The following is a 115,343-nucleotide window of genomic DNA, read 5'->3' on the forward strand; positions in this document are numbered from 1 at the left end:
CGGTTACCGTGGCACGCAGCTCGCCGTACGCCACCTCTGCGGAACATGCATCACCGGGCACTCGGGAGAGAATAACCTCGCCGTTAGCTGCGGCAGAGGATGACGCACCACCTTTGATCTCCTGCATCGAAGCCATGTCAAAGCGCAATTTCACTGAGAAATCAAGCGTCACCGGATCAGTCATCACGCTACGCAACACATATCGCTCATGCAGGGCATCCGGTTCCAGAGTGCGATTCTCCGTGATACGAACCGAGGGATCCACCGTCGGGCCATCAACATTGCGGGCCACCATGGAAGACACACCCACTCCTTTTTGGGGAGAGTTCCATGCGATCGCTGTGGGTGCCTCACCGTTCACAACCGGAATGATGCGTGAGATGATACGAGTATCTCCCACATAAAATCCGGCGATATTGGCCGCCCCCGCGTGCTGCTGCGATGCGTCCACAGTGCCGTCTGCGGTTTCCCACAGTTGGGCAGGCGCCACAACAAGAGGCTTCATGTCGTGCATCCATGGCTGTCGGATACGCTCAGTGCTGTTCATATGTTCTCCGTTGATTGTTGAAAAGCGAATAGTTATTGTTGCGCAGACCCGTCATTCCTTGACGGAGCCTTCCGAGCTGTTCATGATTTGCTTCTGGAAGATGAAGAACAGCACGGCGACGGGGATGGTCATGATGACGGCAGCCGCCAGTTTGACCGGGTATTGGTTACCTTGGGACAGCTGCCCACTGGCCAACGAGGCAACACCCTTGGTCAACGTGGTCAACGCCGAAGACTGAGTCGAAACAATGAAGTGCGACAGCTCATTCCACGAGCCCTGGAAGGACAGAATCGAGATAGTCACGATTGCCGGACGTGCCATAGGCAGCACGATTGACCAGAAAATACGGAATGTTCCCGCACGATCAATCATCGCCTGCTCCTCCACAGACCGCGGAATCGACTCAAAGAAATTCTTCATGATGAACACGCCGGCCGCATCGATGAGCAACGGCAGAATCATGCCTGCATAGCTGTCGTAGATGCCAAGGCTCTTGATGATGAGGAACTTCGGAATAAGCAGCACCACCATCGGCACACTCATCACGGCAAGCAGCAGGCTGAAGACGACATTGCGGCCACGGAAGTCAATACGCGCAAGTGCATAGCCGGCCAGGGAATCGAAGAACACACGACCCAGCGTGACCACAATGGTCACAATGAACGAGTTCTTGAACCATACCGGGAAGTCCGAGTTCAGGAACAGCTTCTTATAGGCTGCCGTCGTCCAGATTTCCGGCACCAGCGAGACCGGATTGGCGGTGGCATCGGCATCGGTTTTGAACGAGGTGGCAATCTGAGTGACGAATGGCATGATGTAGATCACTGCCAACACAATCAGAATGATGTACAGGATGATGCCACTGTGGAAGAAACGCTTGAGCCATGATGCGCTGTTATCGCCACGCACAGTGTTGGATACCTTCGACTTGCTCATATCAGATTCCCCTTTCTGCGCTATCTTCGGCAACCGCCGCATCAGCGGTCTGCGCCCTGGCAGCAGCCGGCCGCCCTACTCTCAATGTGGCGAGTTCTTCGCGGTTCAATGCGCGTGCCTCGGCTTTCATGGCCTCGTAATCGGCCCTGCGGCGTCGAGACATCTTCTTGTCCTTCATCACCCAGCGCTGAATCCAGGTCATGACGATGATGATGACGAATAGGATGAAGGAGATAGCCGCGCCTCGACCCCATTCCTGGCTGTTGAACGCTGCGGTGTACGACAGGTACGCAGTGGTCAGCGTGGTCTTTGCCGGGCCACCCTGAGTACCCGTATAAATCTGATCGAACACCTGCCATGTACCGATGATGCCCAATGTGACGACGGTGAAAATCGTGGGCTTCAATTGCGGCACGGTCACCTTCCACATACGCTGCCACGGCGTTGCGCCGTCCATGATCGCCGCTTCTTCAGTGCCTTCGCCGATGCTCTGCAGCGCGGCAACGAACATCAGCATAAAAGTGCCCGAAGTGGTGAAAATAACCATGAGGATGATGGCGACCATCGCCACCGAAGGCCCGGCAAGCCAATCCCATGCGCTGACGCCAAGGAAGCTGTGTTCGGCCAGCGCCGCCGGCCCATTCTTGACGCCCAAAGCCGACAACAGGATATGGATGATGCCTCGCGGATCGTTGAACCAGTTGGGACCGTTGACACCGAACCATTTGAGCATGGCGTTAATCGGACCGGCCGCGTTGAACAGGAACAGCCACAACACGGTGATTGCCACTGAGCTGGTGACCGACGGGAAATAGAACGCCGTGCGGAAGAAGCCACGCGCCTTGAGGATCTTACGGTTCAGCATTACCGCAAGTCCCAGGGACAGCAGCGTCTGCAGCGGCACCACGATCAAGGTGTACCAAGCATTGTTGCGCAGAGCCGTGCCGAAATCGCTTTGCGCGAGACCCGGAGCGGTGAGCACGTCACTGTAATTCTTTAGCCCCACAAAATCGACGGACGAACCAAACGGCGTGCCTCGACCGCTCCAATTCGACACACTCACCCACAGCGCCATGATGATGGGAATAAACATGAACACGCCAAGGATGATGATCATCGGCAGAACGAACAGCCAACCGGATATCTCCTGGCCTTTGTGATCAATGCGCTGGCGTTCGACCTTGTTCGCACCCAACTTGCGTGGCTTCGGTGCCTTTTGTGATGAGGACATGCTCCGACTCCTTTGTTGATAATGTTCGCGATTCTGATTGCGGCGGCCGACGGTCGTCTCGGTCAGAGAGCGAAGACCGCCGCAATCGATGGAATCAGTAGATTCGGCTACAGATCCGGGATCTACTTGAGGATGGCCTCAATGTTGGTCTGGGTCTTGTCCAGAATCGTCTTGGCGTCGCCTGTCTTCAGACCTTCCAACTGTGCGTTGAGGTCGGTGATCACGTCGGCGGCACCCTTGGCGGTCGGCACGGTAACCGAGTAGTTCAGGCCATCCATGAAGGCGCTCAGGTCGGGGAACTCGCTCTTCCACTTGTCGGCGAGCGTCTTGGTGGCGGGCATGATGCCAAAGGCCTTGGCGAAGTCCATAACCACGTCATCGCTGGTCAGGTATTCGACCAGATCGATAGCACCCTTCTGATCCTTGCTGTCGGCGGCGATGCCCCAGCCGTTGGTGAAGTGCATGGTGCCCTTGCCGGCCGGGCCTTCCGGCAGCTCGACGACCTTGTACTTGACGTCCGGGTAGTCGGCGGACAGGCTGCCGGTGATCCAGTTGCCTTCGATGGTCATGGCAGCCTTCTTGGAGCCGAAGGCCTCGCCACCCCAGCCGGCGCCGAGGTCGGAGGCGTACTTGACGGTGTCGGAGTCGAGCAGAGTCTTGACCTCTTCAAGGCCCTTAACGCTCGCGTCGCTGCTTGCGATGGCCTTGGTGCCATCGTCACTGACCAGACCACCGCCAGCCTGCTTCAGGAAGACGCCGACTCGTGCGTATTCGCCGTTGAACGCCAGTCCAACATGATCAGCGGTGGTGAGTTTCTTGGCCACATCGGCAAGCTGGTCCCAAGTGGTCGGGATATCGGCATCGGTCAGGCCGGCCGCGGACCACATGTCGGTGTTGATGACCAGCTGCAAGGTGGACACATCCTTCGGGGCAGCGTAAAGCTTGCCGTCATAGGTGAACGTCTGCAGCAGGTTGTCGTAGAAATCGCTCTTGTTCTTCAGCTCGTCGCCGTAAGCAAGCAAGGAGCCGTTGGAAGCGTATCCGGCGAGCTGCTCGGGAGCTAGGTAGAACACGTCGGCGGGATCGCCGCCGGCAAATCCCTGGGACAGTTGCTGCGCCATATCGTTGGCAACCTGCACGGTGGCCTTGGTGCCGGACTTCTTCGACCATGCGGCAACGGCCTTCTTGACGGCCTCGGTCTCGGTGTCACCCGAAGAACCGATCAGCACGGTGAGCCCTTTCGAGCTGTCGCTGGTCAGGCCATCGGACTTGGCGGAATCATCGAATCCACTGCCTCCGCCGCAGCCCGCCAGAAGCGCCAGCACGGCCACCGAAGCCGCGGTCATCACGGTCAGCTTGCTCCTCATCATCGTGTTTCTTCTTTCTCGAGCGCTATGCCCGTCCTTGTCTTCATCATCATTGGTTAAGTTATGCAATCATTAGAACGTTCAAATAATCGCTATTCCTTAAGTTTCGGTTCTACAGGAACCAAAACCATTGGTACTCGATTTTTCAGTCATCGACTCAGCATTGAAAAATGATGACTTAATTTTTACGTTCTAATAAGTGGCTATATAATAAACACCAATATTTGAATCTGTCAAATCAGGTACGATTATTGGAACGAACCAATAAGTCCGAGCACCACTGTTCGAGCTGTACATGAACATAAAGGGAAGCACTATGGTCAGCATCAAAGACGTCGCCAAAGCTGCCGGCGTCTCGCCCCAAACCGTATCCAACTGCATCAATAACCCCGCAGTGGTCAAGCCAACCACACGCAGACTTGTCAACGATGCCATCGCTCTCCTGAATTACACCCCCAATGCGTCCGCTCGCCGCCTGCGAACCCAACGCAGCAACACCATAGGCATCGGCATCGCCCCCGTGAGCTATTCACAGGTATACGATCGCTTCCTGCATGCGCTGGTCACCGAAGCCGATTCCAACGGCATTCGCGTCATCCTATACAAAACCGACTCGCAACAGGATGAAATACGCCAATTCGAGGCGCTTACCGCCCGCGGCGACGTCGAAGCTTTCGTGCTCACCGACACCACTCACAACGATCCACGACTCGAATGGCTGCATGACCATCATCAGTCTTTCGTCCTGTTCGGACGACCTTGGGGCTCAGCGGATATGCACGATCCCCTCACCCCCTGGGTGGACGTAGATGGGCGCGCCGGCATTGCGGACATGACGCAGCACTTGATACTGCACGGTCGCAAACACATCGGATTCATCGGCTGGCCAGGCATTTCCGGAACAGGCACAGATCGTTACCGCGGCTGGAAGGACACCATGCTCGCCGCGAAGATGGCCACTGCCGACGAATTCGAACAACTTTACGAAGAAGGCACGGACGACATCACCGCCGGGCAAACCGCGTGCATCTCGCTATTGGACAGACGTCCTGACCTCGATGCCATTATCTGCGTCAGCGACACGCTGGCCATCGGCGCCGCCACCGCGCTGCCCAATGACACCGATATCGTCATCACCGGATTTGACGACACCGTATCCGCCCAATCAATGGGTCTGCCCAGCATTGCTCAGCCTTTGACCGAGATCGCGCGCAACATTATGCACATCATCCAAAATCGGCTTGACGCAACGTCGCCTGCGCATACGGCGTCGTCTCTCACGTCGGAATCCCCTGACAATTGCCACATTCTGCTGCCACCGTCCATCGTGATTCGGTAGACGGAGTTCCAGGAACGCAAACCCACGATCTAATCGCAAAAGTGCCCCGCCGAATCCATCTCAGTGAAGCAAAACCACGATTAGACCGAAGAACCACCCCACCGAGAGCCACTCAGCGAAGCAAAACCACGAGTTAACCATGAAATCGCTCCGCTGAGCGATCTGAGCGAAGCAAAATCGTGATTAAAACGAAGTATTGCCACACTGAGCTCGACTCAGCGAGGCAAAACCGTGATTAAATCGAAAGACCACCACGCTGAAAGCCACTCAGCGAAGCAAAACCGCGATCGGCTCTAGAAAACACCTCGCTGAACCTATCTCAGTGGAGCAAAATCGCGAATAAATGGACAATCCGCACCACTGAGACTCCCTCAACGGCGCAAAACTGCGATCCAATCGGACATGTACCCCATGGAACAGGATGCGCGTGGCCCGCACGAGGCAATCCGCCCCCCGGGGGCAAACTCCAATTCGGCGGGTCGAGAAACTTGGACTAGGCTGGAGCATATGGAACTTCACGTTTTGAATCATCCGCTGGTTGAGCACAAGCTCACCGTTTTGCGCGACAAGAATACCCCTTCCTCCACTTTCCGCGAGCTCGTCTCTGAGCTTGTGATGCTTGAGGCCTACGAGGCCACCCGCAACCTGTCCGTCGTGGCCGCACCAATCGAGACGCCGGTCGCCCCGATGACCGGCAAGAAGCTCGCCAAGCCACGTCCGATTATCGTGCCGGTGCTGCGCGCAGGTCTGGGCATGCTCGACGGAATGACCCGCCTCATGCCTACTGCCGAGGTCGGTTTCTTGGGCATGAAGCGCGACGAGGAGCACCCCACCCAGCAGGTCACGTACGCAAACCGCTTGCCGGAGGACCTGTCCGGCCGCCAGTGCTTCCTGATCGACCCGATGCTCGCCACCGGCGGCACGCTGGTTGCCGCCACGCATTATCTGGCCGAGCGCGGCGCCAAGGATGTGACCGCAATCAACATCATCGCGGCTCCTGAGGGCATTAAGTACGTTGAGGAGCACATCGACCCGTCCATCGACTTCAAGGTCGTGGTGTGCGCGGTCGACGAAAAGCTCAACGACAAGTGCTACATCGTGCCGGGGCTCGGCGACGCCGGCGACCGCCTCTACGGAGTAATTGATTAACGGAGCGTATACCGCCTTTCCTCAGCACTCGACGCACCATAGTGCGCCTTCGGCTTCGGACGGCGTCTCCGCACACGTTAATCAATTCCTCATGATTGACTGATTTTTGGGCTACCGCTGGCGGGAGCTGTCGAACGAAGTGAGACTGAGGGTGGTTGATATCGGAAACTGACCACCCTCAGTCGGCTACGCCGCCAGCTCCCGCCAGCAGGAGCCAAATCTATGGAATGACCTTATGCAGATCGACATTATTGCGCCGGGACGCGTGAAGGAACGTTACCTTCGCGATGCCATTGACGAGTACTCCAAGCGACTCTCGCGCTATTGCAAGCTCAACATCATTGAAGTCGCGGACGAGAAGACGCCCGACCATGCCTCCGAGGGCGTGGATCGCCAAATCAAGGCCAAAGAAGGCGAGCGCATAGCCAAACATCTGAAGGACGGCGCATTCGTCATTGCCCTTGCCATTAATGGCAAGCAGCTTTCCAGCGAAGAACTGGCCGCGAAAATCAATGACCTAGGATTGCGCGGTACCAGTCATATTCAGCTGGTTATCGGCGGGTCGATCGGACTCGATGATGCGATCCTACGTCGCGCCGATTTCCTGCTGAGCTTCTCGAAGATGACGTTTCCACATCAGCTTATGCGCGTGATTCTGCTGGAACAGATCTACCGTGCCTACAAAATCAACGCCGGCGAACCGTATCACAAATAATCACTGTCTTGGCTCCCCTCAGGGGGGAGCCAAGTTGCTTGCTCACACCTCGTCGGGTACAAACGCCTCGAAGATGTGACGGTCGAAATACGGCTCACATTGAGCAAGCTCCTCACTGGAACGCACGGTCCAGGAAACCGCCGTGGCGCCCATCGAGCGAGCGAGCTTGACCTGCGGCGAAGCACCACCAGTCCAGTCATACGCCACAAAATCAGGACGAGACAACCAATTAAACGCCAGCAGTCCGGCAGTCCATTCAGCCGCACCATGCTTATCCAGCTTTGCCGGCCAGCTCAACTGGCCACGGCACACCTCAGGATGATGCTCCTTGTACCAGTTCACCGCACCCGGGTGGAAGGACTCGACCACGTAAGGCCCGTCATACGCCTCGAGCAACGCATGACCCTTTTCCATCAGCTCTTCGCTGCGCTCGTCCCATGCACGATTATTGCTGAACTTGTATTCCACAATCAGCGGCGCACGACCGGCCACCACGTCCAAAACATCAGAGAACAGCGGCACATGCTGGTAATAGTCTTCCGGGGCTGCGGACGGCGTGACGACCAGAGGCGGATTCTCGCCGGCACCTGGCAGAGGCTCAGCCTTGAGATCGCCGGACTTACCGTTCGGGAACAGCGGGATGCGGGTGAGCTCGTCGTAGGTCAAGTCCTCAATCAACCGCGAATCTCCGGCCACACGCAGCAAATCAGCATCATGCACCACAACCACTTGGCCATCCAGCGTAAGTTGCACGTCAAGTTCTATGCCATAGCCGGCCTCGCACGCGGCAGCGAATGCAGCCAAGGAATTCTCAGGCGCAATCGGACCAGTTGTATCCGCACTGCCATAGCCCGCCTTGATGGCCATGGCACGAGCGAGTGCCACATAATCGTCGTTTTCAGCGATGGATTGCCCCGTGGTATCGGACTGGGCGCTGACGGGATTGTCACCGGCGTAGTCCGCGATATCGGCAACATTCACCAAGCCGGAACCGGCATCATGCAGACCGCGATGCGCATACCAGACCTCGGGAATCGAGGGTACGAAATTGCGGCGCTTGTCATTGAATGTGCGCGGGGCCACGGCCCACACTGCGGCACCTGCGGCGGCCACGCCGGCCAGTACCACGTTTCTCCAGAGCTTCGACGACATTTGAATCCTTCCTGTTGGACTGCCTCTAGCCTAACGCTTCTGCCAGCCATTGTGGAGTGGTTGGATCATCCGGCTTCAACGCACGGTCAGGGTGATTGGCGCGCAGCGGCTCCCAACTGAAATCGGCCAACAGATCGGCGGGTTTGCAAGGGATTGGAGCGGATTGTAAACGTAACAGCCAAGCACAATAGCCAATGATTTGTTCAGGGGTCACGCCACGGGCTCGCAGGGCTCCCATATCCAGAGAACGTTCGCGCTTGGCTAAACGCCGACCGGCCGCGTTGTCGATGAGGGGCAAATGCACATACTTCGGGTGTTCGGCAGATACTCGTGCATCGCTCGCACACTCCGGCCGGAATCCTCCGGCCAGCAGGCATTGGCGAATCCACATCTGCAATGCAGTGGAGCGTAGCAAATCACGGCCACGCACGATGTCGTCAACGCCCATATCCAAATCATCCACAACCACAACAAGCTGATAGCCGAACAGTCCATCAGCTCGGCGAATCACCGAATCGCCCACTTCATGAGGCAAATCGTAATGCTGTGGACCGTAAACACAATCATCAAAACTTGTAATACAGTCGGCAATTCCATCGCCACGCACGGGCGTTGACGCTTCCGATGACGTATATAGGTTCGCAAACGGGCCGTCCGACATTGCCCTCGGTTCTGGCATGGCGATGCGAACGGAGTGCTGGTCGCCGCGAGCTAGTCGGGAATGCACCTCGCCGGGATGATTGCGAAGCAAATGACGGCAGGTGCCGGGATAGACCATGAAACCGTCGCCTTCGTTGGGGGCGGAAGCCGCACGGATATCGGCACGCGAGCAGAAGCAGGGATATAGCACGCCTCGCGAGCGCAAGCACTCCAATGCATATTCGTAGCGTTCTGTGCGTTGGGACTGGAATATCGGCTCGCCGTCCCAGTCAAGGCCCAGCCAACGGAGATCATCCAGCATGAGCCGATCGGCACCGGCAATCACGCGCGGCTTATCCACGTCTTCGATGCGCATCAGCATGCGGTCACCACGAGAGCGGGCCGAAAGCCATGCGGCCAGCATGGCATACACGTTGCCGATATGCATGCGTCCCGATGGTGTCGGCGCAAATCGTCCGGTCACTAGCCCTCCCTTCGTCCGCCAACACTCACTTTCCTACCATATGCAGCAGTAAACACCTTGATATCACGGTTCTTCCACTCTCGGGAAACGCAATTGAGAGGGACCGGGAAGATACTTCCGTTTCGAGGGGCTGATTTCGATGTTGCGGGAGGTCTACTTCCGTTTCAAGGGGCTGGCAGCCAAGTAGGTAAGGCCCCAAAACGGCGGAATGGCGTTGCCATAAAGCCACTGATACTTGCGGTTCAATGGATGAGCAGCCCCTCGAAATGGAAGTAGACCTCCGAAAGAGGGCAAATCAGCCCCTCGAAATCGAGATAGACCCACAAAGACGAAAAGGTGGGTATGACCGCTGCCATCCCCACCTGTTTAAGAGATTTTGCAGAGAAAAACCACTGTTGCGAAGCCGCCCGAACTCCCCTCAGTCAGCTTCGCTGACAGCTCCCCTCGGAGAGGGGAGCCAGTGATTGTCACTTGTCTTCGGAGACGTTGTCTACGCTCATGTCCGGATCGTCGGAGGCAATCTGGTCACTCGCCCAGGCGGAGAGCTCCAGGTGTTCGCCGCCGGTCTGGTCGACGAGCACGGTGTCGCCGTCGTGGACCTTGCCGGCCAGCAACATGCGGGCCAGCTGGTCGCCAACTTCGGTCTGCACCAAGCGACGCAGCGGACGAGCGCCATAGGCCGGGTCGTAGCCGGTGTTGGCCAGCCACTCGCGAGCCGAATCGGTGACGTCCAGCGTGATGCGACGGTCGGTCAGGCGCTGGGCCACGCCCTTGACCTGGATATCCACGATGCCGCCAAGCTCCTCGCGCGTGAGCGGGTGGAACATGACAATATCGTCCAAACGGTTCAGGAACTCCGGCTTGAAGTTCATGTGGACCGCATCCATCACGGCCTTTTTCTTGGCGTCGGCGTCCATGTCCTCGTTCACGAGGAACTGCGAGCCCAAGTTGGAGGTCATGATCAGGATCGTGTTCTTGAAGTCCACGGTCCTGCCCTGACCATCGGTCAGGCGGCCATCATCGAGTACCTGCAGCAGCACGTCGAAGATCTCCGGATTGGCCTTTTCGACCTCATCGAACAGCACCACGGAGTACGGGCGACGGCGCACGGCTTCGGTCAGCTGACCGCCCTGCTCGTAACCCACGTAGCCCGGAGCCGCGCCGATCAGGCGCGAGACCGAAGCCTTCTCCATGTATTCGGACATGTCGATGCGGACCATGGCCTTCTCGTCGTCGAACAGGAAGTCGGCGAGCGCCTTGGCCAGCTCGGTCTTACCCACACCGGTGGGACCAAGGAACAGGAACGATCCGGTCGGACGGTTCGGGTCGGAGATACCGGCACGCGAACGACGCACCGCGTCGGACACGGCGGCGATGGCTTCCTTCTGGCCGATCACGCGCTTGCCGAGGTAGTCCTCCATGTGCAGCAGCTTCTCGTTTTCGCCCTGCATCAGGCGGCCAACGGGAATGCCGGTCCAGTCGGAGACGATTTCAGCCACCGAGTCGGCGTCCACGCGGTCCGGAACCATCGGCTCATCAGCCGGATTCTCGGCACCCGCATCAGCAGATTCGGCATCCGCGCTTTCCGCAGCGGCGAGCTCCTTCTGAATGGCCGGAATCTCTCCGTACAGAATCTTCGAGGCCTCAGCCAGATTTCCCTCACGGGTGAACTTATCCGCCTGCACACGCAGGTCATCGAGCTTGGCACGCAGGTCACCGACCTTGTTATGGCCGGCCTGTTCCGCATCCCAACGCGCCTTGAGGCCGCTGAGCTTCTCACGGGTGTCCGCGAGTTCGGCTTGCAGCTTGCCCAGACGCTCCTTGGACGCGGGATCCTCGGCCTTCTTGAGCTGCATTTCCTCCATCTCGAGACGGGTCACCTTGCGCTGCAGCTCATCGATCTCCTCAGGCGAGGAGTCGAGCTCCATACGCAGGTGGGCAGCCGCCTCATCCACCAGATCGATGGCCTTGTCCGGCAGCTGACGACCCGAAATGTAGCGGTTCGACAGGGTTGCGGCGGCAACCAACGCGTCATCGCCGATTGTTACCTTATGGTGAGCCTCGTAACGCTGCTTCAGGCCACGCAGAATGGCGATGGTGTCTTCCACGGAAGGCTCGCCCACGAACACCTGCTGGAAACGACGCTCCAGTGCCGGATCCTTCTCGATGTTCTCGCGGTACTCGTCCAGCGTGGTCGCGCCGATCAGTCGCAGCTCGCCGCGGGCCAGCATGGGCTTGAGCATATTGCCGGCATCCATGGAGCCTTCGGCCGCACCCGCGCCGACGATGGTATGGATCTCGTCGATGAAGGTGATGATCTGGCCGTCCGCGTTCTTGATTTCGTTGAGCACGCTCTTCAGGCGCTCCTCGAACTCACCACGGTACTTCGAGCCGGCCACCATGGAGCCCAGGTCAAGGGAGATGAGCTTCTTGCCCTGCAGGGTGGTGGGCACGTCGCCCGCCACGATACGCTGGGCCAAGCCCTCCACGACGGCGGTCTTGCCGACGCCAGGCTCACCGATCAGCACAGGATTGTTCTTGGTACGGCGGCTCAGAATCTGAATCACACGGCGAATCTCCTGGTCACGGCCGATGACCGGGTCGAGCTTGCCTTCCTTGGCGGCGGCCGTCAGGTCGGTAGAGTACTTCTCCAAAGCCTTGTACGAGCCTTCCGCGTCCGGGCTGGTGACTTTCGCGCCGCCGCGCACGCCGGGCACAGCCTTACGCAGGGAAGCGGCGGTGACGCCGTTTTTCTCCAGGATTTCAGCCGACTGGTTCGGCTTGCTGGCCGCGATGCCGATGAGCAGGTGCTCGGTGGAGACGTATTCGTCGCCCATCTGCTGCATTTCCTTCTCGGCCTGGGCGATGGCTGCGGTCAGCTGACGGCTGGCCTGCGGCTGCGAAGTGCTGGAGCCGGACGCACTCGGCAGCGCGACCAAAGCGTTACGCACGGCAGCGCCGATGGCCTGTGGGTCTCCGCCCGCGGCCTCGATGAGGGAGCGCACCACGCCGTTTTCCTGACGCAGCAACGCATCCATGACGTGCAGGGTCTCGACCTGCGCGTTTCCTGCGGCGGACGCACTCTGAATCGCGTCGCCGACGGCTTCTTGGGCCATAGTGGTGAACTTCTGTTCCATATCGTATTCCTCCATGTCATGCGTTCCGCTGCGTCTCGTCTTGAGGTTTCGCACGCTCTGCGAGCGCCGTAGCAGACCGCAATGTGTCGTTATCTGATATGCTCAACCGACCTGACGCCTATTCTATTCCCAAAAGTTGAGTGTAAGTGACTCAAGTTTTGGAACCCGCGCAGGTTTTCGAGTGAGGAAGGTTAGAGACGGCGCCAGAAATGGTTAAAAATTGGCCTGTTTTGGGGTTGACCACTCTCAGTCCGCTTCCGCAGACAGCTCTCACCAGCGGGAGCAAGCCTAGACGGGCGTCCACAATATGCGCCGGGAGGCGAAATATGCCCCGCGACACTCCTATACTCGCACTCGGTTTGTTGTGCGCTTGAACCGCTCCCCGACTACTGCGGCTAGCGCGTTGTGGGATAAGAGAAGAACATGATTTTCCAAGCCGGTTCGCTACTGCTCGTTATTATCGGCGCCTACGCACTCAAGCACGTCCATATTTTCGATGAACGCGATTACAGGGTTGTTCAAGGACTGGTGTTCAACCTCACGCTGCCGTGCGCGATTATCCTGTCGTTCGCCACTAACAAGCACGATATGCGCATGCTGTGGATTGTGCTGTTCGGCTTCTTCGCCTGCGCGATTCCGCTGTTCATCGTGTATATCGGATCGCGTGGCGACGAGAAGAACTACCGCGCCTTCCAAATGCTCAACGCCTCGGGACTGAATCTCGGCGCGTTCTGTCTGCCGGTGGTGCAGACCTTTATGGGTGCATCCGCTGGCTTGCCGATCATCATGCTCGATATCGGCAACGCCACCGTGGCCACGGCAGGTTCACTGACCATCACGCGCACGCTGCTGCATATGGACGAGAACTTCAAATCGCTGCCGCTTATCCTGCGCCTGCGCAACATTGCCCGTGATTTTCTGAGTTCGATTTCGTTCGACATCTACATGCTGATGCTGGTGTTCATGTTCCTGCACATCACGATTCCGCAGCCTATCGTCACAATCATTACGCCATTTGCCAACGCGAACGCTTTCTGCGCCATGGCGATGATCGGACTCATGATGGAGATTCCAGACAACCGTAAAGACAAGGTGGAGCTGGGCAAGGTAATCACCTGGCGTATGGTGTTCGGCGCAATTATCGCCGTAGCGGCATGGTTCCTGCTGCCGTTTGACATGAGAATCCGCGAAATCATCGTGCTGGGCTCCTTTGCCCCAATCACGATTTTCTCGACCAAGTTCACCGATTCGTTGACCGGCAATGCCAAGCTCGCCGGCTTCTCATTAACAGTGACGGCCATCATCAGCTTGGCGGTGATGACCGTCTTGCACGCGCTTCTACCGGGAGCGTAAGGCGCGTTCTTGGCTCCCCTCTCCGAGGGGAGCCAGAAACACCTACGCCCGCACAATCACGTTGCGCAGATCGCCAATACCCTCGACGTGCACAATGGTCTCGTCACCGGGATCAAGATGACCGGAAGCATTCGGCGTACCGGTCATGATTACGTCGCCGGGCAGCAGTGTGGAGAAGCTGGAGATTGCGGCGATCTGCTCAGGGATGCCGTGAATCAGGTTTGCGGTAGTACCGGATGCCATCGGCACGTCCTCGCCGTTCAGCGTGAACGAAATCTCGGCGTCCTTCCAATTCAGGTCATCGCGCATCACAATCCACGGGCCGAGCGGGCAGGAGGTATCGAATCCCTTGGCTCGCGTCCATGTGGGATCGATGCCCTGCAGGTCGCGCAGCGTCACGTCGTTCACGCAGGTGAAGCCAAGCACGTAATCCATTGCGTTCTCAACGGATACGTTCTTGGCAATACGACCCATCACCACGGCCACTTCCGGCTCGAAGTTCATGTCCTTGGAGCAGGCCGGGTACACGATCGGATCATCGGGGCCAATCACCGAGGTGGACGGCTTGGTGAAAATCACCATGTTCTCAGGCGCATGGGCGATTTCCGAATGGCCGGCCTCGTGCATGAACTGGGCGTGCGCCTCATAGTTCTTGGCCAGACCGTAGACCTTGGAAGGAATCACTGGAGAAAGTAGGCGGATGCCATCGCCATCAACCGGGTAACGATTACCGGTAGGAGTGACTTGGCCGCCGGCCAGCGGATGACCGTCCAGCTCGATGAGGTAGTCCTTGCCGTCCGTTTCGTCCTTCTGCACGAAGGCGTAGCGCGGCGAATCATTCAAAGAAAAACGTGCGAGTCTCATGACTCCAAGACTACGCCCAGCCCGCGCCCGGCAACGACTATTCCTCTCACGGCCGGTCAATGCCACGCCGCAGGAATCTCATCACCTATTCATTCGCTGATGGAAACCGCTGGAGAGTAGACGGTAAAAGCAGGGGACCATTCCGACACGCCATTCAGCTGCTCAAGCGCACGATCCAAATCATCGATATCGATATCGCCAGAATCGTCGTAGTCGTACTGGCCGTCATAATAGTACGAATCATACTGATCGTCCATGTCGTCGTATCTGCTGTATGAATAATCCGACCGCAAATCATTCGTCACGGCATCGACCATACCCGAAAAGAGACCGACGATAATCATCACAATCATCAGCAGATAGATGCCCAGCTTTGCCACGCTGATGATGATGCCCGCAATGGCCAAGCCTTTGCCTTTGCCGTCCTGCCGTTTGATCTGGTTCAAGCCGATGATGCTGAAAATCAAACCGATGATTGAGGTAAAGAACGAGCAGACAAAGCCCGCAATGGCAAACCCGTTGTACTGCTGATTGGCCGCTGGGGGCATGTAGCCATACTGCTGGGCATAGGGCTGGCTGTAGTTCGGATTGTACTGCTGCCCATACGGCGTTCCGCCTTGAGCGTACGGATTGTACGGTGTCTGCGGAGGCACGGAACCGCCACCAGGATAAGTATCATTGGGCTGCTGGGATCCAGCCTCGCCGGATGGATTTGCAGCACCCGAATCGGATTCAGATGAAGGCGCCGGAGCCTGCTCGGGCTGCCACGGCGACTGCCCCGAACCGGCATAAGGATTGGTGTTGGAATCAGTCATAGCCTCTGCTCCTTCAGCTTGCGCACGCCTCGCGATGAGGCATGACTTTCATTCTATCCCCAGTGACAATCGTAACGAAAGACGCGCGAGAATACGACATCCCCTTTCTACAGCCCCTAGCAATCGAACTCCTACACGGTTAGACTTGTGATATGAGACATCGTCGTTTTGCCATGGTGCTTCTCGTACCGCTGATTGCGCTACTCGCTTCTTGCGGGACGCCCCAATCTGCGCCGACCACTGAACCAAAAAAGCAGCAATCCTCGCAGACTCCCAAGAGCAACAGCAACACGGATTTCAATCAGCAGAAGACTGTTGTTGATGACCCAACCCAGGGCGACTGGACAGACGCCTACTCCGGCCCCAGTAATCTGGACGGGGAGCTTGACGAAGCATGGCTGGATTGCGCACCGCACAATGCGCCCGATCCCGAGGCATTCTCCTGGAAGAGGTCTACAGATCACAGCAAAGTGTGGATGCACGCCACCGAGGGCGGTATGGATGGCTCGTCACAGCGCTCCTGCATGGCCGATGAACTGGATATTGCGGACACCGCAGATCTCAGCGACTCGTGGACTGTGACGTCGCTGGGAGATTATGACCGTTATCAGAAGCACAGCGGCAACGTCATTAATATCGTCTGGCAATACAGCGACGCAGTCAAAAAGTCGCTCACCATGGAATCTGATTCGTATCGCGTCACCTTGCCCTACTCGTGGCACAACAAAATCACCACCTCGGTGGACGGCAGCACCATCACCGTCACCGACCGAGAACACCCGAAATATGCGCTATGCACGTTCCAAGTCTCGGATTCCAGCAACGCCGGAGACATAGGTACCAGCCTCATCCAGAAATATCAGGCTGGCAACACCCCCGTGCAGATGTGGGCCACACGATGGGCATTTGTCGCCGCCTCCGACCCGGCCTCCATTTCGGCGGACGATGCTGAAGACGTTACCGATCTGCAAACCGGAGGCACCGTTGAATATGACTCCATCTCCGCCCAGATTCGTGCCGGAGACACCTCAGGCGTATTCGCCATAGACGACTACCTCAAAGCGCACATCGCCGTCAGCGGTTTGTAGTCACCCCAAAGAATCAACAAGTCCGAAGCCGTCATGATTATCGTTGGCATAATCATGACGGCTTCGGACTTGGGGTTGGATTCGTTGCGTAATCGCGCAATCGGCTGTTACTTGGCCAGCAGCGGTGCGACCCGCTCCTCGTAAGCGGTGAGGGCGGTGTCGATCACGTTGTGCATGTCGTAGTACTTGTAAGTGCCGAGGCGGCCGCCGAACACGGTGTTCGGCTCGGCCTTGGCCTTGGCCTCGTACTGGGCGTACAGCGCCTTGTCCGCGTCGGTGTTGACCGGGTAGTACGGCTCGTCGCCGCGCTCGGCGAAACGGCTGTACTCCTCCCACACCACGGTCCTGTCCGGGTTCTGGGAGTCGTGGCGCTCCGGGTTGAAGTTCTTGAACTCGATGGCTCGGGTGTAGGGCACGTCCGCGTCGGAGAAGTTCATCACCGGGCATCCGAAGTGGTCGCCCTCGTCGTAGCGGACCTCCTTGAAGTCCACCGTGCGCCACTTGAGGTCGCCCAGCTCGTAGTCGAAATAGCGGTCCACCGGACCCGTGTACACCACCGGCACGCCCGCGGCCTTGAGCGCGGTCTTGTTGTACGGCTGGGACTCGTCAAAGAAGTCCACGCCCAGCTCCACGGTGATGCGCGGGTCGTCGATCATGCGCTCCATCCACTTGGTGTAGCCGTCCGCGGGCAGGCCCTCCCACGTGTCCTTGAAGTAGCGATTGTCGTAGTTGAAGCGCACGGGCAAGCGTTTGATGATGGCGGCCGGCAGCTCGGAGGGGTCGGTCTGCCACTGCTTGCCGGTGTAGTTCTTGATGAACGCCTCGTACAGCGGGCGGCCGATCAGCTGGATGCCCTTGTCGTTGAGGTTCTGCGGATCAGTGCCGGCCAGCTCGCCCGCCTGCTCGGCGATGAGCTTCTGCGCCTCGGCCGGCGTGTAGTGGGCATGGAAGAACTGGTTGATGGTACCCAGGTTGATGGGCAGCGGGTAGACCTCGCCATCGTGCGTGGCGTACACGCGGTGCACATAGTTGGTGAAGCTCGTAAAGCGGTTCACGTAGTCCCACACACGCTTGTTGGAGGTATGGAACAGATGAGCGCCGTACTTGTGGATCTCCGCGCCCGTCTCCTCATCGATATACGAGTATGCGTTGCCGCCGATGTGGTCGCGCACGTCGATGATGTGCACGCGAGCGCCGGTGTGCTCCACCGCCTGCTGCGCCACCGTCAGACCGAACAGGCCTGCGCCAACGATAACGAGATCGGGATACTGGGTGGTTTCGGAATTGTTCGGCACACCGGCCATAGCAAGCAACCTTTCACAGGTCATGTTCGTTTTACCGAAAACCCATGTTACCCGAAAGCAAGAAAACAACCAACAAAACCAAGCACACAATAATGCATATCGCCAGCAAAGCAAGCAAGTTTATTTTTTCGAATATTTCGTTTATTATGGTATCCGAGCAATGCCACAACAATAAAATCCCGACGAAGAGGATAACCAATGAGCACGCGCAGCATCTCAGAGAGCTCCGCGACTTATCTGCCGAACGCAGAAGACCGACGACAGCTCATTGACATCAAGGAATCCCTATCCGCCCTCCAGGAAGAAACACAGCAGCTACTCGATAAACAGTTTGATGCCATGGCAGCCCAGAACGATTTTCCCGTGGCAATGCTGAAAGTGCCCGGCTCTCCCGACCGTCCGCTGACACCCGAGCTCGCAGACGTGCTGTTCAAAGTTGCCGACCAGCTTTCCCGAGGCAAGGCTATATTCGTTGCCCCATATGACACCAAACTCACCACGCAGGACGCCGCCGACTATCTCGGCATCTCCCGCCCCACATTGGTAAAACTGCTGGAGCAAGGCGACATTCCATTCACTCGCGTAGGCAGACATAGGCGAGTTATGCTGTCTGATTTACAGCATTACGCCGTTACGCAGCACGATAAAAACATGCAGATTTTTGATGCCATCGCCGCAGATGAAGATCCTCGCGCAACACTCGACAACCCGCTGATTTCGTAAAGCACCAAGACCAACGGTAAAGGAGCGCGCGACATGAGTTTCCCCGTTTTCTTCGATACTTGCGCGCTCTTTGGCGAGCTTGTCAATGATTTGATTCTCCGCCTTGTCGAAGAGCAAGCATTGCTGAGTCACAAGCGGTATTCACAAATGCCAGAAGATTATGCATACATACTTCAGCACAGCGGAGTGCCGAAACTCGCACGCCATATCTACCCAACTCTCGATGCATTGAACGGGAACTAATGGTGGCGAACGTTCTATTGGTATCGTATTTGTACAAAGGAATAGTACATGGGCTTATCGCCAAGTCTGCCGAAGTACAATTTGCGCAATGTAAGTCAGACATGGGGCTGCGGACGTTTTCTTGGAGACCGAACGGAAAGATTTTCGTATGTCCGGTCTTGAGGAACGAGAGCGTGCGGTGGAGTTGTATTTCACCACGCCGATGACGACGGCCCAGGTGGTGGAGCATCTGGGTTATCCGACCAGGCAGTGTCTGGAGCGTTGGCTGGCGATGGATTCCCGGTATGCTGGCCATATGGCCAAACCCATCATCCCACTGGAGACCAGGCGAAGGGCAGTCGAGCTGGTGCTGGGCGGCATGCAGCAGAAGCAGGCCGCCAAACAGCTCGGCGTGAGCGTCGGCGCGGTGCATGGCTGGGTCAGGGCGTACCGCAAGGGCGGCATGGCCGCGTTGCAGCCCAAAAACAGGAACTCCGCGCAGGGCAATAAGCCCGCGGACTCCCGCCGCCGGCCGTCCGCAGCCGATGATGATGACGCGGAGGCTTTGCGCCGCAGGGTCGAGGAACTGGAGCCGGGGGAACGCGTTGATGCGGGAGGTGGTGGAGGTCGTAAAAAAAGACCCCGGCGCCGACCTGCGGCGCCTGTCGAACAGGGAGAAGACCCTGTTGATCGACCGGTTGAGGCCGGCGTATTCGCCCGGCTCGATGACATGCTTGCCCGGCATCGCGCCCGGCGGCCACCTACTGCCACCACGCCCGGCTCGGCGTTGACAAGTACGCCGGACTCAGGGCAGAGGTGGCCGGGGCGTTCGCCGATTCCAAGGGCAGGTACGGGTACCGCAGGATCAAGGCGGTGCTCAAGACCGGCGTATCGGAGAAGGCGGTCCGCAGGATCATGGCGGAGGAAGGGCTCGTGGCGCACGCGCCCAAGCGACGCAGGTACGGTTCCTACGAGGGCGAGACGACGCCGGCTCCCGCCAATCTCGTCGACCGGGACTTCACGGCCGAGCGTCCGAACGAGAAGTGGCTGACGGACATCAGCGAGATCAAGGCCAGGGACGGGAAGGTGTACCTCTCGCCGATGATCGACTGCTTCGATGGCAAGATCGTCGCATACACCGCCGGCTTCAGCCCCAACGCGGAGCTCGCCAACAGGATGCTGGAGAAAGCGGCCTCGACGCTGCCGGGGAACGCGCGTCCCCTGGTGCATTCCGACCGTGGATGCCACTGCCGGTGGCCCGGATGGCTCGGGCTCATGGAACGCTTCGGGCTGACGCGCTCCATGAGCGCGAAGGGCTGTTCGCCGGACAACGCGGCCGCGGAGGGATTCTTCGGCAGGATGAAGACCGAGGCGGTCTACCCCGAGAAGTGGGAGGAACACACCCGCAACGAGGTGCTCGCCTTGGTCGATGAGTACATACGCTGGTACAACCACGAGCGCATCAAACAGTCGCTTGGTTGGATGAGCCCGGTACAATACCGTCAAAGCCAAGGAATGGCTGCGTGATTATCTCCAAGAAAACGTCCGCAGCCCCCATTGCCTGCCCGCAAAACAAGAAAACCACCGCACCAAGTTTTGCAGGCAGACATTGCATGTCAGACGGGCGCACTAACGCCCTCGTCAAAGACCGCTACTCATAGTTGCGGTGTCGGGCCGCCATTTCCGCGTACCCAATATTATCGCGCTCATGCAGTCCGTACACGATGGCATCAAGCAGAATCCACGACGCTGTTTCCCATAATGTGCCCATGGGTTGCACAGTCGGCACCAAATCGCCAGAGCCCTTATACACAGATGCAGGAATGAACACCACATGATCGGCTAAACGCGCAGCATCGCTATTCGGCACGCCAGTAACGCATACCACCGTTGCACCAGTATCTTTAGCCAATTGTGCAATGGTCAACAGATGTGCAATCTGCCCTGATCCGCAGGTGAAGAAAAATACATCTCCCTCACTCAGCGCCGGAGCAGTATCATCCCATACCCAGTGGCTATCGTAACCGAGATGCATGAGACGCATGCAAAACGCCCGGCAAGTAAGCCCTTCACGCCCAACACCAGCACAAACAATGCGACGCGCGGACTGCAGAACGGGAAGGACTGCATTCACCGCCCGATAGTCCAGATGATCGAAAGTCTGCCTCAGCTCAGTCAGAATACCTTCCGTCTGCGCTACGTCGACTACACCTTTAGATAATTCACTCATTGTTGACCTCCTTGGTTTTGACCGAAGCGGAAGCAGTATCCGCCGCGGCTTTCACTGTGCGCCCTGTCCGGTTTGCTCGCAGTTCAAACGCCCGGCTCAGCACCATGACAATCACCAGAGCAGAACCCCAAGCAAGGTTCTTGACGAACGGGGAGAAATTGAGAATGGTGAATCCAGTCTGCAGCACCTGCAACATAATCACTGCCAACAGCAGATTGCCAAACCGACCACGGCCGCCAAACGGGTCAAAGCCGGCAAGCACCACGACCAGAAGAGCCTGCAACAGGTACGTTTCACCGAAACCAACACGCGCGGAATTAACTCGAGCAACCATGACCATCGCAGCCAAACCTACGAAAATGCCTGCCGCAGCATAGGTGAGGACCAACGTTCGGTTGACGCGATGCCCCGAGAACAGCGATGCCACCGGATTGGAACCGTAGAAATATAGTTCACGACCGTATCTCGTGCGGCTGGTTATCCAGCCAACAACGAGATAGCACACCAATCCGAGGAGGAACACCACCGGTACGCCGGCGACCGTAGAAATGCCCAGCATCGCGTAATCCAGCACGCCAACACCAATTGATGAACCGTTGGTTGCCGCAGAAGCTATTCCCGTAAACAACAGCTGAGTACCCAACGTCGCCACAATCGGATTGACGCCGGCTAACGAGACAAGAAGACCGTTCACCATGCCGCAAACCACCGTTGCGACGATGCCCAGCAACACCGCCACAGCAATTGAGACCCGCGGCGAACCGAGACGACCCATTTCGCTTCCCGACAACATCCACGCGATGATAATTGCGGAAACGTTCATATTAGCAACCACCGAAAGGTCGATGCCACCAGTGAGCATCACAATGCCCATGGCGAGCGCCAGAAACATGAACTCGCCAATCTGGAATCCCATGGATTGCAATGTACCGACGTTGTACAGCGTATTGCCAAGCAGGATATAAAACCCTAGGCAAACCACCACAACGGCTCCATAGAGCACCTTGCTGGAACGGTCCACGCCGCTCCACCACTCGGCAATCGGGTTGCTGCGAGGGCTGCGCCCCGACTTGCTTTTCGTTTGCTGTGCCATGATGATCACCTCAGACCAGGAAAGACATGTTACGACGGTTGCGGCGCTTTTCGCCGTAATAGATGACGACCACCGCCGCGATCATAACCGCGCCGATGAACAGGTTGTTCCACGAGGATTGGATACCCATGAACACCAGAGTGTTGTTCAGCAACTGCACCAAGGCAACACCTAGGAACGTACCCAGCAGGGTGCCATAACCACCAGTGATTCTGGTACCTCCAATAACCACTGCAGCAATCACCGTCAGTTCAGTACCCATAATGCTGGTCGGATCAACAAACTTGAGGTTCGAAAACGAGATGATAGCCATCAGCGCAGCCAGCACACCCATGAGCGGATATATGAACAACTTGATGTGCAATGGCGATAATCCCGCTCGCCTTGCAGATTCCTCGGAATTGCCAATTGCATAAACACTGTGTCCCAGTGTGGTGTGATTCATCACGAACCACACTGCCGCGTATACGATCACCGCGATGAGGAAGAAGCCCGCAATGCCGTTTTGCTGCCCTTTGACGGTGAAAGAAATCACGTTCCATCTACCAAAGCTCAACATTGATTTCGGCATCTGGCTTATCGTCACCGGTTTAGTGCCCACCAACGTAGTCATTAGACCATAGAAAATCGATGACGTACCAAGCGTCACAATGAACGTGGGCAATTCCAGCCAATGGATGAGCAGCGCGTTGACAGTACCGAGCAATGCGCCAATAAGCGCTGCGACAACCACGATGAACAGCATCGAATCAATACCCGTTCGCACGGCAATGACCACCGACGTATAGCCAGACATAATCGCCACCGCCGGAAACGACACATCAATGCCACCCGCAATCATGATTACATACACGCCAGCCGCGAGTATCGCCATACCGGTGCCGTTGCGAGTCAGATCGGCAAGCGTACCGAGCGAAAGGAAATTGGGGTTGATTACGGAGACGATAATCGCATATGCCACGATGATGACCATTAGGGTCTTTTCCATGGAATTGAATTTCTTGGCCCTGAGCAGCGGGACCTTATCGGCTTGCCGCGTCATCAAGCCACCTCCTTGTTAGTCGGATGGGCAGCCACATCAACTACTCCAACACCATTGCGATCAGCATTACGGTAGATGGCAGAGAAACCTGGCTTGAGCTGCTCGCCACTAAGTTCCGTGGTTACCGCACCCTGCACGAATATGGCAATACGGTTACAAACAGCCAGCAACTCTTCTTCCTCGTCGGAAATCACCAGAATGGCAATTCCCCGTGAAGATAGCTGCCGAATGATCTCGTATATCTGCGATTTGGATCCGACATCCACACCCACAGTCGGCGAGTCAAGAATAAGTAGCTTCGGCGCAGTGGCCACCCATTTTCCTAGCAGCACCTTCTGCTGGTTGCCGCCAGACAGCGATTGCGCCAGCAGCGCCAAGTCACGGGTGTTGACTTGCAGGTTCACTAATGTGTCTTCACCGATCTGACGTTCCTTTTTAACATTGACCACGCCGAATCTGCTTGAGATTCTTTCCAGCACGCTAGCCGCACTGTTCTGCAGCAGATTGCGGTCAAGAAACAGCCCTTCGCGATGCCTGTCTTCGGGCACTAAGGCAATGCCATTGGCAATAGCATCACGAGGATTGCGAATAGCTGCAGGCTGACCGTCGATAGCTATGCTGCCACCGGTCAACGCATTGAGACCGAAGAGAGTAAGAGCGGTTTCCGTGCGTCCCGATCCCAATAGACCACTCATACCAACAACCTCGCCTGCCTGTACCCTCAATGTCACATCAGACACTTTCGAAGCCTTGACATGTTTCATCTCGAGCACCGGTGTGGCATCAGCTACGATATGGTTCTCGGGAACACCAAATTCCACGTCATGCCCGGTCATCAACGCGGACAGCTTGCGGCTATCGAGCTGCGAAGCCTGATATGTACCGATTACTTCACCGGAACGGAACACCGTGATACGGTCAGCCACGGAAAACACTTCATCGAGCTTGTGCGAAATGAAAATAACCGACACCCCGGATGCCTTGAGCGCGCCAATGGTACGGAGCAGACTGTCCACTTCAGTAGAGGTCAGCGCGGTAGTCGGTTCATCCATAAAGATGACCTTCGCGTTCAACGCCAAAGCTCTGGCAATAGCAACCTGCTGCTTGGACGCCATGGATAGGTTCTCCACGCGGGCGTCCAAATCGAGATCAGCGCCAATTCGCGCCATTGCTTTGCGCGATACATCTTCGGCATATTGAGGATTGATTAGCGATCTATGGTGATGAACATGCTCAGGCAGACAGATGTTATCCCGAACGCTCATGGTGCCGAACAACGAGAGATCCTGATGGATCACCGCTATACCCAGACCGATTGCCTGCCGCGCGGTTAGGCTCTCGTATGGCGTGCCATCCACCGTGATAACTCCCCCGTTGGGTGTCAGCACACCCGAAAGAATCTTCACGATGGTAGATTTACCGGAACCGTTCTCGCCGGCTAGACAGTGCACTTCACCGCCGACAATGTCCACGTTCACATGCTTGAGCGCCTGCACACCGCCAAAGTTCTTGGAGATATCCGTAGCCTGCAATCGCATGTTCATCACCTTGCTTTCTTGATTTACTGGTGGTTGGCCAAGTGGCTACGACAATCTAGAAGGGATACTTGCCGTCCGCGTAATCGCCCTTCTTCAACACCAGAGGGGCGTCACCATAAACCTGATGACCTTTGACCTCAACACTGCCATAGCCATCCGCCTTCAAATCAAGGCCGGTCTCGATGGATTCACCTTTGACCTTGTCATAAGCCAGCTGGAGCGCGGCATATCCGGCATCGGCCGGACGCCAAGTCTGTGCATACTGTACCCAGCCCTCATCGATGTAGGGCATGTCCACAGAGGGAATACCGAGAGAGGAAACGTAGATATTCTTGTTGTTGCGTTCCTTGAGCACAGCGGCCATATTGGAGCCAGCCGAAACGGAGGTGCCAAAGAAGCCCGTGATATCTGGGTGGGCATTGAGGATTTCGGTAGCAACCTTGCGCGCAGTGTCATCGTCGTTGTTGTCCTCATAGGGCTCATCCGAGACGAACTCAATGTCTGGGTAATCCTTTTCCAGCATGCTCTTGCAGGAGTTGTACCAAGCCATATGCGTTTCCATGGTCTTAGAACCGACCACAGCTGCAAGCTTGCCTTTACCACCCATGCCTTCAGCCAATGGCTTGCAGAACGCTTCACCAAAGTCCGTGTTCTGGAAGGCCTCAATGTCATAATCAACGTCGTCAGCAATATTGCTTGCCTCATGAGCGATTACGACAATGCCCTTGGCCTTGGCCTGCTTAATCACCGGCTTGAGCGCCTGTGGATCATTCGGAACCACAACAATAGCGTCCACGTCCTGCGAGATGAGGTCCGATACCATTTGCACCTGTTTTGCGGAATCGCCTGAATCCGGCGCAATCTGCTTGACATCGACCTTGCCTGCATTGTCTTTGCCAAACTGCTCAACACCGGTCCGCATGTCATCGAACCACGGGATACCTTCTTGCTTGGCTACCAACACCATCTTGACGGTATCTCCACTCGACTTGCTGCCGCCCACTAATCCACCTGATCCACAGGCTGCCATGGGTACGAGGCATGCAACCGCAAGCCCTGCCGCCAACGTTGTTTTCAGTGTGTTACGCATCTTGTGTCTCCTTTGATATGTAGATGCTTATTTCTCCGATTGTTTAGTTATGACTTACGTTGATGGAGACCGGCCCGACACCAGACAAATGATTAGACGTACAAGTCTCTGCTTTACAGCTGGACTCCATCCCCATGACGCCCCACATCAGCTCGAGCCTCTGACCGAAGCATGAATCGCGACGATACTTCTTGGAAACGTTCTAAGATAAACGGTGCGTAATCGCAGATGTAATCACTAGACAGATGAGGAGTCCAGACCGGTGGTTCAGCGCCACCCTCGTACACCCACGCCGCCTGACGTGCAGCACCGTCCGCCACGTATTCGCTGTATTCTGGCACACATACAGGCAATCCAAGTACCGACGGGGCGATGCGCCGCACTGCTTCCGACTGAGCGCCACCCCCGATGAGGTTGATTTTGGTAACCGGAATGCCGAGCTGCTGAAATGCTCGGATACCTACGCCTACACCACACAGCATGCCCTCGATGGCGGCTCGCGCAATGTTCGAGGTAGTGAGATTTTCGCAGGTGACACCATGGATAGACCCTGTGGCATCCGGACAATTCGGCGTCCGCTCCCCCTCAAAGTACGGAACCACAACCAGCCCCTCGGCACCAGGCGGCGCGCATAGCGCCGCCCGAGAGAATTCAGCATGACTCATATTGAGCAAAGCCCGGAACGTATCGACAACACGTGAGGCATTCAACGTACAGACCAGTGGCAGATAGTTTCCGCTGGCATCCGCAAAACCAGTCACATATCCTTCAGGATCATGCGTGGCGACAGCCGATACCAGCGACACCACACCCGATGTCCCGATAGACATAGCCACTTCTCCTGGCTTGAGACCGAGTCCGAGCGCCGCACCGGCATTATCTCCAGCGCCCGGACCAATCACAAGATTGTGCCCGTCAATTTTTGCTTCGGCCACACGCTGAGCGGGCGAGGCAACTCGAGGCAACCTCACGCGTTCTGCGAATTCGCTTCCCGCCGCGAGTTTCAACAAATCCTTGCAGTACTCGTTATCTTGTGCGGAGTAATAACCAGTGCCCGAAGCGTCAGAACGATCCGTGACTAAAGTGCTTATATCGTCGCCACCTAGCAGGTTCCAGGTAAGCCAATCATGAGGTAGCGCTACAGCAGTAGTGCGAGACAAGTTATCGGGCTCATGAGTAGCCATCCATCTGATTTTCGTCACTGTTAGCGAAGCAACAGGCACACTGCCCGTCCGATCAGCCCATTGGCGCTTGCCTTCTCGCTCATTACCGTTGCCGAGCTCCGAAATAAGATCCACCGCATCGCGAGCAGAACGCGTATCATTCCACAGAATCGCATTGCGCACCACCTTGCCACGCTCATCAAGCGCGACCATACCGTGCTGCTGGCCGGCCACGGATAGCGCCACCACGTCATCCAACCCACCGGCTTGGCGCACAGCCTCGTCGAAGGCCGAACGCCATACCTGAGGATCGATTTCTGTTCCGCGCCGATGCCTGGCCGCACCTGACCTCACCAATTTGCCGGTATGCAAATCACGAATGACGACTTTGCAGGATTGCGTTGATGAATCGACACCTGCCACGAGCTGCTGCATGGCCCCTCCTCAACCTCATCGTTAAGTTTATTGCTTTATGCAACATACTAAAGTATAAAATATACTTTGTCCATTCTTGCAACAAATCGGCGTTTCGTCGCATAGTGATGAATCTGTAATGACACAACACCAGCCATACCGCGAGATGTGAGGCATACTTGTATGTATGCCCTCTCACACGATTGCACCCGGCCGCAACGTAGCCGCCAGCACCGCTACCACACTGGATGCCGCCCGCAGCACCACAGTGCGCAACCATAACCTCACCATGCTTGCCAATACAGTCGTAACCGGCTCACGCCATCCTTCGCGCGCCGACCTTGCCCGCATGACCGGGCTCAATCGCTCTACTATGACTAGGCTGGTAGAGCATCTCATCAGTTGCGGCATCATTCGAGAACTCAATTCGGAAAGCACCGGATCAGGCCGCCCCGCCGTCCCTCTCGCCCCAGCCCTACATACCTATGCAGCGATTGGCGTAGATATTTCCACAGGCTCTGTCGAGGCTTCTGCAGTCGACCTATCGGGCGAAATTCTTGCGCAGCATTATCAGCAACTCAATACCTCAAACGCCGAGAAAACATTAACTGTTGTGCGCCGCATCATTGATGATCTGCGCATGAGGGCAACAGATGCCGAGCTCACTACGGTCGGCATCACCGTAGCGTTGCACGGACTCATCGCCACCAACCACACTTATCTGCTGAGCAGCCCCAATCTTGGCTGGCACGACATTGACCTGCTGGAGGAACTGCGTAAAGCTGCGCCACAGAATATGTTGCCCCAAATCAACTTTCTCAACTCTGCCGATGCAGGCGCCTATGCAGAAACCTATCTGCGCAACAAACAGGACATTCCCCTATCGGATTACCTCTACGTCTCTGGCGGGACTGGTATCGACGCTGCAATCGTCAAATGCGGCGGATTCGACACAGGATGTCACGGCTGGGCAGGAGAACTTGGCCATGTCTATGTAGCTGAAGGCAGACGCCAATGCTCGTGCGGCAATACTGGGTGTCTAGAAACGTTTGCCGGACAATACGCTCTGATGGAGGCCAGCGGTCTGGCACCACACTCTTCTACCGGCAACTTGTTTGCCGCACTGTCTCGCAAGGAGCCAGACGCCTGTAAAGCCGTGAAATCAGCCGCACACTATCTCGGCATTGCATTAGCCTCGTTTATCAACATATGCGACATTCCCACCATTGTGCTTGATGGACTATATGCACAGCTATTTGAATATCTGGATAAGCCACTACAGCGTATGCTCACCGAGCACACGCTTTCCTCGCAATGGGCAGATATCAAAGTACTGCGATCCGTTTCCACCAGCAATTCCGTGGCATTTGGAGCAGCATGGAAGGGGCTCATCGAATTTCTCTCCACACCGGATCGCTGGCAAAAGCAGAATGATGAACAACTTGGATACTTCCCCATTACAGATACGCCGTCAGTGACAATCTGAGAGGGCGCGAACTTCAGCGAATACCTCATCAGCCATTACAGCAGCGGTTCTTGGCAATCATTCTCCCGCTTTCCCAAGTACAATGGATATGTGAAACATCGTCGTTTTACTGCACTATTCCTTGTGCCGCTCCTCACTTTGGCAACCGCCTGCGGCGCAAACCAGTCTGCGCAGACCACGGAATCACAGCCGCAGCAACAAACCAACACACTCAAAAGCAACAGGACAAGTCGGGTTCCGACTCGGCAAAAACCACCGTAGCCGATCCGCCCCAAGGCAATTGGACCGAGACGTATTCCTCACCCACCGATTTGGACGGCGAGCTGGATAAGGCATGGCTGAAATGTACGCCGCAGAACAATCCCGATCCGGAAGCATTTGCATGAAAACGCTCCACCGACCACAACAAAGTATGGCTGCACACCACCAAAGGGCAAATGGATGGTGCAACGCAGCGCTCATGTATGGCCGACGAACTCGACATTCCAGACGCCACCGAACTCACCACTTCCTGGACGAAGACAGCACTGGGTGATTACGACCGGATTCAACGTCAGAGCAACAACAGTATTGACATAGTCTGGCAGTACAGTAACGCCGTCACGGCATCGCTCAGCGCACAAACCGATTCCTACCGTGTCACATTGCCCTATTCCTGGCATAACGAAGTCAGCATTTCCGTGGACGGCAACACGATTACCGTCACGGACAAAGAGCACCCAAACTACTCGCTATGCACGTTCAAGGTCTCCAAGACACCAACGCAGGAGATATCGGCAATAGCCTCATCGAGAGATACCAAATCGGCGATATGCCCGTGCAGCTGTGGGCCACACGACGAGCATTCGGCGCCGTCACCGACCCTGCGTCTATATCCGCCGAGGACGCAGAGGACGTTACCGAACTGCAAACTGGAGACACCATTGATCACGAATCGCCGATCAGCCAGATTCAGTCCGGCGACTATTCCGGATTGTTCACCATCGACGAGTTCCTCAAGGCGCACATTACCGTCAGTAGTCTTTCGCGATTTGCGCATGACTGAACGATGATTCCGGCAAACAATATCAAGAAACATGTCATACTGGATATGTCCACATAAAATAATTGCCAGAGGAAGCACCAAGCCTTGCCAAACTCCACTCCCCTCATTTCCATCATCGTGCCGGTGTATAACGCCGAAGACTACCTGCGTTACTGCATTGATTCGATCCTGCAGCAGTCGTACACGAACCTTGAGGTGATTCTGGTGGACGATGGGGCCAAGGATTCCAGCCCGGCCATCTGCGATGAGTATGCGGCGCAGGACAGCCGCGTCACCGTGATCCATCAGGAAAACGGCGGCATCGCCAAGGCCCAGAACACCGGCCTCGATGCCGCGCATGGTGAGTACATCGCGTTCTCCGACAACGACGACATCCTCGACCGCCGCAATATCGAATACCTGCTGCACGCGTTGCAAAACACCGGCGCGGATATGAGCAAGGCACGCTGGCGTCAGTTCGGCGTCTCCCAGCTGGGCGAGGTGTCCAAAGAGGCCGAGACGGGCGCGCAGGCGCCCGGCAAAATCACTGTGTTCGAGCACCCGCTCGCCGCCTACCAGACCGTGTTCTGCAAAAGCCTGCGACTGCTCGGCAGCAAGCTCGGCCGCAACACCGAGGCCCGCTACTTCAACGAGGCGAACTGGTGCCGCCTGTACAGGCGCGAGCTGTGGGACGGCCTGCGGTTCCCCGAGGGCCATTACGCGCAGGATATCCGCATGGCAGGCCCCCTGTACGCCCGCATGGGCAAAGTGGCCGACATCGATTGCGTGCTCTACTACTGGCTTCAGGAGCCCGACTCGGTGACGCACTCGAAGCGAACCGCCGCATTCTGGCACGACAACGTACTTTCCGCAGCCGAGAACTTCCAGTTCACTCTGGAACAGGGCATCACCCCGTGCCGGAACTACTTCGGCCTGACCGCCAGCGTGCGCGATGAAGGCAAAGGCCTCAAGGCGCTCGGCTCCGAAGAACTACATGACAGCGACTGGCAGAACCATCTCGATGACGTGGCCACCATGCGCGCCCTGATCAGCAAGCTGAGCATCGGCGAACGCCTGAAATGCGCGGTACTTGCCACGATTCGCTCCTGCGAAAATGTCGTATATGATAACCGCATCCACTCGATGAAGTAGAGCAATAGCCGAGCCAGCAAACCCTCGCCTTCAGTGGGCTAGAGCGGGCTGCCTTCCATTCCTATTGTCAACTACGACTAGTCCCAACAGGAATACCGGCAATATCGGGAGCGCATAACGGCCTTGGATTCCCTCAAAGACCTCAAACCTACTCATAGACGCCAGGTCATTCCAGGTAAGCCCCACGAAGAGCACAAACGCTGCTATCTCAGCAGCCGCTATTACGAGACCTAAGACCAGGAATCGATGTCTTCCTGCCCATGAGGCCAGTGTCACCTGACCCGTCCAGTGCTGCTTCACCGTATAGGCCACTGCTACCAGCCAGACCAACCCCAAAACGGCCGCCATTGCAACATACCAAGTCGGCAGATAAGCAAAAGTCCCGAGGAACAGCATGGAATGCACTATTTTGCCAATAGTGAGTATCGGATGAGACAATGCAACACTCACATTATGTGATACGTCCACCTGCGCCAACGAGCTACCGAACAGTACGCTCCACGGAAGATACAGCGCTCCTGTCAGAACCGCCGCAATCCCCACAAATTCTAGCTTGCGGCGCACAGTCATCACCGCAGAAGGTAGGAACAGCACAGCAACCGCCACAAACGCATAGGGAAGTTTTTCACACGCCAAGGCCCACGCCAGCACCCCAAAAACCGCAGTGTGCGGAAGAGAAATCAAATGTTTGCCCTCAGCAGCCGCCGCAATAGCCGCCACCATGCAAGCCGAAAGCGCCACAATCATGCCATCAATCATCAGGCTCGATGCCACAAACGCCACCGGTGGAATAACTAATAGCAACGCCATCAGCGATTTCCAACGCGGTAACAGCGCAATGGCAAAGCACCCCATAATCGCATACAGAATGCTGTTGGATATTCGTGCCGCCTGCCACTGCGCGTACGGTGGCAAATTCACCAGCATGGCGATTTTCAGGCCAATGGCTTGGGCCAAGTAATCAAGCGGAAAATACGCGTTAGAGCGATTGGTGTGTGTCCCATCCGGCACAACGATGTGATCAGCCATCACATCATCAGCACTTTGCTGCGTTTCCCGCGACGAGTCGCCCTGCGTCGCCCTACTGATTGACTCAACAATCAGAACGTTCGCGAATCCTGGAATCGTCAGCAAACGCGAATCACCCTCAATGGACTGTTGCTTGACGGTGTTACCGTGCGCATCCTTTCCCTTTGCAACAGGATTCAACGATTGTCCTGTGGCCAATGCGTACGTGGACAACGGATGCATATCAGGATCTGGAATAGTAAGAGGGCCAACCTGGACGATGAACATACAGGCCTGCAGCGCGAACAACACCAGGAAGATAAAAATATTGCACGCAGTCCCCTTCAAGACATGTGCCACATGCTTCATAACGCCCTACCTTCCGGTCATTCGTCCACAGTCTACCGCACACGCACACCGCAAGGGCCTACCAATACCTGGTCAATCCCAACATAATTCGCCACAGCACATTTAGGGATGACTTTATCTTGGGCTTCTTATTACAATGCTCAAGTACGTTGTTTATAGAAATGAGCGAGCAGAGTGGACGACATCCAAAACGACCAGGAACCTTCAGCGCAAGAGTCTGGCACGGATATGGGAAAAACCGAAGTCCCAGCTGTTCCCTCAAAACAGAATGACGATCAGCAGAGCAACAAATTGCCGCTGCCTTTCGCGTTGAACTTTAGCATATTGATGGCTTCAAAGCCCATGGTCATGCTGGCCAAAGCCATATCTTTCTTGCGCACACTATTGAAGAAGCGCCCCCGCTGCCCCTACACGTTGTACGTAGTGGTCATGGTAATGGTTGACGCCGCAGCAGTGCTGTTCATCCAATGGAGCATGTACGAGGAACCCACATATGCCGATCCGGATGCAGTAGATGACACCACCAAAATGTTCAATAGCGCGGCTGGGCAGCTGACGAAATTCGTTGCCCAGATGTGGATGGAACACAACTACGTCTGGCTGCTCAACTTCCTAGTACTAGGCATGGTATACCTCGTACTGATATTTGTCTTGAACCGGTTCTGGGTGGCAACAGCGGTATTTGCCATCATCACGTCAACCTACGCTGTGGCGAATAGCATTAAGGTCGATCTGCGCAACGAACCCATCATTCCTTCTGATTTGGGATTCCTCTCCAGCGGCAACGGTGGGGAAATCACATCATTCATCCCTAAAGACAGCCAGCCGCTGGTCGACGGCACCATTACCATGCTTATCTGGCTGACTATTATCTGCTTGGCATTGCAGCTTATCGATGGCCGCCGCTGCGTGATTCCATTTCACTGGTGGCGCCCATTCCGCAATACCAAGACCATCATCGGCAATTGCACACGCATCATTGCCGCGGTACTCAGCGTTACTCTGCTCTGGTCGTTCACTTGGAATCTGGGAGCCAACGGCTCATGGTCTTACAAGTGGGCAAAGAGTCTAGGCGATGATCCCCTGCTATGGAGCACAGTTGTCGACGCCACCTATAACGGCCCAACCATGGACTTTCTGCGGCTGGCACACGCAAAAACCATGGATAAGCCCAAGGATTACAACAAAGAGACCATGGAGGCTTTGGCTAAACGTTATAAGGAAAGCGCCCAAGCCACTAACGAGGCACGTGCCAATAACCTCACCGACAGTACCGTAGTCATGATTCTTTCGGAATCATTCTCCGACCCAACTCGCGCGCCGGGAGTTGAACTCACTGAAGATCCGATGCCGAATATTCACGCCCTTGAAGGCACTACCACTTCAGGCCTGATGCTCTCGCCGGGCATCGGTGGAGGCACAGCCAATATCGAACATCAGGCATTAACAGGCCTTAGCCTGGCGTTGTTCGACAATTCCATGCAATCGCCTTATCAGGAGCTTGTCCCGCACCAGAAAACGCCTTATACGTTCAACCAAATATGGAATGATGCTTACGGCAAGAATGGTTCCGTGGCGTTCCACCCATACTTCAAGAACATGTATCTGCGCGATAGCAACTACAAAAAATTTGGTTTCAGCAAGTTGTATTCGCTTGATAGCAAACCTCCCATCACACATCAAGATCACATCGATAGTTCTCCCTATGTGAGCGATGCCGCCTCGTACCAGAACGTTCTTGATTCAATCAACAGCAATGATCACACCCAGTTCATCCAGCTGGTTACCATGCAGAATCATGCGCCCTACAATGATTTCTACGCGGACAACCAGTTCAAAGAAGCCGATGTTTCCCAACTCTCCGACGAAGAGAAACAGTCTATCGATAATTACGCCAAGGGCATCAGCCTCACTGATCAGGAGACTGCGGACTTTTTGAACCAGCTCAATGCAGTTGATAAGCCAGTCACCGTTATCTTCTACGGCGATCATCTGCCCGGCATCTACAGCACCGCGACCAAAGACAAGAACAATACTCTTGTCATGCATGAGACCGATTACTTTATATGGTCAAATCAGGCGTCCGCGTCTGCCGGTGTCAAACTCGACCCGCAGACCGCCGGCTATGTCTCATCGAACTCTTTCATGGCTTTGGCTGCTGAACATATGAATGCCAAGGTGTCACCTTATCTGGAAATGCTGACGCAGGTGCAAGCGCAGATTCCGGCAATCAGCCGACTGATCAGCTCCAACGATTCCTGGGGCGATGGCAGCACCGCCTATCTGGATGCTGAAGGAAACCGCGTCAAGCGTAAGGATCTCTCCAAGGAAGCCAATCAACTACTAAATGATTACCGTCTCGTGCAATACGACATGAGTAAGGGTAAGGGCTACCTTAACGACGATGGATTCTTTGCAGTTAAGTAAGCAAAAGGGGCATCAGACGGTTGTCCAATGCCCCACGAATCGCTTACTTCTCTCGAACCCAATAGTTGCCTGATGTACGAGACAGGTTTGGATTGTAATACGGATCGTTATCTACGATTTCGGCATACTTCTTACGGAATTTCGCAGATTCCCGATCTAGTCGAGCCTTCTTTTTCTTGCTTTCAATATCGTATCCACGCGTGACGGACTCGTAGTGGTATAGCTCCGCCTCATGCGCCCACACGATGTCACGTCCAAGCTGTTCGTGAATCCGAATGCACAAGTCGACATCGTTATATGCAACCGCCAAAGCCTCATCAAAGCCATGTACCGCACGGAAGTCATCAGCTTTCACCATGCAGCATGCTGCCGTGACGGCAGAGTAATTGACGCTCTCGACGAGTCGGCCAAAGTAGCCAAAATCTCCACGGGGGAAGCCAACCTGAATATGCCCAGCAGCCCCGCCGAGGCCGAGCACGATACCTGCATGCTGAATGGTCTCAGTGGGATAGTACAGCTTTGCTCCCACGACGCCGATTCGATCCAGCTGCGCGAACGACACCATTCTGGTCATCCAAGATGGGCTGATGACTTCAGTATCGTCGTTGAGGAACAGCAAGTAACGACCGGAAGCTTTTTGAGCAGCTATATTGTTAATCCGCGAGAAGTTGAACGGAATGTCAATCTCTTCCACACGGAAACGATCACCAAGCTTCTTGGCAAAACGCTGATACAAATCCTGCATATGCGGGTTGTCACTGCCGTTATCAGCAATGATGATCTCATAATTGGGGTAGTCCGTCTTGTCAATAATTGAGCTGACACAACGTTCGATATTGTCGTACCCGTTCTTCGTCGGGATGATTACCGACACTAGCTCGTCGCCGGAGACATCGTAATGCACGTTATAAATGCCATTCGGACCGGCGGAAACCACTTCAGCCTGAATACCGCGTCTGTCAACCGCCGACTGCAATGCGCGCAAACCAGCGTCGGATGTGTAGCTCTTGGCACCGCCGCTAGACGCGGTAGAAGTTGCCAAAGTGCGCCAATGATAGAGCACCTTCGCGATGTGCTGGATGTGATCAGGAGTGGTTTTTTCTACGAAGCGAAGCACCAGATCATAGTCCTGCGAGCCCTCATAGCCGACCCGGAAACCACCGATTTCATCTACGATGCTCTTTCGATACACACCGAAATGACTGATGTAGTTAGTACTCATCAGCAAATCGGGAGAATAGTTCGGCTTGAAATGCGGGTCGAAGCGGTTCCCCTCTTCGTCCTCTTTGTCTTCGTCACTGTAGATAAGATCTGTGTCCGGATGCTCATTGAGGGTCTTCACTACCTCAAACAGTGCCTGGGGAGCCAGTTCATCGTCATTGTCAAGCAAACCGACGAACTCTCCTGAGGCCTCTTCCAAAGCCGAATTCGTTGCTCTGGAAATGTGCCCGTTTTCAGGGCGGAACACCACTTTGATGCGAGAATCCTGCTGTGCATACCGTTCAAGCAGCGGACGCACATGCGGCTCGGACGAATGATCATCAGCCAGGCACAACTCCCAGTTGGGGTATGACTGGTTACGAACCGAATCCACACACTTTTCCAGCCACTTCGGCTCCACGTTATATACCGGCACCAGCAGTGAAATCAACGGCTGATATGCAAACAAGGAAATCTCATTGCGCACTGCCGTCTCGTCGTAGCGCTCTGTTCGACGAATGAGGTTATGGTACACGTGCTTCTGCCAACGAGGGCCCCAATACTTATCCAGCAGACGCCTCGTGGTACGACGCGGATGTCCCAGTAGTGCAACCTTGCGCAGGAAGTTCGACAATCCCGCAAGAACAGGCGACGACTGAACCGGGATGACGACTTCCTGACTATCTGTGGAGGTCCTCATACGCAGACGCAGCTTGTCGTTCGCCAATTGCTTGCGTCCACCCGGCACCGATATTTCTGCACGGAAACCAAGAATAGAATCTGGGGGAACCGTAGTTATTGCATTCACGTCAGGACGACCGTAACGGCTCAGGCTGCGCAAACTCGCCACAGGAGATTCCGCCAAAGAGATATCAACCTGTTCACCACCGTGTATATCGGCAGCCCATCCGTTGACGAGCACAGTGGATCCGTCTTGCTTAGCATCCACTTGATCAAGGTTGTATACAATGCCCCGCTGTTCCTCGGAAGCAGGCGGGAAGCATGCAGCCGCAAACGGATCAACGATCTCGCGATGCATCTTCAGATATTCTGCAATGTCATCCTTATTGATTGACAAGTGAGTACGCTTGCAATCCGTGAAAACCGAATACGGCTCCCAAAGCACAGTATGACCGGACTGCTGATACATGCGAGCGCAATAGTCAATACCGCGCAGTCCCTCTGCCAGGCGCGTATTGAGTCCGCCTATTTCCACGAATTCCTTGCGACGCACCAGCATGCAATCTTCCGTGGCCGCGAACATGTCACGAGGAAGCAGATCTCTGAAGTAGTAACCGATTCCTTCATCCCAGGAACCGCGCATTTCAAAAGGCTCACATTGCTTCAACGCCCGAAGAGTGACGCCCACATTGAGCACACGCTTCTTGGTATCAAACACCTTACCGCCCACAACGCCAACAGAAGAGGGACGCGCATAATTCACCATTTCGCGTAGCCATGTGCCATCGGTCGGCTTCATGCCGTTCAACAGCACAATCACATCTTCAGAACGACGTTTTGCCACATCATTGACGGAATCCGCTGCAGCAGCAATCACAGTGAACGACGGATAATCCGTCATCTCTCGTAGCTGCTTCACTTGCGCATCAGACAGAGAAGAAGCAACCACCGCAACTGTCGGAGTGTAATCGGCATAGTCAATCTTATACGTACCGAGATTGTCGAGCATTCGCACGTCACCGGCTATTCCTCGACGCTCCAAGGCCGCTTCGATCGCCTTGCGACCAGCCTCATAGGCATACATCTTGCTTCGGGGGTCTCCGGCCACGGAGCTTGCAAGGGTGCGCCAGTGGTACAGCATCTGCGGAATATGATGAACGTGATGTGCATGCTCGGTGGCACGCAGCACGAAGTCATAATCCTGGCTGCCGTCGTATTCGCTGCGCAATGCGCCAACCTTGTCCAACAGCGCACGGCTCACTACGACGAAATGAGTGATGTAGTTATGACCGAGCAATAGGTTTGGCGAATAATCCGGCTTGAAGAACGGGTCAAAGCGCTTGCCCTGCTCGTTAATCTTGTCTTCATCGGAATACACGAAATCCGTATCGGGCTGGTCATTCAACGCTCGGACGACTTCAAACAACGCCTGCGGTGCCAGTTCATCGTCATTGTCCATGAAGCCGACGTAATCACCAGTAGCGAGTTCTATGGCAGAATTCGTCGCCGCCGCAATACGTCCGTTGCTGTCACGAAAGACAATCTTGATACGGGGATCGCTCGCGGCAAGCTCTTCCAGCAGCGGCTTGACGTGCGCAGAAGGCGAATGGTCATCAGCCAGGCACAATTCCCAGTTGGTGTACCACTGGTTTTGCATGGATTCAACGCATTTGCGCAGCCAGACCTCGTCCACGTTGTACACAGGTGTCACCACAGAGATGAGCGGAGTCTTGGAAAATGCGGCAATGACGGGCTCAGCTTCCTGCTGAGTCATCGTTTCATGACGCTGAATCCAGGAATCGTAAAAATCCGTCTCACCAACAACACGACGCCTTACCGCGTCTCGCAAATCCTTCATCGCCTCGCGATTGCCAAGGTGCGCGGCATAAAACATGAGCCTGTGCACGCGGGTGCTGATGTATTGCATGCGGAATCGACTCATCAAACGCTGAACATTGATGTGCCTTGTCATGGTCGTGCCAGGCGCCTGACACATCAAGTCGAAATTCTGCACTCCCTGAGGAATAACAATCGTGAAGCCTGCTTGATCGCTGGGATCCAATCCATACGTCTTTTCCAGATCAACACGAGTATTCCGCGATACCGTCATACCCGTGCCGGCTACAGCCAGTGGTAGGGCGGTCTGCCTCATCTTGTCAACCGCCCAGCCGGTCACTATAGTCCGAGACTGTTCCCCAACCTTGACGTTCTCTACTTTTTCGACTGTTACCTGATATGTACGATCATTCAACAGCGTCAGCATGCTTGTTCTGTCCTTATCATCTCAGCAGACGGATTAATCGATTGTCACTTGCACCGTATTGTCCGGGTTCACCACTGACATCACTTCCGCAGCGGATCCCTTGATGTGGAATCTGCAGGCATTCTCTGCCAACTGCAAACGCTCAGAGTCCGTCTGCAGAGCAATACAGATGCGGAAATCGCCAAATGCGAGCACATTCTTCACCGCAAATTCGGCCGTATGCTTACCGGCTGAAATCTTATCGTCCTCGAAGCCAAACGGCATGGAAAGCACGGGAACATTGCGGCCATCAAACACATCGATGAACAGCTGGTTCGCAGGAACCGGACGATCGCATTCGAAGTCAACATTCATGGTGAAGTCCTCGCGCGTATCCAGGAATTTCTGCGTCTCGCCATCGACGGCAACGTTTACGGCATTCACGGTCACGGCATTGCGAATAGCCGCTTCCTTTTGCCGTGCCTCCACTACTTCGCGCGGGGGAAGGAACGAATCCGAGTAAGCATCGGCAATCTCGTCAGGGTCGCCGATCTTCGCAATATAGCCGTCCTGAATGAGCATTGCCCGATCGCAATACCTGCGCACATCCGGCATGGAGTGGGTGACCAGAATAACCGTCTTCTTGTTGCGCTTCGCCTCAAAGAAATAGTTCTGGCACTTCTTCTGGAAAGCTTCATCGCCCACGGCAAGCACCTCATCAAGAACGAGGATGTCGCCCTGCGATTTAATTGCCACAGAGAATGCCAGACGCACTTGCATACCGCTGGAGTAGTTCTTCAGCTTCTGTTCCATGAAGTCGCCGAGTTCGGCGAACTCCACGATGTCGTCATACATGGCATCAATCTCGTCGTTGGAGAAACCAAGCATGGCACCATTGAGATATACGTTCTCGCGGCCAGTCAGTTCAGGATTGAATCCAACACCCAACTCAATAAAGGGCACGAGTTTGCCGTCCACCTCGATTGTGCCTGTATTCGGCGTGTAAATCTGGGAAATCAGTTTCAGCAGAGTGGATTTACCAGAGCCGTTCTTACCGACAATGCCGAAAAACTCACCTTGTTTGATATCAAAGGTGATGTCTTTCAGCACTTCCTGCGTACGGTACCCGCGAATGCCACGGAGCCAATTGAACAGCATGTTCTTCAGGCTGCCAGCACGTTCAACCGGAAGTTTGAAGTTCTTGGATACGTGCTCCACCTTGAGCGCCACCGGTCGGTCAGCGTTCTTCTGCTCCATCGCTTTGTCCATCTTGTTCATCGTCACACCAACTCCGCGAAGTACTGGGATTTAACGGTGAAATACTTCAAACCACCCAAGAAGATCAGTACAGAAAGAATAATCGGCCAGCACTGCAGGAATGGGTTATCCACCCACTGCCAAATGGTCTGATTTGCAGGGCTAATCATCACATGACGCGCATCCTGAACGATTTGCGCCACTGGGTTGAGAATCAGATCGAGCCGGGCAAATATCGGACCATATTCGCCCGCCTTTGAAGTGATAAGGGAAATAGGGTAGATAATAGGCGTGGCATAGAATCCAGCCTGCATTACCACTTCCCAGATGGGGTTCAAGTCACGCAGATTGACATACACGGCACTGAGGAAGAAAGCGATTCCCAACGACAGCATATACAACTCAAGCACCAGAGGAACCATCAGCAACCACGACCAGGTAAGACTGACGCCGTTAATCAGAGCAAATACCACCACCACAACAAAGTTGATGCCGAAGTTAATCATGGCGCTCATGGATGAGGCAATGACAATCACATACTTCGAGAAGTGAATCTTGCGCAGCAGATCACCATGCCCCACAATCGACATCATGCCGCCGGTAGTGGTTTCGTTGAAGAAATTCCACATGATGATGCCCAGCAAAAGCGCCACGGAGAAGTGAGGCACATCAGCACCGAACTTCAGGAACCGGACGAACACGAGATACATGATGGTGAACAGCATCAGTGGCTTGAGCACAGACCAGATGTATCCCAAGAAGGACTGCTGGTAACGAAGTTTGAAGTCGGTGCTAACCATCGCCTTCAGTAATAGGCGGTTCTTCCTGGTGAAGATTTCCGTGATGTTCAAAATTGCTCCTCAAATACAACAAACCCGCATATTTTATCAGCGCGGACTAACAATCTATGCGGGTTTTCAGTGAAGGTCTATCGATCCATCGGTTTGACGATGAACTTATTATCCGCCACATCCTTCAGATGCTTGCCATACGGGCTCTTGCCATACTTCACAGCGGCCTCCATCAGCTCATCACGAGTAATCCAACCGTTCTCAAAAGCGATTTCTTCGGCAACGGCGATCGGCAGGCCCTGAGCACGCTGCACGGTGCGCACGAATTCGCCTGCCTCATACAGGGAGTCCATGGTGCCGGTATCCAGCCAGGCATAGCCGCGGCCAAGCGTCTGCACATTGAGGGTGCCGTCTTCCAGATACATCTTGTTCAGATCGGTAATCTCCAGCTCGCCACGGGGGGACGGCCTGACCTGCTTGGCGAACTCGGTGACGCGTTCGTCGTAGAAGTACAGGCCGGTCACCGCATAGTTGCTGGCCGGGTGCTCCGGCTTCTCAACGATGGAGATGGCCTTCTTGTTCTCATCGAATTCGACCACGCCGTATCGCTCAGGATCGTCGACGTAGTAGCCGAACACTGTGGCACCATGTTCCACCGTGGCGGCCTTGCGCAGTGTCCTGCCCAAACCGTTGCCGTAGAAGATGTTGTCGCCGAGCACCAGCGCGCACGGCTCACCATCGATGAACTCCTCGCCGAGGATGAATGCCTGGGCCAGGCCATCCGGGGAAGGCTGCACCTTGTAAGAGAAGCTCACGCCATACTGGGAGCCGTCTCCCAACAAACGCTCGAAGTTCGGCAGATCCTTCGGCGTGGAGATGATCAGAATGTCACGGATGCCCGCCATCATCAGCACGCTCAACGGGTAGTAGATCATCGGCTTGTCATACACGGGAAGCAGCTGCTTCGAGGTCACCGTGGTCAGAGGGTACAGTCTCGTGCCCGAACCTCCAGCGAGAATGATGCCTTTCATGAAAAACCTGCTTTCCACAACGTTTTACTCATTATTCGTCTACAAACATATTCAGCTTAGCTAACTCTTATTCAAAATGAAAAACCACGCAGAGAGCCTGCGCGGTTTTATCACTTGAAGTCAACTGTTATGAACAGCTATCAGCCGAGTTCCTTCTGCACGTAGGTCTTGAGGGTCTCTTCCCAGTCAGCGGGCGCGTATCCGGCTTCACCGATCTTGGCAAGATCCAGTGCGGAGTTGACCGGACGCGGAGATACCGGGTTGGTCGCGTTCGCGAAGTACTCGGCGGTGCTGATGGGCTTGACCTTGCTGCCGTTGCCGTTCGTCAGGTCGAACACCTCGGCCGCGATATCAGCCCAGGACTTCACGGCGCCGGAACCGGTCAGGTTGTAGGTGCCGTAGGGGGCGTGGCTGTCAAGCAGGTGGAAGATCGCCTCGGCCATGTCGCGGGTGAAGGTCAGGCGACCGTACTGGTCGTCCACCACGGTGACCTGATTCAGCTTGTCGGCCGGGTCGGCGACCTTGTTGGACAGCATCATCATGGTCTTCACGAAGTTGCGCCCCTCGCCGATCACCCAGCTGGAACGCAGGATGTAATGCTCGGGTGCGTTGGCCACGGCGATGTCGCCCGCAGCCTTGGTCTGGCCGTACACGCCAAGCGGGGCGAACGCCTCCGTCTCCGTGTGTTCCTTGGCGGTGCCGTCGAACACATAATCCGAACTCACGTGCACGAGGGTGATGTGGTGGTCCTTGGCCACCTTGGCCAGCAGAGCCGGACCCTGGGCATTCGCCTTCCACGCGATCGGACGGCCTTCAGCGGTCTCGGCCTTGTCGACGGCCGTGTAGGCACCGGCGTTGATGATCGTGCCGTACAGGCTCCAATCGTATGCCTCGTATGCCTTCGGGTCGGAGAAGTCGAACTCGTCGATGTCCGTGTACTCGAAGCCCTCCAGACCATGCGCTTCCGCGTAGGCGCGAATCGCGTGGCCCAGCTGGCCGTTGCAGCCCGTCACCAGGGTGCGCTTGGGAGCCATGGGCTTGGCGTCCTTGAGCATCGGATGGTGCAGATCGGCCTCGCTGCGCTCGGACTCCTCCAGCGGAATCGGCCACTGGATGTTCAGTTCCGGATCCGCAAGGTTCACGAACGTGTAGGTTTTCTTCTGTTCGAGCGACCAGTGCGCGTTCACCAGATACGTGTACACCGTGCCGTCCTGCAGTGCCTGGAAGCTGTTGCCCACGCCGCGAGGCACGTAGATTGCCTTGGACGGATCCAAACGGGTCGTGTACACCTGGCCGAAGCTCTCGCCCGGGCGCAGGTCAACCCATGCGCCGAAGACCTCGCCGGCCGCGATGCTGATGTACTTGTCCCACGGCTCCGCGTGAATGCCACGGGTGACGCCCTTGGTGGCGTTGTAGCTGATGTTGTTCTGCACCGGGCCGAAGTCCGGCAGACCCAGACCCATCATCTTGGCGCGCTGCCAGTTTTCCTTGAACCAGCCACGGTTGTCGCCATGCACCGGCAGGTCGAACACCAGAAGGCCCGGGATGTTCGTCTTCTCGACCTTCAGTTCCTTCTCGAATTCAAATGCCATGATCGGATCACTGTCCCTGCTGCTTGTACTTGGCTTCGGTGGCGGCCTTGGCCGGCTCCCACCAGGCACGGTTGTCCGTGTACCACTTGATGGTCTGCTCCAGGCCCTTCTGGAAGTCCGTGTGCGTCGGCTTCCAGCCGAGCTCGGTCCGCAGCTTGGTGGAGTCGATCGCGTAGCGGCGGTCGTGGCCGGGACGGTCCTTCACCCAGTCGAACGCGTCCGGGCTCTTGCCCATCACGGTCAGGATGTCGCGCAGCACGGTGATATTGTTGCGTTCCCCGTCCGCGCCGATCAGGTAGGTCTCGCCCAGACGGCCCTTGGTCAGGATGGTCCACACGCCGGTGGAGTGGTCGTCCGTATGGATCCAGTCGCGCACGTTCTCCCCGTTGCCGTACAGCTTCGGGCGCAGGCCCTCAAGGATGTTCGTGATCTGGCGCGGGATGAACTTCTCCACATGCTGGAAGGGGCCGTAGTTGTTCGAGCAGTTGCTGATCGTGGCGCGGATGCCGAACGTGCGGTGCCATGCGCGCACCAGCAGGTCGGAGCTCGCCTTCGTCGAGCTGTACGGGCTGGACGGATGGTACGGGGTCCGCTCCGTGAACTTGGCCGGATCGTCCAAAGCCAGGTCGCCGTACACCTCGTCCGTGCTCACGTGGTGGTAGCGCACGTCGTACTTGCGGGCCGCCTCCAACAGGCGGAACGTGCCCTCCACGTTCGTCTTCAGGAACGGCTCCGGGTTCGCGATCGAGTTGTCGTTGTGGGATTCCGCGGCGTAGTGCACGATCGCGTCATGACCCGGCACGATCTTGTCGAGCAGCTCGGCGTCGCAGATGTTGCCGTGCACGAACTCCACACGGTCGCCCAGGATGCCCCTGATGTTCTCCAGGTTGCCCGCATACGTCAACGCGTCCAAAACCGTCACATGCACGTCCGGATGGTTGTTGTACACGTAATGGACGAAATTCGAACCGATGAAACCACAGCCACCGGTCACAATGATGTTATGGGGAGTAAACAGTTCTTCAGCCATAACCTACAGCATACCGTCAGGCATACCGAGACGGCGAGAAAAGACATTGTTACTGGTGCTGAACAATCCGATATGGGGTTCGCCCATTAATCGTTTCGCCAATGCGCTCGAACGAATACCCATTGAACTGCATCGCATCCAGTTTCTGCGGAGAAAGCACATTGCTCACACCTAGCTTGCGCAATTGCTCCGGCGTGACATGCACGGTAAACGAATCAGGCGCGACTAATGTGAACACATCGGCCGACTCCTGTTCCACGACATTCACAGAAACAAATGCATACCGATTGTAGATTTCTTCCCATTGTCCATTGGGATCAAGCTTCTTCCATGTGGCAAGATCAGGAGTGACTTCCAACGCATTCAATGTGTTTATTCCATTTGCCACTGCAAGATTCGCCAGCTGAGAGCCGAATGCATCATCTATTGCCCACATTCCTGGATTCTCAGATTGCAGCGACTGCACTTGTTGTATCAGCGGCTGCTTAGTCACGGGCGCACTCCCATACTGCACAGGATTCACAGACAAACCTGATACCAACAGCCCAACGGACACAATTGGCGCCACAACTGTGCGAGCAATTACGCCGTTATTCAGAACAGCGAAACTGAGCAAACCCGCTATGGCAAAACACACCACGACCAGCAGCCGCCCAATGTACGAGAGATACATCGCATGATTAGCCCATGCCAATATCGCGGCAAACACAAAAGTCACCAGTAATGACTGCTTCCAAGAAAGTTCGCCATCGATAATGGCCGCCGCACGCACCAACACTGCGATATTCGCAACGCCCAAAACCACCACGCATCGGCCGCTAGTCACAGAAGTCAACATCATTATCTTAGAAAGCCAAAGCGGCATACCCACGCAGGCAAATACTGAGAACAACGTTATGACTGTAATAAGCCAGGCACTAAGCACATCCACTTTTTTGCGCTTTATCATGCCGAATACGGCAAGAATTATTCCGAGCGGGAATAGATCTACGAAACGTGATGCCTCAACCATATTTGTTGTTACAGAGTCAACGGCATAATCCTTGAACGGGAAAAAGAGAGTGCCCACGGATGATATCAGCGACAGAGGGGGCAGCCCTCCTCCGATGGATTGCCTTGCGCCCGGATATGCCGTGTGCAGCATGGATTGAATTGTGCCCCACGAAGTCACCACTGCAGAGCCAAGAATCACACAGAATAAGGCAATTTCGCCCACAAAAATCAGGGCGTCTTTCTGTGAAATTCGAATATGTCCCCAATGCCGTATGACAATACAAAGAATCAGCACCGCAAGAAGATAACCCAGAGAGATTTGCCATGCGGGATACAAGGTCAGTGCAAACATCCCGGCGCATATCAGAATCACTGCGGCATATGCGGCCCTATGGCCAGACTCGGTATCGCCAAGATATCGATCAAAGCACACGATGGACACGAATATTGCGATAAGCATCTCAGGCAGTGCGTTGACTGCGAACCACCATTGCACCAACGGGGCACATGCAATGAGGATTGCACCAACGAACGCTACACCCTTGTGTTTCTCCTGCCGGCGATCATTGCTGATGCAGAGGAAGAACTCATATGCGGCCAAGAAAAGTACCACTAGGCGCGCAGACCAATAAAAAGCAAGTCCTCGGCTACTGCCGAAGAGGATATACCCCCAATGGAACGGCCTAAACAACTCGGCAAGAGCCAGCACAGGTGCATCCTTGACGATGAACATGTCCGCCGGTTTATTGCCAAACAAATCATTAAAGTAGCTATACCCGGAGTAGCTTTGCGAAAAAGCCAGAGGAGTGCCCACCACATATTCGTCGGTTCGTATTATGCGAGGGGTTCCCCATACCACGTCCGTAGACATGTCATGTCCCAGCCAGTAATTCCACATGCCTATGGATGAGCCGCTAATATTCAACAGCACGCAAGCCGCTATGACACTTGCTCCGAGTATGAAGCGATGGCGGTGCATCCACATACCCACCGGCTTCACGCCAAAAGCAATCATGGCGCCAATCACCAGCAGAGGCATCAATATCAGCAGGAACCGGATGCACAGCACCGGAACAGACTCCGTTGAAGCAACAGGAGCCAGCCGAAACAGACGTTCGCGAATGCTTGGATACGCCGACATAACCATGCTTGACGCCACTGCTGCGCATATGAATACCGCTATCAGGCGGATAAGAAAACCTCGGGCAGCAAGAGGTGATGGCTTAGAGTAACGCGTCCCTTGCAGTCGCTTTGTTGCCAAAATACTTCCTTAAGTGTCGCACACGGGTACTGGCCAACAAGTATAGTAACCACCATGTTCGAGAATAATCAGCCTTCCGTTGCGGTGCTTCTTCCTTGTTTTAACGAGGAGGTCACGATCGGCAAGGTGGTGCGCAACTTCAAGGCCGCGCTGCCGGATGCTACGGTCTACGTGTACGACAACAACTCCACCGACCGCACCGCCGAGATCGCCGCAGCCGAGGGCGCCATCGTTCGCCGCGAGCCCCGCCAGGGCAAGGGCAACGTGATCCGGGCCATGTTCGAGGACATCGACGCGGACGTGTACGTCATGGCCGACGGCGACGACACCTACCCGGCCGACGCGGCACCCGCCATGGTGTCCAAGGTGCTCGACGGCTACGACATGGTCATCGGCGACCGGCTCTCCTCCACCTACTTCCAAGAGAACAAGCGGCCCTTCCACAACTTCGGCAACCGGCTGGTCCGCGGTTCCATCAACGGCCTGTTCAATGCGCATGTCACCGACATCATGACCGGATACCGGGCGTTCAGCTTCACGTTCGTCAAGACCTATCCCGTGCTCTCGCGCGGCTTCGAAGTCGAGACCGAGATGACCATCCACTCGCTGAACAACAACCTACGGCTCTACGAGATGCCCATCCAGTACCGGGACCGGCCCGCCGGATCAGTATCCAAGCTCGACACCGTGGGCGACGGTATCAAGGTCATGAGCACCATATTCCGCATGATCCGCGAATACAAGCCCCTGCCCTTCTTCGGCACCATCGGCCTTCTCATCGGCGCCATCGGCATCCTGCTGTGCGGGGGGGTCACCTACGAGTTCACCAAGACCGGGCTCGTGGCCCGCTTCCCCACGCTCATCGGCGCCATCATGCTCGTCATCGTCGGCCTGCTGCTGTTCGCCACCGGCATCATCCTCGACGTCATCGCCAAGAACGACCGCAAGACCTTCATCACCGACACCAACCAATTCGCATACCTCAGGCGACACTTCACTAAGCGTCAACGTTCTGAATAGAGCATGGAAACGCTCTTATATACTGATGAGCCGTCCGCAACTAGATTGACTTGTTGCGGACGGCTCATGAATGTGTAATCAGTGTCTATTGGTCACACTCACTGCACTCGATACCAATGCGGTATTTTGTCACCAGGCTGATACGAGCACTGGTACAAATCTCCATCTTCGCTGCGCCCGTATTGGCCTGCTTCAATCTTCTTGCACCATGCACCAGGGGTAATGGCCCCGGGAACCGTTGCAGGGCCAGACGGCCGCGACGGAGTGGACGGCTGCGACTGAGCTGGCCCACCAAGCCCTAATGCATACCAAGCCAAACCTTCATCACGCCAACCCGCACGAACCAGTGCATCTCTCTCATTGCTATTCAACGTGTAGTTATGAGCGCCGGCTTTGGCATTCGGATTATATTGACGGTACAACGGGAATTCGTTCGTCGTATCGGCAGAATACCAGCCGATACCCTCATACCGCCAACCCTTCGAGACGAGCATGTCCTTCTCGTAGCTGTTCATCGTGTAGTGGTGATCACCGGCATTGGAATTATATAGACGGTAAACCGGAACCGATGACGTCACCGGAGCCACCCATCCGACACCTTCATAGTGCCAGCCAAGGCTTTTCAGATTATCCCGTTCATAGCTATTCGCCGTATAGAAATGCTCACCGGAATTCGGATTGTACATACGATACATCTCTTGGGAGCCCTCATCCGCATATGCCACATGCGCAGGGCCGGAGACTGCCATCGCTATAGATAGCACCATCATCAATCCCGAAATTACGGCACAAATTCGCTTCATTGTGATTCGCATAACCACTCCTCACTTCTATTAAGTTTTCCTCTCCCCACCAATGATAGATATGTGCCGCTGCCGACACACAGATGTATATCTGCCGACTATCCACGAAATATCAATAATCCTAATGCCAGCAAAAAGCCAACGACAATCATCAGTTGCACTAGTCCAACGGTATCTGCCTATTGATCAGCATCAGCGGCACCGCGCATTCGCGACATCAAAAAATATGCACCACGGTTCCACTCGGTAATTGCTGATAAAACCACTGAGCGTCCGGGATGCTCAAGCGAACACATCCGTGTGAGGCGGGCTGACCTAGCTTATAGCCTTCACTGACGATGTATTGACCACTCGAATTCGTGGGAACCGAATGGAAAAGATACGTATTGGTGGGTTCAAATGCAACCCAGTAATTGGCCCCCATACCCTCGCGTGCATTGTAGAAGGAGGAACCACGATTCCCGATACGGAAAGTTCCCCTAGGAGTTGCGTTGTTGACGCCCGTTGAAGCAATCAGCGTGTAGATAACGTTTGAACCACTTTTGACATATACACGTTGATCGGCAATCGATACATTGATACTCAGGTTCGGCGTTACGCTCAGGTTCGGGTACGTGCCACCGGATGGCCGCTGATATTGCGGAACCGGCGCTCCTTCACCTGGACCGACACCATACCAGGCCAATCCTTCATCATGCCAACCCGCGCGAACCAGCATGTCTTTCTCATTGCTGTTCAACGTGTAGTTATGAGCACCGGCTTTGGCATTCGGATTGTACTGGCGGTACAGCGGATAGCTTCGATTAGTATCGGAGGAATACCAACCGATACCTTCATATCGCCAACCTTTCGAGACAAGCATGTCCCTCTCATAACTGTTCAGCGTGTAATGGTGGTCACCGGCATTGGAGTTATACAAACGGTACACCGGAACAGACGATTGAACCGGTGCGCGCCAACCAATACCCTCGTACACCCAGCCAACGCCAGTAAGATGATCGCGCTCGTTGCTGTCTGCCGTGTAGAAGTGCTCGCCGGAATTCGGATTGTAGAGACGGTACATGTCTCGCGAGCCCTCATCTGCTGAGGCCTGTGGAATAGGTGACAACAGCACTGCCATAAACGCCGCCATAACCGCTATTACGACGAATGCATGCTTAGTGATAGTCCTTCTCATAGCGTTCCACCTCTCAAGTCTTCTCAGACTCCATCATAGAACGATATGAGTGCGAGCACACCGCTCACAGCAAGCAAACAGCTGAACACAAGACAATCACAGAGATGTCCAGGCAACGCCTTCCTGATGCCATCCAGCCCTGCCAACAAGCACATACTCGCCATATTCCGTGGTGAAAACATGCTCACCATTGTTCGGGTTATACAAACGGTATACGTTAATGGATCCGCCGGAAGGCACGTACCAAGACACGCCTTCATCGTGCCACCCCAAACGAGCCAGATTGTCTCGCTCGTAACTATTCATCGTGAACAGATGGTTTCCGTCATTCGGATTGTAGACACGGTAGACAGGTATGCCGGATTGGCCCGCTCTAAAGGCGGTTTTCTCGTATCGCCACCCCTTACCAACCAGCATTATGACTTCGTTGTAATTCATCGTGTAATGGTGCAATCCGCTGTTGGGATTGTAGACACGGTAGACAGGAACGCTAGGAGCCGAGGACGTGGCAGTTTGATTACCAAACGCATTCAAATCCACGGTGCCGCTAATGCCGCTCACGCTGCCCCTGCTGGTGTACTGCCAGCCACGGTCGTTGGTGGGGAATGCCGTATAGCCCATCGAGGAACCATACTGCGCAACCCAACGGGTCTTAGAGTGGATATTGCCACTATTGAGCGCAGTATTCAGATAAGAAGTGTATGAATACACAGCAAGATTGTTGTATCCAGCGGATTGCAACCTGCCATACCAAGCATTGACAATGCCGTCATACGTCCCAGGGTCGTTGGGCACCTCATGACCCGTCCAGGTCCACCTCTCTAAGTCGTAATACACCGGATAGCCCAAATCGCTTGAGCTCACACCGGCTTTCTGCAGCAGGTTCACTAAACTGGATCCCTCAGCAGCACCGGTATTGGCGTCATAAGCGTACGAATAGAGGTATATGCCAAACGGAATACCCAAACGCCTGCACTCGCTGATATTGCGAAGTGCCTGCTTGTCAAACCCGTTGTCCCACCCGTAGCCAATGCGAATGATTGCGCCTTCCACGCCTGAGTTTTTCACGGCCTGCCAGTTGATATTGCCCTGCCAGGCAGAAACATCAATCACACCTTTGGCCTGCTGGACAAACAGATTGTTTGACGCGTCGAAAAACGCTGCCGTACCGTTGTAGGAGCCCCAGTGAGCACCGTATTCATTGTTCTGCAATGCGGCAAGTCGCACTGAACCCTTGGTAGTGGCCTTGGCCGCACCATTCGTAGCAGTTGCACTGTCCGAAGCGTTACCTATGGCTTCGCCGGAATCAGAAGTACTCGCAGAATCCGACGGGGCGGAGGAATCGGACTGATTGGGCTGTTCAGAGTCACTCGAATCATTAGGCCGGGGCTGCTCGGGCTGAGTATCAGGCGTGTCTGGGGCGGTCTGCGCATCAGCCGCTCCCGCATTCGCGTCGCCGCCGTTGGCCGCAACCTTCTGTTTGACCTCATCGGCTTGCACCGGAATAAACGATTCACCGTCAGTCTTGGCAAGCGGATCAGGCTGAGAATCCTGCGTACCCACAAGAGCAGGATCAGTCACGGTCTCACCGGTGGTGATGTTCTTCAGTTCGCCGTCGGCGGTAACGGCATGATCTTCGGAGACCACAGTTGCATCGTCAGGGATCGCAGCAGAAACCTGATCCGGCAAGGCAGCGTCCGGGTTATCCGGCATGGCATCAGCAGCGGTGTCATCGGAGATTGTCTGTGTCCTGAACGGATCCGTCGACGCATCTGCAAGCGCGTCCACGCTCACATCGCTCAATGCACTAGCCGGTGCTGCGCACACCGCACTTACCAGCGTCATTGACGCAAGTACCGCAACCGCACTCATCATTCTCTTCGCTGACATCAGCGTCCCTTACCGTTTCTTATTTTCGCACCGAGTATTTAGACATTCATACCAGCAATGCTCTATTTGCGTCCAGCAAGCACTTCGCTTGCCCGCACACCACAATCAAGTCACCACCATACCCGGCACGTTGCATAAAACAGAACCAGTGACCTTGCCTCAACAAATTGCACGCAACTTTTCCCGCAATCGTTACGATTCGAGCGTGGCCAGCAAAGCACGGTGAGCCAGAACCTGAGGTTTGCCATGCGAGCTGTCAATAGTGTTAATAAGTGCTAGTAAGTCACACCGCAGTAGGTCACTTCGATGTACCGGTTGTTCATACCAATGAACTGGCCAGTCACAGAACTGCGGATTGCTCCGGTCTCAGGATCGATGATGCCGCCGGTCTGGGCGTCAATCAAGGTACCGTCAGCCTGGGTGATCACGCCGATCTTTTCGTTGTAGGTGGAACTGTCGGTGACAGTTCCGTCAGCAGTGGTTCCATCGGCGGTCGCACCATCAGCGGTCGTACCGTCCGTAGTGGTAGTGCCATCAACGGTGGCCGCTGTCTCGGCCTTATCCACCAGCGGCTGCCCCTTGCGCAACTTCTCCCACACGGCATCTGCACCGTCGGCCAGCTGGCTGCGATTGGGATCTTCCACCCACGGGGTAATCGGAATCGTCATGGAATAAAGGTTATCCATGCTGAAGTTCTTCAAGCTAGTAGCCAGACCAGCCAATGTACCTACATTAGCCAGGCCTTCGCTCATCTGCACCGAGTCCAGCGCCGACTTTGCCAGCTGATACAGCTCGCTCGTCTGTGTGAAGTAGTTCTTAGACAATGCCGTCTTCACCAGCTGCCTGATCAGATACTGCTGCCTCGTGGTACGCATGGTGTCCGAGCCGTCCGTGCCCGTACCGTGGCGCATACGTGCATATTGTGTTGCCAGGCCACCGGTCAAATGCTGCATGCCTGGGGAAAGGTTCAATCCGGTGTAGACATCCGTCATCTGCGTAGGGATGCAGATATCCACACCTCCGATGGCATCAATCATGTTGACCAAGCCGCCGAAGTCAACCACCATGAAGTTCTGGATGTCCAGGCCGCTCAGATGGTTCACCTCGTTCATGGTGCAGCTGGCAGCCGAGGCCACGTCGCCGCCCTGCGAGTAGCCGTTGGCAAAAATGGAGTTGAACATCACCGAAGACTGCGCGGCAATCTCGCCGTTAGTGGTCTGGCAGCCCGGAGTGGAGACCATGAGATCGCGCGGTATCGATACCAGATTCATGCTCTTACGGTCTGCGGCGATCTGCAGAATCATCGTGGTATCGGAATTATGCAGATCCGCAACGTCGCTGCCGCTACCGCCAATCGCGGAGTTACCCGCACCATCACGCGTATCCTGACCAATCAACAGAATGTTGATTACCTTATTGGCATACGGATCCACCGGTGAGTCATCTACTTTCTTGGCACCCTTCTGCTGGATGACCTGCACCTTCTGGCTGCTGACCGCGCCAGACACATCGGCCCAAGTGGCAGCGGCGAACGTTCCCACAAACACCAGCACGGCAATAACAGCCATGGACACGGCTGCAGCGGCCTTGCGGCTCGTCCGGTATGCCATGATGTGATGGGGGCCGCGCACCTTCTGCCAACCAAAATTGGGCAGATTGTTCTGTGCGTGCCGGTTCGCCATATCCTTTGCCTCCCTGTTTCGCAAGACGGATGCATCAGGCATGTGCTGCAACCGTCCAAGACGAGCTATGCTCTTGCCGATATCGAGGCCGTTCCGCACTGCGCGGCAGCCTCACAAGAGCACGTCGACTCTGCGAATAATAGGTGTTATACATCGTGGGTAAGTGTAACAGAATGCGATGAACCTATTCCTGATACGACGAATCGCAACAGAATTTCCATGTTCCGCGCGATTATGCGCAGTTTTTTGCATCGCTTTTACCCACATTGACCATGTTTGTTCCCAGCGCATTCCCAGACTTCATTGAGGGGTATAACAGTATTGCGCAAGAAAACGGTCACGAAGCGCAACAATAGTAGAGCCGTATTGATTTGTTCGGCTTAGGAGAACGGGAGAGGTACACATGTTCGTCCTCAGCAACGCCTGGCGGGCTTTGATGCGTTCCAAGGGACGCACCACCCTAACCGCGTTCATCACTCTGGCAGTCACGTTCGGCACGGTTGCCGGACTGGCCATTGTGCAGGAAAACACCACCGCACACACCACCACATACAATTCGCAGAAAGCCAATATGGCGATTCGCCCGAGCGCGGCCACCTGGAAGAAGGTCTCCGCCACCGACTCGGCCACCACCAAGCATTACATGACCTGGTCGTCGTACACCGATTACGCCTCGGCTATTCAGACCGCCGGTACCACGCTCGACTTCACCGTTACCGGAACAGTACCCGCCCGCGTGAGTGGCGATTTGAAAGCGCTCGATGGCGGCTCGCTCGGCTCCGCTTCCGACGATAAGACCGGCGGCCAGCTGGTTTGGCGCGCATTCTGGACCAAGGACGCGGCCAAAGCAAGCGATCTTGGCACCTTTGAAATCGTGGACGGCAAGGGCCTGAGCTATAACAACAAATCCGCCAACCCAGACACCACCGGCGCATTGGTCTCTGAAGCGTTTGCCAAGGCCAATAATCTTAAGGTGGGCGATACGTTCAAGGTAGCCACTGCCACCAGCGCATCAGACACCGCAGAGCTCAAGGTGCGCGGCATCTACAAGTACACCTCCGAATCCACCGTGGACAACCCGGTGGTTGCCGCCCGCAATCGCGAGAACGCGATCTTCACGAACTACCAGACCTTCTCCAAGGCCGGACTCGACCCGCAGTACAGCAATGAAACCGCCTCCGGGTGGGAGCTGCCTGACCTGAACGTGGTGTTCAACGTCACGGATTCTGCTACATATGATTCTCTGCTGAAAACGCTGAAGAAAGCCAAGCTGCCGGCCAAGGGCTACACCATCTCTTCCCCCTCGCTCGAGGCTTACACCAAGTCGCTTGAGCCGTTGGATACCTTGGCTGCTCGTGCCAAGACCGGCGTGATCGTGCTGCTCACCGTGGGTGGCGTGCTGTTGCTGGCCCTAGTGCTGCTGGCCGCGTGGACGCCGAAGCGCAATGATGAAATCGGCATGGCGCTGGTTTCCGGCGTAACTCGCGGCCGCCTTGGCTGGCAATTCATGCTTGAGGTGTTCTTCGCCACCCTGCCGTTCTATGTGATCGGCCTGGTCGGTGGCGCCTTTGCGGCAAAGCCCATCGGCGCGGCATTGATCTCCGGCCACACTACCGCAGTCACCTCTAGCCTGATTTGGCAGATGGTCTGGGGCGGGCTCGGCGCCATTTTAGCGCTGGCTATTCTTGCGGCCTTGCGACTTGCGTTCTTCAGCGCAGCCAAGCTCTTTGCCGCTGATGGCGACTGGGGCACAGTCAGCGAAATCGAGACCATTGAAGAGGCTGACGACGAGGTTGCCGAACTCGGCAAGGCTGTGACCACTACCACGACTACGTCCAACGACGATGCGGAGGCGAAGGCATGAGCGAGAAGAACGAACAGGAACTCAGCAAGGACGAAGCCCTGAAGAACACGGCCGAATCGGCCATGGCATCCAAGGATGCCATCAAGCCCGCTCCGGCCGATTCCATCCAGTTCAGCGTCATCTTTGACGATGCGGATGGTCTCGACCTCGAGGGTGCGGATGACGCCGACGACAATGCCTCCGGTGATATCTACAGCATCATGGCCAGCGCCGAAAGCGCCGCGGATGTCACTGAGGCCTCAGACGCCACCGCCGAGGACAACGCGGGCGCAGAACTCAGCGAGGCAGAAGCGGACGCTCTGGCTTCCGCAGACACCTCCGCCGCAGCGACCAAGCGCAATGCGGACCGCGTCAACGAGACGCTGAACCTGGCTAAATCTGGCGGCAAAGACGAATTGGTCGAACACGCAGCGCCGGCGGCCAAGGCCACCGAACCGACCATGACGCTCGCCTCGCGCATCGATCGCGTGCTCGTGGGCGGCGGCGCGGATGACATCCTGCTCAAGACCTACCCGACCTTTGCGCTGAACAAAGTCACCGTTCCCGGCGCCAAAGGCAAGATCAACGTACTCGACAGCGTGGAATTCGCCTGCTACGTGGGTCACGCCTACGCACTGCTCATCACCGACGACCCTGACTCGGGACTGACCGCAGACACCAAGCGCCGCGCGCTTATGGGCGTGATGAGCGGCCTTGTACAGCCGAAGTCCGGCACGGTGATGAATAAGAGCGCCAACATCGCCGAACTGGAGCCTGTGGATCTGCGTGGTCACCGTCTGGGCATCGTACCGCAGCTGCACGCCGTGCAGCCCGATCTGGACGCCGAGCAGAACGTGCTCTATGCCATGAATGCCTCCAACCGTAACTTCCTGAAGCCCAAGCCGGTGATCGCTCGTGAACTGCTGGCCAAGGTCGGCTTCTCGGAGGCGACCAGCGGCGTTGCCGTGAGCAAGCTACCCGTGGTGCAGCAGCGCTTGGTGGCCATTGCCCGCGCCATCAGCACGGAAGCGGAAGTGCTGATTCTCGACGAACCGACCCGCGGCTTGAACGTGGACGACACAGTGACCGTGTTCGCCGCCCTTGCCAAGCTGGCGCATAGCGGCGACCCGAAGCACTGCATCATCGTGCTCACCGCCTCGCGCGAGATCGCCGAAGCCGCAGACCAGATGTTCGAGATCTGATTTCAAGTCGTCGAGGAGGCCCCTGCGATTCGGCAATATCGAATCGCAGGGGCCTTCTCGACTTCAAGGGGCTGATTCGCGCATCTCGGGAAGTCTACTTCCGTTTCGAGGGGCTGGTCATTCAGTCAAACGCATGTAGAAACGGCTTGGCGCAACGCCATTTCGCCATTGTCGGACGTTGTCTACCTAGACACCAGCCCCTCGAGACGCAAGTAGATCTCCGGAGAAGATCGAATCAGCCCCTCGAAACGCAAGTAGACGTCAAACAAGGCCCAAATCTGTTCCCACTGACATCAACGTGGCTTATTCCCGAGCTAATCTAGGGATAATCCTGACCTTACGAAACGAAACTTGACGATCATGACCGGATATATTCCCACACTTGAGCAGATTGACGAGCTGCATCGCAAGATTGCGCCGTCCGAGGCGGCCTATGAGCTGGTTCACACGCATTGCGTGATTGTGGCGACCATCGGATGCCAGATTGTGCGACGGCAGAATGCACTGTTCACGCGTCGTTGCACGCTGCCGAAAGATGCACCCGAGTGGGGAAGCAATCGTCGCACAGAGAATACGGTAGATGCTGCTGTGTCGGCTACGCCCATGCCACCCACTGCGGGCGTCACGGGCGGCCAGGTGCCGCCACGCCTACTGGACGAGCATCTGGTGCTCATCGGCGGGCTGCTGCACGACATCGGCACATATCGCGTGTTCAAGCATGACGGTTCGGACGGCGAGCCGCTCAAGTTCAGCAAGAAGCGGTATATTCTGCACGGCCTTAAGGGTTACGAGTATTTGCTCGATGAGGGTGTGGACGAGTACATCGCCCAGTTCTGCCGCAACCATACCGGCGTGGGGCTCACGTGCGAGGACGTGGTGAAGCAGGAGCTTCCTCTGCCCCCGGCCGACTATGTGCCGATGAATCTCGAGCAGGAAGTGGTGATGTACGCCGATAAGTTCCACAGCAAGTCGGTGCCGCCGAAGTTCTTGCAAGTCGAGGCGTATACGGCTCGAGCCGAACGATTTGGCGAGGATAATAAGCGGCGTTGGCTAGATCTGGTGGCCAAATATGGCGTACCGGATATTCCGGTGTTGGCTGAGAAGTACGGGATGCGAGTGATCTGAGCTCCCGCTGGCGGGGGCTGTCAGCGAAGCTGACTGGGGGTGGTTCGTTTCCATCAATCAGACCACCCTCAGTCTCGCTTCGCGAGCCAGCTCCCGTCAGCGGGAGCCGAGGAACGGTCGAGGAACGGTTCAGATGGAACGCAGACGGTAGGTACCGTTGCGGTTGGACGCGATGATCATCTGATCATTCTCCAGCACGTCCCAGCCTTCCTGCTCATAGCCGGAGGAAGACACCACTACACCGGCCGGATCGCCATTCTCGTCATTCAGTGCGTGGTAGCGCATCACACGGTAATCGGCGGCCTGCTCGCCACGGCCATACTCGTCGTAAATCTCCACAATGCGCGGGCTGGTCTTCTCGCGGCCGGCAGCGCACAGGGCTATCAGCTGATCCTCGGACTGGATCATGCAGTTGTAGCTGGACTTCGGGTATGCCTGGCGAAGCTCGCGCACCGCCTGAGCCACGGCCTCGTCAAGCGGGAATCCGAAGCCGACGTACTCCAGAATCACCGCGAAGAAGATGGCGGAGTCGGAGCGTCCGCCGGTGGACAGAAACACGCTGTGATCCACGGGGTAGGAACGATTGGTCACAATGTTGCGGCCATTGGCGTCGGAAATATCGCCATTGTGAATAAAGCTCAAACCGTTGGCATAGAACGGGTGCTGGTTCTCCATAATGAGCGGCAGATTGGAGCTGGCCAGACGCAGATGCCAAATGGCGCCGCGAGCCGGCTCGCTAGCCAAAGCTTCAAACGTGCTATCGGCGCGTGCGGCGATGGTGGACTTGTAGATTTTAGTGCCGGTTTCCGGAGTGGGCGCGCCACCGTCGCGCACGTATGGCGCCGACGCGGGATCCGCGAGCTGGGCCACACCCCAGCCATCGTTGTGGATCTCGGACAATTCGCGGAAATCCTCGACATTGCCCTGACCCAACACGGCGTTAAGGCTCAGGTTGAACCCTGCCGTCGCGTATCCCAATAATCTGCACATAGTCAGATAACTTACCCGAGCCATATTTCGACGTGCGGCCACCGTTATAGGCATTCTTTATAGAGCGCGTCAGGCTATACACGGCGGTAACTCGGTTGAAAAGGGCACATTGCGACTTCTGCAGAATGCTAACTGCTTTCAGCAGGGGTACCCGATATGGAAGAGCCCAAGTACAAACGGCAGAATAACGCCATTCATACTTGGGTTCTCAACACTTAGGCACCCCTCTGAAAGCAGTTATTATTCCGCAAGAGGGTTCGAGTACCCCTTTCAACCGAGATACCTACTTTTTCTCCTCTGCCGACATCGCGGCATCGAGTTCTTGGACCAAGCGGCTCAGGCCGGCGGTGGTATCCATGGGATCGGGAACAGCCGCAGGATCGGCCACGCTTCGAGTCGGGGTTGGCGCAGGAACCGTCTTGGTCCCATCCGTGCGCTTCAGACGCGGCGGGCGGCGGGTGGAGACGAATAGCGGCTGCACTTCAATCAACGGGTTGTAGGGCGCCAAGCCGAACCACTTGACCGGAGAACCGGCCACATGGCGAATCGCGTACTTGGCTTGCAGCGAGAGCGCACCGCGAGCGGAGACCTTGGACTCCGGCATCAGCGCCTTGTGCACCAGCACGTAACGAACTGTGCCAATATCCGGGTCGGCGTCCACCCTGGGGTAGATCGACTTCTGCTTGGGCAGTTCTCCGGTCTTGGACAGGTCATGCATGATCTGGTGGATATACGCCGGAATGGACTGCGAGACCTTGAACCCCAGGCGGAACCGCACACGGAAGATGTAGTTGGTGCCGAAATTCTCCACCGAGTATTCGCGGGTGAACGGCTCATCGGTGGTCTCCACACTCACTGCCCACCATGCGCGGGCGCGCTTGGGGTGGTCGGCGAAGATGGAGAAGAAGATATCCGTATCGAGTCGCTTGGTCTCCGAATCGGAAGTCAGGTAGACGATGTTGTCCGCAAAGTAGGGGATGCGGAAGTCTCCGTGCAGCTTGTCGAGTGCGGGCAGGAAGTCCTTGGGCCTCATGTGGCGACGCTGCGCACGCTCCAGCTTGGTGCCTTCATTCCACGTGTACATGACAAACAGAATCGCGATGGTGAGCAGGCAGGTGAACCAACCACCATGCAGGAACTTGGCCATAGAGGCGATGAAGAACATGATCTGGATGGCCAGGAACAGCACGGTGAACACGATGGCGCCCACGCGCTTGCGGTCATACCAGAGATACACGCCGAGCAGCACAGTGGTGGTGATCATGGTGATGGTCAGCGCCAAGCCGTATGCGGCGGAGATGTGCTCCGAATCCTTGAAGATGGCAAGCACGGCCAGAGTGGAGACGCACAGCACGCCGTTGACCACCGGAATGTACAGCTGGCCGCGTGTACGGGCCGGGTAACGCACCTGCAGATGCGGCATCCAGTTGAGGCGGGTGGCCTCGGAAACCATGGTGAATGCGCCGGTGATCAGGGCCTGGGAGGCAATCACGCCGGCCGTGACGGAGAGAATCACCGCCAGATAGCGCACGTTCGGCGTCATCATCTGGAAGAACGGGTTCAGCGACTTCATAGTGTTGAACTGCGGGTTGCGGGCGTTGTTCAGCATCCACGCGCCTTGGCCGAAGTAGTTGAGCACCAGCGCAATCTTGATGAATGGCCAGGTGAAGTAGATGTTGCCACGGCCCACATGACCCATGTCGGAGTAGAGCGCCTCGGCACCGGTGGTGGAGAGGAACACCGTGCCCATCAGTGCGATACCGGCCGCGTTATGCGGGCTGAACAGGAATTTGACGCCGTACACCGGGTTAAGGGCGGCGAACACCGACCAGTCGTTGTTGAGATTCACCACGCCCACAACGGCGAGGAAGCTGAACCAGACCAGCACCATCGAGCCGAAGACCTTGCCGATGCTTTCGGTGCCACGAGACTGCACGGAGAACAGAATCACGATGATCACCACGGTGATCATGAGGGTCAGGCTCGGATTCTCGTCAAACAGCTGCTCGAGCGGCGGCAAAGTCTGCAGACCTTCGACTGCGGAGCTGATGGACACGGCCGGTGTGAGCACGGAATCGGCCAGGAAGGCCGCGCCGCCGAGCATAGCGGGAATGGCGAGCCAGGCTCCGTATTTGCGGATCAACGAGTAGAGTGCAAAGATGCCGCCTTCGCCGTTGTTATCGATACGCATGGCAATCAGCACATATTTGACGGTGGTAATCAGCGTAATCGACCAGAAGACCAGCGAGAGCATACCGAGCACGGCCTCGCGATCCACGTTGCCGAAGCCGCCTTGCCCGGCAAGGAAGGTCTGCGCGGTGTACAGAGGCGAGGTACCGATGTCGCCATAGACCACGCCAAGGGCCACGATCGCCATGCCCCACGTGACCTTATCCGGTCCGGATTGCAGGCGAGCCCACCAACGGCCAAGACGGCCTTTGGAAGAGGCGCTGGCGATTTTCTCGGCTTCTCGCGTCTCGGCCTCGCGCTGTTTGGCGATGGCCTCGCGCTCCTCCTTGGTGAGGGTGCGGCGGGAAACCTTGGGAGCGTTAGTGAAGGTGTCGGCCCTCAGCAGGGCTTCTTCTTCCTGCTTAGCCTTTGCCTTATTGGCACCAGCCTTGGCATTAGTTTTCTGGGCCTTTTGGGGCTTTGCCGCTTTTTGGGCACGTTCAGCCTGTTTATCTGACTCAGCCATACGTTCAGTCCTCCATTGAGGTGGAGATCCTCCCCCTCGCTTATGTCAAGCAACATATCGTAGACCTCGTTGGCGATTCTTACAAATTCTGCTCAATTCCAAGTCAACACATCGCCACAAAAGGGGCAAATCAACACGTCATTGCCCACTTCTGCGGCCTGCGCGGCGCATCCCAAGGAATAATGACAGCGAGCTCGCTCACACCCCGTAGACCACACGGGTGGTGTTGCGGGTGCCGCGGGCCACATCGGCAATGGGCAGGTCAAGCGTATCGGCCATGGCACGCAGTGTGTAAGGGATCATGTAGGGTGCATTGGTGCGGCCACGGTACGGCATAGGCGTGAGGTACGGCGCATCGGTTTCCACCATCGCGTGGTCCAGCCCCACAATGCGCATCGATTCGCGGATGCCATCGTTGCCCTTATAACTCACTGTGCCGGAGAAGCTCAGGTACCATCCATGCTCGCGCGCAATCTCACCCATCTCGCGGTCGCCGGAGTAGGAGTGGAACACGGTACGCTCGGGAGCGCCGTCGGCCAGCAGAGTCTCGATGACTTCGCGATGAGAGTCGCGGTCATGAATCTGCATGGGCAGGTTCAGTTCCTTGGCCAAAGCGATATGCGCGCGGAAAGCCTCACGTTGCAGCTCCTTAGCCCCCTCGCCGGTACGGAACAGGTCCATGCCGGTCTCCCCGATGGCCACCACCTGTTCGGGGTACGTGGTGGCAAGACGATGCACTTCAGCAAGAGCGTCCTCAAAGCTGGTGTCGTGGTACGGCTTGTATTTGAGCGGCAGCCCATCCGGCCCCGGCACACCGCGATGACCGTGGAGCACGGATTCGTTGGGATGTATTGCGAGCGCCGCGTGCACATTACCTGGATGATCGAGGGCCATCTGGACGGCGGTCATCAGGTGCGGCAGCTCGCAACCGCAGTCGATAATACCCCCAATACCGACGGCTTGCGCCTGTGCAAGCAACTGGTCGACGTCGTACACCGGGACTTCGGGCTGCCCTTTTTCCTGTGCCTCGTGGCTCATGGCCCGCGCAAACGGTATGACGGAGGCCACGTGGGTGTGGTTGTCGATGGTCTGGGCGTCTTGCGGCAGCGGTTCAGGTGCCGGTGCCCAGCTACGGTCGCGATGGTGGTGCTTGCTCATAGCTCCCCAGTGTAGGCAGACACCCTACCGTGCCCATCACCACCTCGATGCCCTTCCCGAATATGTACCACTGACAACGTCGTAGCGTCACATATTCAGGAAACAACCCCACACCTCCCGAATATGTACCACTGACGATCGCTAGACGTCACAAATTCGGGAACATCCCCATCTCCCGAATTCGTACTACTCAGTAACGGCCAGCAGTACAAATTCGGGAGATTTGGGATATGGGGCAGCTACGGGTGCCGAGCTACTCAGTAGCCCCGGTGGCCACGCGAATCATCGCGTATTGGGACTCGTAGAGGCGGTAGTACGCGCCCTTGGCCTCCAGCAGTTCGGCGTGCGTGCCGTGCTCCACGATCTGGCCGTGGTCGATATAGAAGATCTGGTCCGCGTTCTCGATGGTGGACAGCCGGTGGGCGATGATGAAGCTCGTGCGACCCTTGAGCAGATGCCGCAAGCCGGCCTGCAACGCCTCCTCGGTGCGGGTGTCGATGTTCGAGGTCGCCTCGTCCAGAATCAGGATGCGCGGGTCGGCGAGCAGCACACGCGCGAACGCGATGAGCTGGCGCTGCCCGGCGGACAAGGTCGAGCCGCGCTCCTCCACCGTGGTGTCGTAGCCATCAGGCAGCTCCATGATGAACTCGTGCGCGTGCACGGCCTTCGCCGCCGCCTCGATCTCCTCGTCGGTGGCGTCGAGCTTGCCGTAGCGGATGTTGTCACGTACGTTGCCGGAGAAGATGAACGTGTCCTGCAGCATCACGCCCATCTGCCGGCGCAACGATTCAAGCGTCACGTCGCGCACGTCGTGGCCATCAATGGTCACCGAACCTTCCGACACGTCGTAGAACCGGGACAGCAGGCTCACGATGGTGGTCTTGCCGGCGCCGGTCGGGCCGACCAGGGCGATGGTCTTGCCCGGGGTGACGTGGAAGTCGACCAAGTTCAGGATGTTACGGCCGTCGTCCTCGTACCGGAACACGACGTCGTTGAAATCGACCTTGCCTTGAATGGCGGGCAGCTCGGTGGCACCCGGCTTGTTCGCGATCTCGGGCTTGACGTCCAGCGTCTCGAAGATGCGTTCGAGGTAGGCGGAGCAGGTGACCAGCTGGTTGTAGAAGTTGCCGATGTTGATCACCGGGTTCCAGAAGTTGTTCGCGTAGCCCACGAACGCGATAAGCATACCGGTGGTCACGCTCACGCCGCCGAAGCCGGTGATGCCCACGAAGTAGATGAACGCGATGGTCATCACGGAGATGGTCTGCACGCCAGGCCACATCAGGAATTCAATGTGCTTGGCGGCCATCCAGGCGGTACGTACGTCGTCTTGCTGCTGCTGGAAGGTGTCGAACTGCTCCTTCTCGCGGGCGAAGGTCTGCGTGGTCTTCACGCCGGCGATTGACTCGTGGATGAAGGCGTTCAGATTGCTCTGCTTGTTGGACAGCACCTGATAAGCCTTGCGCTGGAAGTACTGCAGCACACGCACCCAGATGATGAGCACCGGGAACAGTACGAGGCTCCACAATGCCAGCTGCCAGTCGATGGCGAACATGACGATCAGCGTCACGAAGAATGTGAAGATGTCGGAGAACACGTTGATCAGACCCGAGGAGAGCGTGTCCGAAAGGGTGTTCACATAGTTGACCACGCGGATCAGGATCTTGCCGTGCGGGCGCGAGTCAAAGTAGCTGAACGGCAGGGTCTGGATGTATGTGAACAGATCGCGGCGCATGTCCTTGAGCATGAGCTGGCCCACGCGAGTAATGTCCACCGTGCGGTAGCGCAGCGCGAGTTCGTAGATCACGATCAGGCAGAACAGCCCGCCGGCCAGCATGGCCAGTTTGCCGAGATCCTTGTTCGGAATCGCGTCGTCAATCATAATCTTGGTCAGGTACGGGACGCTGACCACGATGCAGCTCATCGAGACCACGACCGCCAGGATGCGCACAATGCGCGAAATGTACAGTTTGAGATATTTGCCGACGCGAGCGATGTCGTGGAGGTTGATGGACTCCTCCAGCTCCTCATCCTCGCGGAATGTATTGCGTTGTGCCATAAGTCCTCTTCTCAAGCCCCCTCCGGCGAGGGGGCTGTCAGCGAAGCTGCCTGGGGGAGAGATATGTCGTCAAAATCTCTCCCTCCGTCATCGCTTCCTTTATTTATTGCTCACCTATCGGTTCGCCCTCGCCTAAAAACAGCCCACAGGGCTGTTTTCTTCACGGCTCAGCCCTCGTCAGAGGGAGGTTGAACGACGGTTAAAACCCCTGTGCGGCGCCGGACTGGAGTCCGAGCTGCTTGTGGTAGATGCCCCAGTAGCGGCCGTGTGCGGCCACGAGTTCGGCGTGGGTGCCGCGTTCGACGATGCGTCCGTGTTCGAGTACCAGAATCAGGTCGGAATCCTTGACCGACGAGATGCGGTGGGCGATGGTGACGATGGTCTTGCCGCTGTCCATCTCCTTGAGGTGCTTCTGGATTTCCGCCTCGGTCTCCATATCGACGGCCGAGGTCGTATCATCCATAATCAGGATCGACGGATCATCCGCGAGCGCGCGGGCCAGCGACAGGCGCTGTTTCTGCCCGCCGGACAGGCCCACGCCGCGTTCGCCCACAACGGTGTCATAACCCTGCGGCATCGACCTGATGAAATTGTCCGCGCCGGCGATCTGGGCCATTTTCTGGATATATCGGTCGTCGCTATCATCGCTGGCACCAAAGCCGATATTGCCACCGATGGTGTCGGAGAACAGGAAGGTGTCCTGCGCCACGATGCACACCTGCGAGCGCAAGGTGGCCAGCGGCCAGTCGCGTGCGTCGATGCCGTCGATGAGCACATGGCCCACGGTTGGGTCATAGAAGCGGGAGATGAGGCTGACGAGCGTGGACTTGCCGGCACCGGTCTCGCCGAGGATGCCGAGTTTGGAGCCGGCAGGCACGGTGAAGTCGAGGTCTTTGAGGATCGGGGTTTCCGGGTCGTCCGGGAAGGCGAAACTGACGTGGGCAAAGCGGATGTCGCCTTTGATGCGCAGCGGGCAGGACTTGCGTTCGGCGGACTGCCGGGCACCGTATGTTCCGGAAGCCCCGGGCGCTCCGGTAGCACCGGTAGCCTCATCATCGCGCTTGACCTGCTCGACGATTGTGACCGCCTGCTTGACGGCTTCGGCCGCGTCGGGCTTCTCTACGATGCGCGGCTGTTCGGTGAGCAGCTTGCGAATCTTGATACAGCTGGCGTTGAATCGCTGCCAGTCGTTGATGAGCCAGCCGGAGGCACGCACCGGGCCGTCGATCATCCACAGGAAGGAGTTGAAGCTCACTAAGTTGCCAAGGGTCATGTAGCCCTTGATGACCAGGAAGCCGCCGAGGCCGAGCGTGATGAGCTGCAGCGAAAAGCCGAGGCCGTCCAGCCAGGGCATGTACTTGCGCGAGTTGTAGGCCAGGGCCATGTTGCGCTGCATGTAGTCGTCGTTGTGTTCGTCGAACTTTTCGGTTTCGTACGGTTCGCGCACGAATGCCTTGACCACACGGTTGCCCTCGATGTTCTCCTCGACCATGGAGTTGAGGGAGGCCAGCGAGTTGCGGATGGCGAAGAACAGCGGGTGGGCGTGCGTGGAAAGGCCGCGCGTGAGCACAAAAATGAACGGCGTGACGCAGGCCAGGGCGAGCGCAAGTCGCCAGTCGATGGCAAACATCACACACAGGGCACCGATGAACATGACCACGCAGTCGGCGATCTGGTAGCTCACCCAACTCAGGCAGTGGCGGATCGCGTCGGTGTCGGAGGTCAGGCGGCTCATGATGTCGCCGGTGCGTGTGTGGTTGAAGTACGTGAAGTCGAGCTCGTGCAGCTTCTCGTATTCGTCGGAGACGAGGCGGTAGACCGAGTTCTGGCCGAAACGCTCCATCCACATCTGGTAGCCGTATCGCGCGCCCACGCGGATGATGGTCATGAGGATCATCAGTCCGCACAGACGTGGCAGTTCGTCGGTATGCCCGCCGACGATGACACGGTCCACAATGATGCCGGACAGAATCGGAATGGTCAGGGCCATCGTGTTATTGACGATGAACAGTAGGAGCGCGCCTGCCACGCGGGGCAGGTCTGGTTTGCAGTATGACAGCACCCATTTGAGGTTGCTTGCGCTGGTATTGATTCCCGGATCGACGTACATGTGAGGAGATCACCGTTTCTTGGGGATTGTTTGCTTGTGGTATGGTGCGGCATGCTCCTGCGCCGCACGCGGCAATCGTTGCCGCCACGATTCACGATCAGCCGTGCTTCGTACTGCGACAATCATTGGCGATTGGTCGCACGACCGGAGCTCTCCTTCACCGGTCGAAGCACGTTCGACTTTCGTAAACGCGTACTAGTCTAGGCGGCTTGCGTCCAATCGCAACAGCCCACAACCCTGCGTGTTCCCCGCATTCGCAACGATACGCGGCTCTCTAAGCGCAATATTCCCCGGAATGCGTCGCGAAACGTTGCGCATGCGGCAATGCACGCTCGAGACCTGTTGCATACCAGTCGACCAAATTATAGAATCATAATTAAGTAAATTACGATTCTATTCTGCGAATGCAGATGGCGCAGCATGCCATCCGGTCTGCAGCAGTTGGAAGTGCTGCGCAATCGCGCCAGACTGCTGCACCCCGAAACCAGCCATTACATGCTGTTCTCCAAATCAGGCTTCGACGAGCATGTCGCCGCCCGCGCGGCGCAAGACGGTACAGTGACGCTTGTCGATTTTGCGGATATGGATTAGTCGGCTCACTCCATTGCGGACGGTAAGGGTGAAGTAACAGGCTGGGTCAATGGACCGAACCGCTAGGCCGGGCAACAGACCCAATCAGCGACACGTTCCCGGGAAAGTGGCGCATGTCATATCACGCTCAAACAACCCAGCATGTATATGGGCAGGTATTCGGTTCGTCCAACAGTCTCCACGTTGCCATCATGGAACACGTAGGCATGGGCAAACCGATAATTGTCGGTATCCAGTAGGTTGTTCATGGCCCGATGCCGCGTATAGTCCTTGCCCGATTTGATTTCAACCAGTGAAATATCATCCAGACCTTGCTGCACTACAAAATCAACTTCACCAATACGGTTCTGGTTGAAGTAATGCAGTTCCAATCCCTGTGCAAACAGTTCCTGAGCCGCTGCATTCTCGAAAATCGACCCGTAATTCATACTGGATCGGTGATTCACAATCTCTAAGTCCACACTGCGCATCAAACGGGAGGTCAGCAAACCGACATCGTTCATGTACAGTTTAAACGTGTTCTCGTCGGCATGCTCCGTCAGCGGGTATTCAGGGTCTTGCACGCGCGAAGTAGGCAAGGCGATACCTGCGTTCGCCAACCAATCGAACGCCGTCTGCATATGAGCGAACCTGATATTCTTGCCCAACTTGGAGAACTTGAATCGTTTGTTTTCCGCATTGAGCTGACTTGGAATCGCCTCGTAAATGCTCTTGATATGACGACGTTCCACCAAATCGGAGACATATTTGGTGATGTCGTATTCATAGGTATCGAATATGGCTTGCTGAGTATTGCGGACCTTGACAATATCGGCAGAATCCACGAATGACTGCACTGCGTCGGGCATGCCACCAATCAGCAGATACTTGTACCACAGGTCGGTGAGCCGTTCATGTAGATAATCGGGGACCTCCCGTCGATCCACATAACATTCACGCAACGTATCGAGAGCGAGCTGAGGCAGCCGGCATGCAGCGCAGAACTCATAGAAATTGAGCGGATACATACGCATCGTCTGCAGGAAGCCCACCGGGATCGAACGCACATTGAACACATCAATGCCCAGCAGGGAGCCAGAAACGATGACGTCCAATCCTTTGGCGCCAGACAGGAATTTGGTCCACGTGAGCATGTCCTCACACGCTTGCATCTCGTCAAGAAACAGCAGAGTCTTGCCCGGCGTAATTTCCGTGCCGGAAAGTACCGATAACCGCAGTATCAGGTCTTCGGTGTCCTTGGCCTTGCTTACCGTTTCGACCGCCTGAGGCATTTCGATGAAATTCACCTTAGCCACATGCTCATAATGGTCTGCACCGAACTGCTCAATCAGCGTGGTCTTGCCCACCTGCCGGGCACCCGTGATCAGCAAGCCCTGCTTGGTTTTACGGTTCTTCCAATTCAGCAACTGGTCATATGCATGGCGCTTGAGCATATTCCCCTCCTCTTTTGTGGAGAATGACTGAAAACACTCAGGTCATCACACAATCACATACTGATATCATCTTAGCATTCACGTTTTTACATATGCAAAACACACTCTGAGTCACAAAAAACATAAGAATAGTGAGTGGTTCATTCACGTTTTACGTATTGTGCGACGGAATCGGCATCTCCCGCAACACGTGAGATATGCAAAAGTGCCGCACGCTGAATGGCGATCAGCGTACGGCACTGCGCGAAACGCGTGAAATCCGCAGAACGCACGAAACTCACGAAACAGATAAAACGTACAAAACGCAAGCAAGGCGAAGACAACGAACAGACAGAGACAGACAGCCTACAGGTCAGAACGCCAGCGAACGCACGTAGGAACCAACTTGCGGGCGGACGGGAACCAGCGAGCCGTCAGGATTGTAGTCAAGCGGCGCGAATACCACTCCGCGATGACAGCCATCGCCTCCAGCCCAGCGACCGGCCGGATTGTAGGCGAACCGGTGATACGCGATAATCCATTCGTCGGTGCCGGGAACGTTCACGATGTTGTGATGACCGGTGGCATACAGCTTGCGCGCCGGGTCTTGTTCAAGCAGCACGCACATATATCCTCATCGGCGAACAATGCAAAAATTCAACGCCGTCTGTTCAGCTACCGCGAATAAGCCGGACCCGTCAATCTACTACAGAATGCGACACACCCATTAATCGTGCGCCTGCGCGGGCAGCAAGGTGGACAAATCGTTGCTGGGGTGGAATCGCGGCAAGTACGCAAAAGCCTCCCGTTCGCGCGCGACGTATAAGCGCGCAAACGGGAGGCTTCCCAACCGCAGCATCATATGCAGAAATAAGGAGTGTAAGGCATATGCGGCTGCGGTCACACCCCGCCGGGAACCGCTGCAGGCCGCGTCCGGCATCGAAAGCCATGCAGTCGATGCGTGCGGCCGACCGTTCCCGGCGCGGTGGCCATGTCAGTCAGACATCAGTCAGATGTCAATAGACATCCGATCAGACATCATCACTTCTGCCAGCCGATGTCCTGCGGCAGGTTGCCAGCGAAGCCGGACGGGCCGTAGTTGGCCAGACCCTTCTTCGCGCCGAGGTACGAAGCCGGGTTGGAGACCGGGATAGTGCCATACAGCTTGAAGGCTTCCTTCTCGGCGGCGTTCACGGCCTTGGTCTGCTCGTCATAGTCGGAGAGGTTGCCAGCCTTCTTGACGAGTTCGTCGATCTTCTTGTTGCCTACATAGGAGAAGTTGGACGAGCCGTCGGAGGTGTACAGCTGCGGGGCGGACACCACGAAGGTCATGGCGCTCGTAGCCTGCCAAGCCATCGGCAGCACCTGGTAGTTGCCGGAAGACACGGTGTCGGAGAACTTGGACTCGGCCACGTTCACGACCTTGACCTTGATGCCGGCCTTCTTCATCATCGCCTGGTAGGCGTTGGCGAGGGCCTACTGGGTGGCGTCGTCACCGAAGAAAGTGAAGGAGATCTCAAGGGTCTTGCCGCCCTTGGCGTAGTAGCCGTCCTTGCCCATCTTGTAGCCGTCGGCCTCAAGGGTTTTCTTGGCGTTGTCCACGTTGTACTTGGCCTCGGCGGGCAGGTTGTTCTCGTAGCCCTTCTGGAACGGCAGCAGCAGCTCGGAGCCCGGCTGCTCGGCCTTCCAGTTCAGGCCCTGGAACTGCACATTGTTGTAGGTGTTCACGTCGAAGGCCTGAGTGATGGCCTTACGCACCTGCAGGTCGTCAAGCGGCTTGGACTTGCCGTTGTACTCCAGCACGCGGGTCTTGGTGCTGTAGCCGATGCGCAGCTGGGCGTCCTTGACGGATATGGAGTTCGTCAACGTGCCGCTGGACGTGTTCAAGAAGGCCGCGCTTGACCAGCTCACCGCCGGTCACCCAATCTGGTTCGCCTGCGACTGCACGCAGTTCGCGCTGCGCAAGGATGGCTTCTTCGACCAGTCCGTGGTGCGCGTCGACCAGCTGTTCGGCACCGAATTCACCGGAGACAAGGCTCACGGACTCGAATACGGCGACAGCCCGAGCAACCACGCCATGACCTTCACCGGCGTGAACCTCAGCGAGGACGGCAAGCCGAACCGCTGGAAGGTGGAGAACAGCTGGGGCAAGGACGCCGGCAAAGACGGCTATTACGTGATGTCCGACGCCTGGTTCGACCGTTTCGTCACCGAACTCATCATCCGCAAGGAATATCTCGACGACGCCACCCGCGCCCTGCTCACCACCGAACCGGTCGAGCTCGACCCCTGGCTGCCGCTGACCCGCCGCTGCCGCTGACGTTTTCTCTTAGCTCCCGCTGGCGGGAGCATATATTCGAATGCCCCTTCTCTCTGTTCAGAGAGAAGGGGCATTCACGTTTATTTACTGAGCTTTGGCGCCTCGTGCTTGGTGTAGCGGACCACGGCATCGGGAAATCCGGCGTGGATGTAGTCGGACAGCATCCGCAATAGTCGCTCGTCAAAGGTATTCTGTTCATCGTTGCTGGCGTCGACCAGGATGAAATCCCATGAGTATTCGATGTCGCCGTCGTTGATGATGAGACCGCGGCCGGTGATCTTTGCGGCCAGCAACGCGGCAATCTGTATGGTGCCTCGCTTGACCAAGGCCGATTCCGCTTGAGTCAGGTTGCCCGGAAATGTGACGGAATACATGGTCTTCCCTTCGTTCAATGAACGCAACAGTTCCTCACCATAGGTAGAAGAAAACTCCGCCACAATTCGGGTCTCATCATGCAACCAGCAGTCAAAAAGAAGAAACCCGGCGGAGGGGGCCGCCGGGTGAGAGAGAAGAGAGAAGAAGGGTTCAGTTATGGGGTTCGGAAGAACCTCGCCACCGGTATGAACTTCATTCCGTTGACATGTTCTATATAACCATCTCATTCTTGGGGATTCGATGTGCTTGTCTGGGAAAAGTCTTGGCAAACTGTGACGGGTTTGTAACGCTGCCTGACAACCGGCACAACTATGTCGGGTCTTACGCTCTGGGCATTCTCGTGCCCAAAGCCGAATGACACTATAAGCACAGGGGGGTACCCCGCTTCAAGAGCATGGACGCACAATGTGCCGGCCCCAATCGCACATAATGAAACGGGCCGCACCCCATCGCCACGCAATGCGGCGAAAGGAATGCGGCCCGTCAGCTATGGACTAACGACGTCGAATCACTCGGCGGCGAGCTTGGCCTTCTCGGCGGCCAGACGTTCGGCCTCGACGGCGCGGCGAGCAGCCAACGCTTCATCGAAGCGAGCCAGCTCCTCTTTCACGGCCTCGGTCGGAATCTTGGCGAAGATCGGCGTGGGCTTAGGCACCACGGCGCCGACCTCGATCGCCTCGCTCTTCCACGGGTGCACGTTCACACCGAGCTCGTAGTTGCCGGTGATGATCGGGTACGTGAAGCCGGGCTTGTCGAGATCCTCGACTTCCTTGAGCTCGGGCAGCGGCGAGAACGTGCCGGCGCCGCCGAGCGCCTCCCACACTTTCTGCGCGGAATGCGGCAGGAACGGCGCGAGCAGATGGTTCGCGTCGGCCACGGCCTGAGCGGCCACGTGCAGCACGGTGCCGAGACGAGCCTGGTCGTCCTTAATCTTCCACGGTTCGGTGGCAGAAATGTACTTGTTGATGTCGCCGACCACGCGCATCGCCTCGGATAGGGCGTGCTTCTGGTGGTGGGTTTCGATGGAGGAGCCGACCACGTCGAACGCGGCGGAAGTCTCTTCCAGAAGGCCACGGTCTTCGTTGGTCATCGAATCCTCGTCCAGCGGCGGAATCTCGCCGAAGTTCTTGTTGATGAGGTTGGCCACGCGGTTGACCAGGTTGCCCCAGGAGGAGGCGAGCTCCTCGTTGTTGTGGCGCACGAACTCGGCCCAGGTGAAGTCGGAATCAGAGGATTCGGGGCCGGCCACGGAAATGTAGTAGCGCACGGCGTCCACGGGGTAGCGGGCGAGGATGTCCTTGACGTAGATCACGATGCCGCGGGAGGAGCTGAACTTCTTGCCTTCCATGGTCATGAACTCGCTGGCCACCACCTGCTCAGGCAGGTTGAGCGGACCCATCGGGCCGGTTTCGCCGCCCTTGGAGCCCTTGCCGTTGTATGCGAGCATTTCGGACGGCCAGATCTGGGAGTGGAAGGTGATGTTGTCCTTGCCCATGAAGTAGTAGGCCGGGCACTTCGGGTCGTTCCACCATTCGCGCCACTTCTCCGGGTCGCCCTGGCGGCGGGCCCATTCGATGGAGGCCGACAGGTAGCCAATCACGGCGTCGAACCACACGTACAGCTTCTTGTTCGGGTTGTCGATCCAACCCTTGACCGGCACCGGAATACCCCAGTCGATGTCGCGGGTGATGGCGCGCGGCTTGACTTCCTTGAACAGGCCAAGCGAGAAATTGATGACGTTGGTACGCCAGCCCTTGCGGGTCTCCAGCCAAGCCTTGTTGGCTTCGGCGAGCGCCGGCAGGTCGAGGAAGTAGTGTTCGGTCTGCTCAAAGCGCGGGGTTTCGCCGTTGATCTTGGAAACCGGGTTGATGAGCTCGTCCGGGTCGAGCTCGTTGCCGCAGGCGTCGCACTGGTCGCCTCGCGCGCCTTCGGCATGGCAGATCGGGCACTCGCCCTCGATGTAGCGGTCGGGCAGGGTACGGCCGGTGGAGGGGCTGATGGCCACCTGCTGGGTGCCCTTGTAGATGTAGCCGTTCTCCAAGCACTGCTTGAACATCTCCTGCACCACGTGCTCGTGATTGCCGGTAGTGGTGCGGGTGAACAGGTCGTAGCTCAGGCCGAGGTCGCACAGGTCCTTGGCGATCACACGGTTGTAGCGGTTGGCCAGCTCCTGGGCCGTGAGACCTTCCTTCTCCGCCTCAACGAGAATCGGGGTACCGTGCTCATCGGTGCCGGAGACCATGAGCACATCATTGCCTTTCATGCGCTCGTAACGCGCGTAAACGTCGGAGGGCACACCAAATCCTGCGACATGACCAATATGACGGGGGCCGTTAGCATACGGCCAAGCAACATTCACCAAAACATGACTCATAATGTTTGATTATCCGGCGCGGCGGGGACACGCCGGGCACACGCATAAGCAACGCGCGGAAAGCCCATCGAAATGCCGATGCACAGCACAAAGAGCATGCCTAAACATGTGGATTACCGACCATTGCGCAGCCCCTCAACAAACCGCCCACAGCATTGTCCACAATCTCGGCGCGGCAGTCGGAATTATCCACTTATCCACCGTTTTCGCCTATCCGGTAGCGCCCGAGCGCAAACTATGCGTATGGTCGGGCACATGAATGCACCAAATCGCTCGATGACGAGCACCATAGCCAACGCCGGCACCGCTCGGCACACCACCGTCAGCCTATCAGTGCCGCCCGTGCTGTTCACCAAAGATCTGCCCGGACCGCTCAGCTTAAGCCGGCTGGAAACATTCGGCACCATACGAAAGTTCGACGAATCCGCTGGCTACTGGAACGAACACGCCAACACACTATATGGCCGCGCGATGATTGTCTCCACGGTCGCCCCGTTCGGAACCGTGGCGTGCGCGCTGACTGCCGCCTGGGTATGGCTCGGCGGCCCGGATTTTCCGAGAACCATTGACGTGATTTCCACTTCGCATTTTCGTTCGACTTCCGCAGGCCGCCGCATCCGCGTATTCAGGCGGGTCACGTCGCCAGAGCACATTATTCGACTGGGCAATCTTCCTGTCACCACACCGCAGCGTACAGCCTGTGATCTGGTGATGGGCATGGACGATGCGCCGGACCCGTCCGCCATCAATACGTTGGTATGCCGCTTGATGACCGCATACAGTTTCCGTGCCAGCGAATGCCTGCAGATCATCAAAGAGCACCGGCATCATAAGCATGCCGGTCGCGCACGGATATTTTTCGAATCATTACAACGGGAGTCCGAACCGGCCTTAGGGCAATGCGCATAACCAGCCGCCACGCTTCCCGGCGACTTGACCGTCTGCATCAAGCGCAGCGGCTACCGCGCGCTTCTGATATTCAATCGCATAGTCCACACGCGAGCGCTGCTGTCAATCATGATGCCCCACCATCGCCGCCAATCGCATTGACCCCATCCGTAGCCTGTTCGCCGGATACGCCAATCGAAGTGCTGTGGCATATCGCCCAGCATGCGCCCGAACTCAGGCGCTGGCTTATTGCCAATCCTCGGGCGGATGCGGCATTGTTGGAATTCATCTCGCAGGCGGGCGGACCAGGAGTGAAGCGGGCGCTGGCGGTTCTACTGGAATCGATGGAGGAGGAATAATGCTGCCGCAAGTCTCATCCCCCGGCAAATTACCGCGGAATCTCAATCATTACAGATGCCATCAATTATCCACGTCAATCGCAAGCGCCAACCAACGGCATCATGTAAATACGCGGATCCTACCCCTTAATCTCCAACACCGCCGCATACACTTGCTTGCGATTGGCCAGCGAACCATCGGCCAACGGATGCTCCTGCACCACCTGCGCGATGGCGTCCTTGATACGCAGGCCATCCTCCAACGCACGGTCGATAGCCAGCACGGCCATATCTTCCACGCTCAACGTGCTGGGCGCGGCGGCCTCGGCCTCTTCACTGGAAGCGCCGCCGATGACCAATACCATCTCGCCGCGCGGCGGATCGTCAATCACACTCTGGCGAATCTCTCCGATTGGACCTCGCCGGATTTGCTCATAATCCTTGGTGAGCTCCCGACACAGCGCCATCGGACGGTTCGGGCCGAATGCGTCAAGCAGATCATCCATCGAATCGGCGATGCGGTGAGGCGTCTCGTAAAACACAATGGTGCGGCGTTCGCCCAACAGTGTGCGTAGATATTGCACTCGTTCGGCATGCTTGCGCGGCAGGAATCCCTCGTAGCAGAAGCGATCGGTGGGCAGGCCGGAAAGGGCAAGCGCGTCAAGCACGGCAGAGGGGCCAGGCGCGCAGGTGACGGGCAGGCCGCGTTCAATGGCGCGGCGCACAATGGCCAGGCCTGGATCGTTGATGGTGGGCATGCCGGCGTCGGAAACGACGAGCACGGTCGCACCGGTTTCGACCTGATCAAGCAAACCGTCGGCCTTGTCTCGCTCGTTGTGGTCATGGTAGGCGACGACTCGGCCGTTCACATAGACGCCGAGGCGGCGAGCCAGGTCGAACAGGCGGCGGGTGTCTTCTGCGGCTACGATGTCGGCACGTTCCAAAAAAGCCACCAGACGAGCAGAAGCGTCGCCGACGTTGCCGATTGGGGTCGCAGCGAGTACCACAGTGCCAGCAGGAATAGTCACAGCCGACTCGCGAGTTTGGGAAGCGGCAGGTCCGCCGGCATCAATCCCATCATTCCCATCGTTGCGTTCAAACACTTGTGCGACGCTCTGTTCAGCGTCACGCTGTTCATTCAACTCATCTGCGCTTGTCATACTCCCAGTATTGCCCAAGCCAAAGAGCAATCTGCTGTGGGATCAGGAGCATTCTGCACTTCGAGGGGCTGATTTCACATGTTCCGGAGATCTACTTCCGTTTCGAGGGGGCTCCCCAAACGTCAAAACGTGAGTAGGAACGGCCTGCTATCAATGATATTTCGCCGTTTTGGAGACATGTCTGCTTAACGACCAGCCCCTTGAAACGGAGGTAGACCTCCAGCAAACACCAAATCAGCCCCTCGAAGTGCAGAATGACCCTTCACCAACGAGTTTTCTCTGCGCTTTGCATTTTTGAGGTCTACTTTCAAAATGAAAAGACCCTCTGCGGTGGAATGAATGCAGAGGGTCTCGTGGAGCTGACGGTAGTCGAAACCGCGACCTCTTCGATGCGAACGAAGCGCTCTACCAACTGAGCTACAGCCCCTTGGATGTTACTTTGCTCCGCAAAGCAACTCGCACAAATATAATACGGGGTGCAGTCAAACGCAATTCGGGCAAGGTGTCGGCAGACAGACTATTTTCCCAAAAATCTGGAAGAACGCACACTGAGCACACAGCAGTGCACATTTTCCAGACAAGAGCCGAAATAGTCTGAAAAACGTATGCCAGCTGGCTGGTCGAATCAATCAAGCCAATCTAGCCGCAACTGCACTATGCCTATGCCCCCAGCACGTGCAACACCTTCTTCTCGTTATAGAACGCGAACACAATGCCGCCCAATCCACACAGCACAGCCGCGCACACGGCGGCGATACGGTAGCCCGCGCCGGATGCCATGCCGATGGTGGACACTCCGGTGAACAGCAACATGGCCACGGACTGCCCCATTTTCATGGCAAAAGTACGAGCCGCGTAGAACATGCCCTGACGATCTTGGCCCGTGGTCTTGGAACTGGCATCGGCGATATTCGCCACGATGGCCTGCGGCAGGATGCCGAATGCAGCCATCGGAATCGCACCCACCACTGAAAGCGTCAGACCCTGGGCCATGGCCGGCATGAGGGCGAGTACACCGGAGCCGAGTGCACCGGCAAAGGCGAACGCGCAGGTGAAAATCACAAAAGCGATAAGCAACAAGCGCTTTTTGCCCACACGGTTAGCCAGGATATTGACCGGCAGATAGAACAGCACCGAGACGCCGGTCATGAGTACAAAGTAGATGGTCGTGGTGGTTTCCGGCAGTTTCAGCAGACTGGTCACGAAGAACGGCAGGCCGGTCTGGAACGTGGTGATGGCCACCCAGTAGACCACGTCGGAGCATACGAACTTGCGGAATTCACCGTCGGAAAAGGTCTGCTTCAGGGATTCAATGGTCGATTCGGAGGTGGGCTGCGAGTTGACGTAGTCCTTCTCGCGAATGGCCAGCGGCGGCACAAGCATGCAGGCGAACGCCACGGCAGCCATGATGGTAAAGGTCACGCGGATGGCGGTGATGCGCCCCATCATCGGCACGAATGCGCCCCAAATCACCGGCGCCACATAGGCGATGGCGGTGCCGGCCACCCAGGTGAAGGAGATGGCGGTGGAGATGGTCAACTGCTGCTTGGAATCGTGACCGAGCTCGGCGATGAGCGCGTTGTACGGCGTGCAGTAGAACGTGAGGGCAATGTAGTAGCCGATAACAGTGACGAACAGGAATGCCGCGTTGACCCAACTGGTGCCGTTGATCGGACTCCAGAACACGAGTACGGTGACCACGGCGAGCGGCAGGGCCGCGAATTTCAGGAAGGGCATGCGGCGGCCGGCTTTGGAATCGCAGCGGTCGGACAGGGAGGCCACGGCCGGGTCCACGAAAGCATCAAAGAATCGGGCGAATGCGGTGATGCCTCCCACCACGGTTACTAGCCCAAGCACCACGAGACCCTGCGGCACGAACACGGTCTGGCCTTGGGAGATGGTCTCCTGATCGGGCTGGTAGAAGTAGACGAGCCAGTTGGAGATGATGCCGGAAAGCAGCGCCCAGCCGAACTGGCCGACCGCGAAGGCCCACACTTTGGCAATGGGCAAATCCTTGATAGTCGATTGCAACGAGCCACCGGACACATTCGTTGCACTTACCGCTGTTGCATTGTCCATTCTCATACCCTCCGAATCAACATTGACACAGTGTCAAGATTCAGTATACACCGCACAGCGCAGCGCCTTGCAGCCGCGCAGCCACACGCCCTACGATAGTAGGCATGACAGGCCTAACCGAGCAATTGCCGCACACCGCCGCATTCCCCAATGCCTTGGGAACCGGCCTGCTGTTGCATACCGCGAGCGCGCTGGGCGGTGACCTGCACCAGCACATCGAAGACCTCATTTCCGATTACGAAAACGTACTGTCTCGATTTAAAGGTGACTCGATTGTGGGTCAGATGCGCGTGGCCACGCACGGCGGCACATTCGATTTTCCTGACTGGACGCTGAATCTATTTGACCTGTATGACCACTTGTTTTCTGCTACCAATGGGGCGATTGACCCATGCGTGGGTGAAGATCTGATTCGGCTGGGATATGACAAATCATATTCATCTGTGAACGAACCCAATGCCGATGAACACACAGGTGCGATTCATGGGCGGGCCACATGGGATCACGCCATCGAGCACCATGGCACAACGTTGGTTACGCATGGCCCGGTCGCACTCGACTTCGGCGCATGTGGCAAGGGCTATCTGGTGGATCTGATTGCGGAAAGGCTGGGGGTGGCCCAGAGCGACCTCCGATATGTCATCGACGCCGGCGGCGATTTGCTGGTGCACACGAGCGAACCAATCACCATCGCCCTTGAAGATCCCTCCGACCCGGCTAACGCCGTCGGTGTGGCAGAGATCAGCCAAGGCGCGTTCTGCGCAAGCTCCCCCAGCCGCCGACACTGGACCGATGCCGCCGGCCATCAACTCCACCATCTGCTCAACGCCATCGACGGTGTGCCGGTTAACAGCGTAGCCGCCACATGGGTTGCCGCTACGCCGCCATCTTTGGCTACCGCCCAAGCTGACGGCCTTGCCACCGCCCTCTTCACCTCCCCGGCCGCCCAGCTGCGCGCACACTTTCCATTCGAATGCGCCATCCTCACCGCCGACCGCTCCGCTGCCCAGTCTCCCGATTTTCCGGGCAGCTTTTTCATGCGATAGTTCAGCCGTCAGCCCGCCAACGCGAACTGGCTGTTGTATAAATCAGCGTAGAAGCCACCAGCAGCCAGCAACTCCTCATGCGTGCCGCGTTCGATCACATCGCCATGATTCATGACGAGAATCATGTCGGCGTCGCGAATCGTGGAGAGGCGGTGCGCAATCACGAAGGAGGTACGGTCCACGGTCAACGCGTCCATGGCCTTCTGAATCAACTCTTCAGTACGGGTATCGACCGAAGATGTGGCCTCATCGAGGATCAGAATCGGTGCGTCCTGTACCATTGCGCGGGCAATGGTGAGCAGCTGCTTCTGGCCGGCGGACAGCGACGAATTCTCGTCGAGCACGGTGTCGTAGCCGTTCGGCAGCGACATGATGTAGTGGTGCAATCCCACAGCTTTGCATGCGCTGATGATCTGCTCATCCGTAACGCCCGGCTTGGAGTAGGCGATGTTCTCGCGCACAGTGTCATTAAAGATCCAGGTATCCTGCAGCACCATGGAGAACTGGTCGTGCACATTCCAGCGCGGCACGGACTTGGTGTCCACGCCGTCGATGGCGATCGAGCCACCGGCAATCTCGTAGAAGCGCATAAGTAGGTTGACCATAGTGGTCTTACCGGCACCGGTCGGGCCCACAATAGCAACCTTCTGACCGGAGGAGACAGAAGCGGAGAAGTCGTTGATAATCGGCTTGCCGGCCTCATATTCAAAGCGCACGTGACTGAATTCCACATCGCCGTGCACCTCATGGCCTTGAGCGCCAAGCAGCACCTGCTTGCCGGATTCGTCAGCCATTTCCGACTCTTCGAGGAATCCGAATACGCGTTCGGATGCGGCGGCGCAACGCTGCAGGTTCTGGAACGCCTGCGCAAACTGCGAGAGCGGCTGCGTAAACAGGCGGATATACATCATGAACGCCACGATCACGCCGAATTCGATCTGGCCGTCCATGGCGAGCGCGGCACCCACCACGCACACCACCACATAGCCGAAATTACCGACGAAGTTCATCAGCGGCATCATCAGACCAGACAAGAACTGCGACTTCCAGCCGGAATCGTACAGATCCGCGTTGTAGCGCTCGAACCGACGAATAGAATCCGCCTCGCCGTTGTATGCCTTGACGATGGTGTGACCGGCGTACATCTCCTCCACATGGCCGTTCACATCACCCAACGCGACCTGCTGGCGGGTGAAGTACTTTTGCGAGGCCTTCATAATGACCATCATGATGATCAGGCCGATGATGCTTGAACCGATTGCGCACAGCGCCATGATCCAGTTGTTGTAGAACATCATGACCAATGCGCCCACGAACAGCGTCGCGGATGTGATCAGCGATCCGAGCGACTGGCCCAGCGTCTGGCCGATAGCGTCCACATCGTTGGTGATGCGGGAAAGCACGTCGCCGTAGCTGACTTTGTCGAAGTAACTGAGCGGCAGCTTGTTGATCTTCTTGCTGATCGACTCACGCAACTCCTGTGCAGTGCGCTGCGTAACGGTGGCCATCATCCAGCTTTGAATGTAGCTGAGCAACGCGTAGCCCACATACAGCACCACAAGCAGCCAGCCGATACGAGCAACCGCGCCCATGTCGATCGAGTTGAGCACCGGCTTGCCGTGCACTACCGCAGGCAGACCTTTGGTGATCTCATTGGTCATGTCCTTGAGCTTGTCCGGGCCGATAATCTGGCAGATGGTGCCAGCCGCGCCCAGCACAAGCGCGATGATGATGGCAGGAACGTATTTGCGGCAAAAGCGGACGAGTTTGCCCATGACTTTGCCGAAATCCTGTGGTTTTTCGACCGCACCTCCGCGGCCCATAGGTCCTCTTGGCATTGTTTCTTAAGTCCTTTGTCTCTTGGCTCCCCTCTGGAGGGGAGCTGTCACGAAGTGACTGAGAGGAGGCTTCAGAGACCACCCTCAGTCTCGCTATGCTCGACAGCTCCCGCCAGCGGGAGCCATATAAGTTACGCAGTCAGTTCCGATTCACTCAGCTGGGATTCGGCAATCTGTCGGTACACTTCGCAGTTCTCGAGCAGCTCCCTATGCGTGCCTTGGCCCACGACCTTGCCCTCGTCAAGCACCACGATGCGATCGGCGTTCATGATCGTGCCGATGCGCTGGGCCACGATGAGCTTGGTGGAATCCTTGGCTTCCTTGGCGAGCGCGTCTCGCACCGCACGGTCGGTTTTGAAGTCGAGCGCGGAGAACGAGTCATCGAAAATCAGGATTTCCGGATGACGGTAGACGGCGCGGGCGATGGACAGACGCTGTTTCTGGCCACCGGACACGTTCGAGCCGCCTTGTGCGATCGGCGAATCGAATCCGCCGTCCATGCGGTTGACGAATTCGCTGGCCTGGGCCACGTCGGCAGCGGCCTTGACACGGCTCATCTGTTCGTCTGTCAACTTGCCGTCGTTGGCGGCATCGGTGGCCAGCTGAAGCGCCTCGCGCTTGCGGCCGGCGGAAGTGGAAGTATCCGCCAGTTCGACCGCGTCGTTCTCTCCGGGCTTGTCGCCGTAGCTGATGTTGCCGGCCACGGTGCCCTTGAACAATACGGAGCGCTGCGGTACATAGCCGATCTTGTCGCGTAGGGCGACCATGTCATAGTCGCGCACGTCCACACCGTCGACGAGCACTTGCCCGGCGGATACGTCGTAGAAGCGCGGCACGAGATTAATCAGCGACGACTTGCCCGAGCCGGTAGAGCCGATGAACGCCACGGTCTGGCCCTTCTCGGCTTTGAAATTGATATCCTGCAGCATAGCCTCGCGCGAATCCGGGTAGGTGAAGCTCACGTTCTTGAATTCCACGGTGCCGGTCTGCCCGGTCTTTGCGATGTCGGCCGCGCGCTTGGTGCCGTTTTTCACAATCGGCTCGGTGTTCAACACTTCCATCACGCGCTGTGCGGACACGTCGGCGCGCGGCCAAAGCACGAATACCATGCTCATCAGCAGGAAGCTCATAATCACCTGCACGGAGTAGCTGGAGAACACCACCATGTTGGAGAACACGGTGAGCTTGTCGGTAAGCTCGGCGGCCTCGATCAGGTAGGCGCCAATCCAGTAGACGGCGAGCATAAGGCCGTTCATCACCGTGTTCATCAGCGGCATCATGATGGCCATGGTGCGGTTGGTGAACAGCTGCGTATCGGTCAGATCCTTGTTGGCCTTGGTGAATTTGGACTCCTGGTAGTCCTCGGCGTTGTAGGCGCGCACCACCCGCAGACCAGTGAGATTCTCGCGGGCCACGAGGTTGATGTTATCGGTGAGCCTCTGCATGGCCTTGAACTTCGGCATGACCAGTGCCATGAGGATTACGACAGCGACCAGCAGAATCACGACCGCTATGGCCGTGGCGACCGTCCATTCGAAGCCCTCGCCGGCAATCTTGCAGACAGCCCACACGGCCATGATCGGCGACTTGACAATGAGCTGCAGACCCATGGTGATGAACATCTGGATTTGCGTGATGTCGTTGGTGGAGCGGGTGATGAGGCTGGCCGTGGAGAACTTGCTCATTTCGGCCGGGCCGAAGGATTCGACCTTACGAAATTCGAGCGAGCGTAGGCGCTGGCCGAAGCTGGAGGCCACGCGCGCCGCGATATAGCCGGTGATGATGGCGCAGCAGACCGAGCCGAGCGAGACCAGCAGCATCTTGCCGCCGGCGACCCAGATGTCCGCCATTGCGCTGCCCGGCGTCTCGACCAGGGTGGTGATGTCTGACATATAATCGGGCAGTTCGAGGTCGAACCAGATTTGCCCGACGATGGACACTAAGGCGATAAGCATCTGACCGATCTCCGCTTTGGAGAGGTATTTCATGATGCGAAACATTGGTTTCCCCTTGTGTTGGTTGGTTATTGGGTTATTAACTATTTGATTTGTGGATTGATTGAGTTATCGATACTTATTGATTCACGATGTCTTAATAGTTTTCATTATTTGATTACTTACACCGTAAGATATTACGCGCAATTCTGCATGTTCGCTGCGAGCATCATCAATCATGCTTGCCGATCAGCCCTCAGCATGTTTGGCCGCCATGTGCTCCGCCACGCGCTTATCCCGCTCGGCAAACGCCCCCCGCACTTGCTCAGGAGTAGGACGCGGCTGGCCGGGATGGCAAATCGACATGTACGTGGTGAATTCCGAAAGCAAATCAACGAATTCGCGCGTGCGACGCTCCCCCATCTGCGAGAAGATCCAGCAGATTGCGGAACGCATCTCATCAATCATTCGACGAGACTCCTCACGCCCGGAATCAGTAAGGCTCACGCGGATGATGCGCCGATCATTAGAATCAATGTCGCGCGTAATCCAGCCCTTCTTTTCCAATGATGACAGCACGGTGGAGATACGGCCTGAGCTGGCTTGAAGCGCAGTCGCCAACTGCGACGGCGTCTGGGTGCCCTTGAAGGACAACTCCCGAAGCACGAACTGCTCTCCATGGGCGCCGCGCGTGAATTCCCTCTGCATTTTCGAACGATTGCCCCATACGCTGGCATACAGCTCGCCGACCGCTTCCTGCTCGAATCCCATATCGAAGCACCATCCATTTCACGCACCATGCGGCAGTGCACCGCAAACATCCCAAAGAATATCTCACACCGTAAACAATTCACCATTGAGAGTAATCTAGACAGATCCGTCGTCCCAGCTGTTCACGAGACCACAAAAACGATAGAGCACCTGTAAAAAACGAATCAATACACAGCACCTATACATTGCAACGATTCCGGGCTACATATGGAGTCAAGAAAGAGCTGGCACGGAAGCCAGACCACCGAGGGGGGCGGGAATCATGATTCGAGGAATGAATCTATGCAGCATTGCTGGATGCACGCATGAGGCTGGGGAAGCGGGCATGTGCAGCATGCATTTCACATCGGCACTAGTGCACGGGGCATTGCGCTACCCTGGCAGCGGTCGTCCGTCGCATAGCTGACCCATGCGCGACGCCCTTCTCTAAGGCTGAGCCGTTGTTAGACGACTAAAGGGGAAATAGCGCCACAACTGAACCATCCATTGCGGCGCCACCCCCTTCGGCCGAATACCTGTATATCGATATCGTCTACTCCAGATCACGCGTGAAATAGACCACGTCGGGACGCCTACATATTCTTCTCCGACGAGACGAGCGGCACCGAGACCGCCGGCATCGGCCGCATTTACGAATTGACGGCCGCGGATATCCTCACGCTGGACCATATTGACTTCAACTATGCGTTCAACTACCCGTGCGCGTTCAGCCTGTTCTGCACCTGCCCAATCCCATCCAAGCGCAACCATTTGCCGTTTGCGGTCACGGCCGGAGAGAAGACACCAAAGGAATATCAGTACTGATTTCAGCATTTGCTTGGCGCCTTCTGAAGAGGGGAGCTGTCTTCGTTAGACGACTGAGGGGAGTCCCGGTGCCACCGCGACTCCCCTCAGTCTCGCTACGCAATCCAGCTCCCCTCAGGGAGGGGGAGCCAAAAACCTACTCCTTATGCTCTAGCGCGGCCTTCAAATCACGACTGCGGTAACGCTCGCGCAACAGCGAGAAGCCACCGAAGCCAATCAACCACACCAAGCCGGCAATCGCGGAATTGCGCGTATCGTCCGCCAAGAACAGCGTCAGATAAATAAACACGAAGAACGCAATCGCCACTGTGTTCAGCACCTTCCATACAGGCATCACGAAACCGTCCGGGATGAAGTCGTCCGAACGACGGTACTTCCGGTGTGCCACCAGCGTCAGAATGTAAATAAATAGGAACACCGCGGAACTGGCAGACGAGAACAGCACGAATGCACCGGAAACACCTGGAATGGCGTTAACAATCGGCGAGAGCAGAATCAGCACTGCAGACACCAGAATTGCGCGCGCCGGCACTTTGCGATCGGAAACCTGACCGATCTTATTGAGCATCGGGCTCGGCGACTCTTCGGCCAGCTGGTACAGGTGACGACCGGCGGAATACAACAGCGAATTGAGCGACGAGGACGCGGCGGTGATCACCACGAAGAACACCAGGGCGGACGCCCAGTTCAGCCCGGCGTACTGGAACACCATGATGAACGGGGAGGCGAAGGAGCCGTCCTCGTTCGGCTTGAACGAGGTCCACGGCACGATGCACATGATGGCCACGAGCGCGCCCACGTAGAAGATGAGCACACGCACGATGATCTCGTTGACGGCTTTGGGCAGCACCTCACGAGGATTCTTGGTCTCGGAGACGGTGACGCCCACGAACTCGAGCAGCTCATAGGCGAAGAACACCATCTGGAAGCTCATGAGGAAGGCCATCCAGCCGTTCGGGGCGAACGAGAAGCCGGCGAACAGGTTGTCGAGTCCGGCGTGGCCCGCCGGGCTCACATGATCCACGCCATGAATCCGCGCGGCCGGGTACTGGTAGCCGATCACGATCATGACCACGGCGGTGACGATCATCGCGCCGATCAGCGTGATCTTGATCATCGAGAACCAGAACTCCACCTCGCCGAACACCTTGACGGCGATCAGGTTGACGGACACCAGCGACACCAGGAAACACAGCTCGATCAGCCATTTCCAATGGGTCAGGTCGATGCCGAACGTGTCGAAGAAGGTGATGAAGTACGTGGAGACGGCCGTGATCTCGGTCATGCCCAGCAGCACGAGCGCGGCCCAATACGTCCAGCCGGCGAAATGCCCCCATCCGTTGCCCAGGTAGCGGGTGATGAAATTGATGAAGGTGTGCTGGCTGGGGTCGCGGTACATCATCTCGCCGATGGCGCGCATCAGGAAGAACATGATGACGCCGACCAGGATATACACGAAGACGATCGAGGGGCCGGTCAGCGAGATCGATTTGCCGGAGCCCAGGAACAGGCCGGTGCCGATAGTGCCGCCGATGGCGATGAACTGTACATGGCGGTTGCTGAGGCCTCGTTCCATCGCATTGGTCTGATCAAGGCTCTCGACGGACTTGAGCTTGCTCCCGGACTGCTGCGCGTTACCGTTCGCATTCGTATCGGCCATACTGATTTCATTTCTCTTCTCTGCCGCCCGGCCCTGTTCACGCCGACTACGGCACTCGTTCAATGCAAGTTCAAACTGTATCACCGATAGATGTCGCGAAAATCACCCAGCTCACGAACGCACGTGATGATACCGCGAACATTAGGCCAAAAAGTTCAATTCATCACCAAGAAATTGAACTTTCTCCATCTTGTCTTCTCTCCCCCCAGTCAGCTTCGCTGACAGCCCCTCATCAGAGGGGGCTCAAGCAAGGTCATTCCACGGACTTGAGCGAACTGACCGGCTCAATCCGGTCAAGCACTGGGTTGGTGAACAGCTGCACCAGCAGCGCGAATGCCAACGTGACCGCCACAGCAATCGCATAGCTGTACCAATGCACTTCCACTTCAAAGTACAGTGACGGCATATTCAGCGCAGCCGTCAGAAGCCCGCCAATCCAGCGACCGAGCGGCAATCCGACCACCACTCCCATGCCGGTCAGAATCATCATCTCGCGATTCACGTAGTTGTGCACTTCACGGTCATAGAAGCCCAGCACCTTAAGCGTGGCCATCTCGCGTACGCGCTCGGATACGTTCGTGTTGGCCAGCGTAAACAGCACCACCAACGCCAATCCGCCGGCAAGCCCCACAATCAGCGCCACTACGGCGGCCATCAAATCGAATTTGAACGTAGCCTCCAGATGCGCACAACTCACGGCCTTCACCACCGATGATTCCTCACCCAGCCGATCCGCATACTCGGCCTGTTCCCCATCGGGACCCTTCAGTTTGGCAAGCATCGCGTTCCAAGTCAGAGTGGAAGACTCACCATCCGAGGCAGATGAGTCAATGTCATGTGCCGCAAATTTCTGGTCGTACAGCCGCTCACTGATGTACACATCAGATCCGATGAGGCTGCGCACCACCGCGGCGACCTTTATCTTAGCGCGGCTGCTACCGCCGTTGCTCACGGTAACGGTATCGCCAGCGTGCACGCCCAACGAATTGGCAGCGGATTGCGCCACAATCACACCACTGTCATCCAGCGTCACAGTGCCGCCCCCTGATGCGCCGAAGAAGTTAGGCAGTCCAAACCATCCCTCATCGCCGGCCTCTTCCAAGGTGACCATATCGTTCAATTTGTTCAGCGAATTATTGGGTACCGCCATCAACTGGATGGTTTCGCTTTCTTGAGCAGCATTGCTCATCTCCGCACTATCCACGCGCAAGTTCAACGTTTCGGTGGTCCGTCCATCCTTTTTGACCTGCTTGCGCATCACGGCCGCATCATCGTCATTCGACACCACCATCAAGTCGTATTGATAGATCTGCCCATACTGTTTGACGCCGATGGTGTCCACGGTGTCGTTAATCGCAAATCCGCAGATAATCAGTGCAGTGCAGCCGGCCACACCACCCACGGTCATCAACAGGCGCGACTTGAACCGGAAGATATTGCGTGCGGTGACCTTGCCCAAGAAGCTCAGCCTGTTCCATACCGGCCTGATACGTTCCAGCAGAATACGGGCGCCGGCCTTTGGCGCTTTCGGTCGCATCAGCGCGGCAGGTGTGTGCCGAATTTCGCTACGACAGGCAAGTGCGGTGGCCACACCCACACCAACCACGAACAATAGGATGCCGGCGGTGCCGTACCCCCAGTCGTATTCAAGCCGCACGTCCGGCAATATATACAGCCCTTTAATCACAATCAGTAGGAATGCCGGGATACCAAGGAACCCGACCAGCAGGCCTATGCCACCACCGACTAGGCAAGCGAGCAACGCGAACAGCAAGTATCGCAGAGAAACGACCATGCCGCCATAGCCAAGACCCAGATACGTGCCGATAAGTCCGCGATCTTCTTCGACCATGCGGGTCATGGTGGTCAAGCTCATCAGCACGGCGACCAGCAAGAACACCACCGGGAATGCGCGGCCTATGGACTCGATGGAGCTGACGTCTGACTTGAGCGAACTGAATCCATCGATTGAGGAACGCGTCTGCACGTACCAGCGCGCGTTGGCCACGTCGTCGATACAGCGCTGCTGTTTGGCGAACTCGCTCTCCGCCTCGCTGCGTTTCTCATCCAGCTCTTGTTGGGCATCCTCCAGCTGCTGTTTGCCGTCCTCAAGCTGCTGTTCTCCGTCTTTCAGCTGCTTTTCACCCTCTTCAAGCTGCTGTTTGCCGCCGGCCAGTTGCGCGGCCTGCGCTTCAAGCTGCGCCGACCGCGTTTCCAGTTGTGCGGCATTCGATTCGAGCTCGGCTAACTTGGCGTTGAGCTCCGCTTCTCCGGCTGCAGCTTCCTGTTCTTTGGCCGTTAACTGCGCATTCTGCTGGTCCAAGGTGTTCTGCGCGGGGGCAATCGTGCCATCCAAGGTTTGCTGCAGTTCGGTTTTTTTCTTGATCGCGTCGCTGCGCTGCGATTGCAGTTCATTCTGTTTGGCATCTAACTGTTGTCTCAGCGAACTGATGGACGGCACGTCGGGCACAGTGATTCCCAGACTGGTGAGCAGCTGTTTCACAGTCTGCCATGTGGATGAATCGATATCGATATTCGGATCGAGCTGGGATAGCAGATCATCGGCTTGCTGGATAAGCTGCAGCATCTGGTCAAGTTGTGCCACACCTTGGTCGATTTGCGCAATGCCTTGTTCGACCTTGCTCCGGTTGGCGGTCAGCTCAGCCTGCGCGGCATCGAGTTGTTGCCTGGCGCTGGTGAGTTGGGCTTTGCCGGACTCGAGCTGTGCGCGTGCATCGGCTATCTGCTGCCGACCTTGTGCAATCTGCTGACGCGCGGAAGCTATTTGCGCGCGGCCTTCGGCTATTTGCCGCTCGCCGTCAGTGATGGAGGCTTTGTTCTGTTCGAGTTGCGTTCGGCTCTCTGCGAGCTTCGTCTCGTTGGCCTCCAGCTCAGCACGATTACTGTCGATCTGCTGCTGGCCTTCGTCAAGCTGCTTGAGCGCATCAGCCTTGGCTGCATCGAGCGTGTTCTGAGCGCTTGTGACGATTTGTTGGCGGCGGGCTTTCTGCCGCTGGGTTTGTATCTGACTCTCGATGCGGTCAGCCACGGTTTTGATTGCGGCATCGTAGTCATCGGAGAACGTGTCATATTGGGACGCGCCTGCGACCGCAATGGATATTGCCGTGTATACATTGCCGGTCACGCCATCACTGGGCGCAAAGAACACATAATCCTCGGACGAGGTGGACCGGAACGCGGTCATGCCGGAATAGCCGGCTGGATTGTTGAGGTCGCTTGGGTCAAGCACTACTGCGGTAATGGTGAGTTCGGTGGGGAACTGCGGGGACTGCTCTTTTTCGTTGTTGCTCGTGGTGGCGTCTTCCGCAGCACCCACGGTGCCCGTATCTCCATCAGAGCTTTTACTGGAGCCGCGGTTGCTCTTATCCTCTGCGCCCACCAGAACGGTTGAGGATGCGGACCGCGGCGTCACAGTGAGGTCATCGCCAATCTCAAGCCCGCTGTCGTTGAGGAATTGCTGCGTAACCGCCACTTCGCCGGCCTTGCTCGGCATATCCCCTTGCTGCAGATACGGCTGATCCAAACCTTCGGTACCGATTTCCTGCATGGTGACGGTCTTCTTCGTGCCTTTCACCGTAGCGGTCACCGTCTGCGAGCGCTCCGGCTGCACGGTTTCCACGCCTTCGACGCGACGCAGCGCCGCCGCATCGTCACTGGTCAAACCGTAGGTGGACAGCACCTGCACATCGTGCAGTCCTTGCTGACCGTAAAAGCGGCTTGCAGCCAGAAAGGCATCACGGCAACCGGCGTAGATGCCGGTCAGCACGGCCACACCGAGTAGGGTGATGACGGCGATAGACACGAATCGTTTCCAGCTGCGCAGCCAACAACGCAAGGCATCTTTGACAAACACGGCGGAGACGCTGGATCCGCGATCATCGGATTCAGATTGTTTCACGGGACGTTTCACAGATTGGCTTCTCTGTTTCACGAGATGTTTCACAGGTCGGCCACCCGGGAAGCCGGTATGAGAATGCCTTGCCGTTGCCATAAGAACCGCCTACCACTCGATGTCTGCGATGGGCTGCGGCGCAGTATTGATTTCCTCGCTGGTCACGGTTCCGGAACGGAAGTGAATCACCTTGTGAGCCATCGGCGCGAGCGCGGAATTATGGGTGATGATCATCACGGTCATTCCCTCGTCGCGGCAGATATCCTGCAATAGCTGCAACACTTCCTTGCCGGTCTCGTAATCAAGGGCGCCGGTCGGCTCATCGCACAACAGCAGCTTCGGCTTCTTGGCGATTGCGCGGGCGATGGAGACGCGCTGCTGCTCGCCGCCGGACAGCTGGCCCGGGAAGTTATTCATGCGCTCCCCCAGTCCGACTTTGCGCAGCGTTTCAGCCGGGTCGAAATGGTCGGGACAAATCTGCGAGGCGAGTTCCACGTTCTCCAGGGCGGTGAGATTTGGCACCAAGTTATAGAACTGGAATACAAAGCCGACGTCGTTGCGGCGATACGTAATCAAGTCTCGCTTCCGCAAGCCCGTGATATCACGCTCGCCAACCACCACACGGCCGGAAGTCGCGGTATCCATACCGCCCAAAATATTCAATGCCGTGGTTTTACCGGCACCGGATTGCCCAAGAATCACTGTCAGCTCGCCCTGATCGGCGGTGAAACTTGCCTCATCAAGCGCGCGAATCGACGTGCCGCCAGACGGGTATTCCTTGACCACCTTGTCAAATTCGATATACGCCATCGAGCACCTCCAGCGATTTCGCCGCGTATGGCCTGCAATCGCAGCCACCAAAATCCCGTCGTAGTATCCATTGTAAAACAATGCTTTTAGCCACTCACAGAATCCAATGGGAGTAAGAGCCCCACTCCCACTACGTAACTGCCCAAAGCTGCGCAATGCTCCCTCAGCGAAGCACCCACCCACTCAACCGAAAAAACATCCCGTTCACGGCCCCTCAGCGAAGCAAATGTTCGAACAAATCGCGGTTTTGCCCCACTGAGAGCCCGTCAGCGAAGCAAATCCCCCAACCAATCGAAGAACCACCCCGTCCACGGACCCTCAACGGGGCAAATCCCCCAACCAACCGAAGAATCGCCCCGCTGATGCCAACTCAGCATGGTCTCCGCACGGTCTTGTGGAACCAATCGGCATACAATACCATCGTTGAGCATAATCGCTGACGGACTACACCGCCGCCCGCGGCTTACGAGAGAAGAACAACATGAGCACTACTGACGCGCCTAAGAAGCCGCGCGAAACCGACGATGTGCCGGTACCCGCGACCCTGCGCAAATCATTGAAAAATCGCCATATCCAGCTAATCGCCCTCGGCGGCGCCATCGGCACCGGCCTGTTTTACGGTTCCAGCGAATCCATCGCCCTAGCCGGCCCATCGATTCTGCTGGCCTACCTCATCGGCGGCTTCGCAATCTTCATGATTGTGCGTGCACTGAGCGAAATGTCCGTCGAGGACCCTAAGGCGGGCGCATTCAGCTACTATGCCACCCGCTACTGGTCCAAGCGCGCCGGCTTCATCTCCGGCTGGAACTACTGGTTCAACTACATTCTCGTTTCAATGGTGGAACTGGCCGTAGTTGGCAGCTTTGTGAACTACTGGTTCCCGGCAATCCCGACGTGGGTCTCCGCAGCCGTGTTCCTGGTGCTCATCACCGCTGCAAACCTGCTGGGCGTCTCCAAATTTGGCGAGTTCGAGTTCTGGTTTGCCATTATCAAGATCGTGGCCGTAATCGCCATGATTATCGGTGGCCTCGCAGTCATCATCTTTGCCCTGCCTACCGCCTCCGGCATCAAGGCAAGCTTCGCCAACTGGTTCACCGTGGGCGGTGGTTTCTTCCCGAACGGACTCATGGGCCACACTGATAATGGGTGGACCGGCCTGCTGATGGCACTGGTCGTGGTGATGTTCAGCTTCGGCGGCACCGAACTCATCGGCATCACCGCCGGCGAAACCGAAGATCCGAGGACCACGATTCCGCGTGCCACCAACGACATCATCTGGCGAATCCTCGTGTTCTACATCGGCGCTTTGGGCGTGATCATGGCTGTGGTGCCGTGGAACACCATCGACGGCAAATCCAGCCCGTTCGTGCAGATCTTCGACTCCGTGGGCATTCACGCGGCCGCCGGAATCCTCAACTTCGTGTGCCTGACCGCCGTGATGAGCGTCTACAACTCCGGCCTGTACGCCAACTCACGCATGCTGTACTCGCTGGCCAAGCAGGGTAACGCCCCCGCATACCTCGGCAAGCTCAACTCCAAGGGCGTACCGGTGGCCGGCGTGCTGACTTCCGCCGTGATTACCGCCATCGCCGTGGTTGTGGTGTTCGTGTGGCCTGAGTTCGCGTTCAATTATCTGATGTCGATTGCCACCATCGCCGGCATTATCAATTGGACGATGATTATGTTCACCGAGATGAAGTTCCGCAAGGTGGTGGAAGCCGGTGGCGCTCCGGAAGACTCCAACCTGGCCGGCAAGTCCGGGCAGGAGGCGCTCGACGCGATTCACTTCAAGCTGCCGTTTGCCAAGGTGACCCCATGGGTGGTGCTGGTATTCCTGGCACTGGTTGTGGTGTTGATGTGCTTCTCCGCCAGCTACCGCATCGCTGTTATCGCCGGCGTAATCTGGCTGGCCATCCTCTTCGTGGCATACCAAATCACTCAGGCAAAGAAATAATCGCCCTATGGCAATAAGAAAAGGCCGCTGTTCCTCCGCAGCGGCCTTTTCTTATTGTTGAAGATACGGCTTGAAGACGCGCTCGGTAACGGGGATGTGGAGCATCAGCATGGTGCCGTAGCCGAGGATCACCAACAGGAACAAGCCTCCAGGCATATAGAACCAACTACCCACCAGCAACGCCACGAACACAGCGTCCACGACGACAAGCGCCGCGGTCATCGCGATATGGGAAATACCGAAAATAAAGGCGTTCTTCAGGGTACCGGCCACGGTGTTCTCAAACCGGGCCTGCAACGCGAATACCCACTCAAAGCCGATGAGCCAGATGATGGTAAGCGCGAACTTGATGATGAGCAGCGGGGTGAATTGCAGCACAATCCACGACCAGGCCAAAGCGATCAGCACCACCAGGAACGGCAGCCACAGCAATGTGGCCTTGACGAAATTAGCCTTGAATGAGCGGAAGTAGTTGGCTGTGACGCCTTTGCCCTCTCCCTCGATGGAGCGACGGCAAGCATCATGGCCGGCAGTCAGAGCCGCACCGATGGTGATAATCGGAATGGATGTGACCAGCATCAGAATATTGACCCATACGCCATCGATGAGATTGCTCCACGCGCGCATGAATTTCGAATCCGGTGCCAGCCAGTTCATCAGTTCACTCCTTGTGCCGCTCGGCTCCCCTCCCTGAGGGGAGCTGTCGGCGGAAGCCAACTGAGGGGAGTAACCTGCGCTTCATCAAGGCTCCCCTCAGTCATCTACGATGGCAGCTCCCCTCAAAGAGGGGAGCCAGATTGTTGGGATTCAGCCTTTCACTGCGCCCGCCATAACTCCACTCACAATATACTTCTGGCATACCAGGTAGAAGACGATGATGGGGATGATTGCCAGAACCAGGCAGGCCATCATGGCTCCCATATCCACAGAACCGTAACCGCCCTTGAGATACTGCACAGCCACCGAAATGGTCTTGTACTTACCTAGGTCGAGCGTCAGGTATGGCAGCAGGTAGTCGTTCCAGATCCACATGGCTTCGAGGATGGCCACCGAAACAATCGACGGCTTCATAATCGGCACCACAATCTGGAAGAAGATACGCGGAACGGAAGCGCCATCAATCATGGCGGATTCCTCAAGCTCGGCCGGAATGCCCTTGATCACACCGGTGAAGATGAACACGGCCAGACCGGCGCCGAATCCGAGGTACACAATGCACAGACCCCATGGGGTATTGAGCTTCAGCATGTCAGCAATCTTGGAGAGGGTGAACATCACCATCTGGAACGGCACAATCATGTTGAACAGGAATAGAGTGTAGAGAAGCTTGGCCGCCCAGTTGTTCACGCGCACGATCCACCACGCGCACATCGAAGTACACACCAGAATCAGGATTACCGAGCCAACCGTGATCAGCAGCGTCCAACCGAACGAGGCGAAGAACTGCGTAGTCTCAACACCGCGCACATAGTTTTCGAATCCCACGAACGCCTTGCCCGCCGGCAAAGAGAACGCATTCTTGGAGATGTACGCCTTTTGTTTGAAGGAGTTGATCAACACCAGAACAATCGGGAAGATCCAGAATAGAGAGACGACGGCGAACAGGACAGTCCACAACGCGCCGTGCTTCACAGGCTTGTTCTCGTTCATCAGGCTGCCACCTCCTTGCTCGTGGTGAGCTTGTTCTGAATAAGGGCGATTACCGCAACCAGAATGAAGAACAGCACGGCCTTCGCCTGGCCGACGCCCTCCCAGCCCATACGGCCGTAGAAGGTGCGGGTGATGTTCAGCGCCAGGCCTTCAGACATATTGCTCGGCGCACCATTAGTCAATGCGAGGTTCTGATCGTACAGCTTGAAACCGTTGGTCACGGTCAGGAAGGAGCAGACCGTGATGGACGGCATCATCAACGGAATGATGATACGGAACATGGTCTGCCGTCCATTGGCACCATCCACGGCCGCCGCCTCCAGCACATCGGTGGGCAGCGCCTGCAAGCCGGCGATATAGATGATCATCATGTAACCGATTTGCTGCCAGCACACCAGAATGACCAAACCCCAGAATCCGTAGGATGCCTTATAGGTCAAGGCGCGGCCCCAGTGGGCCAGCACGCCGTTCAGCAGCAGCAGCCAGATGTAGCCCAAGATAATGCCGCCGATCAGGTTCGGCATAAAGAACACCGAGCGGAACAGCGTGGAGCCCTTGATCGCCTTGGTCAGCATATAGGCGATGGCGAAAGCGATCACGTTGATCACGATGGTGGTCACGATGGTGAATGCAGTGGAGAAACCCAATGCGTGCAGGAATTCCTTGTCCTTCAGCGCCTTGGTGTAGTTCTTGAGCCCTATCCATTCGCCATCGGTGACGGTGGTGAATTCGCAGAAGCTCAAGTAGACGCCCATGATGAAGGGCACCAAAAACCCGATGATGAATGCGGCAAACGTGGGTAGCGCAAACAGCGCCCACCACCGGCGTATTGCCTTGCCCGCCATGCTGATCATGACTTTCCTCCTCCTTGAGTCCGCAACACTGCACTGCATCGTGCGCCGAGCGCGGAGTTCAACTCAATTCCAGCCCGTCAAGCAGAACACACGTTCGCGAATCCCGCCAATCAAGCCTAAGCTTCATGGTAAACACTCGACAACCATATGTCAAACGTTGTCATTTACAGCGTTTCTACATGCAACTACATCTCATCAGAGCAATTATCTTTCACTTCACAAAATAGCTAAATTCCAACGTTTCTGCATAATAATAGACTATCTGCAAACGTTTGTAATACAATCGTTGTCATTGTGCAAATTGCCCAATCACCATGTACACTGGAGCCAGTTGTGTCCGCTTCGCGTTTTGCAAGGCAAAGGGGCTGTTATGACCACAAGTATCCAAGATGTCGCCCAGAAGGCCGGCGTATCCATTTCCACTGTGTCACGCTCGTTCACCAGACCGGATCTGGTCTCGACTAAAACCCGCGAGCGCGTGCTTGCCATCGCCGACGAACTCAATTTTTCCCTGTTCCGTTCGGCAGCGGCCTTGAAATCAGGCCGATCACTGCGCATCGCGGTACTGATGAGTGGTCACATTCGCCTATGGTTCACCGCTTCAGTAATTGAGGGGCTCAACGAAGTGCTGCATGCTGCGGGATACGATATTTCGGTATTCCAAATCTCCAGCATCGAGGAACGCCGCGAATTCTTTGAAATGCTGCCAGTACGCCGCAACGCGGATGCCGTTATCGTGGTGTCTTTCGACATCGACAATAACGAAATCACTCAGCTGGCCTCGGCGGATGTGCCGATCATCGGCATCAACTCGGTCGATCCTGAAGTGCGTGGGTTCACCGCCGCCGTCAACATCAACGATGTACAGGGCTCCACGCTAGCGGCTCGCCATCTGATCAACCTTGGCCACCGCGATATTGCATATATCAGCACCGACCGCGATGTGTCGCTCAACTTCTCCGTGCAAAACCGATTCGGCGCCTTCACGGAATGCTGCCGCAACGAGGGCATCGAACCGCAGGTCATCGTCTGCAAGGTGGATGATGCCGGCCGTTACCAAATCAGCGATGTGGTCACCCAACTGATGAGTCTGCCTAAGCTGCCCACTGCCATCGCCTGCCAGGAAGACGGCATTGCTCTGCCGCTCATGTTCCAGCTGGAGCGCAACGGTCTCTCCGTGCCGGGCGATGTATCGCTTATCGGCTATGACGACAGCTTCTACACCGACGACATCGGCCTGACCACGATTCGCCAGAATCCAGTAGGCATGGCCCGCAAAGCCGCGCACATGACGCTCGACCTCATCGAGGAAAAGCCCGTCGACGAACCGTACGTCGTGGCGCCAGCTCACCTTGTGGTTCGTTCCTCTACCGCCAAGATCCGCTAGCCAGAACCCGCTAGCACAACAGCCGGCCAGCAACCAAACGCCAAGCAACACTGAAGGCCACCGCCCAAACGGACGGTGGCCTTCAGTGATATAGGAAAGGAGACACACAAGGTGGAGTAGGGAGGTAAGCGCGGCGCCCCGGAGAAGGAAATTGGGTAGGGCGCCGCAGATTCAGTTATCGAGGTTGATCACTGATGCCGACTGGAATCAGTGGGACGCCTCGTACTCGGAAGCCCAGCCGTCCACAAAGGTGGCCTTGACGGCGTCCCAGTTGCCGGTGCCCTGAGCGTACTCGAGCAGGGCCTGACCGATCTTGTTCTTCCACTCTTCGGACGGCATCATGGTGAAGTTCCAAGAGACCTGGGTTTTACCGGACTTCTGATCCTCAACAGCGGCCTCGGTCAGCGGGTTGTCGCTCTTGACGTCATCGAAGGTCTTGAACGGCGTGGTGAAGCCCATGTCCTGAGAAAGGGCCTTCTTGCCGGCGTCGGAGGTAATCACCCAGGACAGGAAGTCCTCGGTGGCCTTCTTGTCGGCATCAGAAGCCTTGTCGTTGATGCACCAGTAGTTCTCGGAACCGGTGGCCAGACCCTGCTTCTCCTCGCCCTTGACACCGATGTAAATCGGCATCATACCCACGGATTCGGCCTTCATGCCGGCCTTCTGCAGGTCGGTCCAAGCCCAAGTACCGTTCTGGTAGAAGGCGGCCTCGCCGAGCGCGAACTCGGAGTTGGCGTCATCGCCGGTCTTGGCGCTGAGCTGAGTGGGCTCAGTGGTGGAATCAGTGATGTACAGGTCGAAGATCTTCTTGTAGTTCGGCAGGTAGGTGCCCTTGATCTTGGCCGGCTGCTCGGTGACGTTGTCATCCTTGAACTCGTAGTAAAGCGGCAGGTTGGCCAAGTGGGTCTTGAAACGCCAGTCAGAGCTGGAGTCAAAGCCGGCGGAGGTGAATGCACCCTTGATGCCGAGCTCGTCCTTGCGGGACTGCATGTCGTCGGCAACTGCCTTCAGGGTATCGAAATTATCGATTTCGTCCATGGAAGTGGCCTTGGCTCCGTCGAGGGCGAAGTACTTGTTGAGGATGTCCTTGTTGTAGATCAGGCCGTAGGTTTCCATCACGTACGGCACACCGACAACCTTGTCGCCATCCTTGAGAGCCACATCCTGGTTGGTGAGCTCCTTGTACACATCCGTTTTGGACATGTCGGCGGTGTACTTCTTCCAGTTCTGGTAACCGACCGGGCCGTTCACCTGGAACAGGGTCGGGGCCTCGGTCTTGGCAATCTCAGACTTCAGGGTCTGCTCATAGGTGCCGGATGCCGCGGTCTGGACCTTGACCTCAACGCCCTTCTCCTTGGTGTATTCCTTGGCCAAGGCGGCCCACTGATCAGCCGCCTCCGGCTTAAAGTTCAGGTAATAGACCTTGCCCTTGGAGTCGTCGCCGGAAGTGGAGCTTCCACAAGCGGCAAGGGTTCCGAGGGACATTGCAGCGATGGCCGCCACTGCGACCGCTGACTTCACTGTACGATTCATCATCGAACCTTTCTCTTTCATCGTCGACCCGCCCGATCTCCGGTCGGCCAGAGTGCCGTTAGCAGCACCCTCACGACTATCGACATGACCTATTGTGCAACGGTTCGCGCTTTTTTGCAAACGATGGCATTGTCGGCGCGCCAAAAAGTGCTACAGAAGCATGTGCAGTTGACCAATTTCCCGATAAATCAGTCGGTTTCCGCCGGCGGCAGCAATGCAAGCGTTGGCAACAATGAGAGCGCTAACATGCAAAATCCATACCTCATGCGCGGCCATTTACCCCGTTGCGCAACACGCCGAAGCTATCGTTTGCAGAGGTGATGACGCACACGCCCCGTCCGCTCACGGCTCAAAACAGAACGCAGTCACTGCATTTGCGCCAAAGAAACGTCAAAACGTCAAGCCTGCCCGCTACGGCTCAGCTCAGGCATTCCACCGTTCGATGACGTTATCGCCCTTATACACGCTCAGCACCGAGTAATGCGCAGTATCCAATCGCAGCAGACGCGCGAATTGCGGATCCACGTTCAGCCATTGCGAGGTCAGGATACGCAGAATATGGGCATGCGCAACCAATAGCACGTTCCGCCCCGACTGCAGCAACGGCGTCACTTCTTCGATGGCAGTCCTGGCCCGCGCCGCGACCTCGTCCAGTGTTTCTCCAGCTCCGGAATGCACATTGACCTGCTCACCATCCGGCAAAGTATCCACCCAATCGCCCTCCAGCGTGGGGGTTAGCGAGCGCGGGCCGTCACGCCACACATCCCAAGAGAACCCACTGGCTTCGCTCACCTGTTGACGGGTACGCCCTTCAGCACGGCCATAATCCCACTCGGCGATGCCGTCGAGTATGCCATGCTGTGCAAAACCTGCGAGTTCCGCGGTCTGGCATGCGCGTTTCAACGGGCTGGAGAACACACACTCAGGGTCAAAACCTTCGGGGAAGGCCTCGCGCAATCGCGCCCCAGCATCCATAGCCTGCTGCCTGCCTACCTCAGTCAGAGGGATGTTCGTTCGCCCGGTATGCTGCCCGGATTCACTCCAAAAAGTTTGACCATGTCGCAGCAATACCAAGAACCCCGCCTTGCCGCAAGATGCATCAACAGCCACAGTGCCGTCCATGTGTTGTTCGCTCATGCCTCCACTCTAGTCTGCACAGCTTGGCAACTCCACCGAACATCCCATCTTTTGCGATTAGACTGATAGTCATGAGTGATGAAACGAGCACCGGTATTGCCTCTGACGCCGATCGCGTTGTCGAGGGACTGCACCGCATCGATCAGAAGGTGGACGACTTGCGCAACCAACGTCTCAACGACCCCGACTCTCTGGGCGACAAGCTCGTCAAGTCGGCAGTGCCGGCCTTGGCTGGTCTGGTTGCGGGCAAGCTGTTTCAGATAGCCTGGGACAAGGGCGCCGCGCGCCGCAATGTGATCAAAGGACTGGCTGCCGACGCACCGCAAGGCCTGGCCATGAGCTTGGCATTTGCCGCCATCTCAGCGGCATTCGGCGCAATAGTTTCGCAGTTGTCCAATCAGGGCTCTCAAGCGTTTGTCGAGCGACGCCACCGCAAGGCTTCTCGTTAAGCGCCTGAACCGCTGGCACCAACGTCTCACTATGCATATTTCACTGTGAGACAACCGACATCCCCTATGCACACGAGCCGTGCGACAATACAGTCATGGCTACCAATGCAACTATCGAAACCCTGCTGAATCGTCGTTCCATCCGCAAGTTCAAGGACGAGCCCATTGACGACGACGCCACTGCCACTCTGGAAACCGTCGCACAGCACGCCGCTTCCAGCCAGTTCCTCAATGACTGGTCCGCCATCCGCGTCAGCGATCCGGCAATCAAGGCCCGCCTCGCCGAAATCGGCAACCAGCCGTATATCGCCACAGCCCCGCTGCTGTACGTGTTCGTCATCGACGAGCATCGCAACGCGCATATCGCCCAACGCAAGGGCATTGACCCGACCTCTGACGAATTCCATCTCAAGTACAGCTATCGCTTCACTCAGGCCCAGAACGACGCCGTGCTGGCTCTGCACGCCATGGAGACCGCGGCCTACTCGCTGGGTCTCGGCGGCGTGATTCTCGGCTCGCTGCTCAATGACATCCCCGCTCTGATCGATCTGCTCAACCTGCCGGAATACACCTATCCGGTGCTGGGTCTGGCTCTCGGCAAGCCTGATCAGGAGCCCACGTTGAAGCCCCGCATGCCGCGCAGCATGCAGTTCTTTGACAACACCTATCCTGCCGACGACGATGGCATGCTCGAGCAATTGCCTGACTTCGACAACAAGGTGCACCAGTATTACGATTTGCGCCAGACCGATCGGCCCGTGGATGCGTTCAGCGATCAAATCGCCTCGGTGAGCCGTCAGGGCGTCAGCGGCAAAACACTGCTGGACAAGGCTGCAGCTCAAGGTTTCCAGCTGGATAAGTAATGCCAGCACTACCCAGTGTCCAGAACATGCATCCGCCATTCGGACACTGGGTGGCCGTTTTTTCGCCTTGCAGCTGCGCTTTATCCGATAAATCACGAGCGGCCGGAATAGACTGCATTATGGCTGGATTGGAGCGCCGAGGACAAGAGACCGAGAGGGGGCTGGATGCGCACGGTATGGCAAGTATTTCTGCGTGACTGCAAACGCATTCTCCGCAATCCCGTTGCCGCAGTGGTGACATTAGGTGTCGCAGTACTGCCTTCCCTGTATGCATGGTTCAACATCCTTGCCAACTGGGATCCTTATTCCGCCACCGGCAACCTGCAAGTCGCCGTCGCCAATGAGGACCGCGGCACCACCAATGATCTGGTTGGCCATCTCAATGCCGGCAAGCAGGTGGTCATAAAGCTCAAACATAACGACCAACTCGGCTGGCGGTTTGTGAGCAACGAAGAGCAGGCCGTACAGGGCGTGCAAACCGGCGACTACTACGCGGCGATTGTGCTGCCAAAAGACTTCAGCGCCAGCCTGGTCGATTCGTTGACCGGCACCTCCAAACAACCGAAGATCAAGTACTACGTCAACGAGAAAAAGAACGCCATTGCCCCGAAAATCACGGATACCGGTGCAACCACCATTGACGAGCAAATCAACTCCACATTCGTAACCACGGTGAGCAACACCGTTGCCGCCGCCATCTCTCAAGCGGGAGACGACCTCGACCAAGCCACCAATAGCACGCAAAACAATGTGGTCGCCGATCTCGGCAGTGTGCTCTCCACCATTGCCACGGTGCAGGACGCGCTCACGGATCTACGCACCACATTGGATCAGTCAGACACAGCTCTGGCCGACGCCCGCAGTACTACGGCCTCATTGCAGCGCAGCATCACCGCAGCGCAGCAAGCCTCCCAGCAATCCGGAGCGTTGCTGGCCGAGACACAGGACGGCTCGAAAGTATTCGCGGCCTCGCTGGTAAGCGCACTGGACACCAGCTCCGCACAACTTTCCGGACTGACGGTGAACGTCAACAATGCAGCCGGTACCATCAATCAATCCTTCAACACTGCACAAAATTCCGTCGACACTATTACCAACGCCCTGAACAGTCCGCTCGACAAAACCGCCACTTCCCTCGACACGTTGAAAGACGCATTGAATAAGGCCGGCATCAGTGCAGACACCACTGATCCGACCGGCAAGCGCATCTGGGATCACATCAACGCGATCGATGACGCCATCAGCACGCAGCAAGCGAAAATCAACACCTTTCACGAAGACACCACCCGTTTCATCGACTCCGGCAAGAGCGCCACCACCAATCTTTCCGGTGCCATGAGCGGCACCGCCACCGGCGGCATTGCGGCGTTGAACACCGCACGGAGTTCGCTGACCGGCACAGTGATGCCGTCACTTACTTCATCGCTGAACAGTTTCGCCGCGCTAAACGGCACGCTAAACGGCACGCTGACCTCGCTCTCAGGCACTCTTGACCAGACCAATGGCCTCTTCGACCAGCTGTCCAGCACCATCGCCCAGACCAGAACCACCATAGGCAGCGCGCAGGATTCCTTGAACCAGATCATCGATGACGTATCCACCGTGCGCACCGATGTTGCCACGCTTGATAGCTCCGCCGTCTACCAGAAGATCAGGGACACGATGCACTTGGACGATAAGGGATTCGGCGAATTCATGGGTTCGCCCGTCACCCTGACCACCAAGGTCGTGTACGCCATCGATAACTATGGCTCGGCCGTCACCCCGTTCTACACGAATCTGGCGCTCTGGGTAGGCGGCTTCGTGCTCATCGCCATCTATAAGCTTGAGGTCGACCGCGAAAGCATACGCCGGATCAACGCCAAGCAGGCCTACCTCGGCCGATGGATGCTTCTGGTCACCATTGGTTTTCTGCAGGCCATCATTGCCACCGTGGGCGATTTGGTCCTCGGCATCCAGTGCGAGCACCCATTGCTGTTCATCTTGGCCGGCATATTCTGCTCGTTCATCTATATCAATATCATCTATGCGCTGGCCGTGGCATTCCGCCATATCGGTAAAGCCATCGCCGTGATTCTGGTTATTGTGCAGATTCCGGGAGCTTCTGGCCTCTACCCCATCGAAATGATGCCCGACTTCTTCCGCAAACTGCACCCGTGGCTGCCTTTCACCTACGGCATCAACGCGATGCGCGGGCCGATTGCCGGCACATACAGCAACCATTACTGGCTCGACATGCTGCACCTGTTCTGGTATCTGCCAGCAGCGCTGTTCGTAGGCCTTGTGGTGCGCCGTTATGCCATGAATCTCAACGCATTGTTCGACCGCCGCTTGGGAGACACTGATCTGATGATCACCGAGCACAACAGCATGGTCAACGAACAGGTCAGCCTCGCATCCGTGTTCCGCACGGTTTCCGACAGCAAGGAACTCAAGGCCATCATCACCCGCCGTGCACACCGGTTCTTCGCCAGATACCCAATGATGATTGTTGCCGGCTTGGCACTGCTGACTATTCTTCCGTTCGTGTTCCTCATACTGCTGTTCGTCACACAGGAAAAAATCGCGATGCTTACGTCGTGGATTCTGTCAATCATTCTTATCGACGCATACCTGATTGTGGTCGAATACACTCGCGAAAGCTACGCGATGCAACTGGGCGTCAGTGCGATGAACGCCGACGAATTCCGCGATGTGATGCTCAACGGCTATGTATGGCGCCGCTTCCGCTCCCATGGTCGGCATGAGGCAGCATCTGCGGAATCCGCTGTGGATACCGACCCGGATATCGGAGAGGTCACCGAGCAACTTACGCCGTTCGAGCGAACGGGCTCCACTGATTCATCGGATTCATCGAAATCATCGGAGTCCACCATCACCGACACAAACCCCGCACAGGGAGGTGCACGATGAAGCTCATCTGGAAGATCTTCGCACGCGATGTGCGCCAATCCACGCGCAATGTAATCGCGGTAATCGTGGCCATGGGATTGGTGATCGTACCGGCGCTGTATGCCTGGTACAACATCGCCGCCAGCTGGGATCCATACGGCAACACCAAGGCACTCAAAGTTGCCGTGGCGAACGTCGACAAGGGATATAAGTCCGATCTCATGCCAATCACCATCAACGTTGGCGAGACCGTCACCAATACCCTGCGCGCCAATCATGACCTCGACTGGCAGTTCGTGGACAAGGACGAAGCCATCGACGGCGTGAATTCCGGCGCCTACTACGCCGCCCTCATCATCCCGAAGAGTTTTAGCGCCGACATGATGACAGTGTTCTCGCCAACCATCAAGCACGCGAAAATCGAATACTATCTCAATGAAAAAATCAACCCAATTGCACCGCATATCACCGATCAAGGCGCCAGCACGGTAGCCACCACCATTGACCAGACCTTCGTCAAGACACTCGCCAGCGTGGCACTTGATCTGGTTTCCAATGTGTCCAACTATGCGCAAAGCCCGCAGATGGCGCAGTACGTCAACAATGCCACCAGCCATATCTCCACCATGTCCTCCAGGTTGACTATCGCGGCTTCACAAATGGATTCCTATGCCAACCTCTTAGGGGCGGCCAACGGCATCATTGATTCGACCGACAAATTGCTGGGATCCACTGGCTCTGCCGCAAACACCACCAAAAAGGCATTGAAGCAAACCCGCGACGGAGTGAACAGTCTGGATTCCGCATTGTCTGGCGCCGCCAGTGGCGTCGAAACCGCCCTGCAGCAGGCCGGAGCTTCATACGATACGGTCAGCAAGCAGCTTGATACCGCATTTGCCAGTATTGGCTCGCAATCCGACCAAATATCCGGCACGCTCACCGACATGCAAACCAAAGTGAACGACCAATCCGCAAGCTTCGGCGCCTACGCTTCGGCATTGCGCGAACTTGCCGGCAAGTCGTCATCACTGCCCGCCGGTGGAGATACGATTGCCAAGTGGCTCAATGCCGCAGCCGACCAAGCCACGCAGACGCAACAAGATCTCAAGAATGTCGCCGACGATTTGGGCCGTGCCGCACAGAGCCTGGTTGATGGCACAGCGGACACCGACCAAACACTCAAAGACATCAAGGCACAAATCGCCGCCGCAAAACAGTCAGTTACACAGGCCGCGAACGATTATCAAAGCACGCTGAAGCCGCAGCTCAACAATCTGACCGCATCGATGGGTGACGTCGCCGATCAGGCAAGCTCGGTTATTGATGGGCTGTCTTCCACTGTCAACAGTGTCTCCAACCTGTCCGGCGGCATATCGGACAGCCTGAGAGACATTCAAACCACGCTCACCGACGCCGCAAGCAACCTGAACCATTCGGCAAGTAAGCTGGACGATTTGTCCGCACAGCTTTCTGGTATCGCCAGTGGTAGCAGTACTGATCTGGATTCGATTACCACAGCCGATCCTGATGCCATTGCTTCGCTCTTGTCTGCTCCCGTGGCGGTAGATCGCATACCGCTGTACCCAGTGGCCAACTACGGTTCCGCGATGGCTCCGTTCTACACGATTCTGTCTATCTGGGTAGGCGCAATCATCCTGGTTGCCATGATGAAAGTCTCTGTTTCCGATCATGAGAAGGCCAAGATTCTTGGGTTCGGCAATGACCTGCCTCTTGGCTCGGAGGTCGGCTTGCGCGAGGCAATGATTGCCGGACGGGTTGCCGGCCCGGCTGCCGCATTGGACGTGTTGACGAAGCCTCGTGCCGATTCGCCTGGTAATGCGCGGCAGTTTGGCCTGCACTTGTATCAGGAGTACTTCGGCCGATATATGCTATTTGGATTCCTGGCACTGTTGCAGGGCACACTCGTATGCCTAGGTGACATGTTCTATCTCGGCGTGCAATGCGAGCATCCCGTGCAGTTCCTGATGGTCGGATGGCTGTCCGCATTGGTCTTCTCGAATATCGTGTACACCCTTACTTTGTCGTTTGGCGATATCGGCAAGGCGATTGCTGTGGTATTGCTGGTGATGCAGGTAGCAGGATCCGGCGGCACCTTCCCCATCGAGACATTGCCTCCGTTCTTCCAGGCGGCCTCGAAATGGCTGCTGTTCCCTTACGCCGTGGACGCGATGCATTCGGCAATGGCTGGATCGTACGGCATGGAATACTGGGTCTCCATGGGTAAGCTCGCCCTTTTCCTTGTGCCTTCGCTCTTGCTTGGCTTACTGCTGCGCAGACCGGTAATCCGTTTCAACGACTGGATTATCCGCAATCTCGAGAGCACCAAGGTGATGTGAGACACCGAGGCAATTACTGCTTGGTGGCGATGTTGATTCCCGTTCCTGGACCGTGACATGTCGTTCGGTTCGAGTGGCAATTGCTATTGAGCACTACTGGGCTGCGATGTTGCTTCACCATCTTGAGAGAGATGACATACGGCTGCCGGAGAAGGAAAACTACTTCCGCCGAGGCTTATACCCTTTCTTGCGGCTATGCGGCTTAAGCTGCTGGTTCAGCGGCACATGGCGATAGCTGGATTGCGGATCACGGTGCGTCAAATGCCAGCACCCGCAGTATTCGCAGCGGTACACCCATAGCTCGGCCCCGCGCTCAATCAGACTTTGATCGGCGGCTCGCTGGGCTTGCGCCTTGTCGTGATACATGATCTTGTTCGACGTAGCGCAACGTTTCGGGGTGAAGTAGTGCATAACGGAATATCAGTATAGTTGGAGGATAAAAAAAATGCCCCCGGCCGTGTGGTCGGGGGCATTCGTAAGTTGGGTGCGGCGGCGTGCTACTCTCCCACACCCTGTCGGGTGCAGTACCATCGCCGTGCCAGGCCTTAGCTTCCGGGTTCGGAATGGGACCGGGCGTCTCACCTGGGCCATGGCCGCCGCAAATCTTCTCTTGTACGGTCAGACGCTGGGGTCTGCCGGCGTGTGGCGGCCTGGGAACCGGATGGTGGACGCGATGCGTTGGTTCGTCTTGTGTTCATCCCGTGCTCATTGTCGTGCGGGATGGTTCGCAGCAGGATGCTTGCGTTCCAACCGGGGTTGGATGATTGTGTTGCCTTTCGTCCGTTAGTACCGGTCGGCTCCACCCCTCGCGGGGCTTCCACGTCCGGCCTATCAACCACGTGTTCTGCATGGGGACTTCAAGGACCCGTAGTCCTATGGAATGCTTATCTTGGAGCAGGCTTCCCGCTTAGATGCTTTCAGCGGTTATCCCTTCCGAACGTAGCCAACCGGCCGTGCCACTGGCGTGACAACCGGCATACCAGAGGTTCGTCCACCCAGGTCCTCTCGTACTATGGGCAGGCCTCCTCAACATTCCGACGAGCGCAGAGGATAGAGACCAAACTGTCTCACGACGTTCTGAACCCAGCTCGCGTGCCGCTTTAATCGGCGAACAGCCGAACCCTTGGGACCTGCTCCAGCCCCAGGATGCGACGAGCCGACATCGAGGTGCCAAACCATCCCGTCGATATGGACTCTTGGGAATGATCAGCCTGTTATCCCCGGGGTACCTTTTATCCGTTGAGCGATGCCGCGTCCGTACACCGGCACCGGATCACTAGTTCCGACTTTCGTCCCTGCTCGACCCGTCAGTCTCGCAGTCAAGCTCCCTTGTGCACTTACACTCGCCACCCGATTGCCAACCGGGCTGAGGGAACCTTTGAGCGCCTCCGTTACTCTTTGGGAGGCAACCGCCCCAGTTAAACTACCCGCCAGGCACTGTCCCTGACCAGGATGACTGGTCGAGGTTAGACATCCAATGCGAACAGAGCGGTATTTCACCTTGCGGCTCCACCGCGGCTGGCGCCGTGGCTTCGAAGCCTTCCGCCTATGCTACACAATCCACACCGAATGCCAATACCAAGGTATAGTAAAGGTCCCGGGGTCTTTTCGTCCTTCTGCGCTTAACGAGCATCTTTACTCGTACTGCAATTTCGCCGAGCTCCTGGTCGAGACAGTGGGGAAGTCGTTACGCCATTCGTGCAGGTCGGAACTTACCCGACAAGGAATTTCGCTACCTTAGGATGGTTATAGTTACCACCGCCGTTTACCGGGGCTTGAATTCACCGCTTCGGCCGAGGCCTGACGGATCCTCTTAACCTTCCGGCACCGGGCAGGCGTCAGAGCGTATACAGCGGCTTGCGCCTTCGCACGCTCCTGTGTTTTTGGTAAACAGTCGCTACCCCCTGGTCTGTGCCACCCCCAAAAGCTCCGCGGGCAAGCCGCTTCACCATCGGGGGTCTCCCTTAAACCGAAGGAACGGGAGTGATTTGCCGAGTTCCTTGACCAGGATTCGCTCGATCGCTTTGGTATTCTCTACCTGACCACCAGTGTCGGTTTGGGGTACGGGCGGCATGCCGCCTCACGCCGAAGCTTTTCTCGGCAGCCGGGATCACCGGATATCGCGCCCTGCGGCGCCCATCATCGCACCTCGCCCACGCGCCCCACGGATTTGCCTGTGGGACGGGCTGCGTGCTTGACCACGGAAGACCACCTCCGCGGCCGGCTACCCTTCTGCGTCACTCCCGCGCTGACCTACTACCGTTACGGTCCCAACAGGCCAGGGCATCCGGCTCCCGAAGGAGACGTAAGCCCGGACCCGGAAGTTAGTACTCGCGGATTCGGTTTTGCCGGTTGCATGCCGGTACGGGAATATCGACCCGTTCGTCCATTCGACTACGCCTGTCGGCCTCGCCTTAGGACCCGACTCACCCAGGGACGATGAACGTGGCCCTGGAACCCTTGGTCGTCCAGCGGACGGGATCTTCACCCGTCTTTCGCTACTCATGTCTGCATTCTCACTCCCATGCGGTCCACGGCGGGCTTGCGCCGCCGCTTCGCCCCGCATGGGACGCTCTCCTACCCAGTAGCAAAGCTACTGCCGCGTCTTCGGTGGTGTGCTTGAGCCCCGCTACATTGTCGGCGCGGAACCACTAGACCAGTGAGCTGTTACGCACTCTTTCAAGGGTGGCTGCTTCTGAGCCAACCTCCTGGCTGTCTATGCGACTCCACATCCTTTCCCACTTAGCACACGCTTGGGGACCTTAGACGACGATCTGGGCTGTTTCCCTTTCGACGACGGAGCTTATCCCCCGCCGACTCACTGCCGGGATACGCATCACGGGTATTCGGAGTTTGGTTGCTGTTGGTACCCGATATGGGCCCGCAAGCATCCAGTCGCTCTACCCCCCGGATGTAATCGATCCGACGCTGCACCTAAATGCATTTCGGAGAGAACCAGCTATCACGGAATTTGATTGGCCTTTCACCCCTAGCCCCAAGTCATCCCCCCGGTTTTCAACCCAGGTGGGTTCGGTCCTCCACACGGTCTTACCCGCGCTTCAACCTGCTCAGGGCTAGATCATCCCGCTTCGGGTCCAGGACACGCGACTCAAACGCCTTTTAAGACTCGCCTTCGCTACGCATACCCCACACGGGTTATGCTCGCCACATGCCACTGACTCGCAGACTCATTTTTCGATAGGCACGCCGTCACCCCACAAGAGGGCCCCGACGGTTCGTAGGCGCATGGTTTCAGAGACTGTTTCACTCCCCTCCCGGGGTACTTTTCACCTTTCCCTCACGGTACTCGTTCGCTATCGGTCAGACAGGAATATTTAGGCTTATCCCACGGTCGGGACAGATTCGCACGGGATTCCACGGGGCCCGTGCTACTTGGGAGACGCGATCGCCAGACCATGCGCGTTCGGGTACGGGGCCCTCACCCTCTGCGGCCCGGTATTCAACCCGGTTCCCCTGGCACATGGTTTTATGCAACTGACGGCCGGCCCGTCGGAGCCGGCAAACGCGATCCCTCTACACCCCGCGCGCAACCCCCGACGGGTATCACACGCGCAAGGTTTGGCCTGATCCGCTTTCGCTCGCCACTACTCACGGAATATCCTTTCCTGCAGGTACTGAGATGTTTCACTTCCCTGCGTACCCCCCGCACACGGCGGTACCGGCCCATGACGGCCGGTGGGTTCCCCCATTCGGAAATCCTCGGATCAAAGCCCTGTTGGCGGCTCCCCGAGGCATATCGCAGCCTCAAACGTCCTTCATCGGTCCTGTCTGCCAAGGCATCCACCATACGCCCTTGCAGGCAACACGCACCACACGGTGCGCATGGCCGCAAGGATCCTTCCTAGCAAATTCCCAGACGACAAATCATCACACTAAAATGATCACAAAACGATCGAAACAAACACTAAAAATAGAGTTCGATTCGAAATCAACAGCAAGAACGAGGAATCAAAGGAAACCCCGTCTTGCTCGCGTCCACTATCCAGTTCTCAAGCCACCACGCACCACCACGCCGTCCGGACGGGACCAGCCCGCCATCAGGCACGATGGGCATCGAATCGCGCCAGGCCAAAGCCTGGGGTGGCGATCCGGGAGCCCAAAAGCGCATCCACACCACTCCCGCGGAACATCCCACGACGGACGCACCGAAAGCCCATGATCTCTTCCACACCAGCAGCCCCAAACCGCCGCGACTGCCGCGACGCCGGGGCTCGCACCGCCGGACGAACATCCGGCCGTATTCTCCGTAGAAAGGAGGTGATCCAGCCGCACCTTCCGGTACGGCTACCTTGTTACGACTTAGTCCCAATCACGAGCCTCACCTTAGACGGCTCCCTCCCGCAAGGGGTTAGGCCACCGGCTTCGGGTGCTGCCCACTTTCATGACTTGACGGGCGGTGTGTACAAGGCCCGGGAACGCATTCACCGCGACGTTGCTGATTCGCGATTACTAGCGACTCCGCCTTCACGCAGTCGAGTTGCAGACTGCGATCCGAACTGAGACCGGTTTTCAGGGATCCGCTCCAGCTCGCACTGTCGCATCCCGTTGTACCGGCCATTGTAGCATGCGTGAAGCCCTGGACGTAAGGGGCATGATGATCTGACGTCATCCCCACCTTCCTCCGAGTTAACCCCGGCGGTCCCCCGTGAGTTCCCGGCACAATCCGCTGGCAACACGGGGCGAGGGTTGCGCTCGTTGCGGGACTTAACCCAACATCTCACGACACGAGCTGACGACGACCATGCACCACCTGTGAACCCGCCCCGAAGGGAAACCCCATCTCTGGGATCGTCGGGAACATGTCAAGCCCAGGTAAGGTTCTTCGCGTTGCATCGAATTAATCCGCATGCTCCGCCGCTTGTGCGGGCCCCCGTCAATTTCTTTGAGTTTTAGCCTTGCGGCCGTACTCCCCAGGCGGGATGCTTAACGCGTTAGCTCCGACACGGAACCCGTGGAACGGGCCCCACATCCAGCATCCACCGTTTACGGCGTGGACTACCAGGGTATCTAATCCTGTTCGCTCCCCACGCTTTCGCTCCTCAGCGTCAGTAACGGCCCAGAGACCTGCCTTCGCCATTGGTGTTCTTCCCGATATCTACACATTCCACCGTTACACCGGGAATTCCAGTCTCCCCTACCGCACTCAAGCCCGCCCGTACCCGGCGCGGATCCACCGTTAAGCGATGGACTTTCACACCGGACGCGACGAACCGCCTACGAGCCCTTTACGCCCAATAATTCCGGATAACGCTTGCACCCTACGTATTACCGCGGCTGCTGGCACGTAGTTAGCCGGTGCTTATTCGAAAGGTACACTCAACACAAAGTGCCTTGCTCCCTAACAAAAGAGGTTTACAACCCGAAGGCCTCCATCCCTCACGCGGCGTCGCTGCATCAGGCTTGCGCCCATTGTGCAATATTCCCCACTGCTGCCTCCCGTAGGAGTCTGGGCCGTATCTCAGTCCCAATGTGGCCGGTCGCCCTCTCAGGCCGGCTACCCGTCGAAGCCATGGTGGGCCGTTACCCCGCCATCAAGCTGATAGGACGCGACCCCATCCCATGCCGCAAAGGCTTTCCCAACACACCATGCGGTGTGATGGAGCATCCGGCATTACCACCCGTTTCCAGGAGCTATTCCGGTGCATGGGGCAGGTCGGTCACGCATTACTCACCCGTTCGCCACTCTCACCACCAAGCAAAGCCCGATGGATCCCGTTCGACTTGCATGTGTTAAGCACGCCGCCAGCGTTCATCCTGAGCCAGAATCGAACCCTCCACAAAAAACCTTCATGAAAAGCATCCGAATAGATGACTCACAAAACAAAAAATCGACGAGCACGTCCTTAAGGAAGGACGCCCTCAAAAAACCTCACCCCTCATCAAACCCTCCCGGGTACCCAACCACCACACAAGCGGCCAGGCGAGGAATGAACTGGCAATCATTGACTATAAAGAAGTAGTACAAACACGCTCTTGAGTTCTCAAACCACCACCACACCAGCCCGAAGGCCATTCTCAGGAGGAGAACCTCCGTGCTGAGCAGCAAGAGATAAACTTACACGTAGATGCGAATCCGCGCAAATCAGAGCGCACGAAAGACCTAGGAATCGACGTAATTACGCTGTTCCTTCGGCGTGTCGCGCAGAGCCTATTTTGCTCTGTTGAGGCCAGAATAACCCCTCAAATGTTTCTAAAAAACATCGAATCCATTATGTGACTGGCGTGTCGCGACAGTTTTCGGCCCGTTGGCACATGTTCATCTTCCGGCAACCATCGCAGGGGCACATCCTGCGATGCATCCACACTGGCCTTATCTTCAACTGTCATTCATGAATCGCGGGTATACCTATAAGCATGACTAAAAAGATTGCTGTATTAACCGGTGCCGGCATTTCGACCTCAGCTGGCATTCCTGATTTCCGCGGCCCTGATGGCGTATGGACCAAGCACCCCGATCAAATGAGCGTATATGACATTGACCTGTTCTTGCGCAATAAGGAAGATCGCGAGTACTCCTGGCGATGGCAAAAAGAGTCACCGGTATGGAACGCCCAGTCCGGCGCCGCGCATAAAGCGCTGGTCAAACTGGAAAAGGCAGGCATGCTGACTCTGCTGGCCACGCAGAACTTCGACGCATTGCACGAAAAGGCCGGAAACAGCTCAGACGTCATTGTGAATCTACATGGCACTATCGGCACTTCGCATTGTATGAAATGCCATCAAGGATACAGCACCGCAGATATCATGGCTCGCTTGGATGAGGAACCAGATCCGCATTGTCATCGCAGATTGAAGTATCGCGGTGATATGCCCTGCAATGGCATTATCAAAACCGACGTGGTGTATTTTGGCGAAGCCCTGCCTGAGGGCGCTATGGAGAAGTCCTACAGTTTGGCTACCAAAGCCGATGAACTGTGGGTAATCGGATCGACCCTCGAGGTGTACCCGGCAGCAAGCATCGTGCCGGTGGCTGCGCAGGCGGGCGTGCCTATCACCATTATGAATATGGGGCACACACAGTATGACCATCTTGCAAGCCGATTGATTCATGAGGATATCGCCGTCGCGCTGCCGAAGCTGGTAAACGAAACGATTGCGGAGAACAAGTAGCTACTGCCGCCAAGACGACTGAGGAGAGTTCAAGCCCGAAGCTCCCCTCAGTCAGCTTCGCCGACAGCTCCCCTCAAAGAGGGGAGCCAGATTATCCTGTCTTGTCTCAGTCGCCCCCGCCGGCAGTAGCGAATAATTCATGATTATGTTCAACCACCCACCGGCGCTTTTGCGTTACCTCCCGTCAGCGGGAGGTATTGGACATCAGTAGATGCGCTTGGGGCTAAAGCCGGCTTCTCGCAGAGCCGCAAGGATGCGGTCGATATGGTCGGGGCCGTTGGTTTCAACCGTGACACCAAGAGATACCGCATTGGTGTAATGGCCGGAGGCCTTGAACTGATCGTGATCCAGCTGGATGACGTTGGCACGCTGCTCGGCGAGCAATGTGGCCACCTTGACGAGCTGTCCCGGAGTATCCGGCAGCTCGACCTCGAAGTTCATGATGCGACCGCGGGCGATCATGCCCTTTTGAATCACTGCACCCATGGTCACGGTGTCGATGTTGCCGCCGGACATAATCGGAACCACCACGTGCGGGCCGGTGGCGGCAGCGAATTTACGGGAGCGCAGGTTCAGGTGCTCCAGCGCAGCCAGGGAAACGGCACCGGCGGCTTCGACCACCAGCTTGTGCTTCTCCAGCATGAGCAGAATCATCTCATTGATATCACGCTCGGTAACGGTCACCAGATCGTCCAGGAACTCGTTGATCAGGGCGAACGGCAGGTCGCCGGGGTGCTTGACCGCAACGCCTTCTGCAGAGGTGACCACCTGATCGGCAGGAGACAAATGGCCCGCTGCCAGCGAGTCCTTCCATGCCGGGGACCCTTCCGGGATCGCACCGATGACGCGAACTTCGGGCTTGAACGTCTTGATGGCCAGTGCTACGCCGGCACCAAGACCGCCACCGCCAAGCGGCACCACCACGTCAGTGACATTCGGCACGTCTTCGAGGATCTCCAGACCGATGGTGCCTTGGCCGCAAATGACTTCGTAATCGTCGAACGGCGGCACGTAAATCATGCCTTCCTTGTCGGCGAGCTCAGCAGCGTGGGCGGCGGATTCGTCGAACACATCGCCGTACAGCACCACATCGGCGCCGTAGGCCTTGGTGGCATCGACCTTCAGCGGCGGGGTGATCTGCGGCATGCAGATGGTGGCCTTCGCACCACGCTCACGGGCCGCATAGGCCACGCCCTGGGCATGGTTGCCTGCGGATGCGGTGACAATGCCACGGGCGATCTGCTCTTCGGTGAGCGATGCGATCTTGTTGTACGCGCCGCGAATCTTGAAGGAACCGGTGACCTGCAGGTTTTCCGGCTTCAGGAGAATCTCATGACCGGTCATCTCGCTCAATACCGGCGAAGGGATAATTTCCGTATGACGGGCAGTCCCTTTGAGACGTTTGGCGGCCAGCTTCAGTTCGGCTGCATGATCACGCTGCAGCGCCTTCAAAACATCCTTCTGTTCCATAGCTTTCCATTGTATGGCGCGGGGACACCGAAAACAGTGGCTTATCTCGCTAACGAGCGCTCATTTACGGTAATTCCCGTTCGTAATCAGCTTTCGAGGGGCTGATTTGGCTTCGCGGGGAGGTCTATCTCCTCTTCGAGGGGCTGCCCGATCGTGCAATGCGTGAGTATGACACATCATTTGCAGCGGTATTATGCGGTTTTCGGAGCCCGGCTATTCAGGCACCAACCCCCTGAAACGGAGATAGACCTCATCGCGAAGCCAAATCAGCCCCTTGAAACGGAGATACCGCCTAGCAACACTTATAGGCTGACGACGACGCCCTCCCATGGTGCAAGCTCACGGCCGGCAAGAGCGGTCACAGCGTGCGGGGCATCATACGTGCTGATCACCACGTTCGACTCGGCAAGGCCATCGGCC

At 56.8% G+C, this 115,343-nt stretch carries 81 protein-coding genes, 1 tRNA gene, 3 rRNA genes and 4 pseudogenes (2 of these 89 cut by a window edge); 31 read left to right on the top strand and 58 right to left on the bottom strand.

Going from position 1 to position 115,343, the window contains the following annotated elements; genetic code table 11:
- From BBBR_RS09075 to BBBR_RS09090, 4 genes are all read right to left on the bottom strand, one after another.
- Positions 1–547: the start of a glycogen debranching N-terminal domain-containing protein gene (locus BBBR_RS09075; protein ID WP_003829697.1), read on the bottom strand. It extends 1,478 nt beyond the left edge of the window; 547 of the gene's 2,025 nt are visible here — the first part of the coding sequence; it begins with the start codon at positions 545–547; the stop codon falls past the left edge of the window.
- A 51-nt stretch (positions 548–598) separates the two neighbouring features.
- Positions 599–1,483 carry a carbohydrate ABC transporter permease gene (locus BBBR_RS09080; RefSeq protein ID WP_077420406.1) on the bottom strand — a complete coding sequence of 295 codons (885 nt, stop codon included), beginning with the start codon at positions 1,481–1,483 and terminating at the stop codon, positions 599–601.
- Between the two features lies 1 nt (position 1,484).
- Entirely contained in the window at positions 1,485–2,714 is a 1,230-nt protein-coding gene (locus BBBR_RS09085; RefSeq protein ID WP_003829694.1) for a carbohydrate ABC transporter permease, read from the bottom strand.
- A gap of 122 nt (positions 2,715–2,836) precedes the next feature.
- Positions 2,837–4,084 carry a sugar ABC transporter substrate-binding protein gene (locus tag BBBR_RS09090; protein WP_003829692.1) on the bottom strand — a complete coding sequence of 416 codons (1,248 nt, stop codon included), beginning with the start codon at positions 4,082–4,084 and terminating at the stop codon, positions 2,837–2,839.
- A 313-nt stretch (positions 4,085–4,397) separates the two neighbouring features.
- Between BBBR_RS09090 and BBBR_RS09095 the strand changes: the two genes are divergently transcribed.
- The 3 genes from BBBR_RS09095 to rlmH all read left to right on the top strand — a co-directional run bounded on the left by BBBR_RS09095 (position 4,398) and on the right by rlmH (position 7,284).
- Entirely contained in the window at positions 4,398–5,420 is a 1,023-nt protein-coding gene (locus tag BBBR_RS09095; RefSeq protein ID WP_025263304.1) for a LacI family DNA-binding transcriptional regulator, read from the top strand.
- Positions 5,421–5,927: 507 nt separating this feature from the next.
- On the top strand, positions 5,928–6,569 hold the full coding sequence (upp, locus tag BBBR_RS09100) for a uracil phosphoribosyltransferase (RefSeq protein WP_015439273.1): 642 nt from the start codon (positions 5,928–5,930) through the stop codon (positions 6,567–6,569).
- Between the two features lie 235 nt (positions 6,570–6,804).
- A complete protein-coding gene (gene rlmH / locus BBBR_RS09105; protein ID WP_003829688.1) occupies positions 6,805–7,284 on the top strand; it encodes a 23S rRNA (pseudouridine(1915)-N(3))-methyltransferase RlmH in 480 nt (159 codons plus the stop codon).
- Positions 7,285–7,326: 42 nt separating this feature from the next.
- Here rlmH and BBBR_RS09110 read toward each other — a convergent pair whose 3' ends face one another.
- From BBBR_RS09110 to clpB, 3 genes are all read right to left on the bottom strand, one after another.
- The gene (locus tag BBBR_RS09110; protein ID WP_003829687.1) at positions 7,327–8,436 is read right to left on the bottom strand and encodes a glycerophosphodiester phosphodiesterase family protein; all 1,110 of its coding nucleotides are present in this window, start codon (positions 8,434–8,436) and stop codon (positions 7,327–7,329) included.
- Between the two features lie 25 nt (positions 8,437–8,461).
- The gene (gene gluQRS / locus BBBR_RS09115) at positions 8,462–9,559 is read right to left on the bottom strand and encodes a tRNA glutamyl-Q(34) synthetase GluQRS (RefSeq protein ID WP_032738287.1); all 1,098 of its coding nucleotides are present in this window, start codon (positions 9,557–9,559) and stop codon (positions 8,462–8,464) included.
- A gap of 467 nt (positions 9,560–10,026) precedes the next feature.
- Positions 10,027–12,696: an ATP-dependent chaperone ClpB gene (gene clpB, locus BBBR_RS09120; protein WP_032738335.1), complete on the bottom strand. Its 2,670-nt coding sequence runs from the start codon at positions 12,694–12,696 to the stop codon at positions 10,027–10,029.
- A gap of 423 nt (positions 12,697–13,119) precedes the next feature.
- Here clpB and BBBR_RS09125 point away from each other — a divergent pair, with 423 nt between their 5' ends.
- Entirely contained in the window at positions 13,120–14,049 is a 930-nt protein-coding gene (locus tag BBBR_RS09125; RefSeq protein WP_003829684.1) for an AEC family transporter, read from the top strand.
- Positions 14,050–14,091: 42 nt separating this feature from the next.
- On the opposite strand, the gene BBBR_RS09130 is transcribed toward BBBR_RS09125, so the two are convergent.
- Both BBBR_RS09130 and BBBR_RS09135 read right to left on the bottom strand, forming a co-directional pair.
- Complete coding sequence (locus BBBR_RS09130) at positions 14,092–14,913, bottom strand: fumarylacetoacetate hydrolase family protein (RefSeq protein WP_003829683.1); 822 nt, start codon at positions 14,911–14,913, stop codon at positions 14,092–14,094.
- Between the two features lie 89 nt (positions 14,914–15,002).
- The gene (locus BBBR_RS09135) at positions 15,003–15,728 is read right to left on the bottom strand and encodes a DUF4190 domain-containing protein (RefSeq protein ID WP_032738286.1); all 726 of its coding nucleotides are present in this window, start codon (positions 15,726–15,728) and stop codon (positions 15,003–15,005) included.
- 152 nt (positions 15,729–15,880) lie between these two features.
- Between BBBR_RS09135 and BBBR_RS09140 the strand changes: the two genes are divergently transcribed.
- Positions 15,881–16,816 carry a hypothetical protein gene (locus BBBR_RS09140; RefSeq protein WP_225851396.1) on the top strand — a complete coding sequence of 312 codons (936 nt, stop codon included), beginning with the start codon at positions 15,881–15,883 and terminating at the stop codon, positions 16,814–16,816.
- 107 nt (positions 16,817–16,923) lie between these two features.
- Here BBBR_RS09140 and glf read toward each other — a convergent pair whose 3' ends face one another.
- The gene (gene glf, locus BBBR_RS09145; protein WP_032738285.1) at positions 16,924–18,120 is read right to left on the bottom strand and encodes a UDP-galactopyranose mutase; all 1,197 of its coding nucleotides are present in this window, start codon (positions 18,118–18,120) and stop codon (positions 16,924–16,926) included.
- A 198-nt stretch (positions 18,121–18,318) separates the two neighbouring features.
- Between glf and BBBR_RS09150 the strand changes: the two genes are divergently transcribed.
- From BBBR_RS09150 to BBBR_RS11170, 4 genes and pseudogenes are all read left to right on the top strand, one after another.
- Positions 18,319–18,843 (top strand): helix-turn-helix domain-containing protein, encoded by a 525-nt coding sequence (locus BBBR_RS09150; protein ID WP_003829677.1) that lies wholly within the window; start codon positions 18,319–18,321, stop codon positions 18,841–18,843.
- A gap of 33 nt (positions 18,844–18,876) precedes the next feature.
- On the top strand, positions 18,877–19,086 hold the full coding sequence (locus BBBR_RS09155; protein ID WP_003829676.1) for a hypothetical protein: 210 nt from the start codon (positions 18,877–18,879) through the stop codon (positions 19,084–19,086).
- Positions 19,087–19,444: 358 nt separating this feature from the next.
- A pseudogene (locus BBBR_RS11165) lies at positions 19,445–19,513 on the top strand (helix-turn-helix domain-containing protein); the annotation flags it as partial.
- A 368-nt stretch (positions 19,514–19,881) separates the two neighbouring features.
- Complete coding sequence (locus BBBR_RS11170; protein WP_047928392.1) at positions 19,882–20,592, top strand: IS3 family transposase; 711 nt, start codon at positions 19,882–19,884, stop codon at positions 20,590–20,592.
- A gap of 124 nt (positions 20,593–20,716) precedes the next feature.
- Here BBBR_RS11170 and BBBR_RS09170 read toward each other — a convergent pair whose 3' ends face one another.
- The 6 genes from BBBR_RS09170 to xylB form a co-directional block, all read right to left on the bottom strand.
- Complete coding sequence (locus BBBR_RS09170) at positions 20,717–21,295, bottom strand: SIS domain-containing protein (protein ID WP_003829670.1); 579 nt, start codon at positions 21,293–21,295, stop codon at positions 20,717–20,719.
- A complete protein-coding gene (locus BBBR_RS09175; protein WP_003829669.1) occupies positions 21,288–22,388 on the bottom strand; it encodes an ABC transporter permease in 1,101 nt (366 codons plus the stop codon). Before BBBR_RS09175 ends, BBBR_RS09170 begins: the two co-directional genes overlap by 8 nt.
- Positions 22,389–22,398: 10 nt before the next feature.
- Positions 22,399–23,430: an ABC transporter permease gene (locus BBBR_RS09180; protein ID WP_003829668.1), complete on the bottom strand. Its 1,032-nt coding sequence runs from the start codon at positions 23,428–23,430 to the stop codon at positions 22,399–22,401.
- Positions 23,430–24,968, bottom strand: coding sequence for a sugar ABC transporter ATP-binding protein (locus BBBR_RS09185; RefSeq protein ID WP_016462676.1), 1,539 nt, complete (start codon positions 24,966–24,968; stop codon positions 23,430–23,432). Before BBBR_RS09185 ends, BBBR_RS09180 begins: the two co-directional genes overlap by 1 nt.
- A 55-nt stretch (positions 24,969–25,023) precedes the next feature.
- Entirely contained in the window at positions 25,024–26,058 is a 1,035-nt protein-coding gene (locus BBBR_RS09190) for an autoinducer 2 ABC transporter substrate-binding protein (RefSeq protein ID WP_016462677.1), read from the bottom strand.
- A 113-nt stretch (positions 26,059–26,171) separates the two neighbouring features.
- Positions 26,172–27,656 (bottom strand): xylulokinase, encoded by a 1,485-nt coding sequence (gene xylB / locus BBBR_RS09195; RefSeq protein ID WP_003829665.1) that lies wholly within the window; start codon positions 27,654–27,656, stop codon positions 26,172–26,174.
- 166 nt (positions 27,657–27,822) lie between these two features.
- Here xylB and BBBR_RS09200 point away from each other — a divergent pair, with 166 nt between their 5' ends.
- From BBBR_RS09200 to BBBR_RS09210, 4 genes are all read left to right on the top strand, one after another.
- Complete coding sequence (locus tag BBBR_RS09200; protein ID WP_003829664.1) at positions 27,823–29,121, top strand: ROK family transcriptional regulator; 1,299 nt, start codon at positions 27,823–27,825, stop codon at positions 29,119–29,121.
- A 50-nt stretch (positions 29,122–29,171) separates the two neighbouring features.
- Positions 29,172–29,507 carry a hypothetical protein gene (locus tag BBBR_RS11175; RefSeq protein WP_003829663.1) on the top strand — a complete coding sequence of 112 codons (336 nt, stop codon included), beginning with the start codon at positions 29,172–29,174 and terminating at the stop codon, positions 29,505–29,507.
- A gap of 347 nt (positions 29,508–29,854) precedes the next feature.
- Positions 29,855–30,166, top strand: coding sequence for a hypothetical protein (locus tag BBBR_RS11180; RefSeq protein ID WP_014484366.1), 312 nt, complete (start codon positions 29,855–29,857; stop codon positions 30,164–30,166).
- A gap of 84 nt (positions 30,167–30,250) precedes the next feature.
- Positions 30,251–31,297 (top strand): glycosyltransferase family 2 protein, encoded by a 1,047-nt coding sequence (locus tag BBBR_RS09210; protein ID WP_003829660.1) that lies wholly within the window; start codon positions 30,251–30,253, stop codon positions 31,295–31,297.
- Positions 31,298–31,327: 30 nt separating this feature from the next.
- Here the strand turns inward: BBBR_RS09210 and BBBR_RS09215 are convergent, their stop codons facing one another.
- Positions 31,328–32,674: a DUF2142 domain-containing protein gene (locus BBBR_RS09215; protein ID WP_003829659.1), complete on the bottom strand. Its 1,347-nt coding sequence runs from the start codon at positions 32,672–32,674 to the stop codon at positions 31,328–31,330.
- 174 nt (positions 32,675–32,848) lie between these two features.
- Between BBBR_RS09215 and BBBR_RS09220 the strand changes: the two genes are divergently transcribed.
- Positions 32,849–35,101 carry an LTA synthase family protein gene (locus BBBR_RS09220; RefSeq protein ID WP_003829658.1) on the top strand — a complete coding sequence of 751 codons (2,253 nt, stop codon included), beginning with the start codon at positions 32,849–32,851 and terminating at the stop codon, positions 35,099–35,101.
- 43 nt (positions 35,102–35,144) lie between these two features.
- On the opposite strand, the gene BBBR_RS10520 is transcribed toward BBBR_RS09220, so the two are convergent.
- The 7 genes from BBBR_RS10520 to BBBR_RS09255 form a co-directional block, all read right to left on the bottom strand.
- Positions 35,145–39,245, bottom strand: a complete 4,101-nt coding sequence (locus tag BBBR_RS10520) for a glycosyltransferase family 2 protein (RefSeq protein ID WP_003829657.1) — start codon at positions 39,243–39,245, stop codon at positions 35,145–35,147.
- A gap of 33 nt (positions 39,246–39,278) precedes the next feature.
- Positions 39,279–40,502: an ABC transporter ATP-binding protein gene (locus tag BBBR_RS09230; RefSeq protein WP_003829656.1), complete on the bottom strand. Its 1,224-nt coding sequence runs from the start codon at positions 40,500–40,502 to the stop codon at positions 39,279–39,281.
- A gap of 2 nt (positions 40,503–40,504) precedes the next feature.
- Positions 40,505–41,332, bottom strand: a complete 828-nt coding sequence (locus BBBR_RS09235; RefSeq protein WP_003829655.1) for an ABC transporter permease — start codon at positions 41,330–41,332, stop codon at positions 40,505–40,507.
- A gap of 77 nt (positions 41,333–41,409) precedes the next feature.
- A complete protein-coding gene (rfbA, locus tag BBBR_RS09240) occupies positions 41,410–42,303 on the bottom strand; it encodes a glucose-1-phosphate thymidylyltransferase RfbA (protein WP_003829653.1) in 894 nt (297 codons plus the stop codon).
- 140 nt (positions 42,304–42,443) lie between these two features.
- On the bottom strand, positions 42,444–43,895 hold the full coding sequence (locus tag BBBR_RS09245; RefSeq protein ID WP_003829652.1) for a sugar nucleotide-binding protein: 1,452 nt from the start codon (positions 43,893–43,895) through the stop codon (positions 42,444–42,446).
- A gap of 7 nt (positions 43,896–43,902) precedes the next feature.
- A complete protein-coding gene (rfbB, locus tag BBBR_RS09250; protein WP_003829651.1) occupies positions 43,903–44,925 on the bottom strand; it encodes a dTDP-glucose 4,6-dehydratase in 1,023 nt (340 codons plus the stop codon).
- Between the two features lie 49 nt (positions 44,926–44,974).
- Complete coding sequence (locus BBBR_RS09255; protein ID WP_003829650.1) at positions 44,975–47,065, bottom strand: DUF7657 domain-containing protein; 2,091 nt, start codon at positions 47,063–47,065, stop codon at positions 44,975–44,977.
- A 168-nt stretch (positions 47,066–47,233) separates the two neighbouring features.
- Here BBBR_RS09255 and BBBR_RS09260 point away from each other — a divergent pair, with 168 nt between their 5' ends.
- Positions 47,234–48,199 (top strand): glycosyltransferase family 2 protein, encoded by a 966-nt coding sequence (locus BBBR_RS09260; RefSeq protein ID WP_003829649.1) that lies wholly within the window; start codon positions 47,234–47,236, stop codon positions 48,197–48,199.
- Positions 48,200–48,297: 98 nt separating this feature from the next.
- Here BBBR_RS09260 and BBBR_RS09265 read toward each other — a convergent pair whose 3' ends face one another.
- From BBBR_RS09265 to BBBR_RS09280, 4 genes are all read right to left on the bottom strand, one after another.
- Complete coding sequence (locus BBBR_RS09265) at positions 48,298–49,014, bottom strand: hypothetical protein (protein ID WP_003829648.1); 717 nt, start codon at positions 49,012–49,014, stop codon at positions 48,298–48,300.
- Between the two features lie 205 nt (positions 49,015–49,219).
- Complete coding sequence (locus tag BBBR_RS09270; protein ID WP_003829647.1) at positions 49,220–50,179, bottom strand: L,D-transpeptidase family protein; 960 nt, start codon at positions 50,177–50,179, stop codon at positions 49,220–49,222.
- 96 nt (positions 50,180–50,275) lie between these two features.
- Positions 50,276–52,069, bottom strand: coding sequence for a glycoside hydrolase family 25 protein (locus tag BBBR_RS09275; protein ID WP_003829646.1), 1,794 nt, complete (start codon positions 52,067–52,069; stop codon positions 50,276–50,278).
- A gap of 275 nt (positions 52,070–52,344) precedes the next feature.
- Positions 52,345–53,751, bottom strand: coding sequence for an LCP family protein (locus BBBR_RS09280; RefSeq protein ID WP_025300093.1), 1,407 nt, complete (start codon positions 53,749–53,751; stop codon positions 52,345–52,347).
- Positions 53,752–54,154: 403 nt separating this feature from the next.
- Here BBBR_RS09280 and BBBR_RS09285 point away from each other — a divergent pair, with 403 nt between their 5' ends.
- The 3 genes from BBBR_RS09285 to BBBR_RS09295 all read left to right on the top strand — a co-directional run bounded on the left by BBBR_RS09285 (position 54,155) and on the right by BBBR_RS09295 (position 57,921).
- The gene (locus BBBR_RS09285) at positions 54,155–55,615 is read left to right on the top strand and encodes an ABC transporter permease (protein ID WP_003829644.1); all 1,461 of its coding nucleotides are present in this window, start codon (positions 54,155–54,157) and stop codon (positions 55,613–55,615) included.
- Positions 55,612–56,796 (top strand): ATP-binding cassette domain-containing protein, encoded by a 1,185-nt coding sequence (locus tag BBBR_RS10980; protein WP_003829643.1) that lies wholly within the window; start codon positions 55,612–55,614, stop codon positions 56,794–56,796. The genes BBBR_RS09285 and BBBR_RS10980 overlap by 4 nt, the downstream gene beginning before the upstream one ends.
- A 360-nt stretch (positions 56,797–57,156) precedes the next feature.
- Positions 57,157–57,921 carry an HD domain-containing protein gene (locus tag BBBR_RS09295; protein ID WP_003829642.1) on the top strand — a complete coding sequence of 255 codons (765 nt, stop codon included), beginning with the start codon at positions 57,157–57,159 and terminating at the stop codon, positions 57,919–57,921.
- A gap of 129 nt (positions 57,922–58,050) precedes the next feature.
- Here BBBR_RS09295 and BBBR_RS09300 read toward each other — a convergent pair whose 3' ends face one another.
- The 5 genes from BBBR_RS09300 to BBBR_RS09320 form a co-directional block, all read right to left on the bottom strand.
- Entirely contained in the window at positions 58,051–58,911 is an 861-nt protein-coding gene (locus BBBR_RS09300) for a class II glutamine amidotransferase (protein ID WP_003829641.1), read from the bottom strand.
- A gap of 283 nt (positions 58,912–59,194) precedes the next feature.
- Positions 59,195–61,606 (bottom strand): KUP/HAK/KT family potassium transporter, encoded by a 2,412-nt coding sequence (locus BBBR_RS09305; RefSeq protein WP_003829640.1) that lies wholly within the window; start codon positions 61,604–61,606, stop codon positions 59,195–59,197.
- Between the two features lie 198 nt (positions 61,607–61,804).
- Positions 61,805–62,764, bottom strand: a complete 960-nt coding sequence (locus tag BBBR_RS09310; RefSeq protein WP_003829639.1) for a TatD family hydrolase — start codon at positions 62,762–62,764, stop codon at positions 61,805–61,807.
- Positions 62,765–63,017: 253 nt separating this feature from the next.
- Positions 63,018–64,823, bottom strand: a complete 1,806-nt coding sequence (locus BBBR_RS09315; RefSeq protein WP_003829638.1) for an ABC transporter ATP-binding protein — start codon at positions 64,821–64,823, stop codon at positions 63,018–63,020.
- A gap of 199 nt (positions 64,824–65,022) precedes the next feature.
- Positions 65,023–66,933, bottom strand: a complete 1,911-nt coding sequence (locus tag BBBR_RS09320) for an ABC transporter ATP-binding protein (protein ID WP_003829637.1) — start codon at positions 66,931–66,933, stop codon at positions 65,023–65,025.
- 420 nt (positions 66,934–67,353) lie between these two features.
- On the opposite strand from BBBR_RS09320, the gene BBBR_RS09325 reads away from it, so the two are divergent.
- Positions 67,354–67,524, top strand: coding sequence for a hypothetical protein (locus BBBR_RS09325; protein WP_003829636.1), 171 nt, complete (start codon positions 67,354–67,356; stop codon positions 67,522–67,524).
- Positions 67,525–67,640: 116 nt separating this feature from the next.
- Here BBBR_RS09325 and BBBR_RS09330 read toward each other — a convergent pair whose 3' ends face one another.
- From BBBR_RS09330 to BBBR_RS09345, 3 genes and pseudogenes are all read right to left on the bottom strand, one after another.
- Positions 67,641–68,957 (bottom strand): ATP-binding protein, encoded by a 1,317-nt coding sequence (locus tag BBBR_RS09330; RefSeq protein ID WP_003829635.1) that lies wholly within the window; start codon positions 68,955–68,957, stop codon positions 67,641–67,643.
- A 352-nt stretch (positions 68,958–69,309) separates the two neighbouring features.
- A pseudogene (locus tag BBBR_RS09335) lies at positions 69,310–69,558 on the bottom strand (family 43 glycosylhydrolase); the annotation flags it as partial.
- 419 nt (positions 69,559–69,977) lie between these two features.
- Positions 69,978–70,787, bottom strand: a pseudogene (locus BBBR_RS09345) (ABC transporter substrate-binding protein); the annotation flags it as partial.
- On the opposite strand from BBBR_RS09345, the pseudogene BBBR_RS09350 reads away from it, so the two are divergent.
- Positions 70,774–71,256 (top strand): annotated as a pseudogene (locus tag BBBR_RS09350) (C1 family peptidase); the annotation flags it as partial. The pseudogenes BBBR_RS09345 and BBBR_RS09350 sit on opposite strands and share 14 nt — an antisense overlap.
- 80 nt (positions 71,257–71,336) lie before the next feature.
- On the opposite strand, the gene BBBR_RS09355 reads toward BBBR_RS09350, so the two are convergent.
- Both BBBR_RS09355 and metG read right to left on the bottom strand, forming a co-directional pair.
- Positions 71,337–71,630, bottom strand: coding sequence for a hypothetical protein (locus BBBR_RS09355; RefSeq protein WP_032738331.1), 294 nt, complete (start codon positions 71,628–71,630; stop codon positions 71,337–71,339).
- 509 nt (positions 71,631–72,139) lie between these two features.
- Complete coding sequence (metG, locus tag BBBR_RS09360; RefSeq protein ID WP_025263331.1) at positions 72,140–74,005, bottom strand: methionine--tRNA ligase; 1,866 nt, start codon at positions 74,003–74,005, stop codon at positions 72,140–72,142.
- A gap of 276 nt (positions 74,006–74,281) precedes the next feature.
- Between metG and BBBR_RS09365 the strand changes: the two genes are divergently transcribed.
- Both BBBR_RS09365 and BBBR_RS11185 read left to right on the top strand, forming a co-directional pair.
- Positions 74,282–74,914 carry a hypothetical protein gene (locus BBBR_RS09365; protein ID WP_025263332.1) on the top strand — a complete coding sequence of 211 codons (633 nt, stop codon included), beginning with the start codon at positions 74,282–74,284 and terminating at the stop codon, positions 74,912–74,914.
- A gap of 137 nt (positions 74,915–75,051) precedes the next feature.
- Positions 75,052–75,252: a variant leucine-rich repeat-containing protein gene (locus BBBR_RS11185; RefSeq protein WP_225851453.1), complete on the top strand. Its 201-nt coding sequence runs from the start codon at positions 75,052–75,054 to the stop codon at positions 75,250–75,252.
- Positions 75,253–75,371: 119 nt separating this feature from the next.
- Here the strand turns inward: BBBR_RS11185 and rsmI are convergent, their stop codons facing one another.
- The 3 genes from rsmI to BBBR_RS09385 form a co-directional block, all read right to left on the bottom strand.
- Positions 75,372–76,391, bottom strand: coding sequence for a 16S rRNA (cytidine(1402)-2'-O)-methyltransferase (gene rsmI / locus BBBR_RS09375; RefSeq protein ID WP_003829622.1), 1,020 nt, complete (start codon positions 76,389–76,391; stop codon positions 75,372–75,374).
- Between the two features lie 354 nt (positions 76,392–76,745).
- Positions 76,746–76,818: transfer RNA gene (locus BBBR_RS09380), tRNA-Ala, on the bottom strand.
- A gap of 233 nt (positions 76,819–77,051) precedes the next feature.
- Complete coding sequence (locus BBBR_RS09385; RefSeq protein WP_015439311.1) at positions 77,052–78,470, bottom strand: MFS transporter; 1,419 nt, start codon at positions 78,468–78,470, stop codon at positions 77,052–77,054.
- 104 nt (positions 78,471–78,574) lie between these two features.
- Between BBBR_RS09385 and BBBR_RS09390 the strand changes: the two genes are divergently transcribed.
- The gene (locus BBBR_RS09390; protein ID WP_003829619.1) at positions 78,575–79,516 is read left to right on the top strand and encodes an FAD:protein FMN transferase; all 942 of its coding nucleotides are present in this window, start codon (positions 78,575–78,577) and stop codon (positions 79,514–79,516) included.
- Between the two features lie 8 nt (positions 79,517–79,524).
- Here the strand turns inward: BBBR_RS09390 and BBBR_RS09395 are convergent, their stop codons facing one another.
- From BBBR_RS09395 to BBBR_RS09405, 3 genes are all read right to left on the bottom strand, one after another.
- Positions 79,525–81,354: an ABC transporter ATP-binding protein gene (locus BBBR_RS09395; RefSeq protein WP_032738281.1), complete on the bottom strand. Its 1,830-nt coding sequence runs from the start codon at positions 81,352–81,354 to the stop codon at positions 79,525–79,527.
- A 131-nt stretch (positions 81,355–81,485) separates the two neighbouring features.
- Positions 81,486–83,354 (bottom strand): ABC transporter ATP-binding protein, encoded by a 1,869-nt coding sequence (locus BBBR_RS09400; protein WP_003829615.1) that lies wholly within the window; start codon positions 83,352–83,354, stop codon positions 81,486–81,488.
- A 183-nt stretch (positions 83,355–83,537) separates the two neighbouring features.
- A complete protein-coding gene (locus BBBR_RS09405; protein ID WP_003829614.1) occupies positions 83,538–84,059 on the bottom strand; it encodes a MarR family winged helix-turn-helix transcriptional regulator in 522 nt (173 codons plus the stop codon).
- Positions 84,060–84,686: 627 nt separating this feature from the next.
- Here BBBR_RS09405 and BBBR_RS10535 point away from each other — a divergent pair.
- A complete protein-coding gene (locus tag BBBR_RS10535) occupies positions 84,687–84,863 on the top strand; it encodes a DUF1684 domain-containing protein (protein ID WP_231858621.1) in 177 nt (58 codons plus the stop codon).
- Positions 84,864–84,999: 136 nt separating this feature from the next.
- Here the strand turns inward: BBBR_RS10535 and BBBR_RS09410 are convergent, their stop codons facing one another.
- From BBBR_RS09410 to BBBR_RS09420, 3 genes are all read right to left on the bottom strand, one after another.
- On the bottom strand, positions 85,000–86,523 hold the full coding sequence (locus BBBR_RS09410; protein ID WP_014484406.1) for an amino acid permease: 1,524 nt from the start codon (positions 86,521–86,523) through the stop codon (positions 85,000–85,002).
- A 253-nt stretch (positions 86,524–86,776) separates the two neighbouring features.
- A complete protein-coding gene (locus BBBR_RS09415) occupies positions 86,777–90,535 on the bottom strand; it encodes an ABC transporter permease (protein WP_032738280.1) in 3,759 nt (1,252 codons plus the stop codon).
- Positions 90,536–90,544: 9 nt separating this feature from the next.
- Positions 90,545–91,246, bottom strand: coding sequence for an ABC transporter ATP-binding protein (locus BBBR_RS09420; protein ID WP_003829607.1), 702 nt, complete (start codon positions 91,244–91,246; stop codon positions 90,545–90,547).
- Between the two features lie 481 nt (positions 91,247–91,727).
- On the opposite strand from BBBR_RS09420, the gene BBBR_RS09425 reads away from it, so the two are divergent.
- The gene (locus BBBR_RS09425) at positions 91,728–93,200 is read left to right on the top strand and encodes an amino acid permease (protein WP_003829606.1); all 1,473 of its coding nucleotides are present in this window, start codon (positions 91,728–91,730) and stop codon (positions 93,198–93,200) included.
- A gap of 51 nt (positions 93,201–93,251) precedes the next feature.
- Here BBBR_RS09425 and BBBR_RS09430 read toward each other — a convergent pair whose 3' ends face one another.
- The 3 genes from BBBR_RS09430 to BBBR_RS09440 form a co-directional block, all read right to left on the bottom strand.
- Positions 93,252–93,857 carry a YesL family protein gene (locus BBBR_RS09430; RefSeq protein WP_003829604.1) on the bottom strand — a complete coding sequence of 202 codons (606 nt, stop codon included), beginning with the start codon at positions 93,855–93,857 and terminating at the stop codon, positions 93,252–93,254.
- Positions 93,858–94,007: 150 nt separating this feature from the next.
- Complete coding sequence (locus tag BBBR_RS09435; RefSeq protein ID WP_003829602.1) at positions 94,008–94,850, bottom strand: carbohydrate ABC transporter permease; 843 nt, start codon at positions 94,848–94,850, stop codon at positions 94,008–94,010.
- Positions 94,850–95,704 (bottom strand): carbohydrate ABC transporter permease, encoded by an 855-nt coding sequence (locus BBBR_RS09440; protein ID WP_014484409.1) that lies wholly within the window; start codon positions 95,702–95,704, stop codon positions 94,850–94,852. The genes BBBR_RS09435 and BBBR_RS09440 overlap by 1 nt, the downstream gene beginning before the upstream one ends.
- A 370-nt stretch (positions 95,705–96,074) precedes the next feature.
- Here BBBR_RS09440 and BBBR_RS09445 point away from each other — a divergent pair, with 370 nt between their 5' ends.
- A complete protein-coding gene (locus BBBR_RS09445; RefSeq protein WP_003829597.1) occupies positions 96,075–97,091 on the top strand; it encodes a LacI family DNA-binding transcriptional regulator in 1,017 nt (338 codons plus the stop codon).
- 207 nt (positions 97,092–97,298) lie between these two features.
- Here BBBR_RS09445 and BBBR_RS09450 read toward each other — a convergent pair whose 3' ends face one another.
- The gene (locus tag BBBR_RS09450; protein WP_003829594.1) at positions 97,299–98,645 is read right to left on the bottom strand and encodes an ABC transporter substrate-binding protein; all 1,347 of its coding nucleotides are present in this window, start codon (positions 98,643–98,645) and stop codon (positions 97,299–97,301) included.
- Positions 98,646–99,047: 402 nt separating this feature from the next.
- Positions 99,048–99,761, bottom strand: a complete 714-nt coding sequence (locus BBBR_RS09455; protein WP_003829591.1) for a histidine phosphatase family protein — start codon at positions 99,759–99,761, stop codon at positions 99,048–99,050.
- A gap of 71 nt (positions 99,762–99,832) precedes the next feature.
- Between BBBR_RS09455 and BBBR_RS09460 the strand changes: the two genes are divergently transcribed.
- The 4 genes from BBBR_RS09460 (at position 99,833) to BBBR_RS09475 (ending at position 106,322) form a co-directional block, all read left to right on the top strand.
- On the top strand, positions 99,833–100,210 hold the full coding sequence (locus BBBR_RS09460; RefSeq protein WP_003829589.1) for a DUF4235 domain-containing protein: 378 nt from the start codon (positions 99,833–99,835) through the stop codon (positions 100,208–100,210).
- A 95-nt stretch (positions 100,211–100,305) separates the two neighbouring features.
- On the top strand, positions 100,306–101,073 hold the full coding sequence (locus BBBR_RS09465) for a nitroreductase family protein (protein WP_003829587.1): 768 nt from the start codon (positions 100,306–100,308) through the stop codon (positions 101,071–101,073).
- Between the two features lie 165 nt (positions 101,074–101,238).
- Entirely contained in the window at positions 101,239–103,986 is a 2,748-nt protein-coding gene (locus tag BBBR_RS09470) for a YhgE/Pip domain-containing protein (protein ID WP_003829585.1), read from the top strand.
- Positions 103,983–106,322, top strand: a complete 2,340-nt coding sequence (locus tag BBBR_RS09475; RefSeq protein ID WP_003829582.1) for a YhgE/Pip domain-containing protein — start codon at positions 103,983–103,985, stop codon at positions 106,320–106,322. Before BBBR_RS09470 ends, BBBR_RS09475 begins: the two co-directional genes overlap by 4 nt.
- A 159-nt stretch (positions 106,323–106,481) precedes the next feature.
- Here BBBR_RS09475 and BBBR_RS09480 read toward each other — a convergent pair whose 3' ends face one another.
- From BBBR_RS09480 to BBBR_RS09495, 4 genes are all read right to left on the bottom strand, one after another.
- Positions 106,482–106,733, bottom strand: a complete 252-nt coding sequence (locus BBBR_RS09480) for a hypothetical protein (RefSeq protein WP_003829580.1) — start codon at positions 106,731–106,733, stop codon at positions 106,482–106,484.
- A gap of 73 nt (positions 106,734–106,806) precedes the next feature.
- A 5S ribosomal RNA gene (gene rrf, locus BBBR_RS09485) occupies positions 106,807–106,923 on the bottom strand.
- 162 nt (positions 106,924–107,085) lie between these two features.
- Positions 107,086–110,150, bottom strand: a 23S ribosomal RNA gene (locus tag BBBR_RS09490).
- Between the two features lie 443 nt (positions 110,151–110,593).
- Positions 110,594–112,124 (bottom strand): 16S ribosomal RNA (locus BBBR_RS09495).
- The 16S, 23S and 5S rRNA genes sit together here, the layout of an rRNA operon.
- Before the next feature lie 573 nt (positions 112,125–112,697).
- Here BBBR_RS09495 and BBBR_RS09500 point away from each other — a divergent pair.
- A complete protein-coding gene (locus BBBR_RS09500; RefSeq protein ID WP_003827786.1) occupies positions 112,698–113,453 on the top strand; it encodes a Sir2 family NAD-dependent protein deacetylase in 756 nt (251 codons plus the stop codon).
- 204 nt (positions 113,454–113,657) lie between these two features.
- On the opposite strand, the gene ilvA is transcribed toward BBBR_RS09500, so the two are convergent.
- Entirely contained in the window at positions 113,658–114,923 is a 1,266-nt protein-coding gene (gene ilvA / locus BBBR_RS09505) for a threonine ammonia-lyase (RefSeq protein WP_003827787.1), read from the bottom strand.
- A 302-nt stretch (positions 114,924–115,225) separates the two neighbouring features.
- Positions 115,226–115,343, bottom strand: the 3' end of a protein-coding gene (locus tag BBBR_RS09510) for a glycoside hydrolase family 13 protein (RefSeq protein ID WP_032738091.1). 1,709 nt of this gene lie beyond the right edge of the window; 118 of the gene's 1,827 nt are visible here — the last part of the coding sequence; its start codon lies beyond the right edge, outside the window — the gene reads right to left on this strand; the stop codon is at positions 115,226–115,228.

Source organism: Bifidobacterium breve DSM 20213 = JCM 1192, from assembly GCF_001025175.1.
In the GTDB taxonomy this organism is placed as follows: domain Bacteria; phylum Actinomycetota; class Actinomycetes; order Actinomycetales; family Bifidobacteriaceae; genus Bifidobacterium; species Bifidobacterium breve.

Excerpts from the sequence above, each read along its gene's own strand:
- BBBR_RS09175 (WP_003829669.1), bottom strand. The coding sequence starts at position 22,388 with ATGGCACAGCAAACGAAAAGCAAGTCGGGGCGCAGCCCTCGCAGCAAC.
- BBBR_RS09265 (WP_003829648.1), bottom strand. The coding sequence starts at position 49,014 with ATGCGAATCACAATGAAGCGAATTTGTGCCGTAATTTCGGGATTGATG.
- BBBR_RS10980 (WP_003829643.1), top strand. The coding sequence starts at position 55,612 with ATGAGCGAGAAGAACGAACAGGAACTCAGCAAGGACGAAGCCCTGAAG.
- BBBR_RS09325 (WP_003829636.1), top strand. The coding sequence starts at position 67,354 with ATGCCATCCGGTCTGCAGCAGTTGGAAGTGCTGCGCAATCGCGCCAGA.
- BBBR_RS09320 (WP_003829637.1), bottom strand. The coding sequence starts at position 66,933 with ATGTACGTCGATCCGGGAATCAATACCAGCGCAAGCAACCTCAAATGG.
- BBBR_RS09425 (WP_003829606.1), top strand. The coding sequence starts at position 91,728 with ATGAGCACTACTGACGCGCCTAAGAAGCCGCGCGAAACCGACGATGTG.
- BBBR_RS09440 (WP_014484409.1), bottom strand. The coding sequence starts at position 95,704 with ATGATCAGCATGGCGGGCAAGGCAATACGCCGGTGGTGGGCGCTGTTT.
- BBBR_RS09475 (WP_003829582.1), top strand. The coding sequence starts at position 103,983 with ATGAAGCTCATCTGGAAGATCTTCGCACGCGATGTGCGCCAATCCACG.
- xylB (WP_003829665.1), bottom strand. The coding sequence starts at position 27,656 with ATGCAGCAGCTCGTGGCAGGTGTCGATTCATCAACGCAATCCTGCAAA.
- BBBR_RS09355 (WP_032738331.1), bottom strand. The coding sequence starts at position 71,630 with ATGTATTCCGTCACATTTCCGGGCAACCTGACTCAAGCGGAATCGGCC.
- BBBR_RS09095 (WP_025263304.1), top strand. The coding sequence starts at position 4,398 with ATGGTCAGCATCAAAGACGTCGCCAAAGCTGCCGGCGTCTCGCCCCAA.
- BBBR_RS09400 (WP_003829615.1), bottom strand. The coding sequence starts at position 83,354 with ATGTTTCGCATCATGAAATACCTCTCCAAAGCGGAGATCGGTCAGATG.
- BBBR_RS09090 (WP_003829692.1), bottom strand. The coding sequence starts at position 4,084 with ATGATGAGGAGCAAGCTGACCGTGATGACCGCGGCTTCGGTGGCCGTG.
- BBBR_RS09185 (WP_016462676.1), bottom strand. The coding sequence starts at position 24,968 with ATGCGATTGCAGGCTACGGATATCTCCAAGAACTTTGGCGGTGTGCAG.
- BBBR_RS09405 (WP_003829614.1), bottom strand. The coding sequence starts at position 84,059 with ATGGGATTCGAGCAGGAAGCGGTCGGCGAGCTGTATGCCAGCGTATGG.
- BBBR_RS09285 (WP_003829644.1), top strand. The coding sequence starts at position 54,155 with ATGTTCGTCCTCAGCAACGCCTGGCGGGCTTTGATGCGTTCCAAGGGA.
- BBBR_RS09150 (WP_003829677.1), top strand. The coding sequence starts at position 18,319 with ATGAGCACGCGCAGCATCTCAGAGAGCTCCGCGACTTATCTGCCGAAC.
- BBBR_RS09465 (WP_003829587.1), top strand. The coding sequence starts at position 100,306 with ATGGCTACCAATGCAACTATCGAAACCCTGCTGAATCGTCGTTCCATC.
- BBBR_RS09315 (WP_003829638.1), bottom strand. The coding sequence starts at position 64,823 with ATGGCACAACGCAATACATTCCGCGAGGATGAGGAGCTGGAGGAGTCC.
- BBBR_RS09085 (WP_003829694.1), bottom strand. The coding sequence starts at position 2,714 with ATGTCCTCATCACAAAAGGCACCGAAGCCACGCAAGTTGGGTGCGAAC.
- upp (WP_015439273.1), top strand. The coding sequence starts at position 5,928 with ATGGAACTTCACGTTTTGAATCATCCGCTGGTTGAGCACAAGCTCACC.
- BBBR_RS09280 (WP_025300093.1), bottom strand. The coding sequence starts at position 53,751 with ATGGCGAACCGGCACGCACAGAACAATCTGCCCAATTTTGGTTGGCAG.
- BBBR_RS09295 (WP_003829642.1), top strand. The coding sequence starts at position 57,157 with ATGACCGGATATATTCCCACACTTGAGCAGATTGACGAGCTGCATCGC.
- BBBR_RS09455 (WP_003829591.1), bottom strand. The coding sequence starts at position 99,761 with ATGAGCGAACAACACATGGACGGCACTGTGGCTGTTGATGCATCTTGC.
- BBBR_RS10520 (WP_003829657.1), bottom strand. The coding sequence starts at position 39,245 with ATGCTGACGCTGTTGAATGATCGTACATATCAGGTAACAGTCGAAAAA.
- BBBR_RS09365 (WP_025263332.1), top strand. The coding sequence starts at position 74,282 with ATGACGAGCACCATAGCCAACGCCGGCACCGCTCGGCACACCACCGTC.
- BBBR_RS09155 (WP_003829676.1), top strand. The coding sequence starts at position 18,877 with ATGAGTTTCCCCGTTTTCTTCGATACTTGCGCGCTCTTTGGCGAGCTT.
- BBBR_RS09395 (WP_032738281.1), bottom strand. The coding sequence starts at position 81,354 with ATGCCAAGAGGACCTATGGGCCGCGGAGGTGCGGTCGAAAAACCACAG.
- BBBR_RS09385 (WP_015439311.1), bottom strand. The coding sequence starts at position 78,470 with ATGGACAATGCAACAGCGGTAAGTGCAACGAATGTGTCCGGTGGCTCG.
- rfbB (WP_003829651.1), bottom strand. The coding sequence starts at position 44,925 with ATGGCTGAAGAACTGTTTACTCCCCATAACATCATTGTGACCGGTGGC.
- BBBR_RS09410 (WP_014484406.1), bottom strand. The coding sequence starts at position 86,523 with ATGGCCGATACGAATGCGAACGGTAACGCGCAGCAGTCCGGGAGCAAG.
- metG (WP_025263331.1), bottom strand. The coding sequence starts at position 74,005 with ATGAGTCATGTTTTGGTGAATGTTGCTTGGCCGTATGCTAACGGCCCC.
- BBBR_RS09180 (WP_003829668.1), bottom strand. The coding sequence starts at position 23,430 with ATGACGCGGCAAGCCGATAAGGTCCCGCTGCTCAGGGCCAAGAAATTC.
- glf (WP_032738285.1), bottom strand. The coding sequence starts at position 18,120 with ATGGCCGGTGTGCCGAACAATTCCGAAACCACCCAGTATCCCGATCTC.
- BBBR_RS09190 (WP_016462677.1), bottom strand. The coding sequence starts at position 26,058 with ATGCGTAACACACTGAAAACAACGTTGGCGGCAGGGCTTGCGGTTGCA.
- BBBR_RS09110 (WP_003829687.1), bottom strand. The coding sequence starts at position 8,436 with ATGTCGTCGAAGCTCTGGAGAAACGTGGTACTGGCCGGCGTGGCCGCC.
- rfbA (WP_003829653.1), bottom strand. The coding sequence starts at position 42,303 with ATGAAAGGCATCATTCTCGCTGGAGGTTCGGGCACGAGACTGTACCCT.
- BBBR_RS09310 (WP_003829639.1), bottom strand. The coding sequence starts at position 62,764 with ATGAGCAAGCACCACCATCGCGACCGTAGCTGGGCACCGGCACCTGAA.
- BBBR_RS09430 (WP_003829604.1), bottom strand. The coding sequence starts at position 93,857 with ATGAACTGGCTGGCACCGGATTCGAAATTCATGCGCGCGTGGAGCAAT.
- BBBR_RS09470 (WP_003829585.1), top strand. The coding sequence starts at position 101,239 with ATGCGCACGGTATGGCAAGTATTTCTGCGTGACTGCAAACGCATTCTC.
- BBBR_RS09390 (WP_003829619.1), top strand. The coding sequence starts at position 78,575 with ATGACAGGCCTAACCGAGCAATTGCCGCACACCGCCGCATTCCCCAAT.
- rsmI (WP_003829622.1), bottom strand. The coding sequence starts at position 76,391 with ATGACAAGCGCAGATGAGTTGAATGAACAGCGTGACGCTGAACAGAGC.
- BBBR_RS09230 (WP_003829656.1), bottom strand. The coding sequence starts at position 40,502 with ATGAACAAGATGGACAAAGCGATGGAGCAGAAGAACGCTGACCGACCG.
- BBBR_RS09300 (WP_003829641.1), bottom strand. The coding sequence starts at position 58,911 with ATGTGCAGATTATTGGGATACGCGACGGCAGGGTTCAACCTGAGCCTT.
- BBBR_RS11180 (WP_014484366.1), top strand. The coding sequence starts at position 29,855 with ATGCACGTTCAAGGTCTCCAAGACACCAACGCAGGAGATATCGGCAAT.
- BBBR_RS09255 (WP_003829650.1), bottom strand. The coding sequence starts at position 47,065 with ATGGTTATGTCGGCGTATCCAAGCATTCGCGAACGTCTGTTTCGGCTG.
- BBBR_RS09330 (WP_003829635.1), bottom strand. The coding sequence starts at position 68,957 with ATGCTCAAGCGCCATGCATATGACCAGTTGCTGAATTGGAAGAACCGT.
- BBBR_RS09305 (WP_003829640.1), bottom strand. The coding sequence starts at position 61,606 with ATGGCTGAGTCAGATAAACAGGCTGAACGTGCCCAAAAAGCGGCAAAG.
- BBBR_RS09135 (WP_032738286.1), bottom strand. The coding sequence starts at position 15,728 with ATGACTGATTCCAACACCAATCCTTATGCCGGTTCGGGGCAGTCGCCG.
- BBBR_RS09420 (WP_003829607.1), bottom strand. The coding sequence starts at position 91,246 with ATGGCGTATATCGAATTTGACAAGGTGGTCAAGGAATACCCGTCTGGC.
- BBBR_RS09500 (WP_003827786.1), top strand. The coding sequence starts at position 112,698 with ATGACTAAAAAGATTGCTGTATTAACCGGTGCCGGCATTTCGACCTCA.
- BBBR_RS09260 (WP_003829649.1), top strand. The coding sequence starts at position 47,234 with ATGTTCGAGAATAATCAGCCTTCCGTTGCGGTGCTTCTTCCTTGTTTT.
- ilvA (WP_003827787.1), bottom strand. The coding sequence starts at position 114,923 with ATGGAACAGAAGGATGTTTTGAAGGCGCTGCAGCGTGATCATGCAGCC.
- BBBR_RS09080 (WP_077420406.1), bottom strand. The coding sequence starts at position 1,483 with ATGAGCAAGTCGAAGGTATCCAACACTGTGCGTGGCGATAACAGCGCA.
- BBBR_RS09450 (WP_003829594.1), bottom strand. The coding sequence starts at position 98,645 with ATGAAAGAGAAAGGTTCGATGATGAATCGTACAGTGAAGTCAGCGGTC.
- BBBR_RS09130 (WP_003829683.1), bottom strand. The coding sequence starts at position 14,913 with ATGAGACTCGCACGTTTTTCTTTGAATGATTCGCCGCGCTACGCCTTC.
- BBBR_RS09275 (WP_003829646.1), bottom strand. The coding sequence starts at position 52,069 with ATGTCAGCGAAGAGAATGATGAGTGCGGTTGCGGTACTTGCGTCAATG.
- BBBR_RS09140 (WP_225851396.1), top strand. The coding sequence starts at position 15,881 with ATGAGACATCGTCGTTTTGCCATGGTGCTTCTCGTACCGCTGATTGCG.
- BBBR_RS09200 (WP_003829664.1), top strand. The coding sequence starts at position 27,823 with ATGCCCTCTCACACGATTGCACCCGGCCGCAACGTAGCCGCCAGCACC.
- BBBR_RS09215 (WP_003829659.1), bottom strand. The coding sequence starts at position 32,674 with ATGAAGCATGTGGCACATGTCTTGAAGGGGACTGCGTGCAATATTTTT.
- BBBR_RS09415 (WP_032738280.1), bottom strand. The coding sequence starts at position 90,535 with ATGGCAACGGCAAGGCATTCTCATACCGGCTTCCCGGGTGGCCGACCT.
- BBBR_RS09435 (WP_003829602.1), bottom strand. The coding sequence starts at position 94,850 with ATGAACGAGAACAAGCCTGTGAAGCACGGCGCGTTGTGGACTGTCCTG.
- BBBR_RS09270 (WP_003829647.1), bottom strand. The coding sequence starts at position 50,179 with ATGAGAAGGACTATCACTAAGCATGCATTCGTCGTAATAGCGGTTATG.
- BBBR_RS09245 (WP_003829652.1), bottom strand. The coding sequence starts at position 43,895 with ATGGCATTTGAATTCGAGAAGGAACTGAAGGTCGAGAAGACGAACATC.
- BBBR_RS09445 (WP_003829597.1), top strand. The coding sequence starts at position 96,075 with ATGACCACAAGTATCCAAGATGTCGCCCAGAAGGCCGGCGTATCCATT.
- BBBR_RS09170 (WP_003829670.1), bottom strand. The coding sequence starts at position 21,295 with ATGAGTGAATTATCTAAAGGTGTAGTCGACGTAGCGCAGACGGAAGGT.
- BBBR_RS09480 (WP_003829580.1), bottom strand. The coding sequence starts at position 106,733 with ATGCACTACTTCACCCCGAAACGTTGCGCTACGTCGAACAAGATCATG.
- BBBR_RS09460 (WP_003829589.1), top strand. The coding sequence starts at position 99,833 with ATGAGTGATGAAACGAGCACCGGTATTGCCTCTGACGCCGATCGCGTT.
- rlmH (WP_003829688.1), top strand. The coding sequence starts at position 6,805 with ATGCAGATCGACATTATTGCGCCGGGACGCGTGAAGGAACGTTACCTT.
- clpB (WP_032738335.1), bottom strand. The coding sequence starts at position 12,696 with ATGGAACAGAAGTTCACCACTATGGCCCAAGAAGCCGTCGGCGACGCG.
- BBBR_RS09125 (WP_003829684.1), top strand. The coding sequence starts at position 13,120 with ATGATTTTCCAAGCCGGTTCGCTACTGCTCGTTATTATCGGCGCCTAC.